119 protein-coding genes and 4 tRNA genes (2 of these 123 cut by a window edge) are annotated in these 110,285 nt (G+C 75.3%); 58 read left to right on the top strand and 65 right to left on the bottom strand.

Annotated features, from left to right (window positions below; translation table 11 throughout):
- The 5 genes from BLP29_RS08470 to mshA all read right to left on the bottom strand — a co-directional run.
- Positions 1–93: the beginning of a hypothetical protein gene (locus BLP29_RS08470; RefSeq protein WP_092802358.1), read on the bottom strand. Its footprint begins 531 nt before the window's first position; only the first 93 of its 624 coding nucleotides appear in the window; the start codon lies at positions 91–93; the stop codon falls past the left edge of the window.
- Positions 94–168: 75 nt separating this feature from the next.
- The gene (locus tag BLP29_RS08465) at positions 169–735 is read right to left on the bottom strand and encodes a TIGR03086 family metal-binding protein (protein WP_092803185.1); all 567 of its coding nucleotides are present in this window, start codon (positions 733–735) and stop codon (positions 169–171) included.
- Between the two features lie 18 nt (positions 736–753).
- Complete coding sequence (locus BLP29_RS08460; protein WP_243469793.1) at positions 754–2,274, bottom strand: DHA2 family efflux MFS transporter permease subunit; 1,521 nt, start codon at positions 2,272–2,274, stop codon at positions 754–756.
- On the bottom strand, positions 2,271–2,768 hold the full coding sequence (locus BLP29_RS08455) for a type III secretion system chaperone family protein (RefSeq protein ID WP_092802355.1): 498 nt from the start codon (positions 2,766–2,768) through the stop codon (positions 2,271–2,273). The genes BLP29_RS08460 and BLP29_RS08455 overlap by 4 nt, the downstream gene beginning before the upstream one ends.
- Positions 2,765–4,123, bottom strand: a complete 1,359-nt coding sequence (gene mshA, locus BLP29_RS08450; RefSeq protein WP_243469792.1) for a D-inositol-3-phosphate glycosyltransferase — start codon at positions 4,121–4,123, stop codon at positions 2,765–2,767. Before mshA ends, BLP29_RS08455 begins: the two co-directional genes overlap by 4 nt.
- Before the next feature lie 71 nt (positions 4,124–4,194).
- On the opposite strand from mshA, the gene BLP29_RS08445 reads away from it, so the two are divergent.
- Positions 4,195–4,965: an SDR family oxidoreductase gene (locus tag BLP29_RS08445; RefSeq protein ID WP_092802349.1), complete on the top strand. Its 771-nt coding sequence runs from the start codon at positions 4,195–4,197 to the stop codon at positions 4,963–4,965.
- Positions 4,966–5,056: 91 nt separating this feature from the next.
- Here the strand turns inward: BLP29_RS08445 and BLP29_RS08440 are convergent, their stop codons facing one another.
- A complete protein-coding gene (locus tag BLP29_RS08440; protein WP_092802346.1) occupies positions 5,057–6,076 on the bottom strand; it encodes a UDP-N-acetylmuramate dehydrogenase in 1,020 nt (339 codons plus the stop codon).
- 35 nt (positions 6,077–6,111) lie between these two features.
- Between BLP29_RS08440 and BLP29_RS08435 the strand changes: the two genes are divergently transcribed.
- The 3 genes from BLP29_RS08435 to BLP29_RS08425 are packed head-to-tail and all read left to right on the top strand — an operon-like array spanning position 6,112 to position 8,068.
- On the top strand, positions 6,112–6,960 hold the full coding sequence (locus tag BLP29_RS08435; protein ID WP_092802343.1) for a class I SAM-dependent methyltransferase: 849 nt from the start codon (positions 6,112–6,114) through the stop codon (positions 6,958–6,960).
- Between the two features lie 7 nt (positions 6,961–6,967).
- On the top strand, positions 6,968–7,831 hold the full coding sequence (locus BLP29_RS08430) for a spermidine synthase (RefSeq protein ID WP_243469791.1): 864 nt from the start codon (positions 6,968–6,970) through the stop codon (positions 7,829–7,831).
- A gap of 42 nt (positions 7,832–7,873) precedes the next feature.
- Entirely contained in the window at positions 7,874–8,068 is a 195-nt protein-coding gene (locus BLP29_RS08425) for a PspC domain-containing protein (RefSeq protein WP_092802340.1), read from the top strand.
- Positions 8,069–8,189: 121 nt separating this feature from the next.
- On the opposite strand, the gene BLP29_RS08420 is transcribed toward BLP29_RS08425, so the two are convergent.
- The 8 genes from BLP29_RS08420 to BLP29_RS08385 form a co-directional block, all read right to left on the bottom strand.
- The gene (locus BLP29_RS08420) at positions 8,190–8,477 is read right to left on the bottom strand and encodes a DUF2516 family protein (protein WP_092802337.1); all 288 of its coding nucleotides are present in this window, start codon (positions 8,475–8,477) and stop codon (positions 8,190–8,192) included.
- Between the two features lie 78 nt (positions 8,478–8,555).
- On the bottom strand, positions 8,556–9,563 hold the full coding sequence (locus BLP29_RS08415) for a hypothetical protein (RefSeq protein ID WP_092802334.1): 1,008 nt from the start codon (positions 9,561–9,563) through the stop codon (positions 8,556–8,558).
- Positions 9,560–10,009 (bottom strand): helix-turn-helix domain-containing protein, encoded by a 450-nt coding sequence (locus BLP29_RS08410; RefSeq protein ID WP_092802331.1) that lies wholly within the window; start codon positions 10,007–10,009, stop codon positions 9,560–9,562. Before BLP29_RS08410 ends, BLP29_RS08415 begins: the two co-directional genes overlap by 4 nt.
- Positions 10,010–10,073: 64 nt before the next feature.
- Positions 10,074–11,027, bottom strand: a complete 954-nt coding sequence (locus BLP29_RS08405; protein WP_243469790.1) for an asparaginase — start codon at positions 11,025–11,027, stop codon at positions 10,074–10,076.
- Between the two features lie 115 nt (positions 11,028–11,142).
- The gene (locus BLP29_RS08400) at positions 11,143–11,697 is read right to left on the bottom strand and encodes an RsiG family protein (RefSeq protein ID WP_092802328.1); all 555 of its coding nucleotides are present in this window, start codon (positions 11,695–11,697) and stop codon (positions 11,143–11,145) included.
- On the bottom strand, positions 11,694–12,560 hold the full coding sequence (locus BLP29_RS08395) for a beta-keto acid cleavage family enzyme (RefSeq protein ID WP_092802325.1): 867 nt from the start codon (positions 12,558–12,560) through the stop codon (positions 11,694–11,696). Before BLP29_RS08395 ends, BLP29_RS08400 begins: the two co-directional genes overlap by 4 nt.
- Positions 12,557–13,687 carry a CAF17-like 4Fe-4S cluster assembly/insertion protein YgfZ gene (ygfZ, locus tag BLP29_RS08390; RefSeq protein ID WP_092802322.1) on the bottom strand — a complete coding sequence of 377 codons (1,131 nt, stop codon included), beginning with the start codon at positions 13,685–13,687 and terminating at the stop codon, positions 12,557–12,559. Before ygfZ ends, BLP29_RS08395 begins: the two co-directional genes overlap by 4 nt.
- Positions 13,684–14,142 (bottom strand): Fur family transcriptional regulator, encoded by a 459-nt coding sequence (locus BLP29_RS08385; RefSeq protein ID WP_092802319.1) that lies wholly within the window; start codon positions 14,140–14,142, stop codon positions 13,684–13,686. The genes ygfZ and BLP29_RS08385 overlap by 4 nt, the downstream gene beginning before the upstream one ends.
- 726 nt (positions 14,143–14,868) lie before the next feature.
- Between BLP29_RS08385 and BLP29_RS08375 the strand changes: the two genes are divergently transcribed.
- The 3 genes from BLP29_RS08375 (at position 14,869) to nhaA (ending at position 17,463) form a co-directional block, all read left to right on the top strand.
- Positions 14,869–15,072, top strand: coding sequence for a zinc-ribbon domain-containing protein (locus tag BLP29_RS08375; protein WP_092802316.1), 204 nt, complete (start codon positions 14,869–14,871; stop codon positions 15,070–15,072).
- 14 nt (positions 15,073–15,086) lie between these two features.
- Positions 15,087–15,932 (top strand): aminotransferase class IV, encoded by an 846-nt coding sequence (locus BLP29_RS08370; RefSeq protein ID WP_092802313.1) that lies wholly within the window; start codon positions 15,087–15,089, stop codon positions 15,930–15,932.
- 157 nt (positions 15,933–16,089) lie between these two features.
- Complete coding sequence (gene nhaA / locus BLP29_RS08365) at positions 16,090–17,463, top strand: Na+/H+ antiporter NhaA (protein ID WP_092802310.1); 1,374 nt, start codon at positions 16,090–16,092, stop codon at positions 17,461–17,463.
- A gap of 342 nt (positions 17,464–17,805) precedes the next feature.
- Here the strand turns inward: nhaA and BLP29_RS08360 are convergent, their stop codons facing one another.
- Positions 17,806–18,420, bottom strand: a complete 615-nt coding sequence (locus BLP29_RS08360; RefSeq protein ID WP_092802307.1) for a hypothetical protein — start codon at positions 18,418–18,420, stop codon at positions 17,806–17,808.
- Positions 18,421–18,447: 27 nt separating this feature from the next.
- Between BLP29_RS08360 and BLP29_RS08355 the strand changes: the two genes are divergently transcribed.
- Positions 18,448–18,837 (top strand): DUF6992 family protein, encoded by a 390-nt coding sequence (locus tag BLP29_RS08355; RefSeq protein WP_092802304.1) that lies wholly within the window; start codon positions 18,448–18,450, stop codon positions 18,835–18,837.
- On the opposite strand, the gene BLP29_RS08350 is transcribed toward BLP29_RS08355, so the two are convergent.
- From BLP29_RS08350 to BLP29_RS08340, 3 genes are all read right to left on the bottom strand, one after another.
- Entirely contained in the window at positions 18,824–20,518 is a 1,695-nt protein-coding gene (locus BLP29_RS08350) for a DUF885 domain-containing protein (protein WP_092802301.1), read from the bottom strand. The genes BLP29_RS08355 and BLP29_RS08350 overlap by 14 nt on opposite strands.
- Complete coding sequence (locus BLP29_RS08345) at positions 20,515–21,087, bottom strand: heme-binding beta-barrel domain-containing protein (protein WP_092802298.1); 573 nt, start codon at positions 21,085–21,087, stop codon at positions 20,515–20,517. The genes BLP29_RS08350 and BLP29_RS08345 overlap by 4 nt, the downstream gene beginning before the upstream one ends.
- Positions 21,088–21,236: 149 nt before the next feature.
- Positions 21,237–22,160: an NAD-dependent epimerase/dehydratase family protein gene (locus BLP29_RS08340; protein WP_092802295.1), complete on the bottom strand. Its 924-nt coding sequence runs from the start codon at positions 22,158–22,160 to the stop codon at positions 21,237–21,239.
- 118 nt (positions 22,161–22,278) lie between these two features.
- On the opposite strand from BLP29_RS08340, the gene BLP29_RS08335 reads away from it, so the two are divergent.
- Positions 22,279–22,953 (top strand): TetR/AcrR family transcriptional regulator, encoded by a 675-nt coding sequence (locus tag BLP29_RS08335; RefSeq protein ID WP_243469789.1) that lies wholly within the window; start codon positions 22,279–22,281, stop codon positions 22,951–22,953.
- A 54-nt stretch (positions 22,954–23,007) separates the two neighbouring features.
- Here the strand turns inward: BLP29_RS08335 and BLP29_RS08330 are convergent, their stop codons facing one another.
- The 7 genes from BLP29_RS08330 to BLP29_RS08300 form a co-directional block, all read right to left on the bottom strand.
- Positions 23,008–23,301, bottom strand: a complete 294-nt coding sequence (locus BLP29_RS08330) for a DUF1416 domain-containing protein (protein WP_092802289.1) — start codon at positions 23,299–23,301, stop codon at positions 23,008–23,010.
- Positions 23,302–23,303: 2 nt separating this feature from the next.
- Positions 23,304–24,137 (bottom strand): sulfurtransferase, encoded by an 834-nt coding sequence (locus BLP29_RS08325; protein ID WP_092802286.1) that lies wholly within the window; start codon positions 24,135–24,137, stop codon positions 23,304–23,306.
- 26 nt (positions 24,138–24,163) lie between these two features.
- Entirely contained in the window at positions 24,164–24,595 is a 432-nt protein-coding gene (locus BLP29_RS08320) for a DUF4395 domain-containing protein (protein ID WP_207798383.1), read from the bottom strand.
- A 154-nt stretch (positions 24,596–24,749) separates the two neighbouring features.
- Positions 24,750–25,190, bottom strand: coding sequence for a thioredoxin family protein (locus BLP29_RS08315; RefSeq protein ID WP_243469788.1), 441 nt, complete (start codon positions 25,188–25,190; stop codon positions 24,750–24,752).
- A gap of 38 nt (positions 25,191–25,228) precedes the next feature.
- Positions 25,229–25,915 (bottom strand): LmeA family phospholipid-binding protein, encoded by a 687-nt coding sequence (locus BLP29_RS08310; RefSeq protein WP_092802280.1) that lies wholly within the window; start codon positions 25,913–25,915, stop codon positions 25,229–25,231.
- A gap of 19 nt (positions 25,916–25,934) precedes the next feature.
- Complete coding sequence (locus tag BLP29_RS08305; protein ID WP_092802277.1) at positions 25,935–26,756, bottom strand: hypothetical protein; 822 nt, start codon at positions 26,754–26,756, stop codon at positions 25,935–25,937.
- Positions 26,753–27,565: an alpha/beta hydrolase family protein gene (locus BLP29_RS08300; protein ID WP_207798382.1), complete on the bottom strand. Its 813-nt coding sequence runs from the start codon at positions 27,563–27,565 to the stop codon at positions 26,753–26,755. Before BLP29_RS08300 ends, BLP29_RS08305 begins: the two co-directional genes overlap by 4 nt.
- 103 nt (positions 27,566–27,668) lie before the next feature.
- Between BLP29_RS08300 and BLP29_RS08295 the strand changes: the two genes are divergently transcribed.
- The 6 genes from BLP29_RS08295 (at position 27,669) to pstB (ending at position 33,631) form a co-directional block, all read left to right on the top strand.
- A complete protein-coding gene (locus tag BLP29_RS08295) occupies positions 27,669–28,403 on the top strand; it encodes a winged helix-turn-helix domain-containing protein (protein ID WP_092802274.1) in 735 nt (244 codons plus the stop codon).
- A gap of 32 nt (positions 28,404–28,435) precedes the next feature.
- Positions 28,436–29,374: a mycothiol synthase gene (gene mshD / locus BLP29_RS08290; protein WP_092802271.1), complete on the top strand. Its 939-nt coding sequence runs from the start codon at positions 28,436–28,438 to the stop codon at positions 29,372–29,374.
- Positions 29,375–29,566: 192 nt separating this feature from the next.
- Entirely contained in the window at positions 29,567–30,679 is a 1,113-nt protein-coding gene (gene pstS / locus BLP29_RS08285) for a phosphate ABC transporter substrate-binding protein PstS (RefSeq protein ID WP_092802268.1), read from the top strand.
- Between the two features lie 111 nt (positions 30,680–30,790).
- The gene (pstC, locus tag BLP29_RS08280; RefSeq protein WP_092802265.1) at positions 30,791–31,747 is read left to right on the top strand and encodes a phosphate ABC transporter permease subunit PstC; all 957 of its coding nucleotides are present in this window, start codon (positions 30,791–30,793) and stop codon (positions 31,745–31,747) included.
- A complete protein-coding gene (gene pstA, locus BLP29_RS08275) occupies positions 31,747–32,826 on the top strand; it encodes a phosphate ABC transporter permease PstA (protein WP_092802262.1) in 1,080 nt (359 codons plus the stop codon). The genes pstC and pstA overlap by 1 nt, the downstream gene beginning before the upstream one ends.
- Before the next feature lie 25 nt (positions 32,827–32,851).
- Positions 32,852–33,631 (top strand): phosphate ABC transporter ATP-binding protein PstB, encoded by a 780-nt coding sequence (gene pstB / locus BLP29_RS08270; RefSeq protein WP_092802259.1) that lies wholly within the window; start codon positions 32,852–32,854, stop codon positions 33,629–33,631.
- A 116-nt stretch (positions 33,632–33,747) separates the two neighbouring features.
- On the opposite strand, the gene BLP29_RS08265 is transcribed toward pstB, so the two are convergent.
- A complete protein-coding gene (locus BLP29_RS08265; RefSeq protein ID WP_243469787.1) occupies positions 33,748–35,388 on the bottom strand; it encodes a LytR C-terminal domain-containing protein in 1,641 nt (546 codons plus the stop codon).
- A gap of 576 nt (positions 35,389–35,964) precedes the next feature.
- Between BLP29_RS08265 and BLP29_RS08260 the strand changes: the two genes are divergently transcribed.
- Positions 35,965–36,843, top strand: coding sequence for a hypothetical protein (locus BLP29_RS08260; protein WP_092802256.1), 879 nt, complete (start codon positions 35,965–35,967; stop codon positions 36,841–36,843).
- Between the two features lie 30 nt (positions 36,844–36,873).
- Here BLP29_RS08260 and BLP29_RS08255 read toward each other — a convergent pair whose 3' ends face one another.
- Positions 36,874–37,083 (bottom strand): hypervirulence associated TUDOR domain-containing protein, encoded by a 210-nt coding sequence (locus tag BLP29_RS08255; RefSeq protein ID WP_092802253.1) that lies wholly within the window; start codon positions 37,081–37,083, stop codon positions 36,874–36,876.
- 320 nt (positions 37,084–37,403) lie between these two features.
- Here BLP29_RS08255 and BLP29_RS08250 point away from each other — a divergent pair, with 320 nt between their 5' ends.
- The 6 genes from BLP29_RS08250 (at position 37,404) to cysD (ending at position 43,105) form a co-directional block, all read left to right on the top strand.
- The gene (locus BLP29_RS08250) at positions 37,404–38,189 is read left to right on the top strand and encodes a siderophore-interacting protein (RefSeq protein WP_092802250.1); all 786 of its coding nucleotides are present in this window, start codon (positions 37,404–37,406) and stop codon (positions 38,187–38,189) included.
- Positions 38,190–38,300: 111 nt separating this feature from the next.
- Positions 38,301–39,023 (top strand): response regulator transcription factor, encoded by a 723-nt coding sequence (locus tag BLP29_RS08245; protein ID WP_092802247.1) that lies wholly within the window; start codon positions 38,301–38,303, stop codon positions 39,021–39,023.
- Between the two features lie 92 nt (positions 39,024–39,115).
- Positions 39,116–40,588, top strand: a complete 1,473-nt coding sequence (locus BLP29_RS08240; RefSeq protein WP_243469786.1) for a sensor histidine kinase — start codon at positions 39,116–39,118, stop codon at positions 40,586–40,588.
- A 24-nt stretch (positions 40,589–40,612) separates the two neighbouring features.
- Positions 40,613–41,338, top strand: a complete 726-nt coding sequence (locus tag BLP29_RS08235) for a PaaI family thioesterase (protein ID WP_092802244.1) — start codon at positions 40,613–40,615, stop codon at positions 41,336–41,338.
- Positions 41,335–42,114 (top strand): inositol monophosphatase family protein, encoded by a 780-nt coding sequence (locus tag BLP29_RS08230; RefSeq protein WP_092802241.1) that lies wholly within the window; start codon positions 41,335–41,337, stop codon positions 42,112–42,114. Before BLP29_RS08235 ends, BLP29_RS08230 begins: the two co-directional genes overlap by 4 nt.
- An 88-nt stretch (positions 42,115–42,202) precedes the next feature.
- A complete protein-coding gene (cysD, locus tag BLP29_RS08225) occupies positions 42,203–43,105 on the top strand; it encodes a sulfate adenylyltransferase subunit CysD (protein WP_207798408.1) in 903 nt (300 codons plus the stop codon).
- Here the strand turns inward: cysD and BLP29_RS08220 are convergent.
- Positions 43,096–43,299, bottom strand: coding sequence for a hypothetical protein (locus tag BLP29_RS08220; protein ID WP_092802235.1), 204 nt, complete (start codon positions 43,297–43,299; stop codon positions 43,096–43,098). The genes cysD and BLP29_RS08220 overlap by 10 nt on opposite strands.
- Positions 43,300–43,358: 59 nt before the next feature.
- Here BLP29_RS08220 and BLP29_RS08215 point away from each other — a divergent pair, with 59 nt between their 5' ends.
- The gene (locus tag BLP29_RS08215) at positions 43,359–44,645 is read left to right on the top strand and encodes a sulfate adenylyltransferase subunit 1 (RefSeq protein WP_207798381.1); all 1,287 of its coding nucleotides are present in this window, start codon (positions 43,359–43,361) and stop codon (positions 44,643–44,645) included.
- A 7-nt stretch (positions 44,646–44,652) separates the two neighbouring features.
- Here the strand turns inward: BLP29_RS08215 and BLP29_RS08210 are convergent, their stop codons facing one another.
- The 4 genes from BLP29_RS08210 to BLP29_RS08195 all read right to left on the bottom strand — a co-directional run bounded on the left by BLP29_RS08210 (position 44,653) and on the right by BLP29_RS08195 (position 48,719).
- Positions 44,653–45,006 (bottom strand): hypothetical protein, encoded by a 354-nt coding sequence (locus tag BLP29_RS08210; protein ID WP_092802232.1) that lies wholly within the window; start codon positions 45,004–45,006, stop codon positions 44,653–44,655.
- Positions 45,007–45,067: 61 nt separating this feature from the next.
- Positions 45,068–45,931 carry an FAD binding domain-containing protein gene (locus tag BLP29_RS08205; protein ID WP_092802229.1) on the bottom strand — a complete coding sequence of 288 codons (864 nt, stop codon included), beginning with the start codon at positions 45,929–45,931 and terminating at the stop codon, positions 45,068–45,070.
- On the bottom strand, positions 45,928–46,431 hold the full coding sequence (locus tag BLP29_RS08200) for a (2Fe-2S)-binding protein (protein ID WP_092802226.1): 504 nt from the start codon (positions 46,429–46,431) through the stop codon (positions 45,928–45,930). Before BLP29_RS08200 ends, BLP29_RS08205 begins: the two co-directional genes overlap by 4 nt.
- Positions 46,431–48,719: a xanthine dehydrogenase family protein molybdopterin-binding subunit gene (locus BLP29_RS08195; RefSeq protein WP_092802223.1), complete on the bottom strand. Its 2,289-nt coding sequence runs from the start codon at positions 48,717–48,719 to the stop codon at positions 46,431–46,433. Before BLP29_RS08195 ends, BLP29_RS08200 begins: the two co-directional genes overlap by 1 nt.
- A 155-nt stretch (positions 48,720–48,874) precedes the next feature.
- Between BLP29_RS08195 and BLP29_RS08190 the strand changes: the two genes are divergently transcribed.
- A complete protein-coding gene (locus BLP29_RS08190) occupies positions 48,875–50,080 on the top strand; it encodes an MFS transporter (RefSeq protein WP_092802220.1) in 1,206 nt (401 codons plus the stop codon).
- Positions 50,081–50,083: 3 nt separating this feature from the next.
- Here the strand turns inward: BLP29_RS08190 and BLP29_RS20975 are convergent, their stop codons facing one another.
- Together BLP29_RS20975 and hrpA are read right to left on the bottom strand one after the other, a co-directional pair.
- Positions 50,084–50,248 (bottom strand): hypothetical protein, encoded by a 165-nt coding sequence (locus BLP29_RS20975; RefSeq protein WP_165839328.1) that lies wholly within the window; start codon positions 50,246–50,248, stop codon positions 50,084–50,086.
- A gap of 72 nt (positions 50,249–50,320) precedes the next feature.
- Positions 50,321–54,265 carry an ATP-dependent RNA helicase HrpA gene (gene hrpA / locus BLP29_RS08185; protein ID WP_092803157.1) on the bottom strand — a complete coding sequence of 1,315 codons (3,945 nt, stop codon included), beginning with the start codon at positions 54,263–54,265 and terminating at the stop codon, positions 50,321–50,323.
- 235 nt (positions 54,266–54,500) lie between these two features.
- Here hrpA and BLP29_RS08180 point away from each other — a divergent pair, with 235 nt between their 5' ends.
- The 4 genes from BLP29_RS08180 (at position 54,501) to BLP29_RS08165 (ending at position 59,768) form a co-directional block, all read left to right on the top strand.
- Complete coding sequence (locus tag BLP29_RS08180; protein ID WP_243469785.1) at positions 54,501–54,962, top strand: MarR family winged helix-turn-helix transcriptional regulator; 462 nt, start codon at positions 54,501–54,503, stop codon at positions 54,960–54,962.
- Positions 54,959–56,875, top strand: a complete 1,917-nt coding sequence (locus BLP29_RS08175; protein WP_092802216.1) for an MDR family MFS transporter — start codon at positions 54,959–54,961, stop codon at positions 56,873–56,875. The genes BLP29_RS08180 and BLP29_RS08175 overlap by 4 nt, the downstream gene beginning before the upstream one ends.
- A gap of 96 nt (positions 56,876–56,971) precedes the next feature.
- Positions 56,972–57,886: an alpha/beta fold hydrolase gene (locus tag BLP29_RS08170; protein WP_092802213.1), complete on the top strand. Its 915-nt coding sequence runs from the start codon at positions 56,972–56,974 to the stop codon at positions 57,884–57,886.
- Positions 57,887–57,977: 91 nt separating this feature from the next.
- Positions 57,978–59,768, top strand: coding sequence for an acyl-CoA dehydrogenase (locus BLP29_RS08165; protein WP_092802210.1), 1,791 nt, complete (start codon positions 57,978–57,980; stop codon positions 59,766–59,768).
- A 4-nt stretch (positions 59,769–59,772) separates the two neighbouring features.
- Here BLP29_RS08165 and BLP29_RS20970 read toward each other — a convergent pair whose 3' ends face one another.
- Positions 59,773–59,937 carry a hypothetical protein gene (locus tag BLP29_RS20970; RefSeq protein WP_165839327.1) on the bottom strand — a complete coding sequence of 55 codons (165 nt, stop codon included), beginning with the start codon at positions 59,935–59,937 and terminating at the stop codon, positions 59,773–59,775.
- Between the two features lie 204 nt (positions 59,938–60,141).
- On the opposite strand from BLP29_RS20970, the gene BLP29_RS08160 reads away from it, so the two are divergent.
- Positions 60,142–61,614: an MFS transporter gene (locus BLP29_RS08160; protein ID WP_243469784.1), complete on the top strand. Its 1,473-nt coding sequence runs from the start codon at positions 60,142–60,144 to the stop codon at positions 61,612–61,614.
- A 6-nt stretch (positions 61,615–61,620) separates the two neighbouring features.
- Here BLP29_RS08160 and BLP29_RS08155 read toward each other — a convergent pair whose 3' ends face one another.
- Entirely contained in the window at positions 61,621–61,971 is a 351-nt protein-coding gene (locus tag BLP29_RS08155) for a winged helix-turn-helix transcriptional regulator (RefSeq protein ID WP_092802205.1), read from the bottom strand.
- A gap of 79 nt (positions 61,972–62,050) precedes the next feature.
- On the opposite strand from BLP29_RS08155, the gene BLP29_RS08150 reads away from it, so the two are divergent.
- Together BLP29_RS08150 and BLP29_RS08145 are read left to right on the top strand one after the other, a co-directional pair.
- Positions 62,051–62,704, top strand: a complete 654-nt coding sequence (locus BLP29_RS08150; protein ID WP_092802201.1) for an FMN-dependent NADH-azoreductase — start codon at positions 62,051–62,053, stop codon at positions 62,702–62,704.
- 110 nt (positions 62,705–62,814) lie between these two features.
- Entirely contained in the window at positions 62,815–63,834 is a 1,020-nt protein-coding gene (locus BLP29_RS08145; protein ID WP_092802198.1) for a YihY/virulence factor BrkB family protein, read from the top strand.
- A gap of 4 nt (positions 63,835–63,838) precedes the next feature.
- Here the strand turns inward: BLP29_RS08145 and BLP29_RS08140 are convergent, their stop codons facing one another.
- Genes BLP29_RS08140 through BLP29_RS08130 form a run of 3 tightly spaced genes read right to left on the bottom strand, consistent with a single transcriptional unit; the run spans position 63,839 to position 66,769 of the window.
- Positions 63,839–64,588, bottom strand: a complete 750-nt coding sequence (locus tag BLP29_RS08140) for an enoyl-CoA hydratase/isomerase family protein (protein WP_092802195.1) — start codon at positions 64,586–64,588, stop codon at positions 63,839–63,841.
- Between the two features lie 22 nt (positions 64,589–64,610).
- Positions 64,611–66,164 carry an MDR family MFS transporter gene (locus tag BLP29_RS08135; RefSeq protein ID WP_207798380.1) on the bottom strand — a complete coding sequence of 518 codons (1,554 nt, stop codon included), beginning with the start codon at positions 66,162–66,164 and terminating at the stop codon, positions 64,611–64,613.
- Positions 66,161–66,769: an acyl-CoA-like ligand-binding transcription factor gene (locus BLP29_RS08130; protein WP_207798379.1), complete on the bottom strand. Its 609-nt coding sequence runs from the start codon at positions 66,767–66,769 to the stop codon at positions 66,161–66,163. The genes BLP29_RS08135 and BLP29_RS08130 overlap by 4 nt, the downstream gene beginning before the upstream one ends.
- Positions 66,770–66,904: 135 nt before the next feature.
- On the opposite strand from BLP29_RS08130, the gene BLP29_RS08125 reads away from it, so the two are divergent.
- Both BLP29_RS08125 and BLP29_RS08120 read left to right on the top strand, forming a co-directional pair.
- Positions 66,905–67,600, top strand: coding sequence for an IclR family transcriptional regulator (locus BLP29_RS08125; RefSeq protein WP_092802192.1), 696 nt, complete (start codon positions 66,905–66,907; stop codon positions 67,598–67,600).
- A gap of 25 nt (positions 67,601–67,625) precedes the next feature.
- Positions 67,626–67,868, top strand: coding sequence for a hypothetical protein (locus tag BLP29_RS08120; RefSeq protein ID WP_092802189.1), 243 nt, complete (start codon positions 67,626–67,628; stop codon positions 67,866–67,868).
- Here the strand turns inward: BLP29_RS08120 and BLP29_RS08115 are convergent.
- The 7 genes from BLP29_RS08115 to BLP29_RS08090 all read right to left on the bottom strand — a co-directional run bounded on the left by BLP29_RS08115 (position 67,801) and on the right by BLP29_RS08090 (position 72,144).
- Positions 67,801–68,970: an NAD(P)/FAD-dependent oxidoreductase gene (locus tag BLP29_RS08115; protein ID WP_243469783.1), complete on the bottom strand. Its 1,170-nt coding sequence runs from the start codon at positions 68,968–68,970 to the stop codon at positions 67,801–67,803. The two genes, BLP29_RS08120 and BLP29_RS08115, sit on opposite strands and share 68 nt — an antisense overlap.
- Complete coding sequence (locus BLP29_RS08110) at positions 68,967–69,191, bottom strand: helix-turn-helix domain-containing protein (RefSeq protein WP_092802183.1); 225 nt, start codon at positions 69,189–69,191, stop codon at positions 68,967–68,969. The genes BLP29_RS08115 and BLP29_RS08110 overlap by 4 nt, the downstream gene beginning before the upstream one ends.
- Positions 69,191–69,673: a DUF2975 domain-containing protein gene (locus BLP29_RS08105; RefSeq protein WP_092802180.1), complete on the bottom strand. Its 483-nt coding sequence runs from the start codon at positions 69,671–69,673 to the stop codon at positions 69,191–69,193. Before BLP29_RS08105 ends, BLP29_RS08110 begins: the two co-directional genes overlap by 1 nt.
- A gap of 116 nt (positions 69,674–69,789) precedes the next feature.
- On the bottom strand, positions 69,790–69,990 hold the full coding sequence (locus BLP29_RS08100) for a hypothetical protein (RefSeq protein WP_092802177.1): 201 nt from the start codon (positions 69,988–69,990) through the stop codon (positions 69,790–69,792).
- Between the two features lie 68 nt (positions 69,991–70,058).
- Complete coding sequence (locus BLP29_RS21765; RefSeq protein ID WP_279385440.1) at positions 70,059–70,187, bottom strand: hypothetical protein; 129 nt, start codon at positions 70,185–70,187, stop codon at positions 70,059–70,061.
- A 101-nt stretch (positions 70,188–70,288) separates the two neighbouring features.
- Positions 70,289–70,945 (bottom strand): response regulator, encoded by a 657-nt coding sequence (locus BLP29_RS08095; protein ID WP_207798378.1) that lies wholly within the window; start codon positions 70,943–70,945, stop codon positions 70,289–70,291.
- A gap of 14 nt (positions 70,946–70,959) precedes the next feature.
- On the bottom strand, positions 70,960–72,144 hold the full coding sequence (locus BLP29_RS08090; RefSeq protein WP_133379088.1) for a sensor histidine kinase: 1,185 nt from the start codon (positions 72,142–72,144) through the stop codon (positions 70,960–70,962).
- A gap of 129 nt (positions 72,145–72,273) precedes the next feature.
- Here BLP29_RS08090 and BLP29_RS08085 point away from each other — a divergent pair, with 129 nt between their 5' ends.
- The gene (locus tag BLP29_RS08085) at positions 72,274–72,840 is read left to right on the top strand and encodes a M15 family metallopeptidase (protein WP_092802168.1); all 567 of its coding nucleotides are present in this window, start codon (positions 72,274–72,276) and stop codon (positions 72,838–72,840) included.
- A gap of 1 nt (position 72,841) precedes the next feature.
- Here the strand turns inward: BLP29_RS08085 and BLP29_RS08080 are convergent, their stop codons facing one another.
- Together BLP29_RS08080 and BLP29_RS08075 are read right to left on the bottom strand one after the other, a co-directional pair.
- Positions 72,842–73,615 (bottom strand): GGDEF domain-containing protein, encoded by a 774-nt coding sequence (locus BLP29_RS08080; RefSeq protein WP_092802165.1) that lies wholly within the window; start codon positions 73,613–73,615, stop codon positions 72,842–72,844.
- 52 nt (positions 73,616–73,667) lie between these two features.
- Positions 73,668–73,740 (bottom strand) — tRNA-Lys (locus BLP29_RS08075).
- Between the two features lie 277 nt (positions 73,741–74,017).
- Between BLP29_RS08075 and BLP29_RS08070 the strand changes: the two genes are divergently transcribed.
- Entirely contained in the window at positions 74,018–75,103 is a 1,086-nt protein-coding gene (locus tag BLP29_RS08070) for a glycosyltransferase family 2 protein (RefSeq protein WP_092802162.1), read from the top strand.
- Positions 75,104–75,211: 108 nt separating this feature from the next.
- Here the strand turns inward: BLP29_RS08070 and BLP29_RS08065 are convergent, their stop codons facing one another.
- The gene (locus tag BLP29_RS08065) at positions 75,212–76,081 is read right to left on the bottom strand and encodes a hypothetical protein (protein ID WP_092802158.1); all 870 of its coding nucleotides are present in this window, start codon (positions 76,079–76,081) and stop codon (positions 75,212–75,214) included.
- A 146-nt stretch (positions 76,082–76,227) separates the two neighbouring features.
- On the opposite strand from BLP29_RS08065, the gene BLP29_RS08060 reads away from it, so the two are divergent.
- The 4 genes from BLP29_RS08060 (at position 76,228) to BLP29_RS08045 (ending at position 79,327) form a co-directional block, all read left to right on the top strand.
- A complete protein-coding gene (locus BLP29_RS08060) occupies positions 76,228–76,731 on the top strand; it encodes a GtrA family protein (RefSeq protein ID WP_243469782.1) in 504 nt (167 codons plus the stop codon).
- Positions 76,732–76,798: 67 nt separating this feature from the next.
- Positions 76,799–77,398 carry an NAD(P)H:quinone oxidoreductase gene (gene wrbA, locus BLP29_RS08055; RefSeq protein WP_092802152.1) on the top strand — a complete coding sequence of 200 codons (600 nt, stop codon included), beginning with the start codon at positions 76,799–76,801 and terminating at the stop codon, positions 77,396–77,398.
- Positions 77,399–77,459: 61 nt separating this feature from the next.
- Positions 77,460–78,992, top strand: a complete 1,533-nt coding sequence (locus BLP29_RS08050) for a metallophosphoesterase family protein (protein WP_243469781.1) — start codon at positions 77,460–77,462, stop codon at positions 78,990–78,992.
- Positions 78,993–79,009: 17 nt separating this feature from the next.
- Positions 79,010–79,327, top strand: a complete 318-nt coding sequence (locus BLP29_RS08045) for a hypothetical protein (RefSeq protein WP_092802149.1) — start codon at positions 79,010–79,012, stop codon at positions 79,325–79,327.
- Here the strand turns inward: BLP29_RS08045 and BLP29_RS08040 are convergent.
- Entirely contained in the window at positions 79,324–79,974 is a 651-nt protein-coding gene (locus BLP29_RS08040; protein WP_092802145.1) for an AMIN-like domain-containing (lipo)protein, read from the bottom strand. The two genes, BLP29_RS08045 and BLP29_RS08040, sit on opposite strands and share 4 nt — an antisense overlap.
- A 143-nt stretch (positions 79,975–80,117) precedes the next feature.
- On the opposite strand from BLP29_RS08040, the gene BLP29_RS08035 reads away from it, so the two are divergent.
- From BLP29_RS08035 to BLP29_RS08005, 7 genes are all read left to right on the top strand, one after another.
- The gene (locus BLP29_RS08035) at positions 80,118–80,702 is read left to right on the top strand and encodes a hemerythrin domain-containing protein (RefSeq protein ID WP_092802141.1); all 585 of its coding nucleotides are present in this window, start codon (positions 80,118–80,120) and stop codon (positions 80,700–80,702) included.
- Positions 80,703–80,786: 84 nt separating this feature from the next.
- Positions 80,787–80,859, top strand: a tRNA-Glu gene (locus BLP29_RS08030).
- Positions 80,860–80,888: 29 nt separating this feature from the next.
- A tRNA-Asp gene (locus BLP29_RS08025) sits at positions 80,889–80,962 on the top strand.
- Positions 80,963–81,004: 42 nt separating this feature from the next.
- Positions 81,005–81,078: transfer RNA gene (locus BLP29_RS08020), tRNA-Phe, on the top strand.
- Between the two features lie 121 nt (positions 81,079–81,199).
- Entirely contained in the window at positions 81,200–81,955 is a 756-nt protein-coding gene (locus BLP29_RS08015; protein WP_092803142.1) for a response regulator transcription factor, read from the top strand.
- Positions 81,956–81,963: 8 nt separating this feature from the next.
- Entirely contained in the window at positions 81,964–83,529 is a 1,566-nt protein-coding gene (locus BLP29_RS08010) for a sensor histidine kinase (RefSeq protein WP_092802138.1), read from the top strand.
- Positions 83,530–83,559: 30 nt separating this feature from the next.
- Complete coding sequence (locus BLP29_RS08005; protein ID WP_243469780.1) at positions 83,560–83,946, top strand: STAS domain-containing protein; 387 nt, start codon at positions 83,560–83,562, stop codon at positions 83,944–83,946.
- Between the two features lie 120 nt (positions 83,947–84,066).
- Here the strand turns inward: BLP29_RS08005 and BLP29_RS20965 are convergent, their stop codons facing one another.
- Entirely contained in the window at positions 84,067–84,243 is a 177-nt protein-coding gene (locus BLP29_RS20965) for a hypothetical protein (RefSeq protein ID WP_165839326.1), read from the bottom strand.
- Positions 84,244–84,452: 209 nt separating this feature from the next.
- Between BLP29_RS20965 and BLP29_RS07995 the strand changes: the two genes are divergently transcribed.
- Complete coding sequence (locus tag BLP29_RS07995) at positions 84,453–85,898, top strand: HNH endonuclease signature motif containing protein (protein WP_243469779.1); 1,446 nt, start codon at positions 84,453–84,455, stop codon at positions 85,896–85,898.
- Between the two features lie 51 nt (positions 85,899–85,949).
- A complete protein-coding gene (locus BLP29_RS07990) occupies positions 85,950–86,255 on the top strand; it encodes a hypothetical protein (protein ID WP_092802132.1) in 306 nt (101 codons plus the stop codon).
- 40 nt (positions 86,256–86,295) lie between these two features.
- Here the strand turns inward: BLP29_RS07990 and BLP29_RS07985 are convergent, their stop codons facing one another.
- From BLP29_RS07985 to BLP29_RS07960, 6 genes are read right to left on the bottom strand one after another with little or no spacing between them, the layout of a single operon-like run.
- Positions 86,296–87,600, bottom strand: coding sequence for a glycosyltransferase (locus tag BLP29_RS07985; RefSeq protein ID WP_207798377.1), 1,305 nt, complete (start codon positions 87,598–87,600; stop codon positions 86,296–86,298).
- A gap of 10 nt (positions 87,601–87,610) precedes the next feature.
- Positions 87,611–88,504, bottom strand: coding sequence for a glycosyltransferase family protein (locus BLP29_RS07980; RefSeq protein ID WP_133379086.1), 894 nt, complete (start codon positions 88,502–88,504; stop codon positions 87,611–87,613).
- Between the two features lie 56 nt (positions 88,505–88,560).
- Complete coding sequence (locus tag BLP29_RS07975) at positions 88,561–89,574, bottom strand: glycosyltransferase (RefSeq protein ID WP_092802126.1); 1,014 nt, start codon at positions 89,572–89,574, stop codon at positions 88,561–88,563.
- The gene (locus tag BLP29_RS07970) at positions 89,574–90,365 is read right to left on the bottom strand and encodes a glycosyltransferase family 2 protein (protein ID WP_092802123.1); all 792 of its coding nucleotides are present in this window, start codon (positions 90,363–90,365) and stop codon (positions 89,574–89,576) included. The genes BLP29_RS07975 and BLP29_RS07970 overlap by 1 nt, the downstream gene beginning before the upstream one ends.
- Complete coding sequence (locus BLP29_RS07965) at positions 90,362–91,372, bottom strand: glycosyltransferase (RefSeq protein WP_207798376.1); 1,011 nt, start codon at positions 91,370–91,372, stop codon at positions 90,362–90,364. Before BLP29_RS07965 ends, BLP29_RS07970 begins: the two co-directional genes overlap by 4 nt.
- Complete coding sequence (locus BLP29_RS07960) at positions 91,369–92,628, bottom strand: glycosyltransferase (protein ID WP_207798375.1); 1,260 nt, start codon at positions 92,626–92,628, stop codon at positions 91,369–91,371. Before BLP29_RS07960 ends, BLP29_RS07965 begins: the two co-directional genes overlap by 4 nt.
- 366 nt (positions 92,629–92,994) lie before the next feature.
- Here BLP29_RS07960 and BLP29_RS07955 point away from each other — a divergent pair, with 366 nt between their 5' ends.
- Entirely contained in the window at positions 92,995–94,779 is a 1,785-nt protein-coding gene (locus BLP29_RS07955) for a hypothetical protein (RefSeq protein ID WP_092802117.1), read from the top strand.
- 72 nt (positions 94,780–94,851) lie between these two features.
- Here the strand turns inward: BLP29_RS07955 and pcaC are convergent, their stop codons facing one another.
- Genes pcaC through pcaH form a run of 5 tightly spaced genes read right to left on the bottom strand, consistent with a single transcriptional unit; the run spans position 94,852 to position 98,798 of the window.
- Positions 94,852–95,268, bottom strand: coding sequence for a 4-carboxymuconolactone decarboxylase (gene pcaC / locus BLP29_RS07950; RefSeq protein ID WP_165839325.1), 417 nt, complete (start codon positions 95,266–95,268; stop codon positions 94,852–94,854).
- The gene (gene pcaD / locus BLP29_RS07945) at positions 95,265–96,038 is read right to left on the bottom strand and encodes a 3-oxoadipate enol-lactonase (protein WP_092802114.1); all 774 of its coding nucleotides are present in this window, start codon (positions 96,036–96,038) and stop codon (positions 95,265–95,267) included. Before pcaD ends, pcaC begins: the two co-directional genes overlap by 4 nt.
- Before the next feature lie 9 nt (positions 96,039–96,047).
- Positions 96,048–97,367 carry a 3-carboxy-cis,cis-muconate cycloisomerase gene (pcaB, locus tag BLP29_RS07940; protein ID WP_092802111.1) on the bottom strand — a complete coding sequence of 440 codons (1,320 nt, stop codon included), beginning with the start codon at positions 97,365–97,367 and terminating at the stop codon, positions 96,048–96,050.
- 22 nt (positions 97,368–97,389) lie between these two features.
- Positions 97,390–98,046 (bottom strand): protocatechuate 3,4-dioxygenase subunit alpha, encoded by a 657-nt coding sequence (pcaG, locus tag BLP29_RS07935; protein WP_207798374.1) that lies wholly within the window; start codon positions 98,044–98,046, stop codon positions 97,390–97,392.
- A complete protein-coding gene (pcaH, locus tag BLP29_RS07930; RefSeq protein WP_092802108.1) occupies positions 98,043–98,798 on the bottom strand; it encodes a protocatechuate 3,4-dioxygenase subunit beta in 756 nt (251 codons plus the stop codon). Before pcaH ends, pcaG begins: the two co-directional genes overlap by 4 nt.
- A gap of 102 nt (positions 98,799–98,900) precedes the next feature.
- Here pcaH and BLP29_RS07925 point away from each other — a divergent pair, with 102 nt between their 5' ends.
- Positions 98,901–99,653, top strand: coding sequence for an IclR family transcriptional regulator (locus BLP29_RS07925; RefSeq protein ID WP_243469778.1), 753 nt, complete (start codon positions 98,901–98,903; stop codon positions 99,651–99,653).
- Between the two features lie 51 nt (positions 99,654–99,704).
- Positions 99,705–100,877 (top strand): 4-hydroxybenzoate 3-monooxygenase, encoded by a 1,173-nt coding sequence (locus BLP29_RS07920; protein WP_092803123.1) that lies wholly within the window; start codon positions 99,705–99,707, stop codon positions 100,875–100,877.
- Between the two features lies 1 nt (position 100,878).
- Here BLP29_RS07920 and BLP29_RS07915 read toward each other — a convergent pair whose 3' ends face one another.
- Complete coding sequence (locus BLP29_RS07915) at positions 100,879–101,943, bottom strand: ABC-2 transporter permease (protein WP_092802102.1); 1,065 nt, start codon at positions 101,941–101,943, stop codon at positions 100,879–100,881.
- An 84-nt stretch (positions 101,944–102,027) separates the two neighbouring features.
- Between BLP29_RS07915 and BLP29_RS07910 the strand changes: the two genes are divergently transcribed.
- The 3 genes from BLP29_RS07910 to BLP29_RS07900 all read left to right on the top strand — a co-directional run bounded on the left by BLP29_RS07910 (position 102,028) and on the right by BLP29_RS07900 (position 103,397).
- Positions 102,028–102,609: a TetR/AcrR family transcriptional regulator gene (locus tag BLP29_RS07910; RefSeq protein ID WP_207798373.1), complete on the top strand. Its 582-nt coding sequence runs from the start codon at positions 102,028–102,030 to the stop codon at positions 102,607–102,609.
- Entirely contained in the window at positions 102,606–103,055 is a 450-nt protein-coding gene (locus BLP29_RS07905) for an SSI family serine proteinase inhibitor (RefSeq protein WP_165839324.1), read from the top strand. The genes BLP29_RS07910 and BLP29_RS07905 overlap by 4 nt, the downstream gene beginning before the upstream one ends.
- 117 nt (positions 103,056–103,172) lie before the next feature.
- Positions 103,173–103,397, top strand: a complete 225-nt coding sequence (locus tag BLP29_RS07900) for a hypothetical protein (RefSeq protein WP_092802097.1) — start codon at positions 103,173–103,175, stop codon at positions 103,395–103,397.
- Positions 103,398–103,418: 21 nt separating this feature from the next.
- On the opposite strand, the gene BLP29_RS07895 is transcribed toward BLP29_RS07900, so the two are convergent.
- Positions 103,419–104,492, bottom strand: coding sequence for a hypothetical protein (locus BLP29_RS07895; RefSeq protein ID WP_133379083.1), 1,074 nt, complete (start codon positions 104,490–104,492; stop codon positions 103,419–103,421).
- A gap of 63 nt (positions 104,493–104,555) precedes the next feature.
- Between BLP29_RS07895 and BLP29_RS07890 the strand changes: the two genes are divergently transcribed.
- The 4 genes from BLP29_RS07890 to BLP29_RS07875 are packed head-to-tail and all read left to right on the top strand — an operon-like array spanning position 104,556 to position 106,976.
- Entirely contained in the window at positions 104,556–105,194 is a 639-nt protein-coding gene (locus tag BLP29_RS07890; protein WP_092802095.1) for a hypothetical protein, read from the top strand.
- Positions 105,191–105,745: a hypothetical protein gene (locus BLP29_RS07885; RefSeq protein ID WP_092802094.1), complete on the top strand. Its 555-nt coding sequence runs from the start codon at positions 105,191–105,193 to the stop codon at positions 105,743–105,745. Before BLP29_RS07890 ends, BLP29_RS07885 begins: the two co-directional genes overlap by 4 nt.
- Entirely contained in the window at positions 105,742–106,362 is a 621-nt protein-coding gene (locus BLP29_RS07880) for a hypothetical protein (protein WP_092802093.1), read from the top strand. Before BLP29_RS07885 ends, BLP29_RS07880 begins: the two co-directional genes overlap by 4 nt.
- The gene (locus BLP29_RS07875) at positions 106,359–106,976 is read left to right on the top strand and encodes a hypothetical protein (RefSeq protein ID WP_092802092.1); all 618 of its coding nucleotides are present in this window, start codon (positions 106,359–106,361) and stop codon (positions 106,974–106,976) included. The genes BLP29_RS07880 and BLP29_RS07875 overlap by 4 nt, the downstream gene beginning before the upstream one ends.
- Positions 106,977–107,003: 27 nt before the next feature.
- Here BLP29_RS07875 and BLP29_RS21760 read toward each other — a convergent pair whose 3' ends face one another.
- Positions 107,004–110,285, bottom strand: the 3' portion of a protein-coding gene (locus tag BLP29_RS21760) for a toxin glutamine deamidase domain-containing protein (protein WP_092802091.1). Its footprint extends 3,069 nt past the window's final position; the window shows 3,282 of its 6,351 coding nt (coding positions 3,070–6,351); its start codon lies off the right edge, out of view — the gene reads right to left on this strand; the stop codon is at positions 107,004–107,006.

Here is a 110,285-nt window from a genome sequence, read left to right as displayed (position 1 = left end):
GGCGGCCTCGGTGGTGGCGATGGGGTCGACCTCCCCGGCCAGGTGCGCGCCGATGGAGGCGCGCAGCAGGGGGCGGCGGTTGCGGCCGGCCATCAGGTCCTCCTCGTCGGGAACGGCCGCAGGGGTGCAGACGACCTCCTCCGTTGTACGTGCCCGACCGGCCGACGGCTACCCCGGGTTCCCGGCGGGGTCGCGACCCAGGAAGCCCATCAGCCGGTCGACCGCGGGGGCGTCGTCGGGCACTGGCACCTTCGGCCCGTACTGGCCCGAGGACCGCAGGAACTCGTCCATCGGCTGCATGCCGGCCAGCAGCTCGGCGCACTCGGCCTCGTCGAGCCCGGCGTCCTGGCCCGAGGCCCGCGCCAGGTCCCAGGTGTGGAGGAGCACGTCGGTCGTGTAGAACCGGTCGACCGCCTGGCCCAGCGGCTGCGTGCCCAGGTGCTGGTGGGTGAACGGCTCGGCGGCCCGGGGCGAGTCCAGCAGCGCCTGGACGGCGGCGGCGTGCCGGGACCAGTCCTGCGCCGGGTCACCGGTCCACTCGACGTCCAGGACGACGCCGTCCGCGGCGAGCAGGCCGGGCAGCCACTCGACGAGGTGCCCGACCACGTCGGCCGCCGTCCAGCCCTCGACCGGGGCGGGCGACGACCAGTCGGCGACGCCGGCGACCACCTCGCCGAACCGGCCGGCCACGCGGGCGTGCCGGGCGGACGGGGTCTCGGGAGCGGTCGACGTCACGGTGGGACGGTAGGCCACTCAGGACGGCGGGACCGCGCGGCGGCCGGGCAGCCACACCAGGCACACGACCGCCGCGATCGCCGCCGACGCCGCCGTCCCGATCGCGGTGACGTGCATGGCCTCGACGAACGCCTGCCGGGCGGGCGCGACCAGCACCTCGGTCTCGGCCCCGGCCACGCGCACGGCCTCCAGCGTCGCCACCACCGACTGCCGCGCCTGCTCGCGGGCGGCCTCGGGCAGCACGTCGACGGCGTCCCCCAGGCGGGCGGCGTAGACCCCGGCCACCAGCGAGCCCAGGATGGCCACCCCCAGCGCACCGCCGACCTGGCGCACCGTGTTGTTCACCGCGCCGCCGGCACCGGCCTTCTCGCGGGGGACCACGCTCATGATCGACTCGGTGGCGGGTGCGAGCACGGCGCCCAGGCCCAGGCCCTGCACGAAGAGCACGAGCAGCACCAGCCAGATCGGCGGGTCGACCCGCAGCAGCTGGTTGGCCGCGAACGCGGTGGCCATGAGCCCGAACCCGGCCGCGCACACCAGCTTGGCGCCGAACCGGTCGGCCAGCACCGAGGCCCGCGGCGAGGCGATCGCGATGGCCACCGCCATCGGCACCAGCGTGGCGCCGCTCTCCAGCGGCGAGAAGCCGAGCACGCCCTGCAGGTAGTAGACGAGGTAGAACGTGGCCCCCTGCAGCGCGAAGAAGTTCAGCGCCAGTGCGCCCGCCGAGGCCGAGAACGCCGGCAGCCGGAACAGCGACACGTCCAGGGCCGGGTGCGTGGTGCGCCGCTGCCACCACACGAACACCGCCAGCAGCGCCACCCCGCCCAGCAGCGGCCCGAGGACGCCGGGCGTCGTCCAGCCCACCCCCTCCCCGCCGCGGATGATGCCGAACACCAGCGAGCCCAGCCCGGCGATCGAGAGCAGCACACCGGCGACGTCGAGGCGCCCGGGTGCCGGATCCCGGGACTCGGGCACGAGGGTGACCACGCCCAGGGCGCCCACGGCCGCGACCGGGATGCCGAGCAGGAACACCGCGCCCCACCAGAAGTGCTCGAGCACCACCCCGCCGGCCAGCGGGCCACCGGCGATGCCGATGCCGGCCGCCCCGGCCCACACCCCGATCGCCCGGCTGCGCTCGGCGGGCGGGAACACGTTGCTGATCACCGCGAGGGTGGCTGGCTGCACCGCCGCCCCGCCGACGCCCATGAGCGCCCGCCAGGCGATGAGCTCGTCGGCCGAGCCCGCGAACGCGGCGAGCACCGACCCCAGGGAGAAGATGCCCAGCCCCAGCAGCAGGGCCCGCTTGCGCCCGATGCGGTCGCCGACGACGCCCCAGCTGAACAGCAGGCCGGCGAACACCAGGATGTAGGCGTCGATGGCCCACTGCAGCTGGCTCTGCGTCGCCGCGAGGTCGCGCTGCAGGGTCGGGAGGGCCACGTTCAGCACCGTGTTGCCCATGATCACGACCAGGAGGCAGACGATCATGGTGCCGAGCACCCACCAGCGGCGCTCGTACCCCGGTGGGGTCGGCCCGCTCACCCGCGCTTCTCGACGAAGTCCTTGAAGGCCTCGAGGTTGCGCAGCGACTCCCCGCGCTTGACCCGCCACTCCCACTCGCGGCGGATCGAGGTGCCGAAGCCGATCTCGAGCATGGTGTTGAAGTGGTCGTCGGCGTAGCTGAGCACCGCGCCCAGCAGCCGGTCGATCTCCTCGGCGGTGACCGCGGCGGCGCTGATCCGGCCGGTCAGGTAGACGTCGCCGACGCTGTCGATCGAGTAGGCGACGCCGTACATGCGGGCGTTGTGCTGCAGCAGCCAGGTCCACAGCTGCTCGCGGTTCTCGTCGGGCTGCCGGCAGACGAAGGCCTCGACGCGCAGCCCGTGCTCGCCCAGCACCAGGCCGCAGACCGTCTTCAGCTTCTTGGTGCCCGGCAGGTCGACCAGGAACCGGCCGGGGGCGGGGTGCTCGTAGACCAGCTCGGCGTCGCGCAGTGCGGCGTCCACGACCGCCTCGAGCTCGGCGACGGTGCTCACCGCGGGCCCGCCCCGACGGAGAACGCCCGGACGGCGTCGCGCACCCGATCGCGCGGGGAGCGCACGGTCGAGCCCATCTCGACCATCGCCGCGGAGTACGCCTCGACCAGCGAGCCGGCGGTGCGGTCCCAGCTGAAGCACTCGGCGTGCTGCCGCGCGCCGGTGGACAGCTCAGCGCGCCGCTCGACGACCTTCCTGATCGCGGCGGCGTAGTCGGCAGGGTCGTGGCCGTCGACCAGCACCCCGGAGACGCCGTCGGCGACCGCGGTGGGCAGGCCGCCCACGGCCGCGGCCACCACCGGCGTGCCGCAGGCCTGCGCCTCCAGCGCGACCAGCCCGAAGGACTCGTTGTGGCTGGGGACGACGGCGACGTCGGCGGCCCGGTAGTGGTCGGCCAGCGCCGCGGCGGCCTGCGGAGGCACGAACCGGACGACGTCGGCCACCCCCAGGGACACCGCGAGCTCCTGCAGCTGCCGCGGCTCGGCCAGCCCGCTCCCGCTGGGCGCACCCACCACCAGGACCTGCAGCCGGTGGCGCAGCGCCGGGTCGTCGGCCAGCAGGCGGGCAGCGGCGTGCAGCAGCACGTCGGGGGCCTTCAGCGGCTGGATGCGGCCCACGAACAGCAGCACCAGCGCGTCGTCGGCCACGCCCACCGCCCGCCGGGCCGCGGCCCGGTCGCCCGGGGTGAACGTGGTGAGGTCGACCCCGGGCGGCACCACCAGCGTGCGGGCGGGGTCGGCGTCGTAGAAGCGCACCAGTTGCCGGGCCTCCTCGGCGGTGTTGGCGATGAGCCGGTCGGCCTCGGCCACCACCTGCTCCTCACCGATCACGCGGGCCCGGGGCTCGGGGGCGTCGCCGTCGGCGAGCGCGGCGTTCTTCACCTTGGCCAGGGTGTGCGCCGAGTGCACCAGCGGCACCCCCCAGCGGTCGCGGGCCAGCCAGCCGACCTGGCCCGAGAGCCAGTAGTGGCTGTGCAGCACGTCGTAGTAGCCGGGTTCGTGCCGGGCCTCCTCGCGCAGCACCCCGGCGGTGAACGCGCACAGCTGGGCGGGCAGGTCGTCCTTGCCCAGGCCCTCGAACGGGCCGGCCGACACGTGCCGCACCGTCACCCCCGGGGCCATCTCGACCACCGGTGGCAGGTCCGAGGACGTCGCCCGGGTGAACACCTCCACCGCGATGCCGCGCGCGGCCAGCCGGCGGGAGACCTCGACGACGTAGACGTTCATGCCGCCGGCGTCGCCGGCCCCGGGTTGGTCGAGCGGGCTGGTGTGCACGCTCAGCGTGGCGACCCGGCGGGGCAGCACCGGGCGGGCCGACCACGGGGCCACCGGGCGCAGCGGGCGGCGAGCAGGCACGACACTCCTCCCGCAGGCGCCCACGCCAGGCACCTCTCCGGCCCACCATCCTGCACCAGCAGACTGGACGCATGCCCGCCGAGACATCTGCCCTCCCCTTCCCCGGCGACGGACGTGTGGCCGTCGTCACCGGAGCCTCCAGCGGCATCGGTGCCGCCACGGCCGAACGCCTGGCCGCCGACGGGTTCACCGTCGTCCTCGCCGCCCGCCGCCTGGACCGGCTGACCGAGCTGGCCGAGCGCATCGGTGGCCGCGCCGTCGAGCTCGACGTCACCAGCGACGAGTCCGTGGCCGCTCTCGCCGCCTCGCTCGACCGGGTCGACGTGCTGGTCAACAACGCCGGCGGCGCGTTCGACGCCGCTCCGGTGGCCGAGGCCGACCTCGACTCCTGGACGAAGGCCTTCCAGGTCAACGTGCTGGGCACGGTGCGGGTCACCAAGGCGCTGCTGCCCGCGCTGCGCGCCTCCGGCGCCGGCGACGTCGTCCTCATGGGGTCCACCGCCGGGTTGGTCAGCTACGAGGGCGGGGCCAGCTACACCGCGGCCAAGCACGGCGTGCACACCCTGGCGCAGACCATGCGCCTGGAGCTGGTCGCCGAGCCCGTGCGCATCGTGGAGATCGCCCCGGGCATGGTCAGGACCGAGGAGTTCGCGCTCAACCGCACCGGCGACGCCGCGACGGCCGCGAAGGTCTACGAGGGCGTGCGCGAACCGCTGGTCGCCGCCGACGTCGCCGACTGCGTCGCCTGGGCGGTCACCCGCCCCCACCACGTGAACGTCGACCTGATGGTCGTCCGCCCCCGCGCCCAGGCCGCCCAGCACAAGGTCCACCGCGAGCAATAGGCCCCACCCCGGTATCGGGGTATCGGGGTATCGGGGTATCCACCCTGTCGATCGGGCCCGATGACGGGGGTGGAGCTTCCGGTACCCGGCGTCAGCCGGGTCGGACGGCGGTCGGCTCCGGTACCAGCGTCACGCCGAAGCGGTCGCGGACGGCGTCCACCACGCGGGTGGCGAAGGCGAGCAGCTCGGTGGCCGTCGCCCCCGGCTCGGTGGTGAGCGCCAACGAGTGCCGGGACGACGTCCCCACGTGGCCGTCGCGGGTGCCGCGGCCGAAGCCGGCGTGCTGCACCAGCCACGCCGCCGACAGCTTCACGTCGTCGCCGGCCGGCCAGCTCGGGCAGCCCGCCTCGACGACCGGGCCGGCCATCGCGGCCGGCACCACGGGGTTGGTGAAGAAGGAGCCGGCGCTGCGCGAGTCGGGGTCGGCCGGGTCGAGCACCATGCCCTTGCCGCGGCGCAGCTCGAGCACCGCCGTGCGGACGTCGGCCAGCGGCGCCCGTTCCCCGACCTCGACGCCCAGCCGGCGGGCCAGCTCGGCGTACCCGACCGGCATCGACAGCTCCGAGGCCTCGAGCCCGAAGGTCACCGTGAGGACGACGAACACCCCCGGGTTCCGCTTGAGCGCCGAGTCGCGGTAGCCGAACCCGCAGTCGGCCGGGGCCAGCGTGCGCACCGAGCCGTCGCGCCGGTCGAGCACCTGCACCGCGGTGATGGTCTGCGCGACCTCCTGGCCGTAGGCGCCCACGTTCTGCACCGGTGTGGCCCCGGTGCTCCCCGGGATGCCGCTGAGCGCCTCCATGCCGGCCAGGCCCTCGGCGACGGTGTGCGCGACGAGGTCGTCCCACGGCTCGCCGGCCTGCACCACGAGGGAGTCCCCGGTGCGCAGCACGCCGCGGGAGCGGACGGCGACGACGTCCCCGGGCCACCCGGCGTCCGGCGCGACGACGTTCGAGCCCCCGCCCAGCACGAGCAGCGGACGCCCGGCGGTGTCCGCGTCGCGGACGGCGGCGACCAGCTCCTCGGCGTCGTGCACCTCGACGAGGCGGTCGACCGGACCGCCCACCGCCAACGTGGTGAGCTCGGCCAACCGGGTTCCCTGATGCACCTGCACGGGCCCCACGCTAACCGCGACTACCCTCCGGACCGGTGAGCAGCGACCACTCCCGCAAGGCGGTGCTGCCCCCGACCCGCAAGCAGCCCCGGCTGGCCGCCGGTCGCGCCCGTGCGATGGGCCTGCCCACCCGCGGCACCACGAACGCCAACCGGCTGCGCCGCGTCGACCGCTGGTTGCTGGCCACCCAGGTGCCCCGGCTGCGCGACGCCGCCCGACCGTTGGTCGTGGACCTCGGCTACGGCGCCTCGGCGGTGACCACGCTGGAGCTGGTCGACCGGCTGGGACCCGAGGTCGACGGCCTCGAGGTGGTCGGTCTGGAGATCGACCCCGAGCGGGTGACCGCCGTGGCCGCCGACCGCGACCCGCCGCGGGTCGACTTCCGGGTGGGTGGGTTCGAGCTGGCCGGCCTGTCGCCGGTGCTGGTGCGGGCGTTCAACGTGCTGCGCCAGTACGACGAGGAGTCCGCCGCCCGCGCCTGGACGACGATGTGCGCGGCGCTGGGGCCCGGCGGCCTGCTGGTGGAGGGCACCTGCGACGAGTGGGGGCGGCGCGCCACCTGGGTGGCCCTCGACGAGTCCGGCCCGCTGACGCTGACCCTCGCCGTCCGGCCCTCGGACATCGAACGGCCCTCCGACCTGGCCGAGCGGCTGCCCAAGGCACTGATCCACCACAACGTGCCCGGGCAGCCGGTGCACGACTTCCTCACCGCCTTCGACGCCTGCTGGGCCTCGGCAGCCGGCTTCTCGACCTTCGGCCCGCGGCAGCGCTGGACCGCCGCCGCCGAGGCGCTGGCCGGCCAAGGCTGGCCGCTGGTGGGGTCGACCCGCCGCTGGCGGCACGGCGAGGTCACCGTGCGCTGGTCCGCCGTGGCCCCCTCGTGAGCGCGGCGTGAGCCGCCGCCGTGCGGCCGAGCCCCCGCCCGCCATGCCGGGGCAGGTCGCGGTCGCCGGCGGGGTGGCCGAGATCCTCGGGGACGCCGACCGCGACCGCTCCTACGTGCTGATGCTCGACGGGGTGCCGCAGTCGCACGTGGACCTCGACGAGCCCGAGCACCTGGAGTTCGAGTACGTGCGCCGCATGGGGCACGTCGTGGACCTGGCCGCCGACGAGGGCGCGGCGCTCGACGTCGTCCACCTGGGCGGCGGTGCGCTGACCCTGCCGCGGTACGTGGCGGTGACCCGGCCGGGTTCGCGGCAGCGGGTGGTGGAGCTCGACGAGCCGCTGACCGAGCTCGTGCGCGAGCACCTGCCGCTCCCCCGCGGTGCGCGCATCCGCGTGCGGGCCGCCGACGCCCGGGCGGGGCTGGAGGCGCTGCCCGACGCGAGCGCCGACGTGGTCCTGGTCGACGTGTTCGCCGGGGCCCGCACCCCGGCGCACCTGACCAGCCGCGAGTTCGCCGTCCAGGTGGCCCGGGTGCTGCGGCCGGGCGGGGTGACGGCGTGGAACGTCTCCGACGGCCCGCCGCTGCGGTTCCTGCGCACCCAGGCGGCGACCCTGCGGGCGGTGTTCGGGCACGTGCTGCTGGTGGCCGAACCGGGCACGCTGCGCGGCCGCCGGCACGGCAACACGGTCGCGGTCGCCTCGGACGCCGAGCTGCCGGTCGCGGCGCTGACCCGGCGCTGCGCGGGCGACCCGATGCCCTCGCGGGTGGTCGCCGACACCGACCTGACCACCTTCGTGGGCACGGCGGTGCCGGTGGACGACGCCTCGGCGGTGCCGTCGCCCGAGCCGCCACCAGGCATCTTCGCCTGATCTGGCCAGGCAGCTCCCAGCCAGCCGCCTTACGGTGTCAGCATGACTTCTCCGGCGCCCCGCAGCTTCGCCCGCGACACCCAGCACAAGGTCGTCGCCGGGGTGTGCTCCGGCCTGGCCCGCCGTTTCGGGCTGTCGCGCACCGTGGTCCGGGTGGCGTTCGTGCTGTCGTGCATCCTGCCCGGGCCGCAGTTCATCGCCTACCTGCTGCTGTGGCTGGTCATGCCCCGCGGCTGAGCCGCAGATCGGTGCCGCGGCTGAGCCGCAGATCGGTGCCGCGGCTGAGCCGCAGATCGGTGCCGCGGCTGAGCCGCAGATCGGTGCTGCGGCTGAGCCGCAGTTCCGTACCGCGGCTGAGCTACCAGCTGCTGTTGCCCGACTGCAGGCCGCGCAGCGCCGGCCGCACGTCGACCAGGTACACGATGATGCCGATGATGGCCGGGAGCCCGAGGAACGACATCACGCCGAACCCGTAGACCACCAGCGTGGCGATGGCGGTGATGGCCACCCACGCGGGCTTGGTCAGCTTGCCGCAGGCCACGTAGCCGGCGGCCGGGCGGATGATCGCGTCGACGGTGGCCCAGGCGCCCGCGGCGAGCACGGCGTAGGTGATCACCATGAACAGCGCGTTGTCGAAGGCGGGCATGCCGCCAGGGTAGCCGCCGGGGACGACACAGGGCCCGCAGCGCGAACGCTGCGGGCCCTGTTCCGGGTGCTCCTGGTGTCAGCTGGCCGAGGGGGCGCTGCTGCTGGCGGCCGGGGCGTTGCTGCTGGCCGACGGCGCGGTGCTGGTGGCCGAGGGCGCGGTGGCCTTCGCCGGGGCGGCCTTGGCGGCGGTGGCCTTCGAGGTGGTGGTCTTCGCGGCGGTGGCCCTCGAGGTGGTGGCCTTGGGGGCCGTCGTCCGCTTGGCCGGGGTGCGCTTGGCCTGGGTCGCCGGCGCGTTGCCGGCGGCCGAGCGGATGCTGCGCTTGGCCGAGCGGGCCTCGCGGGCGACGTCGCGCTTGGTCTCGGCGACGGCCTTGCTGGTGCGGGCCTTGGCCTTCTGCGCGCCGGAGGTGACCTCGTCGGCGGCGTCGGCGGCGTCGGACTTCGACTTCTGCGCGGCGGAGGTGACCTCGTCGGCGGCGTCGGCCACGACCTCGTCGGCGGAGTCCAGCGTCTCGTCGACGGCGTCCTGCACGGTCTCGACGGTGCGCTCGGCGCGCGAGACCAGCGAGCGGAAGCCGGGCTGGCGACGCAGGTCGTCGACGACCTCCTCGCCGCGGGCGGCGAGCTCGGCGACGGTGCTGGTGGCCTGGTTGCGGGCGGCGCCGGCGAGCACGGTCACGGTGCCGCGGACCTCGGCGACGGTGTTCTTGACCGCCTCGGGACGGGTGGCGCCCTGGGCGCGCCCGGCGGCGTCCTCGGCGGTGCCGCGCACCTGGCCGACCGCGGAGAAGGCCAGGTCGCGGGCGGCCTCGGCACGGGCGCGGGCCTCCTTGACGGCGACCTCGGCCTGCGTCTGGGCCTCGGCCGGCAGCGCCTCGGCGCGGTGCAGCACGGTCTCGACGAGGGTGCGCGCCCGGTCGACGACCACGTCGCCGGCGCCGATGGCGGCCAGCGCGCCGGTCCGGCCGGTGGCCACGACCAGGTCGCGGGTGGACCGGGCGGTCAGCCGGGCGTCGCGGACGGTGCGCTCGGCGCGCTTGCGGGCGGTCTCGGCGTTCTTCTTGGCGGTGTCCAGGGCGCTCATCGGGGCTCCTCGGTGGTGGGGGTGGCGGGGCTGACGGCCAGCGACTCGTACAGGTCGAGCAGCACGGCCTTGTGCCGTTCGCTCAGCGCCGGGTCCGACCGGATGGCGGTGACCGTGTCCGGCGTGCCGGAGCGGCGGTCGAGGATCCCGGCCTGCTCGTAGAGCGTCTCGGCGGAGATCTTCAGACCGCGGGCGATCTGGGCCAGGATCTCGGCCGACGGCTTGCGCAGCCCCCGTTCCACCTGCGAGAGGTAGGGGTTGCTGACCCCGGCCGTGCGGGCCAGCTCGCGCAGCGACACCTGGGCGGCGTTGCGCTGGGTGCGGATGAAGTCGCCCACCTGCGAGCTGACCGCGGTCGAGACGGTGGTCGCCTCGGCGGCGGCGGACTCGACGGCACTGGTCACGCTCTCGCGGACCGAGCTGACGATCTCCGACGGGTTCTGCACGGTTCCGAGGCTAGCGCCGGGTGCTAGCTCCTGCAAGCGGAGAGCTAGCAGTGTGGTCGACGCCTCAGCCGGCGGCGCGGACCTCGCCCACGACGCCGTCGCCGCCGCTCACCGGGGTGACGGCGAAGGGGGCCAGCAGGTCGGCGGTCACGCCCAGCCGGGTCAGACCCGCGCAGAGGGCAGGCATGCGACCGCGGTCGCCGCCGTCGTCCAGCTTGAGCGCCACCGCGCCCACCCCGGGCAGCGCAGCCACGTGGACCCCGTCGGCACCGCCCTTGACCAGCAGGTCGGGCACGGCCCCCATGAGCAGGGTGTCGTCCTTGCCGGTGCCGGCGACCAGCCACGGGTGCGCCCGCACCGCGTCGGCGACCGCACGGCCGGAGGTGCCCGGCTCGGCCTGCACCAGCGACAGGACGCCCCGGGCGAGGGCGGTCACCGACAGCGCGTGCTGCGGGGCGCCGCAGCCGTCGACGACGACGGCGCTCACCTGCTCACCGCCGGCCTCCCCCAGCCGGGCCTCGACGGCCTGCTGCAGCGGGTGCGCCCGATCCAGGTACCCCTCGGTCGGCCAGCCGGCGGCGACGCAGGCCGACAGCATCGCGGCGTGCTTGCCCGAGCAGTTCATCGCCGAGCGCGCCGGCGACCGGCCCTCGACCAGCCAGGTGGCCTTCTCGCGCTCGTCGGACGGCAGCGCCGCCGGGCACCCCAGGTCGTGCTCGGCCAGGCCGGCGGCGGCCAGCATCGCCAGCGCGAGCTCGACGTGGCCGGGTTCGCCGGAGTGCGAGCCGGCGGCGATGGCCAGCTCCTCGGTCGAGCGGGGCACCCACCCGGCGTCGAGGTAGGTCGTGGCCTGCACCGGCTTGTTCGACGACCGCGGCAGCGTGGGGACCGAGACCGCCCCGACCGCGTGCACGACCGCGCCGGTGGCGTCGAGCACCACCAGTGAGCCGCGGTGCACCGACTCGAGGAACCCCGACCGGTGCACCTCCACCAGCACGGGGTTGTCCGGGTAGCTCACGTGGTCCCTCCTCCGCGGCCAGCCGGCCGAGTGTGCAGTTGCGGTCGTCGCGCGTGGCGTGCCGGTCCGTGTCGCCGACCGCAACTGATCGGTCGACGGGCGGGGGGTCCTTCTCCTAGTGACGACCCTCGGCGGCCAGCAGCTGGGCGACGTCGGCCTCGCCGTCGCGGTAGCGGCGGCCGAGCTCGGCGGCCAGGGCGTCCATGACCTGCTGCACGCCGCGGCGGCGCTCGGACAGCCCGCGCTCACCGGCGGCCAGTGCGCGGGCCGCGGTCTCGAGCTGGTCGTCGGGCAGCTCACCGACGTCGGAGAGGTCGACGCCGGGGGCCAGCGAGTTCACCCACTGCTCGAGCGCGACCGGGTTGCTGGGCTGCACGGTCTGGTGCCGGCCCAGGCCGTGGGCGGGGCCGCGGCCCTTCTCGGCCAGGATCTCGGGCAGCAGGTCGACCAGCGAGCGGCCGTCGTGCTCGGCGCGGCGCTGCAGCTCGCGGCGCACGATGTCCAGCCGGCCCTGGAGCAGGCGCCGGGTGTAGGAGAGGTCGACCTCGCTCTGCTCGGCCTGCCGGCGCAGCGCTCGGACGTCGAGCATGCCGCGCTGCTCGACGCCCTCGAGGAACGCCGGGTCGAGCAGGGTGTCGACGGCGGTGCCGCCGGCCGCGGTGGTGGTCATCGGGATGCCTCCTGGGGTGCGCTGATGCCCAGCAGCTCGCGGGCCTCGGTGGTGGTCAGGGCGGGGCGCTGGGCGATGCGGGCCAGGCCGGCCGCACGGGCGACCAGCTGGGCGTTGTCGCGCACGGGCTCGTCGGGGGCGTAGGTGAGCGTGTCCTCCATGCCGACCCGCAGGTGCCCGCCGGCGCTGAGCGCGGCGAGCATCACCGGCAGCGAGGTGCGGCCGACGCCGGTCGCGGCGAAGGTCCAGCCGGGCTCGATGGCGGGCAGGCAGGCGGCCAGCGCCGCCGTGGTGCCGGGCATGCCGCCGGGCACGCCCATCACCAGGTCGACGTGCACGTGCCCGCCGTGCGGGGGGCCGTGCCGGTCGAGCAGCCGGGACAGGGTGGCCAGGTGGCCGAGGTCGAAGGCCTCGTACTCGGGCACGATGCCGCGCTCGCGCATCTGGGTGTGCAGCTCGACGATGAGGTCCCACGGGTTGCTGAAGACGTCGCGGCCGAAGTTCACGGTGCCCAGCGAGAGCGACGCGGCGTCGGGCTCGGCGTCGAGCACGGCCACGCGGTCGGGCAGCGGGTCGGTGACCGCCCCGCCCGAGGACAGCTGGACGACGAGGTCGGTGGACTCGCGCACGGCGGCCACCACCTCGCGCACCCGCACCAGGTCGAGCGTCGGGCGGGTGTCGAGGTCACGCACGTGCAGGTGCACGACGGCGGCACCGAGGGCCTCGCAGTCGCGTGCGGTGGCCACGACCTCGTCGACGGTGACCGGCAGCGCGGGGACGTCGGCCTTCGCCGACTCGGCCCCGGTGGGCGCGAGCGTGATGAGCGTCCCGCTCGTCGTCGCCCTGCCCGTCCCCGAAGTCACCGGCCGATCGTCGCAGACCGCACGGCCCGCACGCGCTCCCGGGCCGCCAGCACCGTGTCGTCGGTGGTCACCACCAGGTCGTCGGGGTCGACGACGACCACCGTCTCCCCCGCGCGCAGCTCGGGCAGGGGCTCCTTCTCCAGCGTCGCGGACTTCAGCAGCGCCAGGCCCACGACGCCGAGCTCGTGGTGCCGGACGACGGTGCCCAGCCGGCCCACCTCGCGGGCGCCGGCGGTGACGGGGGTGCCGGGCGGGGGCAGCTGCTCGCTCATGCCGTCGAGGTGCACCAGCACCAGCCGGCGCGGCGGACGCCCCAGGTTGTGCACCCGGGCGACGGTCTCCTGCCCCCGGTAGCACCCCTTCTCCAGGTGCACGGCCGTCGACAGCCACGGCGTCTCGTTCGGGATGGTGCGGTGGTCGGAGTCGGCACCCAACCGCGGCCGGTGGGCCTCGACGGCCAGGGCGGCCAGCGCGTCGACCCCCGCCAGCACGGCCCCGGCGCCCAGCAGGGCGTCGGCCCGGTCGGCCACGGCGGCGCGGGGCACCAGCAGGTCGACGGTCGGGACGCCGTCGCCGAGCGGGGGCATGCGCCGCACCCACCCGCCGCCGTCGGTGGCCTGCACCTCGTAGGGCTCGGCCGGCCGGGGCAGCCCGGCGGCGGCCAGGACGTCGTCCGTGCGCGGCCCGACCAGGGTGAGCACGGCCCAGGCGTCGGTGACCAGTGCTGGCTCGACCCGGAGCATGAAGCGCATGCGGTCGAGCCAGCCGGCCAGCTCCGTGCCGGCACCGGGCTCGGTGTCCAGCCAGGTGGTGCCGGCGAGGTCGGCGACCACGACGTGGTGCTCGACGTGCCCGTGCGGTGAGAGGACGAGGGCCTCGGTGCCGGCACCGTCGGGCAGCCGCTCGAGGTGCTGGCTGGTCAGGCTGTGCAGCCACGAGAGCCGGTCGGGCCCGGGGACGGCGACGACGTCGCGGTCGCTGCGGTCGACCAGCACGACGCCCTCGGCCGCGCGGCGCTGCTCGGGCAGGGGCTCGCCGTAGTGCGCGGCGACGGAGCCGGTGACAGCACCCCCCGGATCGGACTGGACGGCGACCGCACCGGGGCGGGACAGCAGCGGGGACGTCATGACTCCTCCTGACCGGACCCGCGGCAGTCCCGGCACGTCCCGGACAGCGCCACGTGGCCCACGTCGAGGCTGTAACCCAGGTCGGCGGCCAGACGTTCCGCGACGCCGTCCATCACCGCGGGGTCGACCGAGTCGATGCGCCCGCACACCGAGCACACCACGTGCAGGTGCGGGTGCTGGGCGGCGTGGTAGACCGGCGCGCCCTTGCCCAGGTGGGTGTGCCAGACCAGGTTCAGCTTCTCGAGCAGCTCGAGGTTGCGGTAGACCGTCGAGGTGTCGGGCGCGGCGCCGGCGGGGCCCGCCTGCTCGCGCAACCAGGTGCCGATCTCCTCCGGGGTGCCGTGCTCGAGCGCACCGACCGCCTCGAGGACCCGCTGCCGCTGGGTGGTCAGGCGCAGCCCGCGGGAGCGCAGCTGGGCGGCCAACGGCGGCGTCTCGTGGCTGTGGTCGGGCACGGGTGGAACCTAGCGCGCAGGTACGACAGCGGCGTCCCACCAGGTCAGCACCCGCATCGCGCCGAGCGTGACGCCGCGGGAGGGCTCCCCTGCCGGGGCATCGGTCCCGGACCACCCCGCGCCGGGTCGGACGGGCCCCTGCGACCACCGCCCGTCCGGCTGCCGCCCGGCCCGCGACCGGTCGACCGCCCCCGCCGCGCGCGGGTCGGGGGCGGTGCCGTGGTGCAGCCCGGCCCGGCGCAGGTGCTCGAGCACGCGCAGCACGGTCGTACCGCCACCGCGACGGGGCCACCGGCGGGGTGATGCAGACGTCGACCTCGCCGCCCCAGCAGGGCAGGTCGTCGTGCTCCCAGCGCCAGCCGGCGGCCAGCCGCTCGACGGTGTGCCCGAGGGCGGCGGGGTCGCACCCCCACCCCCGCAGCGACGCCGGCGACCAGGTGGTCGCCGTCCACGGCTGGCCCTCGCCGTCGGTCGGCCACTGCACCTCCCCGTCGACGCGGGGGAAGAACGCACCGCCGGCCCACTGGCCGTCGGGGTCCTGGTGGGCCAGCAGTCGCGCCCCGAACTCCTCGGTGGCCACCCGGGCGCGGGTGGCCCGCCAGACCTCGGGCGGTGCGCCGAGCAGGTCGCGCTCGACCTGCCGGCGCAGCGCCGGGTCGCCGTCGAGCAGCCAGGTCAGGACGTCGTCCGCATGCCGGGAACCCAGCGCGCTCCTAGGCTCGAACCGTGATCTTCTTCTTCGGGTTCGGCAGCAAGCAGAAGGACCTCGGGCCTGGCTCGACCCGCACCTGCCCGCGCTGCTCGAACACGACCGTGTGGGCCCGGGTCAAGCGGTACCGCCAGTTCACCGTCTTCTTCGTCCCGCTGCTGCGCTGGAAGCGGGAGCAGCTGGAGATCTGCACGATCTGCGGCACCGCGGTGGCGGTGTGAGGCACGCTGGGCCGGTGGACGACCAGCGGGCGGTGGCGGTCTGGCGGGACGGCGCGGCGGTTCGACTGCCGGCCGACCAGCCGGTGGTGACGGCGTTCGACGCCGGTCTGGCCCGCGGCGACGGCGTGTTCGAGTCGGTGCTGGTCGCCGGCGGCGCCACACCCCGGCTCGGCGACCACCTGGTGCGGCTGCAGCGCTCGACCCGGCTGCTCGACCTGCCCCCGGTGCCCGACGAGGCCTGGCGAGCGCTGGTCGCCGCAGCCACCGAGGGCTGGCCGGACGGCGTCGAGGGCGTGTGCCGGCTGTTCCTGACCCGCGGCGAGGGCGCCGCCCCGACTGCGCTGGCCCTGCTGGCCCCGGTCGGCGAGGACGTGCTGCGCCAGCGGCGGGACGGCGTCCGCGTGGTCGCGCTGACCTACGGGCTGGCCGCCGGCGTGCGGGCCGGCGCGCCCTGGCTGCTCGGCGGGGCCAAGACGCTGTCGTACGCGGTGAACATGGCGGCGCAGCGGCACGCGCACGCGGTCGGCGCCGACGACGTGGTGTTCACCTCCGCCGAGGGGCAGCTGCTGGAGGGCCCGACGTCCACGGTCGTGTGGGCGGCCGGCGGCACGCTGCACACCCCGCCGGCGGACCTCGGCATCCTCGCCGGCACCACCCAGGCCCGGCTGTTCGCCGCCGCCGAGGCCGACGGCTGGCCCACCGCGGTCACCCCGGGCACGGTCGCCGACCTGCACTCCGCCGACGCCGTCTGGCTGCTGTCGGGCATCCGCGGCGCCGCCGCGGTGACGTCGCTGGACGGCGTCGAGCGCGGCGACGCCGGCCTGACCGCCCGCGTGCAGGAGCTGCTGAGCCGGCCCTGATCGACGCCTCCTGATCGCCGAGCTGTGCGCGGGCGCGCCGAGGCGTCCTGCACGTGGTGGTCGACAGGAAGTGGTGGGGCTTCGCGGTTAACCTTGACGACGGTGCGCCGGGAAGTCTGGTCGGCAATACTCTTCGTCGACCCCTGGAGCTGCTCCCGTGTCCAGCCCTGCCCGTCTGTTCGCCCGCGGCACCTACGGCGAGGCCACCCGCATCGCCGCGCTGCTGCGCAGGGAGACCGTCGGCGGCGTCCTGCTGATCGTCGGAGCGGTGGTGGCCCTGGTCTGGGCGAACACCCCGTGGGCCGACTCGTACGAGGGCCTGCGCGACACCGTCGTCGGCCCGGCCTCGCTGCACCTGGACCTCTCCCTGGGCACCTGGGCGGCCGACGGACTGCTGGCGGTGTTCTTCTTCGTGGCCGGGCTCGAGCTCAAGCGCGAGTTCGTCGCCGGGGACCTGCGCGACCCGCGCAAGGCCGCGCTGCCCGTCGCGGCAGCCGTCGGCGGCATGGCCGTACCGGCGATCATCTACACCGTCATCAACCTCGGCAACGAGGGCGGCCTGACCGGCTGGGCGATCCCCACCGCGACCGACATCGCCTTCGCCCTGGCCGTGCTGGCGGTCATCAGCACGCACCTGCCTGCGGCGCTGCGCACCTTCCTGCTGACCCTGGCCATCGTCGACGACCTGCTGGCCATCACGATCATCGCGGTCTTCTACACCTCGTCGCTGGCCTTCGGTCCGCTCGCTCTGGCCTTGATCCCGCTGGCGCTGTTCGGGTTCTGCGTGCAGAAGCGCATCCGGTCGTGGTGGATCCTGCTGCCGCTGGCCGCCGCGACCTGGGTGCTGGTGCACGAATCCGGGGTCCACGCCACCGTCGCCGGCGTGCTGCTGGCCTTCACCGTCCCCGTCGTGCGCAGCGAGGCCGCCGGTGGTCCCGGCGCCGGACCCGGGCTGGCCGAGCACTTCGAGCACCGCATCCGGCCGATCTCGGCGGGGATCGCCGTCCCGGTGTTCGCGTTCTTCTCCGCCGGCGTGACCGTCGGGGGCCTGTCCGGGCTGGGCGCCTCCCTCACCGACACCGTGGCCATCGGCATCGTCGCCGGGCTGGTCATCGGCAAGGCCGTCGGCATCACCGGGGCCACCTGGCTGGTCAGCCGGTTCACCCGCGCCCAGCTGGACACCGACCTGCGCTGGCCCGACGTCGTGGGCCTGTCGTTGCTGGCCGGCATCGGGTTCACCGTGTCGCTGCTCATCGGCGAGCTGGCCTTCGGGCCGGGCTCGCTGCGCGACGAGCACGTCAAGGTCGGCGTGCTCACCGGCACGCTGATCGCTGCCCTGCTGGCCACCGCGGTGCTCAAGCCGCGCGACCGCGTCTACCGACGCATCGCCGAGGCCGAGGCCCGCGACGACGACGGCGACGGCATCCCGGACGTCTACCAGGAGCACGGCCGCACGGTGGAGCAGACGTCCCCGCGGGAGACCGTCGACGAGGCCTCCGAGCGCCGCCGCAACCCGTCCGCCGAGGGCTGAGAAAAGGGCGTTGCGAGGACGGTCGCACCGGTCGTACCGTGGCCGTACACGAGAGAGGAGGTGGTCCGAACAATTGATGTCGTTCAGGACTCGTGAGGTGGCTGTCCGCTAGCCGCCGTCCAGATGGGCCGCCCGCTCAGCACCGGATCAACCCGGTCTGACGCGCGTGGCATCGCCCGTCCGTCGTACGGCGGCGAGCGAGAACCGGACAGTCACCCGACCCCCGGGCCGCCGACCCAGTCCAGTCGGCCCGCGACCTGCAGCAAGTGCTCATCGAGCCAGCAGGATTCGCGGAGCAGCCCGGGGGTTGTCCATGCCCGGGTCCGGGTGACCGCACCCGGGTCAGGCCGCGAAGCGCCCCGCGGCGACCACCCCGGCCGGCAGGTCGGCCCGCAGCGGCCCGAGGACGTCGGCCAGCTGCTCGACGGTCATCCCCGGGCCGGCCGCCCCGAGCGCCGCCACCGACGGCCACGGGGTGCGCCAGTCACCCAGGCCCTGGTCATCGGCCACCCCCTCGACGTAGGAGTCGACGACGCCGTACAGCTCCTCGGCGTCCACCGGCAGGCCGGCCAGCCCACCGCCGGGCAGCACCCCGGCCGAGCGCCACCAGCCGGCACCGTCCCAGCCGAGCACGAACGAGACCTGCTCGGTCGTCGCCCGCAGCGGGGACAGCCACCACGCCGGGGCGTCGGCGACCAGCTCGCCGCCGGGCTCGCCGTCCGCGGCGCGGGTGAGCGCGGACCGGCCTGCGCGGTCCCAGCCGTGCAGCAGCGCGCGAGCCGGGTCCAGCACGGTCATGCGCGCCCGGTTGCCGCCGCCGTCGTCCCAGTGCCAGGACGACGCCCCGTCCGCGCGGGCGACGTCGGGGAAGCCGAGCGCGGTGGTCACCGCGGCGACCGCGGCCCACCGCCCCCGCAGGACGTCGAGCGAGGGCAGGTCGACGGCGGCGAGCTCCACGCCCCGCACTGTAGGACGATCGTCGACATGGCCCCCGACGACGTCGAGTCCCGCCTGACCACTGTTCTCGGCACCTGGGCCGCATCGTCCCTGGCCCTCGGCGCCGTGCTGGCGGCCCGACCGGGCGCGCGGGGGTTCGCCCGGCAGACCGCCGCGTGGGGTGCGGTCGACGGCGTGATCGCCGCGGTGGGCGCGCGCAACCGGCGACGCCGCGGGCCGACCGACCCGGCCCGGCTGCGGAAGGTCCTGCTGGTCAACGCCGGTCTTGACGTCGGCTACCTGGTGGCCGGCGCAGCCCTGCTGCGCAGCGACCGGTGGCGCGGGGACGGGGCGGCCGTGCTCGTCCAGGGCGCGTTCCTGCTCGCCCTGGACAGCGCGGCCGCCGCCGCCCTGCCCCCCGCCCCTACAGCCGGCTGAGCTCGTCGGCGAGGTCGTCGAGGCCCAGCGAGCCCTGCGACAGCGCCGCCATGTGCCAGGCCTTGAGGTCGAAGGAGTCACCGCGCGCGGCCTGCGCAGCCGCCCGGCCCTCGAGCCACGCCCGCTCGCCCAGCTTGTAGCTGATCGCCTGCCCCGGCATGCCCAGGTAGCGGACCAGCTCGCTGTCGAGGAACGCTGCGTCGCGACCGCAGTACTCGCCGAAGAACGCCCGCGCGAGGTCCGGTGTCCACGGCTGGCCGCGGTGGGCCTCCAGCGCGCCGTCGGCGTCGTCGGGGATCGGCAGCTCGAGGTGCATGCCGATGTCGACGACCACGCGCACGGCCCGCATCTGCTGGGCGTCGAGGTAGCCCAGCCGTGCCCCGCTGTCGGTGAGGAAGCCGAGCTCGTCCATGAGCCGCTCGGCGTACAGCGCCCAACCCTCGAGGTTGGCGCTGACCCCGCCCACCGCGGTCTGGAACACCGACAGCTGGTCGGCCACCAGCACCCACTGGGCCAGCTGCAGGTGGTGGCCCGGGACGCCCTCGTGGTACCAGGTGGAGACCAGGTCCCACAGCGGGAAGCGGTCCTTGCCCAGCGTCGGCAGCCAGGTGCGACCGGGCCGGGAGAAGTCGAGCGAGGGCCGGCTGTAGTAGGGGGCCGCCGCGCTGCCCGGCGGGGCGATCATGGCCTCGACCCGCTTGATCGGCTCGGCGATGTCGAAGTGCGTGCCGTCGAGCGCCGTGATCGCGTCGTCCATCATCTGCTGCAGGCGGACACGGATCTCCTCGACCCCATCGACCGCCTCGCCGTTCTCCCCCAGCCAGCGCATCGCCTGCATCGGTGTCGCGCCGGGCAGCACGAGCTCGGCGGCGGCGCGCTGCTCCTCGCGGATGCGGCGGTGCTCGGCCCAGCCCCAGGCGTAGGCGTCCTCCAGGCCGATGCCCCGCCCGAGGTCGCTGCCGTTCCACCGACGGGCGAACCGGGCGTAGCGCTCGCGGCCCACGGCGTCGGGCGTGCCCTGGGCCTGCGGCAGGTAGGTGTCGCGCAGGAAGTCGCGGACCTCGGCCACTGCACCGTCCGCGGCGGCTGCCGCGGCGTCGAGCTCGGCCCGCAGCGACTCGGGGCCCGGGGCGACGACGCCGGCGAAGTAGGGCCCGCTCAGCCACTCGCCGAGCTGGCCCACGACCGTCTCGACCTGCCGGGGAGCGGCGAACAGCCCCCGGGACGCGCCCTCGGTGAGGGTGGCCAGGTAGCCGCGGTAGGCCTCGGGGACGCGGGCCAGCCGGCGGCCGAGCACCGCCCAGTCGTCGTCGGTGGCCAGCGGCATCATCGAGAACACCTGGCGCACGGAGTGGACCGGGGAGAAGAGGTTCGACAGCTCGCGCAGGCCCTCGCCGGCGTCGTGCAGGTCGAGCGAGGCGGTGAGCCGCTCGCGCAGCAACCGGGCGCAACGGAACTCGACCGGGTCCTCGGCCAGAGCCGGGTCCTCGGCGAGCACGCGGTCGAGCTCGGCCAGGGTGTCGCGCTCGAGGCCGGCGGCGGCCTCGAGCCCGGCCGGGGACAGCTCGGGCAGCCGGTCGTCGCCGGGGCGGGTGCCCAGCGCGGTGCCGGCGATGGGGTCGAGGTCGCAGAGGGCGTCGACGTAGGCGTCGGCCACCTCGCGCGGAGTACGGGTGCTCATCGGATCCTCTCGAGACGGGCGGACATCACCGGGCGCAGCTGCCCGTCGGGACCGGCGCGGTCGACGGCGTACATGAGCGCGCCCTCGACGACCCCGTAGAGCCGCACCGCCTTGGTCAGGTCGGGGTGGTCGGGGGTCCGGGCCAGGACGTCGCTGGTCAGCTCCCAGCTGGTGGTGGTGCGGGCGGTGCCGACGTAGATCTCGACCAGGCCCTCGGGGTGGGCCACGAGCAGCTCGACCTCGTCCTCGCCGCGCGGGCGCCAGAACCCCGACTCGCGGACGTCGGGGGCACCGACCGCGCCGTCGTCGGTGATCTGCCAGGTGCGCGACTCGTAGGCCAGGAAGTCGCGGCCGTCGTGGGCGAAGCGCACCCACTGGCCGAAGCGCTGGTCGCCGGCGGGGCCGACCAGCACCCCCTCGCCGTGCCACTCGCCCAGCAGCGGCAGCACCGAGAGCAGCTCGTGGTCCACCTCGGGCCCGGTGCGGACGTCGGTGGTCTCCTCGACCGGCAGCTCGGTGCGGCCGGTGGCGGGCTGCTCGGGCAGGCCCGCCGGCGTCGGATCGGTCATCGCCCGGCCCCCGTGCGCTCGCGACGGGTCAACCGGACCGCACCCAGCGCGCACCACAGCGCGGCGAGAGCGGCCAGGGTGACGAGAACCCAGGCAGTGACCAGACCCATGCCCGCCACGGTAACCAGCGGGTCCGACACCGCCGGGCGCTACCGGGGCAAGGCCTCCGCCGTGCGCCCGACGACGTCCGCCCACGGCGTGGGCGCGATGCCCAGCACCGCCGTGGTCGCGGTGCCGTCGACGACGAAGTCGGCGTCCCACTGGTGCCGGATCGCCACCACCTCGCGCAGGAAGGGGACGACGGTGCCCAGGGCGGTCAGCACCGGCCACGGCATCTGTGACACCTTCGGGGCCGGGGCGCCGAAGGCCGCGGCGAAGTCACCCAGGGCCTCGCGCTGGCTGCGCGAGGAGGTGCTGGGCACGATCCACGCCCGGCCCCACGCCCGCTCGTCGGTGCCCAGCGCGGCCAGGGTCGCACCGACGTCGGGCAGGTAGGCCCAGCTGTGCTGCACGTCCGGGTCACCGATCACCCGGACCCGCTTGCCCGCGCGGACCCCGGCCAGGCTGCGGACCAGGTAGGACTGCCCGGGCGGGACGTCGGGGCCGACGAAGTCCGAGGCCCGCGCCTCGGCCACCCGCACCCGACCCGCCTCGTGCGCGGCCAGCATCCCGGCCCACATCGCCGCCCGGACCCGGCCCTTGGTGTCGGTGGCCGCCAGCGGACTGTCCGCGGTCATCGGGCCGGTCGGGCGGCCGTAGCCGTACAGGTTGCCCATCGCCACCAGCACCGCGCCGCTGCGCTCGGCGGCGGCGAGCAGGGCCTCGGCGATCGGCGGCCAGTCGGTCGCCCACCGGTGGTAGGGCGGGTTGACCCCGTTGTACAGCGCGTCCGCGCCGGCCGACGCCGCAGCGAGCGCCTGCGCGTCGGCAGCGTCCACGGCCCGGTGCTCGACGTCCACCGACGACGACCCCCCGCTGCGCGACAGCACCCGCACGCGGTGCCCCGCCCGCACCAGCTCCCCGGCGACGGCCGAGCCGACCGGTCCCTTGCCCACGACCACGTGCAGTCCCACGACGCCTCCCTCGGTCGACGAGAGCGGTGCTCTCGTTCTACTGCCGAGCGTCGACGGGTGCTCTCGGAATGTCAAGAGCACCGCTCTCGAACAAGATCGGTGCTACCGTGGAGTTGTGGTGAGCACGGCGAGGGAGCGCGCCCGGGCGGCGCTGACCGCGGAGATCCTCGAGTCCGCGCGTGGCCAGCTGGCCACGGTCGGGGCCGCCGCGCTGTCCCTGCGCGCCGTCGCCCGCGACCTGGGGCTGGCCTCCTCGGCGCTGTACCGGTACTTCCCCAGCCGCGACGAGCTGCTGACCGCGCTGATCATCGAGGGCTACGACGCGCTGGGTGCCGCCGCGGAGTCCGCCGACGTCCCGACCGCCCAGCCCCGCACCCGCTGGCACGCCATCTGCGCCGCGGTCCGCGCGTGGGCGCTGGCGCACCCGCACGAGTACGCCCTGCTCTACGGCTCCCCGGTCCCCGGCTACGCCGCCCCGCAGGACACGGTCGCCGCAGCCGGCCGGGTCGGGGCAGCGCTGGGCCGCGTGCTCGGCGACGCCGCCCGGGCCGGCGTGCTGCCCCCGGCCGAGCACCGCCGCACCGCGCTGGTCACCCCGGCGGCGGCGGAGGTGCTGGGCGGGGAGCACCCGGCCCTCGACGACGCCGTGCGGGCGCGGGCGCTGCTCACCTGGAGCTCGTTGTACGGGCTGATCAGCTTCGAGCTGTTCGGCCACTTCGCGGGCGTCGTCGCCGACCCCGAGGCCTTCTTCACCGAGCAGGTCGGCGAACTGGCCGACCTGCTGGGCCTGTGAACGCCAGTGGCCCGGAACCGCACGGGTTCCGGGCCACTGGCGTTCGACGCTGCCTCAGGCGATGGCGAGGGTGGTCTCGTTGAGGCCGACCTCGGCGCTCAGCACGCGCTCGGCGCGGCCGACCGGGGCCAGCGAGCGCAGCTTCCACTCACCCGGCGCGGCGAAGAACCGGAACTCGCCCTCCGGGGAGGTCACGACCTCGGCGGTGAACTCGTCGGAGGAGTCGAGCAGCCGCACGTAGGCGCCGGCGACCGGTGCCCCGTCGTGCCACACCGAGCCCTGGATCACCGTCTGGGTGGTCAGGTCGATGCCGGCCAGCGCGCCGCCCTGCTTGGGGGCCCCGCACACGGTCAGGCGCCCTTGGCGATCGGGACGCCGACGAGCGAGCCGTACTCGGTCCACGACCCGTCGTAGTTCTTGACGTTCTCGTGGCCCAGCAGCTCCTTGAGCACGAACCAGGTGTGGCTGGAGCGCTCGCCGATGCGGCAGTAGGCGATGGTCTCCTTCGAGCCGTCGAAGCCGGCGTCGGCGTAGAGCGCGGCCAGCTCCTCGTCGCTCTTGAAGGTGCCGTCCTCGTTCGCGGCCTTGCTCCACGGCACGTTCACGGCCGAGGGGATGTGGCCGGGGCGCTGCGCACCCTCCTGCGGCAGGTGGGCGGGGGCGACCAGCTTGCCGGCGAACTCGTCGGGGCTGCGCACGTCGACCAGGTTCTTGGTGTCGATCGCGGCCACGACCTCGTCGCGGAACGCGCGGATCGAGGTGTCGGGCTCCTGCGCGGTGTACTGCGTGGCCGGACGGGTCACCTCGGCGTCGGACAGCGGGCGGCTGTCGAGCTCCCACTTCTTGCGGCCGCCGTCGACCAGCTTCACGGCGTCGTGGCCGTAGAGCTTGAAGTACCAGTAGGCGTAGGCGGCGAACCAGTTGTTGTTGCCGCCGTAGAGCACGACGGTGTCGTCGTTCGAGATGCCCTTGGCCGACAGCAGGGCCTCGAACTGCTCCTTGTCCACGAAGTCGCGGCGCAGCGGGTCCTGGAGGTCGGTCTTCCAGTCCAACTTCACGGCACCCTCGAGGTGGCCCTTGTCGTAGGCGCTGGTGTCCTCGTCGACCTCGACGAAGACCAGGCCGGCGTCACCCAGGTGCTCCTGGGCCCACTCGGCGCTGACGAGCACGTCGGAGCGGCTCATGGTGGTTCCTCCTGCGGGATGGGGGTTCAGGGACGGACGGCGGGGCGGGCCCGCCGGGCGAGCAGGTAGAGCTCGCAGCCGAGGCAGAAGCCCGCGGCCGCGTTGAGCAGTGCGGCCACCAGGGCCAACCCGGTCGCGACGGCACCGACGAGCGGTGCGCCGGCCAGGTAGCCGAGGGTGCCGACGAGGGCGAGGCCGAACCCGACGAGCTGGGCGAACCGGGGCGGCGCCTCGTCCTCCCGCTCGGTGGCCGGGCCCAGCCGGGGGGCCACCAGCACGCGGAACAGCACCCCGTAGGGGGCGTACCGCAGACCGGCGAACGCACCGACGGCGAAGACCACCGCCTGGACGGCGAGCAGCCAGCCGCTGCCGGTGAGCAGGACGACGGCCAGGACGACCGTGGTGATCCAGGCGCCGAAGCGCGGGCCACGGACGTCGACCTGACGAGCGGGTGTCACGGGGTGGGGCCTTCCGACGGCGGGTGAGGGCGCGTCGAGGCGGGGAGTCAGCCTCGGAGGGAGGACCGACACAGGCAGCTGCCCAGACGGCACAGGTCGACTGTGCGTCGCTGAGTCAGCAGGGTGCCCACGGCGGGGAGGGTAGCAACACCCATCACACGGCCCCCGTCGCCGGGGCGTGCGCGGCCACCAGGGCGCGCAGCTCGTCGGGCCGGGGAGCGCCGCTGCTGCGCCCCAGCAGGGCACCGCTGCGGTCGAGGTAGAACAGCGTCGGGGTGCGCCGGACGTCCAGCGCCCGCACGGCCTCGAGCTGGCTCTCGGCGTCGACGTGGACGGCGGCGAGCCCCGGGTGGCTGGTCCGCAGCTGCTCCAGGCGGGCCTTCGTGGCCCGGCACGGCGCGCAGAACGCGGTGGCGAACTGGACCACCGTCAGGTCGGCGTCCTCGGGCCGCACGCCCAGGGAACGCAGCACCTCGAGCTCGCTCACGCCTGCTCCCGTCGTCCGTACCGCACCGCTGCGGGTGCGCAGCCACCAGGCGGCCACCCCTGCGACGAGCAGCGCCAGGCCGAGCACGAGCGCACCGGTCGCGTCCACGAGAGGACCCAACACGACCGGGACGGTGCGGATTCCCGCTACTGCAGGACGACGTCGGTGGCCGCCACGGTCACGTCCACGCCGCCGTCGGTGACCTGCAGACCGGTGACCTGCAGACCGAAGGGCAGCGCGGGCAGCGCGTACCGGAAGTCCAGCAGGTCCTGCGCCTGCTCCACCACGACGTCGGGCACGTCGATGCCGGCCCCGGCGGCGGAGGAGACGTCGACCACGAGGTCCTGGCCGTCGAGCGTCACGGTGCCGGTCGCGGTGAGCGGGACCGTCTGCCCGAGCACCTCGACGGTCTTGGTGATGCGCAGCCCGTCGCCCTCGCGGGTCAGGGTCGTGTCCCCGCCCAGCTGCGCGGCGAGCAGGTCGAGGGGCACCGAGGCCTGCCCGTCCACGCGCTCGACCGGCAGCTGCTGCACCCGGCCACCGAGGACGTCGGACAGCGGCAGCTGCACGCCCCGCAGCGAGACGTCGGCACCGGTGCCGGCCGGCTGGCCCAGCTCGTCGGCGGTCAGCGAGATGCGCACGTCGTCGTAGCGGCCGGCCACGGCCTGGGTGAGGAACGGGAACCCGGTGATGTCGACGTCGGGCTCGCCCGCCAGCCCGCCCTGCTGCGCCACCTGCGCCGCGACCTGGTCCTCGGCGACGACCACCGCGACGCGGTCGGCGGCCACGAGCAACCCGAGCAGCACGAGGACGGTGATCAGCAGACCCTTCACCGGGCCCACTCTCCCAGGGCTACAGGCTGGTCTGCAGCGCCAGGAAGAACGCCACGGGCGCGGCGGCGGCGAACGGCAGCACGGCCTGCACCAGCGGCAGCGCCCACCCGCGCTGCGGCCGCTCGGCGACCACGTAGGAGGCGCCGACGGCGACCAGCACGGCCACCGCGGCGATCGCGGCCCCGTAGGTGGCCGCCGACAACGCGTCGAGCAGGTCACCGGGCTGGCGGCGCAGCAGGGCCACCCCCACCCCCGCGAGGACGGCGAGCACCAGGCCCGGCAGCCCGCGGGGCACCCCCGGGGCGAGGGCCGGACGGGGCAGGGCGAGGTCGACCAGGTGGCCCACGACCAGGGCGGCACCCACCACGAGCACCGCCGTGGTGGCCAGCCGCGGGCCCTCGGGCGTGCGTCCGAGGGCGAGCAGCACCGACAGCGCCACCACCGCGCACACCAGCAGCAGGACGCCGGCCAGGGAGGCCACGAGGTAGCGCCGCGGGGCGGGGCGGGCCATCTGGTGCACCACCGACAGCAGGAAGCCCGGGCCCAGCACCAGCAGCAGGAGGCCGAGGTCGGGACGCTCGGGCAGCCCCATCAGCAGGTCGGCCCCCGCCGCGGCCAGGACCCCGATGCCCAGCGACCCGACGAAGCCGCGGATGCCGGTGGCCAGCACCCACGCCGCGACCAGCGCGACCTGGAGCGCGACGACGGCGGCCAGCCGACCGGTGTCGCCGAGGACCGCCGGCAGGCCGACCAGCAACCCGGTGCCCACGAGGGCCGCGCCGGCCGCCGGTACGTGGTGGGCCGTGCGCGGCAGCTCGGCCTCCAGCGTCGCGTGGCTCACGGAGCCGGGTGCGCGTCGGCGGTGGGTGCGGTCACCGCGCCATGCTCGCAGAGCGGCTCGCGACCGACCGCCTCCCGCGCCCAGCGGCCGATGCGCTCGGCCAGCGGGCCGCTCATGCCGTTCTCCGCGTGGCCCATGCCCGGCACCACCCACACCGTGGCCGCCGGGCCCGCGGCCCGGGCGAGGGTGCGGGCGTGCTCGAGCGGGAAGTAGGCGTCGCGGTCGCCGTGCACCAGCAGCAGCGGGGTGGGCGCGATCCCGCTCACCACCTGCACCGGCGCGGCCGGGTTCGCCGGCCACGGCGGGGCCAGGCGCACGCCCATCACCCGTGCACCCAGCCGCCGCCCGGTGGCCGTCTCCAGCAACCAGTGCACCCGGCGCATGGGCGGGGTGTCGCGCACGAACCAGCGGGAGACGGCGCTGACGGCGACCACCGCGTCGGGCCGGTGGTCGCCGATCGCCGCCTGGCGCAGCACCGCACCCCCGCCCATCGACAGCCCCACCGTGACGACCCTGGTGGCCCCGTCGGCCCGGGCGGCGCGCACGGCGGCGTCCACGTCGAGCAGTTCGGCGTCCCCGCCCGCACCCGACGCACCGCCCGAGCGGCCGTGCCCGCGGAAGTCCAGCCCGCGCACCTCGCCGAACCGGCTCAGGTACCCGGCCAGCCGCAGGAAGGGGGCCCGGGCGGTGGAGTTGGTGAAGCCGTGCGCGAGCACGAACGTCACGGGCCGTCCACCCGGGCGCGCCGGGACGCCGGGACCGGCCGGCACCACGATGCCGTGCAGCGCCACCCCGTCGTCGGTGGTCACCGTCACGTCACGTCGGGGTATCGCCGGGGTCACACCTCGCCGCACGTCCGATATCCTGCCGGTTCACCCGACACCGACGTCGACGGACCCGCGAGGAGACCGCATGCGGCTCGTGCTCATGACTTCGGCCCGTCAGGCGACCACCGAGGTGCTGCCCGCCCTCGGTCTGCTGCCCCACCAGGTGCGCGTCGTCGCCCCCGAGCTGTCCAGCCTCCTCGACGGCGACGCCGGCGACGTGGTCCTGGTCGACGCCCGCCACGACCTGGTGCGCGCCCGCACCCTGTGCGGCCTGCTGGCCAGCACCGGGGTGGCCGCCTCGCTCGTCGCCGTGCTGTCCGAGGGCGGCCTGGTCGCCCTGTCGGCCGACTGGGGCGTCGACGACGTCGTGCTCGACACCGCCGGCCCGGCCGAGGTCGACGCCCGCCTCAAGTGGGCCACCGCCCGCCGCACCGCGGCGAGCACCCCGAGCGCCGCCGACGAGGGCGGGGTCACCAAGGCCGGTGAGCTGGTCATCGACGAGCACAGCTACTCCGCGAAGCTGCGCGGGCGCCCGCTCGACCTCACCTACAAGGAGTTCGAGCTCCTCAAGTACCTGGCCCAGCACCCCGGCCGGGTCTTCTCCCGCGCCCAGCTGCTGCAGGAGATCTGGGGCTACGACTACTTCGGCGGCACCCGCACCGTCGACGTCCACGTCCGCCGGCTGCGCGCCAAGCTCGGCACCGAGCACGAGGCCCTGATCGGCACCGTGCGCAACGTGGGCTACAAGCTCGACCAGCAGGTCGCCGACGCCACTGCGAGCTCCGCCGCCGAGACCGCCGACACCCCGGCCGTCCCCTGACCGAGCACCGGCACGACCCGCTCCCGGACCGCATGACCGCTGTCCCGGTGGACGTGCTGCCCCGGGCCGAGGGGGCGGCGTTGACCGGCGCCCTCGAGCTGGTCGCCCTCGCCGCCGAGGTCGACGGCGTGCGCCCGCTCAGCGAGGAGGCCGAGCTGCGGTTGCGGCACGGCGGCCCGGACGGCGGGCGCGACGTGCTGTTCGGCCACGCGGTCGGCGCCGCCGCGTACGCCCGGCTCGACCGCGGCGACGACGGCTGGCAGGCCGAGTTCGTCGTCCACCCCGAGCTGCGCCGGCGTGGGCTCGGCGGCACGATGGCCGCGAAGCTGGAGGAGCTGGCCGGCGATGCCCCCCTGGCGGTCTGGGCGCACGGCGAACTGCCGGGGTCCGCGGAGCTCGGTGCCGCCCGCGGGTGGACCCGGGCCCGCACGCTGCTGCAGATGCGCATGCCGCTGACCGGCGTCGACCCCGACCCGCGGCCCGCGCTGCCCGACGACGTCCTCGTCCGGCCGTTCCGGCCCGGGGTCGACGAGCAGGCGTGGCTGGCGGTGAACGCAGCCGCCTTCGCCCACCACCCCGAGCAGGGCGGCATGACCCGACGCGACCTCGAGCTGCGCGAGGCCGAGGCGTGGTTCGACCCGCAGGGCTTCCTGCTCGCCTGGCGGGTGGCCGGCGACGGCACCGAGACCCTGCTGGGCTCGCACTGGACCAAGGTGCACCCGGCGGGCGAGACCGGCGACGAGCCCGTCGGCGAGGTGTACGTGCTCGGCATCGCCCCCGAGGCGCAGGGTCTGCGGCTGGGCCGGGCGCTGACCGACCTGGGCCTGGCGCACCTGCGTTCACGGGGCCTCGCGGAGGTGCTCCTCTACGTCGAGGAGGACAACGTCCCGGCCGTCTCGCTGTACGAGAGGTCGGGGTTCAGGCGCTACGCCGTCGACGTCCAGTGGCACCGGGCCGCCCCGCCGGCTTGAGCCGAACCGGGTGAGTTCACCTGGATGCCGTGACCTGTACCTCACCCCGTGCACCAAGCCTCGGACGCCGTTCACCCGGCGTTCACCGAGCGAGCCGGATCCGTCCACCTCTGCTGCTTAGCGTCCTCGTCTGTTGGACCTCACTGCCCGGCACCGACGTCCGGGCACCACCAGTCGAAAGGCCCTGAGTCGATGCTCAGCACCAAGACGCGCGCCGTGACCCTGTCCGCGGCGTTCGCCAGCACCCTCGCGCTCGCCGCTTGCGGCGCCTCCAACGAGGGTGGCACCACCGACTCTTCCGGCGCGGGCTCCAGCCAGGAGCAGCTGAACGGCACCCTCAACGGCGCCGGCGCCTCCAGCCAGCAGGCCGCCATGCAGGGCTGGACCGCCGGCTACTCCTCCATCCAGTCCGACGTCACCGTGAACTACGACCCGGTCGGGTCCGGCGGCGGCCGCGAGCAGTTCATCTCCGGCGGCGTCGACTTCGCCGGCTCGGACGCCGCGCTGAAGGACGACGAGCTCACCGAGGCCGAGGCCCGCTGCGGCACCGGTGGCGTCTTCGAGCTGCCGAACTACATCTCCGCCATCGCCGTGGTCTACAACCTCCCCGGCGTCGACGAGCTGAACCTCTCCCCCGAGGTCGTGGCCGGCATCTTCACCGGTGCGATCACGACGTGGAACGACCCGGCCATCGCCGCGGACAACGAGGGCGTCGACCTGCCCTCCACCACGATCACCCCCGTGCACCGCGCCGACGACTCGGGCACCACCACGAACTTCACCCAGTACCTGAACGCCGCTGCGCCCTCGGTGTGGACCAGCGAGCCCGACGGTGAGTGGCCGCTGTCCGGTGGCGAGGCCGCCAACCAGACCTCGGGCATGATCTCCGCGGTCCAGGCCGGCGAGGGCGCGATCGGCTACGCCGACGAGTCGCAGGCCGGCGACCTGGGCGTGGCCAAGATCGGCGTGGGCGAGGAGTTCGTCGCCCCCTCCCCCGAGGCCGCCGCGGCCGTCGTCGAGGGCTCGGAGCTGCAGTCCGGGCGCGGTGAGTACGACTTCGCCTACGACATCAACCGCACCACCACCAACGCCGACGAGTACCCGATCGTCCTCGTCAGCTACCACATCGGCTGCGTCAGCTACGACGACGCCGCCCAGGCCGACCTGGTGAAGTCCTTCCTCGGCTACGTCATCAGCGAGGACGGCCAGCAGGCCGCCGCCGACGCCGCGGGCAGCGCCCCGATCTCGGACTCCCTGCGCGAGCAGGCCCAGACCGCGGTCGACGCCATCACCTCCGGCAGCTGATCCACCGCGGGCGGCCCGGGCGCACACCGCGCCCGGGCCGCTCGCGCACCGGGCAACGGCGCCCCAGGCACACCCCACCCCACCCAGCTCGACCGCACGCTCGGAGTCCCCGTGACCTCGCTCGACACCAAGCCCCGGAAGGCCGACAAGCCGGCGCGCGCCGTCCGCAGCGCCGGCGACCGCACGTTCGCCGGCCTGTCCACCGGCGCCGGCATCCTCATCCTCGTCGTGCTCGCCGGGGTGGCCGCGTTCCTGATCGCCGAGTCGCTGGACGCCATCTCCGCGCCCGCCGCCGAGGTCCCCGGCGGGGAGGGCGTGTGGAGCTACGTCGGACCGCTGGTGTTCGGCACCCTGCTGGCCGCCGTCATCGCCCTGCTCGTGGCCACGCCGCTCGGCGTGGCCATCGCCCTGTTCATCACCTACTACGCACCCAAGCGCATCGCCGCGACGCTGGGCTACCTCATCGACCTGCTGGCCGCGATCCCCAGCGTCGTCTACGGCTTCTGGGGCCTGGCCGCGCTGGCGCCCTCGCTGGTGCCCTTCTACGCGTGGGCCGAGCGCAACCTGGGCTTCCTGCCCTTCTTCGCCGGGCCCGCCTCGGTGACCGGGCGCACCATGCTCACCGCCGGCCTCGTGCTGGCGATCATGATCCTGCCGATCATCTCGGCGATCAGCCGAGAGGTGTTCTCCCAGGCCCCGGCGCTGCACCGCGAGGCCGCCCTGGCCCTGGGCGCGACCCGCTGGGAGATGATCAAGATGGCGGTGCTGCCCTACGGCAAGTCGGGCGTCATCGGCGGCGCCATGCTCGGTCTGGGCCGCGCGCTCGGCGAGACGCTGGCGGTGGCGATCGTGCTCTCGGTCTCCGGTGGCATCACCTTCGACCTGATCAGCTCGTCCAACCCCTCGACCATCGCGGCCAACATCGCGCTGCAGTTCCCCGAGTCCTCCGGGCTCGACGTCAGCACGCTGATCTTCACCGGCCTCGTGCTGTTCGTCATCACCCTCGCGGTCAACATGCTCGCCCGGTACGTGGTCAACCGCCGGGCCGACTTCTCCGGAGCGAACTGATGAGCACCGCCACCCCCGTCCGCCCGGAGGCCCCCGAGCCCCTGGCCCCCGCCGTGCGCCAGCGCCGCGGGCTGCCCCGCTTCGGCGGCACCGCGGTGTTCGCCGCCGGGCTCGCGCTCGCCGCCGTCCTCACGGCCGCCTCCGGCTGGTCCTGGGGCCTGTTCGCCGTCCTCGGCATCGTGCTGGGCTGCCTGGTCACCTACGTCGTCTCCCGGGTCGTCGAGGGCCGCCGCAAGGCCACCGACCGCCTGGTGACCGCTCTGGTCAGCTCCGCCTTCGCCGTCGCGATGGTGCCGCTGGTCTCGCTGATCTACACGGTGGTCAGCAACGGCGTCGGCCGGCTCGACGGCACGTTCTTCAGCAACTCGATGGTCGGGGTCGTCGGCGAGGGCGGCGGTGCCTACCACGCCATCATGGGCACGCTGATCATCACGGCCCTGGCAGCGGTCATCTCCGTCCCGGTCGGGCTGCTGGCCGCCATCTACCTGGTCGAGTACGGCAAGGGCCGCCTGAAGAAGGTGCTCACCTTCTTCGTCGACGTGATGACCGGCATCCCCTCCATCGTGGCCGGCCTGTTCGCCTACGCGCTGTTCGCGATCTTCTTCGGCCCCGGCATCCGGTTCGGCCTCGGCGGCGCCGTCGCGCTGTCGGTGCTGATGATCCCGGTCGTCGTCCGGTCCTCGGAGGAGGTGCTCAAGCTCGTCCCGAACGAGCTGCGCGAGGCCTCCTACGCCCTCGGCGTCTCCAAGTGGCGCACGATCCTCAAGGTCGTCGTCCCCACCGCGATCGCGGGCCTGGGCACCTCGGTGACGCTGGCCATCGCCCGCGTGATCGGCGAGACCGCGCCGCTGCTGGTGATCGTCGGCATCACGGCCGCCACCAACTTCGACCCGTTCGACGGCCGCATGGCCACCCTGCCGGTCTACGCGTACTACCAGCTCACCCAGCCGGGCGTGCCGCCGGAGTTCGGCATCGAGCGGGCCTGGACAGCCGCTCTGGTGCTCATCATCATCGTCATGGCCCTCAACGTCGTGGCCCGCCTGATCAGTCGTTTCTTCGCCCCCAAGACCGGTCGCTGACCGAGGAACCAGGAGCACACCAGACATGGCCAAGCGCATCGACGTCTCGGACCTGGACATCTTCTACGGCAACTTCAAGGCCGTGGAGGGCGTCAACGTCTCGATCGAGCCCCGCAGCGTCACGGCGCTCATCGGGCCCTCGGGCTGCGGCAAGTCCACCTTCCTGCGGTCGCTGAACCGCATGCACGAGGTCATCCCCGGCGCCCGCGTCGAGGGCAAGGTCGTCATCGACGGCCAGGACCTCTACGGCTCCGACGTCGACCCGGTCGACGTCCGCCGCCAGATCGGCATGGTGTTCCAGCGCCCCAACCCGTTCCCGACGATGTCGATCTACGACAACGTCGTCGCCGGCGTGCGGCTGAACAGCAAGAAGATGAAGAAGAACGACCTCGACGACCTCGTCGAGTCCTCGCTGCGGGGCGCCAACCTCTGGAACGAGGTCAAGGACCGCCTCGACCGCCCCGGCTCGGGCCTGTCCGGTGGCCAGCAGCAGCGCCTGTGCATCGCCCGTGCGATCGCCGTGCAGCCCGAGGTCCTGCTCATGGACGAGCCCTGCTCGGCCCTGGACCCGATCTCGACGCTGGCCATCGAGGACCTCATGACGGAGCTGAAGGACCGCTTCACCATCGTCATCGTCACGCACAACATGCAGCAGGCCGCCCGCGTCAGCGAGCAGACCGGCTTCTTCAACCTCAACGGCGTGGGTCAGCCCGGTCGGCTCATCGAGTTCAACCCGACCGAGAAGATCTTCTCCAACCCCGACCAGAAGGCCACCGAGGACTACATCTCCGGCCGCTTCGGCTGACCGAAGGACCTCGTCGCTCCCACGACACGCTGCGCGCGCCGCGGGATCCCGGGACGAGGCCGTTCCAGCACCTCACCGGGCCCCGTCGACCTGCTGGTCGGCGGGGCCTCGTGCTGTCAGCCGCAGGTGGCGGTGCGCTCGGCGGGGGACGGCGCGATCCCCGGCACCTCGGCGCCGACCGCCACCGGCACGACCGCGAGGTCGGGGCCGGCCACCACCAGCTGGATCGACCCGCCGGTGGCGCTGCTGGGCTCGAGCACCGCGCCCGGCACCGCCGCGGCCACCGCGCGCGCCTGCTCGACCAGCTCGGGGGCGTAGCGGACGACGCTGACGGGGGTGGCCGCGGGCTCCGGGACGACCGCGGGGACGACGAAGCCCTGGCCGGCCAGCGCCGATGCCACCGCCGCGCCGGGACCCGCTGCGGGGTCGGCGGCACCGGAGGCGTCGAGCACCTGCACGGGGATGCCGGCGGGCGCCACGGACACCACCGCAGCCGTGCCCGCCGCGGGGTCGGCCGCCGGGGGGACCTCGACCGGCTCGGGCAGCTCCCCGGTGGACAGCAGCGACTCGACGAGGGCGCGGGTCGCGACGTCGTCCAGCAGCACGCGCGCCTCGGTGCCGCCGGCGGGCACGTAGCCGACCCGCAGGACCGGCAGCTGCGTGCGTTGCACCGCGTCGGCGGGCAGGTCGCGCAGCGTGCTCGCCAGCGAGCGCAGGGCGCCCAGCGACGTGTCCTCGTCGAGGGTGAGGGCGTCGGCGGCCGACACGAGCACGGACGTCGCCCGCACCGGGTTCAGCGCCATCGCGAGGTCGGCGACGGGCAGCCCGTCGGTCGGGCACGACGCCGGGGCGTCCAGCTGGGCCAGGTCGACCTCGAGCAGGTGGTCCACCCGCAACCCGGTCACCTGCTGCACGGCGCGCACCAGGCACGACGGGCCACCCTGCAGGTAGGAGGCGGTCACGGTCTCGGTCGTGGGCGCCCGCACCGCGCCGCCGGCGTCCCGGCACTCCGGGGTGTCCACCAGCGTGGTCGGCGGGACGTCGACGACCACGGCCGAGGCACCGTCCTGGGGCACCCGCAGCAGACTGGGTGCGACCCGGCCGTCCCCTGCGCCGAGCACCAGCCAGGTGGTGGCGGCGTCCTGCAGCTGGGGGGCGAGGACCTCGGGGCCCTGCGGGCTGAGCGCGGCGACGCGGTCCATCGTGCGGTCGGCGTAGAAGTACAGACCCACGTAGTAGCCGGCCACCAGCCCGACCAGGACGCCCAGCACCACGGCGACCCGCACCAGGCGCCGCAGCAGCGGGCTCATCGGGGCGCGGGGGGCCTTCGGCAGCGGGACGTCGCGGCCGGGGATGGGCGGCAGCGGCGTGGCCGCCCGCTGGCCGGGCAGGGGGGGCACCGGGGCGGAGTGCCGGACGGCGCGCTCCGTGCCCGGCAACGGCGGCACCGGCGCCGAGGGCCGGTGCGACCGGTCCTCGGCGGGCCCGGTCACCGTCGGGGCGGGTGCGACCTCGGCTGCGGCGGCCCGGGTGGCCCGCTCGGTGCCCGGCAGCGCCGGCACCGGCGCGGAGGTGCGGACCGCGTCGGACTCGGGGACCGGCGGCAGCGTGGGCCGCGGGCCACCGGTCTGCGCCGGGAGGGAGCTGGTGGCCGGCGCCTGCACGATGCCCGATGCCGGGAGCTCGCTGGTGGCCGGCGGGGCCGGCACCGGCCCGGCCACGGGAGCGGGTTCGGCCACGGGAGCGGGTTCGGCCACGGGAGCGGAGTGCGCCACGGGAGCGGGTTCGGCCACGGGAGCGGGGTCCGCCACGGGCGGGGCGGGGGGCAGCGGCAGCCGGTGCACCGGGTCGGCGTCCACCGGGGCCACGGGGAGCGGTCGCGGAGCCGGGGGCGGCGTGCTCGGTCGGGCCGACGGGGGCGGGGTGGTCGTGCTCGGCCGCGGAGCCGACGAGGACGGCCGGGACGGCGGTGCCGCGGCGGCGGTGCGTCGGTCGGCCCGCCGGCGGCCGGGGGCGGCGCTCGTCCCCCGTGAGCGGGCCAGCAGGGCCTCGACCGTGAGCTGGGCGTCGGTGGCCGCGCCGCGGACCCGGGCAGGACCCGAGGGGTCGGCTGCGGGACCGCTGTCGGGTCCCCCGCGCCTGCCCTCGTCCGCCACCGGTGTCCGCACCTCACATCGTGGTCCCCGCGCGCACGCAGCGTCCGGGCACGACCACGATACGGCTCGAATCGCAGCAGTGTGATTCCCACGCCGAGTGATCGCCTCGTCGACAGGCCGTCATGTCGACCTCCGGCGCCGTCGCGCACCGGCACCGCCCTGCGTAGCGTCGGCCCGGTGAAGCTCCCGATCCCCGGCCCCGCCGACCTGTTCGCCGCGGCCGAGGGGTTGCGCGACCTGGTCACCGAGTCCCTCGCCCTGGTGCCCCGGGTGGTCACCGCGGTCGGCCAGGCCGAGCTGCTCATCGACCGGGTGTCGGTCCTGCTGGCCCGCGTCGAAGCCGTCGTCGACCGCGCCGAGGACGCCGTCGCTGCGGTCGACGGCACCCGGGAACGCGCCGACGCCGCCATCCGCGGCATCCGGGAGACCCGCGGCTCCGCCGACGCCGCCATCCGCGGCATCGAAGAGACCCGCGGCTCCGCCGACGCCGCCATCCGCGGCATCGAAGAGACCCGCGGCTCCGCCGACGCCGCCATCCGCGGCATCGAGGACACCCGCGGCGCCGCCGACGCCGCCATCCGCGGCATCGAGGACACCCGCGGCGCCGCCGACGCCGCCATCACCGGCATCCAGGACACCCGCGCGGCGGCCGACGGGCTGGTGGCCGAGGCCCGCGCGACCCGGGGACGGGCCGACGAGCTGGTCGCCTCCGCCGGGGGTCTGCTGGACCGCGCCACGCCCCTGGTCACCGCCTACGAGCCCGCGCTCGCCAAGCTGGCGCCGCTGCTGCAGCGGTTCGCCGACGACCTCGACCCGGCCGAGGTCGAGGCCTTGGTGCACCTGGTCGACCGGCTGCCGGCCCTGGTCGGGCACCTGGACGACGACGTCCTGCCCGTGCTCGCCTCGCTGGACGGCGTCGCCCCCGACGTCCACGCCCTGCTGGACACCGTCCAGGACCTCCGCGAGCTGGCCAAGGGCTTCCCCGGCTCCAAGCTGTTCCGCCGGCGGGGCGCGGAGGAGATCGCCGAGGAGGAGGCCGACCAGCGCCGCCGCTGACCGGCGGCGGCGCTGACCGCCGCTGCCGGGCTACTGCTTGTCGAGGGCTTCGGGCTTGTGCACGGCCTTCTTGCCCGACTTGTCGCTCTTCACCTCGTACTGCGGGTCGTCGTCGCTGGCCTTCACGGTGCGACCGGCGGCCTCGGTGTCGTCGGTGATCTTGCGGGTGACGGTCCCCTCGGTCTCGGTGCCGTGGGTCTTCCAGGTGACGTCGTCACCCTTCTTCAGGTCGTCGCTCATGGGGTCCTCCTCGGATGCGGTGCCGGGGAGTTATCCGGCAGGGCCTGGCCGCACACCTGATGACCCCCGCGGCCTGCGGAAGCGCCGGTGTCACCCCACCGGGTGAGGTCGCCGACCACAGGGGTGCCCCCGGCGCCGCGGCTCACGTAGCGTGGTCACCAGGTCGGAACGGCGGACATCGGCGCAGCTCCGAGCGCCGGCGCCCTCACTCTCGGTGAGCCCGACCCCGCGATCGCCGACCCGGTCGTCCCCTCCCCCGGGACCGGCCGGGTCGGCCCGTCCCGGGCCCTGGTCGGCGCACCGATCTAGGCTGGCCGGTCGTGACCGACCCGCCGTCCCGCCCCGTCGACGTCCTGACCGTGGTGGCCGCCCGCGCCGTCACGCCCGCCGTCCGCAGGGTGACCCTGCGCGGCGCACCCGAGGTGGTCGCCGCCGCGGAGCCCACGCTCGCCCTGCTCGTCCCCCGGGTCGGCGACCCGGCACCGCACTGGCCCGACGTCGCACGCGACGGCCGCATCGTGTGGCCGCAGGGCAGCCACGGCGTCAGCCTGCGCAGCTACACCGCCCGCCGGCAGGACCCCGTCACCGGCGAGCTGGACATCGACTTCGTGCTGCACGGCGACGGCCCGGCCGCGGCCTGGGCAGCGGCCGCGGCCCCGGGCGCCGTCCTCGGGGTGGCGAGCACGGCACCGCTGGGTCTGCGCGACGACGGCCCGCCATCGGGCTGGCTGCTGCTCGCCGGCGACGAGACCGCCCTGCCGGCGATCGCGCGCATCCTCGGGGCCGCGACGTCCGGGACGCGCGGCGTGGCCCTGCTCGAGGTGGCCGGCGCGGCGGAGGAGCAGGAACTGCCGGCCCCGCCCGGCGTCGAGGTGCGCTGGCTGCACCGCGGGGACGCCGAGCCCGGGGTGACCTCACCCCTGGCCGAGGCCGTCGCCGCCCTGCAGCCGCCCGGGTCCGACGACGTCTTCGCCTGGGTGGCCGCCGAGTCCGCGGCGGTGCGCACGATCCGGGCAGACCTGCGCAGCCGGTGGGGGCTGGGCCGGGCGGGCCACCACGCGATCGGGTACTGGCGACGCGGCCGGGCGATGTCCCCGGCCGGCTGATCGACCAGGATTCGCAGCGTCCTCACAGGTACCCTCCAGAACCAGCTCAGCCGCTGTGCCCACGCTGTGCCCATGACGACGACGGCGCCAGAGCGGTCCCCGGGAGGACAGATGTCGGCGAGCACGGGGCAGCGAGCGCCGGAGGCACGCCTGCTGGTGGTCGACGACGAACCCAACATCCGCGAGCTGCTCTCGGCCAGCCTGCGCTACGCCGGGTTCGAGGTGGCCACCGCGGCCGACGGCCAGCAGGCCCTCGCAGCCGCGGCGCAGTTCCGCCCCGACCTGCTCGTGCTCGACGTGATGATGCCCGGCCTCGACGGCTTCGGCGTCGTCCGGCGGTTGCGGCAGAACGGCACCCACACCCCGGTGCTGTTCCTCACCGCCCGCGACGCGGCCGAGGACAAGGTCTCCGGGCTCACCCTGGGCGGCGACGACTACGTCACCAAGCCCTTCAGCCTCGACGAGGTGCTGGCCCGCATCCGCGCGGTGCTGCGCCGCACCCAGGGCGCCCGCACGGTCGAGGAGGCGCCCCGGCTGGTCTTCGCCGACATCGAGCTCGACGAGGAGTCCCACGAGGTGCTCAAGGCCGGCGAGCTGATCAGCCTGTCGCCGACGGAGTTCAAGCTGCTGCGCTACCTGATGAGCAACCCGGGCCGGGTGCTGTCCAAGGCGCAGATCCTCGACCACGTGTGGAACTACGACTTCAACGGCGAGGCCAACGTCGTCGAGTCCTACATCTCCTACCTGCGCCGCAAGATCGACACCACCGAGCCCCGCCTGCTGCACACCCTGCGCGGGGTCGGCTACTCGCTCCGCCTGCCGCGCGGGAGCTGACGATCAGCACCCCGGACAGCAGCACGACCGTCGAGACGGGCGGGGAGACCACCTCCCCGCCCGTCCGGCCGTCGCGGCCCCTGCACCCCCGGGTGCCGCTGCGGGTGCGGTTGGTCGCCCTGCTGATCCTGCTGGTCACGGCCGCGCTGGCCGTCACCGGCCTCGTGGCGACGTCGCTGCTGCGCAGCTACCTGGTGAGCCAGCAGGAGGAGCAGCTCCGCGAGGCCTCGGCCGCCTACGTGCAGAACCCCCAGGCGACCCTCGAGTACTGCAACCGGCCCACCCGGATCCCCAACCAGAACCTGCTGGCCTGCATCGACAGCAGCGGGGCCGGCGTCATCGTCGCCGGCGGCAACGTCGCCGGCGAGGGCGGCACCGCGACCGACGTCCCCGACCTGTCGGGCATCGACCCCGGGTCGATCGCGTCCTACGACGACCAGCCCTTCACGCTGCGGGCGAAGGACGGCAGCACCACGTGGCTGCTCCTGGCCGCCGCCGTCACCCCGGACGAGGTGGTCATCACCGGCATCGACCTGGCCGTCGACCAGCAGACCCTCGGGCGCCTGGTCGGCATCCAGCTCGTGGTCGGCGTGCTCGTGCTCGTGGTGCTCGGCGTCGCCGGCTACCTCGTGGTGCGCAGCTCGTTGCGGCCGCTGGTGGAGGTCGAGCACACCGCGGCGGCCATCGCCGCCGGCGACCTCTCGCAGCGCGTGCCCGAGGGCGACGAGCGCACCGAGGTCGGCCGGCTGGCGAGGGCGCTCAACGGGATGCTCGGCCGCATCGAGGGTGCCTTCCGGGCCCAGGCGGCCAGCGAGGAGCAGGCACGGGCGAGCGAGGAGCAGGCCCGCACCAGCGAGACGCGCATGCGCCGCTTCGTCGCCGACGCCAGCCACGAGCTGCGCACCCCGCTGACCTCGATCCGTGGGTTCGCCGAGCTGCACCGGCAGGGCGCCTACGCCGACCCCGCCGAGACCCGGCGGATGATGGGCCGCATCGAGTCCGAGGCCGCCCGCATGGGCTCCCTCGTCGAGGACCTCCTCCAGCTGGCCCGGCTGGACCAGCAGCGCCCCGTCGACGCGCTCCCGGTCGACCTGGGGGAGCTGGCCGCCGACGCCGTCCACGACGCGCAGGCCGTCCAGCCCGACCGCCCCATCACGCTGGCGATGGACGACTCCCTCACCGACCTCCCCGTGGTGCTCGGCGACGAGGGCAGGCTGCGCCAGGTGCTGGCCAACCTGGTCACCAACGCGCTCACCTACACCCCGGTCACCGCCCCGGTCACCGTGCGGGTCGCCGAGGACCCGGGCGACCCCGACGTCGTCCTGCTCGCCGTCGCCGACGAGGGGCCGGGACTGGCCCCCGAGGACGCCGAGCGGGTCTTCGAACGCTTCTACCGCGCCGACGCCTCCCGCACGCGCGAGGTGGGCGGCAGCGGACTGGGGCTGTCGATCGTGTCCGCCCTGGTGGCCGCGCACAACGGCACCGTCGAGCTGTCGACCGCCCCGGGCGCGGGCGCCACCTTCACCGTGCGCCTGCCCCGCACGGGGCCGACCGGTCAGGACTGACCGGGCGGGTGTGAGACTCGCGGGGTGAGCACACCGACTGCCTGGGGCGCCGGCTCCGACGCCACCGAGCCCGACCCCGAGCTGCTGGCCGCGGTCACCGAGCTGGGGGCCGCCGTCCGCGAGCTGCTGGAGACCTCGGTCGCCACCACCGTGCCGGCCGGCGAGCAGGCCGCGGTCGCCGCCGGGGTGCGCGAGCTGACCGCCCGCCTGGCCGCGTCGACCCGCGACCGCCACACGCTGTCGGCCCTCGACGACCTGCCGACCTTCCGGCGCACCTACTCCCCCGTCACCGGCACCGGCCACGGGTTCGCCCCGCCGGTGCGGTTCCGCCGCGAGGGCGGCGTCGTCGTCGGGGAGGCCACCCTCGGGCTGCGGCACGAGGGCCCGCCCGCGCACTGCCACGGCGGGGTGAGCGCGCTGCTCATGGACCAGCTGCTGGGCAGCGCCGCCTTCCTGGCCGGTCGGTGGGGCATGACGGCCCACCTCGGCCTGGAGTACCGCGGCGCCGTGCCGCTGCAGACCCCCGTCGTGCTCACCGCCCAGGTCACCGAGGCGTCGGGCCGCAAGACGGTGGTCGCCGGCACCATCGCGCTGGCCGCCGAGCCCGACCGGCACCTGGTCCGCGGCGAGGCGGTGTTCGTCTCCCCCCGAGCCGAGCTGCTCGAGCGCTACTTCGGCGAGCTCACCACCGCCGACGGGGCGCCCGCGCCCGGCCACGGGCACGCCGCCACCGACGGCACGGCGCCGTGAACGACGTCGAGCTCGCCGCCGCGGCCGCCCGCGCCGCCGCCGACGTCCTGCTCTCCCTGCGCACCGGCACCGCGACCGGCACCGCTCTGGGCGACGCCGGGGACGCCGCAGCGCAGCGGGCCATCGCCGCGCTGCTGGCCGAGCACCGCCCGGACGACGCCGTGCTCAGCGAGGAGGCCGCCGACGACCACGCGCGGCTCACCGCCGACCGGGTGTGGATCGTCGACCCGCTCGACGGGACCAAGGAGTACCGCGCGGGCGACCGGCACGACTGGGCCGTGCACGTGGCGCTGTGGGAACGGCGGTCGGGGGGCAGGGCCGGTGACGCAGTCGGTGACGCAACCGGTGGTGACCTGACGGTGGCCGCCGTGGGGCTGCCCGCGCTCGGCGAGGTCGTGGTGACCGACCCGGCGCCCGTCGTCCCGCCGGTACCCGACGGGCCGCTGCGGGTGGCGGTGTCCCGCTCGCGGGCGCCCGAGGTCTCCCGGGCCGCCGCCGCGGCACTGGACGGCGTGCTGGTGCCGCTCGGGTCGGCCGGCTACAAGACGCTGGCCGTCGTGCGCGGCGAGGCCGACGCCTACGTGCACGCCGGCGGGATGCACCAGTGGGACTCGGCGGCGCCGGTCGCCGTGGCGCGTGCGGCGGGGCTGCACACATCGCGGCTGGACGGCTCGCCGCTGGTCTACAACGCCGCCGACACGTGGCTGCCCGACCTCGTGGTGTGCCGCCCCGAGCTGGCCGCCCGGGTGCTGGCTGCGGTCCGTCCGGGGGCATGACGGAGACTGGTCGCCGGAATCCCCACCACGTCGGTGTGGTTGGGGGAGTGGACCGTCGTCGAGCACCCCGGAGCACCCGCGCGTGAGCATGCCTGACCTGCACCTGACCCAGTTGCAGCGGCTCGAGGCCGAGTCCGTGCACGTGCTGCGCGAGGTCGCCGCCGAGCTCGAGCGGCCGGTGCTGCTGTTCAGCGGCGGCAAGGACTCGATCGTGATGCTCGAGCTGGCGCGCAAGGCCTTCGCCCCGGCCCGCATCCCGTTCCCGGTCATGCACGTGGACACCGGGCTGAACTTCCCGGAGGTGCTGGCCTTCCGCGACCGCCGGGTGGCCGAGCTCGGCGTCGAGCTGGTCGTGGCCTCGGTGCCCGACGCGATCGCCGCGGGCACGGTGCGCGAGGAGCCCAACGGGTCGCGCAACCGCATCCAGACCCCGGTGCTGCTCGACGCGGTCGAGCAGCACGGCTTCACCGCCCTGTTCGGCGGCGCCCGCCGCGACGAGGACAAGGCGCGGGCCAAGGAGCGGGTGTTCAGCTTCCGCGACGAGTTCGGCCAGTGGGACCCGAAGAACCAGCGCCCGGAGCTGTGGGACCTCTACAACGGCCGCATCCACCTGGGCGAGTCGATCCGGGTGTTCCCGCTGTCGAACTGGACCGAGCTGGACATCTGGGGCTACATCGCGCAGGAGCGCATCGCGATCCCCGACCTCTACCTGGCCGCCGAGCGCGACGTCGTAGACCGCGGCGGCATGCTCTACGCGGTCAACGAGTTCATCACCCCGAAGCCCGGCGAGACCGTGTTCCGGGAGTCGGTGCGCTACCGAACCGTGGGCGACGCCAACCTCACCGCCGCCGTGCGCTCGACCGCCTCCACCGTCGAGGAGGTCATCGCCGAGATCGCGGTGACCCGGCTGACCGAGCGTGGCGCCACCCGCGGCGACGACAAGGTCAGCGACGCCGCCATGGAGGACCGCAAGAAGGAGGGCTACTTCTGATGGCGGCGCCGGCGCAGCAGCCAGCGCACCGTGACCAGCAGCAGCACCAGCCCGGTCAGCCAACCGACGACCTCCGGCGCGCGGGAGCCCAGCGGGTGCCCGAGCAGGTCGTCGACCAGCGCCGTCAGGCCGTAGCCCGCCAGGTAGCCGACCACCACCACGAGCAGGCCGGGCACCAGCGGGGCGAAGAACACCCCGCCAGCGTCCGCCCCTGCACGCTCCCCAGCCAGCCAGACACCCAGGAGGTGGCCGCGTGAGCGCCCCCGTCGACACCCTCACCGCCGCGGCGGCCGAGATCGCCAGCGCCCGCAAGGACATGCTGCGCATCGCCACCGCCGGCTCGGTCGACGACGGCAAGTCCACGCTCATCGGCCGGCTGCTCTACGACTCCAAGGCGGTCTTCGAGGACCAGTACGAGGCCATCTCGCGGGCCTCCCGCGGCGACCACGTCGACCTCTCGCTGCTCACCGACGGGCTGCGGGCCGAGCGCGAGCAGGGCATCACCATCGACGTCGCCTACCGGTACTTCACCACTCCGCGGCGCACCTTCGTCCTGGCCGACACCCCCGGGCACGTGCAGTACACCCGCAACATGGTCACCGGCGCCTCGACCGCCGACCTCGCGATCGTGCTGGTCGACGCCCGCAAGGGCATGCTCGAGCAGTCGCGTCGCCACGCCTTCCTGGCCGCGCTGCTGCGGGTGCCGCACCTCGTGGTCGCGGTCAACAAGATGGACCTCGTCGACTGGTCCGAGGGCGTGTTCACCGCCATCCGCGACGAGGCCACCACCTTCGCCGCACGTCTGGGGGTCCCCGACATCACGGTCGTGCCCATCTCGGCGCTGGCCGGGGACAACGTGGTCACCGCCTCGCAGAACATGCCCTGGTACGACGGCCCCTCGCTGCTGCACCACCTCGAGCAGGTGGAGGTCGTCGGCGACGCCAACGTGGCCGACGCCCGGTTCCCGGTGCAGTACGTCATCCGGCCGCAGTCCGACGCCCACCGCGACTACCGCGGCTACGCCGGCACCGTGGCCAGCGGGGTGCTCCGGGTCGGCGACGCCGTGCAGGTGCTGCCCTCGGGGCGCACCACGACCATCGCCGGCATCGACGGCCCGGCCGGTCCGGTCGAGGTCGCGTTCCCGCCCATGGCGGTCACCGTGCGGCTCACCGACGACGTCGACGTCTCCCGCGGCGACCTGGTCTGCCACCTCGACGACGCCCCCGCGGTCACCCAGGAATTGGAGGCCGTCGTGTGCTGGATGGCCGACGAGCCGCTGCGCGGGCGCCGCAAGCTCGTGCTCAAGCACACCACCCGCTCGGTGCGCGCGGTCGTCACCTCGGTGCACCACCGGCTCGACGTCAACACCCTCGACCACGACGTCGAGGCCGGCGAACTGGGCCTCAACGACATCGGCCGGGTCACCCTCAAGGCGATGCAGCCGCTGTTCGTCGACGACTACGCCCGCAACCGCGTCACCGGCCGCTTCATCCTCGTCGACGAGGCCACCAACGCCACGGTGGGCGCCGGCATGCTGTGAGCGCCGCTCAGCCCAGCAGGTCGGGGCGCTGCGCGCGGAACCACTCGCCCAGCCGGCCCGCCGGGAAGTCGGGGGCGTAGGCGCCCAGGTCGACGTGCGGGCGCTGCTCGCGCGCCTCCTGGTCGATGTTCGCCTTCTGCAGGGCCGGGATCTGCGGCGACAGCTCGACCTGGGTCGGCCCGTGCACCGCCGTCGACCGGGCGGTGGGCGCGGCGGTCAGGGCCTGCACGCGCCGGCCGGTGCTGCCCGGGGTGCGGTAGCCGTTCTGCGCCGGGCCGGCCCCGATGTCGGTCATGTCGACCCACCGCAACCGGATGCGCCGGTGGGGCTCCTGGACCTCCAGCCCCTCGGCGGAGGCCACGAGGACCGCTCGTCCACCGGGGTCCCCCGGCCGGTCACCCGGTCGGAGGACCCCCGACGGCTCAGGCGGCCGTGGACTCCGCGGTGCTCGCCCCGGTCTCGCCGGAGGCGACCTTCAGGGCGCGCTTGGTGAGCAGGCGCGCCAGGTGGGAGCGGTACTCGGCGTCGGCGTGCATGTCGCTCGAGGGCGACGTGCCCTCGGCGGCCAGCTCGGCGGCGTCCTCGATGCTCCTCCCCTCGGCGAGCGCGGCCTCGACGGCGGACGCCTTCAGCACCACGCCGCCCATGTTCGCCAGGGCCACGCCCACCGAGCCGTCGGGCAGGTGCACGGCGGCGGCCGCGACGATGGGCCAGTCGTTCTCGCGGCGGGTGAACTTCTCGTAGCCCCAGCCGCCGGCACCGGTGCGCGGCACCCGCAGCTCGACGATCAGCTCACCCTCCTCCATCGCGGTCTCGAAGAACCCGAGGAAGAACTCGGTGATCGGGATCGACCGCCGACCCGACGGGCCCTGGACCACCACGGTCGCCCCGAGCGCGAGCAGGGCGGTGGGCAGGTCCGACGCCGGGTCGCAGTGCGCGACGGTGCCGCCGAGCGTGCCCTTGTGCCGCACCTGCGGGTCACCGACCCGGGAGGCGACGTGCGGCAGCAGCGGCACCTCGGCCTGGGCGACCTCGGACTTCTCCAGCTCGTGGTGCCGGGTGCCGGCTCCGATGGCCACCTCGTCGCCGTCGACCCGGACGTAGGAGAGCTCCTGCACCCCGGAGATGTCGATGAGCACCGAGGGCACGGCCAGCCGCAGCTTCATGATCGGGAGCAGCGAGTGCCCGCCGGCCAGGATCTTGGCGTCCTCGCCGTGCTCGGCCAGGGCGGCCACCGCCTCGTCGACGGTGGACACCCGCACGTATTCGAACGCTGCGGGGATCACGCGGTCACCTCCTGCTTGGCCGAGGGGACCTGGCCGGCGGCGGGGCCGGACTCGGCGGCCTTGAGCACCGCCTGCACGATGTTGTGGTAGCCGGTGCACCGGCAGAGGTTGCCCTCGAGACCCTCGCGGACCTCGCGGTCGGTGGGGTTCGGGTTGTCGGCCAGGACGCCGACGGCGGCCATGACCATGCCCGAGGTGCAGAACCCGCACTGCAGGCCGTGCTCGGAGCGGAAGGCGGCCTGCACGGGGTGCAGCTCGCCGTCGGTGGAGAGGCCCTCGAGCGTGGTGACCTCCGACCCCTCGGCCTGCAGCGCGAGCACCGTGCAGCTCTTCACGGTGAGCCCGTCGACCATGACGGTGCAGGCACCGCACGACGTCGAGTCGCAGCCGATGTTGGTGGCGGTCAGCCCCAGGTTGTCGCGCAGGTGGTGCGCCAGCAGCGTGCGCGGTTCGACCTCGTCGGTCCGCTGCTGCCCGTTGACGGTCATCGAGACCTGCATCAGTTGGTGCTCCCCTTCTGGGCTTCGCGGACGGCGCGCCAGACGCGCATGGAGGTGGCGGGCATGTCGATGTGCCGCACGCCCAGGTGGGCCACGGAGTCGACGACGGCGGACTGCACCGCCGGGGTGGAGCCGATGGTGCCGGCCTCGCCGATCCCCTTGGCACCCAACGGGTTCATCGGGGTGGGCGTGGCCATCTCGACCAGCTCGAAGCTGGGCAGCTCGGTGGCCGAGACGAACGGGTAGTCGGCGAAGGTCGACGTCTGCGGGTTGCCGTCCTCGTCGTAGAGGATCTCCTCCAGCAGCGCCTGCCCCACGCCCTGCGCGATGCCGCCGTGCCGCTGACCCTCGGCCAGCAACGGGTTGATGATCGTGCCGGCGTCGTCGACGGTGATCAGCCGCGTGACCACGGCCTTGCCCGACTCGACGTCGGTCTCGACGACGGCGACGTGCGCGCCGAACGGGAACGTCGGCGCGTTCGCGGTGAACGTCGTCTGCACGATCAGCTGCTCGTCGGCGGCCAGCTGCGCCCACGTGATGCCCGTGCCGGGCGTGCCCTTGACCGACAGGCCCGCGTTGGCGAGGTCGACCTCGAGGTCGTCGGGGTTGGCCTCGAGCAGCTCGGCGGCGCGCTTGCGAGCCACCTCGACCAGCTCGACGGCGGCCTGGTGCACCGCGGCGCCGCCCTGCTGCAGCGAGCGCGAGCCCATCGTGCCGCCGCCGTCGGGGATGCGGTCGGTGTCGCCGTGCAGCACGGTGATCTTCTCGACCGGGATGCCCAGCTGCTCGCTGGCCAGCATCGCCCAGGTGGTGGCGTGGCCCTGGCCGTGCGGCGAGGTGCCGGTGAGCACGGTCGCCGTCCCGTCGGGGTGCACCTCGAGCTCGGCGTTCTCCGAGGTGCCGTGGCCGGAGTCGGCGCCGGTGATCTCGACGTAGGCCGAGACGCCGATGCCCAGCTGGCGGACGTCGCCGCGCTCGCGGCGGCGGGCCTGCTCGGCCCGCAGCTCGGCGTAGCCCGCGGCCTCCAGCACCCGGTCCAGCGCCGCGGCGTAGTCACCGCTGTCGTAGGTCGCGCCCGAGGACGTCGTGAACGGCTCGGTGAAGGGTGCGATGAAGTTCTTGCGCCGCACATCGGCGGGGTCCATGCCGATCTCGGCGGCGAAGAGGTCCATCGCCCGCTCGGCGGCGGCGGTGGCCTCGGGCCGGCCGGCGCCGCGGTAGGCGCCGATCGAGGTGCCGTTGGTGGCGTAGCAGGTGGCCTGGGCGTGCACCTTGGGGATGTCGTAGACCGCGGCGGCCATGAGCATCGTCAGGGTGGGCAGCACGGTGCCGATGCGCGGGTAGGCGCCGCAGTCCTGGTTCACGACCAGGCTGTAGGCCTTGACGGTGCCGTCGCGGTCGCCGCCGATCGTGATGACCTGGTCCTGGGCGCGGCCCTGGAGCATGCCGGTCATGTTCTCCGAGCGGCTCTCGGCCCAGCGCACGGGCCGCCCGGCCTGCTGCGCGAGCCACGCGACGAAGGCGTACTCCTGGTCGGCGCCGATCTTCGCGCCGAACCCGCCGCCGACGTCGGGGGTGACCAGGTGCACGAGCTTGGGGTCCAGGCCCAGCCAGCCGGCGATCTGGCCCTGGGCCTGCTGCGCGCCCTGGTTGGTGCACCAGATGGTGACCCGGCCGTCCTCGCCCCAGGCCGCCGAGGCCGCGCGGGTCTCCAGCGGGGCCGCGGCCACGCGCTGGTTGACGATCGCGCGGGTCACGACGACCTCGCAGTCGGCGAAGAAGTCCTCGGGGGCCGGCTCGCCGAACGCGGCGACCTTGTTGGTGCCCACCTCGGGGAACAGCACGGTCTCGTCGGTGGCGGCGGCCGCGGTGCCGACCACGGCCGGCAGCGGGTCGATGTCGACGACGACCATCTCGGCGGCGTCCTCGCCCTGGTAGCGCTCCTCGGTGAGGACGACGGCGACCAGGTCGCCGACGAAGTGCACGCGCCCGCCCACCGGCACCAGCCACGGCCGGGCGAAGCCGGCGTCCAGGAAGGGCAGCGGCGGGGGCACCGGCTGCAGGTCACCGAGGTCCTCGGCGGTGTAGACCGCGACGACGCCGGGGGCCTCGCGGGCCGCCGAGGCGTCGACCTCGGTCACGGTGCCGTGCGCGACGGTCGACCGGACGAAGGTGGCGTGCAGGGCGCCGGCGAGGCGGGGGTCGGTGAGGTCGTCGGTGTAGACCGCCCCACGGGTGAGGAAGAGGGGGTCCTCCGTGCGGACGACCCGGGTGCCGAGGATGCTCATGGGCTCGCTCCGTTGCTGGGCGACGGGTGGAACGCGCCCCGCGGGCGGGGTGCTCGGCGTCACTCTCGCACGCCGCGTGTGAGCGGCGACACCCTGCCTTCCGCCGAGCGGCACCCGGTGCCACCGGTCCGCCCGGTCCGTGGTCTGCTGGGGCCATGGAGTCAGCGCGCACGCGCGGCGGCGCGCTGCTGCTGATGGTCGCCGTCGTGGTCGTGGCGCTGAACCAGCGGCCGGCCGTGGTGGGCGTGGCCCCGGTGCTCGGCGCCCTCCGCGCCGACACGGGGTTGTCCAGCGCCCTCGCCGGGTTGCTCACCTCGCTGCCCGTGCTGTGCTTCGGCGCCTTCGCCCCGGTGGCGCCGCGCGTGGCCCGCCGGGTGGGCCTGGAGACCGCCGTCGCCGCCTCGCTCGTGCTGCTGGTGGCCGGGACGGCGCTGCGGCTGCTGTCCCCCGTGGCCGTGCTCTACGCCGGCACCGTCGTGGCCGGCGGCGCGATCGCGGTGGCCAACGTGCTGGTGCCGGCCTACGTGAAGCGCGAGTTCGCCCGGCCCGGGCTCCCGATGGGCCTGTACTCCGCGGCCCTCAACGTCGGTGCCGCCCTGGCCGCCGGGCTGACGGTGCCCGTCGGCGCCGCGCTGGGGCTGGACTGGCGCGGCGCGCTGGCCGTGTGGGGCGCGCTCGCCGTCCTCGGGCTGGCGGTGTGGCTCCCGGTGGCCGGCACCGGACGGGACGACCGCGGCGCACCAGCCGCGCCCGGCGGGTCGTGGGGTCTGCTGCGGCACGCCACGGCCCGGCAGGCCACGATCTACCTGGGGCTGCAGAGCATCCAGTTCTACGGGCTCTCGGCCTGGCTGCCCACCCTGCTGGCCGACGAGGGGCTGCCGGTGGAGGCGGGCGGGGCGCTGCTGGCCGTGGCCACGGTGGCCGGCGCGGTCGGGGCGTTCGTCGCGCCCACGCTGGCCGGTGCTCTGCAGCAGCGCCACCGCGGACAGCGCTCGCTGGTCGCGGCGGTGGTCGCCGGCTACCTCGTGGGGCTGGCTGGGCTGCTGCTGGCCCCGACGACGGGCACCGTGGTGTGGGTGGTGCTGTTCGGGGTGGCCCAGGGGGGCGGCTTCGCCCTGGGGCTGACGCTCGTCGTGCTGCGCAGCGCGACGCCGCTGACCGCTGCCCGCCTCGGCGGGGTGGCGCAGTGCCTGGGCTACCTGTTCGCCGCGCTCGGCCCGGTGGTGCTCGGCGCGCTGCACGACCTCACGGGTGGCTGGTCGTGGTCGCTGGGGCTGCTGCTCGCGCTGCTGGTGCCCCTGGCGTGGTCGGGCTGGGGGGCGGCCCGCGACGTCGTCCTGCCGGAGCCGTCGCGGGCCTGAGCCCTACTCGGTCGGCGCGGGGGCCTCGGAGGGGTCGCCGTCCCAGTCCTTGCCGGCGTTCTGCGCGTTCTCCGACGCGCTGTCGGTCTGCGCGGCCACGGTCTCGACCATCTCGCGGTCGCTGACCCCCTCGCCGGCGGCGTGCGTCTCGGCGCTGTGCTTGCTCATCGTGGGCCCTTCGTCGGTGGACGGTCCTGCTCGTCCCTCCCCGACCGGCGCGCCGCGCAAACGCCGGCGCACTCAGCCCAGGGCGTCGATGGCCTTGACGATCCGCTGCTCGCTGACCGACCGGGGCGTGCCGACCGACGGCGCGAACAGGCTCACGCGCAGCTCCTCGACCATCCAGCGGATGCGGGCCACGGGGTCGTCCGGGCCGCCCACCGAGGGCACCCGCGACCGGAGCTGCCGGTACTCCTCGGTGACCGCCTCCACCTGCTCCTGGTGGATCGCGTCGCGGCCCGCGCCGGCGGGCAGCTTCTCCAACCGCACCGCCATGGCCGTGAGGTACCGGACGGCGTCGCGCAGCCGCCGGTGCCCGAGCGTGGCCACGAACCCGCGGTGCAGCAGCCCGGTCATCTGGGCGCGCAGGTCGGCCACGACGGCCGCCGGCACGCCCCGCCCGGGGGCGGCGCCGATGGCGATGGCGGTCTCGCGGGCCTGGGTGAGCACCGCCTCGACCCGGCGCACGGTCTCGGCCGTCAGGGTGTGCAGCTGCGTGCGCGAGGCCTCGACGAGCACGGCGAAGGCCTCCTCCGTGCGGGGCGGGCCGCCGTGCTGGGCGATCAGCTCGTCTGCGGCGGCGTCGACGCAGTCGGCCACCAGGTCGGGGATCTCGCCGTCGGGGTTGAACTGCAGCGCCAGCCGGGTGCGCGGCTGCAGCGACTTCACCACCTTGGCCGCGGGCGAGCCGACGGCGAGCAGCAGCAGCCGGCGAGCCCCCAGCCAGGTCAGCCGCGACGCCTCGGCGGCCGTGGGCACCACCCGGACGCCGACCGTGGCGCCCTCGTCGACCAGCGCCGGGTAGGCAGTGACCAGGTGCCCCTGCCGGTCGACCTGCACGGTCCCGGGCAGCGTGCCGAGGGTCCAGGAGGTCAGGCCGGTGCGCGAGACGTCGGCCGAGGCCTTGGCCAGCGACTTCCTGGACTCCCCCGCGACCTGGCGGCGCAGGGCCTCGAGGTCCTTGCCCGACGCCAGGGGCCGATCGCGGTCGTCGAGCACCCGGAAGGTGGCCCGCAGGTGGTCGGGCACCGAGGCCGGCGCCCACGCGTCGTGCGGGACCAGCACCGCCACCGAACGACGGATCTCGCGCTCGAGGGCCGGCAGCAGCGGCTCGGTGGGGTCGATGTGCGGCAGCACCTCGCGCACCCGGTCGGGGATCGGCACGAGGCCGCGGCGCAGCTGCTTGGGCAGCCCGCGCAGCAGCGCCGTCACCAGCTCCTCGCGCTGGCCGGGCACCGTCCACGCCAGCGAGGCACCGGAGGTCTCGGCGGCCACCGTGTCGAGCACGCCGAGCGGGACGTCGACGGTCACGCCGTCGTCGGCGGCGCCCGGGTCGAAGGCGTAGGACAGCGGCAGCACGAGCCCGTGCGTCAGGTGCACCTCGTCGGGGAAGTCGCCGGCGGCGACCTGCTCGGCGACACCGGCGTCGGTGACCATCCCCGGCGTGAGGTCCAGCAGGTGCGGGTGCTGCCGGCGGGCCTGCTTCCACCAGGTGTCGAAGTGCCGGGTGGACACCACCTCGGGCCCGACGCGGGCGTCGTAGAGCTCGAAGACCGTCTCGTCGTCGACCCGCAGGTCGCGCCGGCGGGCGCGCTCCTCGAGCTCCGCGACCTGGGCCAGCACCGCCTGGTTGTGCGCCCAGAACCGGTGGTTGGTCTGCCACTCGCCCTGCACCAGCGCGTGCCTGATGAACAGCTCACGGCTGACCACGGGGTCGATCGAGCCGTACTGCACGCGTCGACCGACCACGAGCGGGATGCCGTAGAGCGTGATCCGCTCGGTGGCCACGACCGAGCCGCGCTTGGCGTCCCACCGTGGCTCGGAGTACTGCCGCTTGACCAGGTGGTCGGCCAGCTTCTCGATCGTCTCGGGGTCGACCCGGGCCACGGTGCGGGCGAACAGCCGGCTGGTCTCGACCAGCTCGCCGGCGACCACCCAGCGCGGCGGCTTGCGGGTGAGCACCGAGCCCGGCGCGATGACGAACTTCGCGCCGCGGGCACCCAGGTACTCCCTCGACCCGCGCCGCTTGTCCCCCGGCGAGGCGTCCTTGCCGAGGTCCTGCTGCAGGCCGACCTGGGAGAGCAGCCCCGACAGGAGCGCGGCGTGCACCCCCCGCTCGTCGGGCTCCGCCGCCACGCCGCCGCGCCCGTCCTGCACCGTCATGCCGAGACGCCGGGCGGTGCCGCGCAGCTGGCCGTGCAGGTCCTGCCACTCGCGGATGCGCAGCCAGTGCAGGAACTCGCGCTTGACGGTGCGCCGGAACTGGTTGCCGCTCAGCTCGGACTGCTTCTCGGTGAGGTAGCGCCACAGGTTGAGCAGCGAGACGAAGTCGGAGTCCTCCGCGGCGAACCGGGCGTGCATCTGGTCGGCGGCGGCCTGCGCGTCGGCGGGGCGTTCGCGCACGTCCTGCACGGTGAGCCCCGCGGCGATGACCAGCACCTCCTCCAGCACCCCGCGCCGGTCGGCCTCGACCACCATGCGGGCCAACCGGGGGTCCAGCGGTAGGGCGGCCAGGGCCCGCCCGGTCTCGGTGAGCCGGCCGTCGTCGAGGGCGCCGAGCTCGTCGAGCAGCGCGTAGCCGTCGGCGACCGCGCGCCGGTCCGGCGGGTCGAGGAAGGGGAAGTCCTCCACCGCGCCGAGGCCGAGGGAGGCCATCTGCAGCAGCACCGAGGCCAGCGACGTCCGCAGGATCTCGGGGTCGGTGAACTCGGGCCGGCTCTCGAAGTCCGCCTCGCTGTACAGCCGGATGGCGATGCCGTCCGAGGTGCGGCCGCACCGGCCCGAGCGCTGCCGGGCCGAGGCCTGGCTGATGTCCTCGATCGGCAGCCGCTGCACCTTGGTGCGCGCGGAGTACCGGCTGATCCGGGCGGTGCCGGGGTCGACGACGTACCGGATGCCGGGCACGGTCAGCGACGTCTCGGCGACGTTGGTGGCCAGCACGATGCGGCGGCCGGTGTGGGCCTGGAAGACCTTGTGCTGGTCGGCGGCCGACAGCCGCGAGTAGAGCGGCAGCACCTCGGCCTGGAGGGCCGCGTCGCCGAGCGCGTCGGCGGTGTCGCGGATGTCGCGCTCGCCGGCCAGGAACACCAGCACGTCGCCCGGCCCCTCGGCCACGAGCTCGCGGCAGGCGTCGACGATCGCCGTCACCTGGTCGCGGTCGGGGTCCGCCTCCGGGTCGTCGGGGTCCACGACCGGCCGGTACCGGACCTCGACCGGGTACGTGCGGCCCGAGACCTCCACCACCGGGGCGTCGCCGAAGTGCTTGGCGATCCGGTCGACGTCGATGGTCGCCGAGGTGATGACGACCTTGAGGTCGGGACGGCGGGGCAGCAGCTGGGCCAGGTAGCCGAGCAGGAAGTCGATGTTCAGCGACCGCTCGTGGGCCTCGTCGACGACGATCGTGTCGTACTGGCGCAGCAGCCGGTCGCGCTGCACCTCGGCCAGCAGCACGCCGTCGGTCATGAGCTTGACCAGGCTGGTGTCGCTGACCTGGTCGGTGAACCGCACCTTGTAGCCGACCACCTCGCCGAGGGCGGAGCCCAGCTCCTCGGCGATGCGCTCGGCGACGGTGCGGGCGGCGATGCGGCGCGGCTGGGTGTGCCCGATGCGGCCGCGCACGCCCCGGCCCAGCTCGAGCAGGATCTTGGGCAGCTGGGTGGTCTTGCCCGACCCGGTCTCGCCGGCCACCACCACGACCTGGTGGTCGCGGATGGCCGCGGCGATGTCCTCGCGCCGTCCGCTGACCGGCAGCTGCTCGGGGTAGGCGACCGTGGGGACGGCGGCCGCTCGGGCGGCGATGCGCGCCTCGGCCCGGCCGACGTCGGCGGCGAGCTGCTCGTGCTTGCGGGCCCGGGCGGCCGGGTCGCGCACCCCGCGCAGCTGGTCGAGGCGGCGGCGCAGGCGGTGCTCGTCGTCGAGGGTCAGCCCGGGCAGGCGGGACCGCAGTTCGTCGGTCCCGGTGCTCACGCCCACCAGTTTCCCACCCCGCCGCCACCTGGTTGACGATGCTCCGCGCAACCAGTTGCACGCATCACATCAACATGCACGGTGCAACTGATTGCATGTACCGCACAACGAGTTGTACCGTCCAACCGTCCCGCCACCGCGGGGCCGCCCCACCTCCTCCCCCGGAGCGCCCGTGAACGACTCCCTGGTGGCCTCCGCGCCCGCCTCGCCCGAGAGACGGGGTGACGTGCACACCGTGTCCGACCAGATGGCCCGCCTCATGCGCGTCGTCCACGCGTTGAAGGCCGCCGTCACCGCCGGCGGGGACTCCCGCGAGCGGGCCGCGCACGTGCTGCTCTTCCCGCTGTCCCGCCTGGGACCGCAGCGGCAGAGCGCCCTCGCCGAGATGGTCCACGCCGACCCCTCGACGGTCAGCCGGCACGTCACCGTCCTCGTCGACGCCGGTCTCGTCCGGCGCGTCGCCGACGCCCACGACGGCCGCGCCAGCCAGCTCGTCATCACCCCGGCCGGCACGGACGTCGTCGCCGCGATGCACCGCGAGCGCGAGGCCCTCTTCGACTCCGTGACCGCCGAGTGGTCCGACGAGGACCTCACCGCCTTCGGCGACCTCCTGGAGCGCTTCGTCGGTGACCTCACCGACGCGCTCCCCTCCGTGGTCGCCGCCCAGTCCCGACCCACCCCCGAGAAGGACCGATGACCCAGACCACCGACCGCGCGGAGGCCTCGGCCGGCCGCCGGGCCGCCGCCGCCCCCGGCGCCGACGGCACCTTCACCCACCGCCAGATCATCACGATCCTGGTCGGCCTCCTGCTGGGCATGTTCCTGGCGGCGCTGGACCAGACCGTGGTCTCCACGGCCATCCGCACCATCGCCGACGACCTGAAGGGCTACGACCTGCAGGCGTGGGCCACCACGGCGTTCCTCATCACCTCGACGATCGCCACCCCGCTGTACGGGAAGCTGTCCGACATCTACGGGCGCCGCCCGTTCTTCATCTTCGCCATCGCGGTCTTCGTGGTCGGTTCCGCCCTGTGCGGCATCTCCACCTCGATGTACGAGCTCGCCGCCTGGCGGGCCGTGCAGGGCATCGGCGCCGGTGGCCTGATGTCGCTGGCGCTGGCGATCATCGCCGACATCGTGCCGCCGCGTGAGCGCTCGAAGTACCAGGGCTACTTCATGGCCGTCTTCGGCACCTCCTCGGTGCTCGGCCCGGTCATCGGCGGCGCCCTGGCCGGCCAGGACTCGATCCTGGGCCTGTCGGGCTGGCGCTGGATCTTCTGGGTCAACGTGCCGCTGGGCATCCTCGCCCTGGCCGTCGTCTTCAAGAACCTGCACCTTCCCCACCAGCGGCAGAGCCGGCGCATCGACTACCCGGGCGCCATCACCCTCATCGCCTTCCTCGTGCCGCTGCTGATCGTCGCCGAGCAGGGCCGCACCTGGGGCTGGAGCTCCACCAGCGCGATCGTCTGCTACGCCATCGGGGCCGTGGGCTTCGTCGCCTTCGTGCTCGCCGAGCGCGCCTACCGCGACGACGCGCTGCTGCCGCTGCGCATGTTCACCAACCGCACGTTCTCGGTCAGCGCGATCAGCTCGGTCGTGGTCGGCATGGGCATGTTCGGCGGACTGCTGCTGCTCCCCCAGTACCTGCAGATCGTGCACGGCTCCTCGGCCACCGAGGCCGGCCTGCAGATGATCCCGCTGGTGCTGGGCATCATGACCGGCGCGATGAGCTCGGGCATCGCGATCGGCAAGAGCGGCAAGTACAAGAAGTTCCCGCTCATCGGCCTGGTGCTGATGATCGGCGCGCTGACGTCGCTGTCGTTCGTCGTCGGCGCCGACACGAACTACTGGGTGATGGTGCCGTTCATGGTGGCCATGGGTGTCGGCCTGGGCTTCAACTTCCAGCCGATCATCCTGGCCGTGCAGAACGCCGTCAGCCCCCGCGAGATCGGCGTGGCCACCTCCTCGGTCACCTTCTTCCGCCAGATGGGCGGCACGCTGGGCACCGCGATCTTCCTGTCGGTGCTGTTCAGCTCGCTGCCGACCAACATCGGCGACGCCTACGCCGACGCCCAGTCGTCCGCGGCGTTCCAGCAGGCCGCGCAGGCCAACCCCGACCAGCTCCAGCAGCTGCAGGGCGCCGGCGCCGACCTGTCGGACACCTCGTTCATCCAGCGCATCGACCCGGCCCTGGCGCTGCCGTTCAAGGACGGCTTCGCGACCTCGATCGACTTCGTGTTCCTGCTGGCCGCGGCCGCCCTGGTCGTCGGGTTCGTGGTCCTGTTCTGGCTGCCGCAGGTCGCCCTGCGCAACCAGTCCGGCGTCCAGGCCCGGCAGTCCGGTGCCGCGGAGGGTGCGCCCACCGCGGACGCGCCCGCCCAGCAGCCGGCCACCGTGGCCGCGAACGCGGTCGGGGCCGCCGCACCCACGTCGAGCGCCGCGACCAGCACGAGCGACACCGGTCGCCACGCCCGCGTGGGGGACCAGCCGCTCGGCAAGCACGAGGACGTCGGTGACGACCACGGCAGGCACGAGGGGGACGACGACGCCCCGACCGGGCTCGACAGCATCCCCGCCGACCACCTCCCGGCCGGTCGGCCCCAGGACTGACGTCCACCGCACCACCGCGTCACCCCACCGCGTCACCCCACCGCCCCCCGCAGCGCACCCGCTGCGGGGGCGGTCGCGTTCGGGCAGGGTGCCCGCATGGGCGATGCGCTGTTCCCCGGCTTCGAGGTGCTCGACCTGGACGTCGAGCACGAGCACGGCGGCACGCGGGTGCACGCGGTCCTCGGGGGCCAGGGACCGCCGCTGGTGCTGCTGCACGGCTACCCGCAGACCCATGCGCTCTGGGCCGGCATCGCCCCGGAGCTGGCCCGCGACCACACGCTGGTGGTCCCCGACCTGCGCGGCTACGGCGACTCGGGCAGACCCGCGGACGCCGCCGACCACCGGCCCCACTCGTTCCGCGCGATGGCTGCCGACGTCGCCGCCCTCATGGCGCACCTGGGCCACGACCGCTACGCCGTCGTCGGGCACGACCGCGGGGCCCGGGTCACCCACCGGCTCGCGCTCGACCACCCCGACCGCGTCACCCGGGCCGCCGTCCTCGACGTCCTGCCGACCGCGCACGTGTACGCGCACGTCGACCGGCGCCTGGCCACCGCCTACTACCACTGGTTCTTCTACCTGCAGCCGGCGCCGGTGCCCGAGGACCTGATCGCCGGCGACCCGATCGGCTACCTGCACACGCTGCTCGGCGGCTGGGGCGGTCCGCTCGGTGCGCACTCCCCCGCCCAGCTGGCCGAGTACGAGCGCTGCTTCGCCGACCCGGCCACCCGGCACGCCATGCTCGAGGACTACCGCGCCGGCGCCTCGGTCGACCTCGAGCACGACGCCGCCGACGCCGCGGCGGGCCACCGGGTCAGCTGCCCGCTGCTCGTGCTGTGGGGTGCCCACGGCGTCGTGGGCACCGGTCCCGACGACGTCCTGGCGGTCTGGCGCGAGCGGGCCGAGCGCGACGACCTAGTCACGGGCCAGCCGATCGACGCCGGCCACTTCCTGGTCGACGAGGCCCCGATGCAGACCCTCGGCGCGCTCCGGACGTTCCTCGCGGATTGATCTTGCAGTTCGGCAACGCCGACACGCCGACCGACCGTGCGCCACCGTTGCCGAACTGCAAGATCAAGAGAGTCGGGCCTAGCCTCGGGGCATGCGCGCATCGCTCGTCCTGTCCCGTCGCGATCTGGACTTCCTGCTGCACGAGTGGCTGCAGGTCGAGCAGCTCACTCAGCGCGAGCGGTTCGCCGGGCACGACCGCGCGACCTTCGACGCCGTGGTCGACCTGGCGGCCGAGATCGCCGTCGAGCACTTCGCACCGCACAACCGGCTGGCCGACGAGAACGAGCCGCACGTCGTCGACGGCAAGGTCGTGCTGGTGCCCGAGGTGGCCGCGGCGCTGAAGGTGTTCGGCGAGGCCGGGCTGGCGGCGGGCACCCTGCCCGAGGAGCTCGGCGGCATGCAGCTGCCCCAGGTGGTGAGCAAGGCGGCCACCGCGTGGTTCCAGGCCGCCAACGTGGGCAGCTCGGCCTACCCGTTCCTCACCATGGCCAACGCCCACCTGCTGCTGGCCCACGGCAGCCCCGAGCAGGTCGAGACCTACGTGCGACCGATGGCCGAGGGCCGCTGGTTCGGCACGATGGCGCTCAGCGAGCCGCAGGCCGGGTCGTCGCTGGCCGACATCACCACCCGGGCCGAGCGGTGCGAGGACGGCTCGTTCCGGCTGACCGGCACGAAGATGTGGATCTCCGGCGGCGACCACGAACTGAGCGAGAACATCGTCCACCTGGTGCTGGCCAAGGTCCCCGGCGGCCCGGCCGGGGTGAAGGGCATCTCGCTGTTCGTCGTCCCCAAGTTCCTCCCCGAGGGGGAGGGCATCGGCGAACGGAACGACGTGGTGCTGGCCGGGCTGAACCACAAGATGGGCTACCGGGGCACCACGAACACCCTGCTCAACTTCGGCGAGGGCGTGCACACCCCCGGCGGGCGCCCGGGCGCCGTGGGCTGGCTGGTGGGCGAGGAGAACCGCGGCCTGGCCGCGATGTTCCACATGATGAACGAGGCCCGGGTGGGGGTCGGGCTGGGCGCCACGGCGTTGGGATACACCGGCTACCTGCACGCGCTCGACTACGCCCGCACCCGCACGCAGGGGCGGCCCCCGGCCGGCAAGGATCCGTCGGCTTCCCCGGTGCCGATCATCGAGCACAGCGACGTCAAGCGGATGCTGCTGGCCGCCAAGAGCTACGTCGAGGGCGGGCTGGCGCTCGGCCTGTACTGCGCGAAGCTGGTGGACGAGGAGCAGACCGCGCCGACGCCCGACGAGCGCGCCGCGGCGCACACCCTGCTCGAGGTGCTCACGCCCATCGCGAAGAGCTGGCCCTCGCAGTGGGGGCTGGCTGCCAACGACCTGGCCATCCAGGTGCACGGCGGCTACGGCTACACCCGCGACTTCCCCGTCGAGCAGTTCTACCGGGACAACCGGCTCAACCCCATCCACGAGGGCACGGTCGGCATCCAGGGCCTGGACCTGCTCGGCCGCAAGGTGGTCGCCGGCGGTGGCGAGGGGCTGCGCCTGCTGGCCACCACCATCGGGGCGACGACCGCGCGGGCCGCCGGCACCGAGTGGGCGTCGTTCGCCGAGGACGTCGACGCCGCGGTGGCCCGGGTCGGCGAGGTGACCGCGACCCTGTGGTCGGCCGGTGACCCCGACGCCACGCTGGCCAACGCGACGGTCTACCTCGAGGCGGTGGGCCACGTGGTGGTCGCGTGGCTGTGGCTGGAGCAGGTGCTGGCCGCCGGCGACGGGACCGGCGACTTCTACGCCGGCAAGCGGGCGGCGGCCCGGTACTTCCAGCGGTACGAACTGCCGCGGGTGGGTCCGCAGCTGGACCTGCTGGCCTCGCTGGACCGGACCACGCTCGACACGCAGCCGGAGTGGTTCTGAGGGGTCAGAGGACCGCGGTCACGGCTTCCGGGGCGGCGTGCCGGGCCCGGGGGGCGGCGGCGGAGCGCTTCTCGGCCTCGTAGCGGGACGTCGACTGCGTCCCCATGGCGATCACGAGTCCGGTCAGCACGAGGAAGCCCAGCAGGGCCACGAGCGGCCAGAGCACCATGTGAAGTCGTTCTCCCCATCCAGTCGGTCAGCCACCGGGGTACCGGTGGCCCGTCGTCCGTGACGGAACCTGCCCCCAGTGTCGGGAGTTCAACCCCGCTCCTTGACCGAACCCGGGTGAACACTGGGTAACGGTCATCACAGCCCGGCGCGACGTGGTCTGATGCACGGGCCAACCTGTTGTTCCCCAGCCTCCGGAGGACCCGTGCCCAGCCGAGCTCCGCGCGTCGGGCTGCTCGTGCTCACGCTCTCCCTCGCCGTCACCACCCTGTCGCTGCTGCAGTCGCTGGTGGTGCCCATGCTGCCGGTCATCGGCACGCAGCTGGGCGTGGGCGCCGGCGCCGCGGGCTGGGTGCTCACCGCCAACCTGCTCGCCGCCGCCGTGCTCACCCCGGTCATCGGCCGCCTGGGCGACACCCTGGGCGAGCGCCGCGTGGTGCTCGGCGTCCTGGTGGTGATCGCCGCGGGCACGCTGCTGGCGGTCCTCACGACCTCGCTGCCGCTGCTGCTGGTGGCCCGGGTGCTGCAGGGCGCCTCGTACGGGCTGTTCCCGCTGTCGATCTCGATCCTGCGCCGCGAGCTGCCGGCCGCCCGGCTCACCGTGGCCATGTCGATCGTCTCCAGCACGCTGGCCGTCGGCGGCGTCATCGGCCTGGTGGTCACCGGCCTGCTCACCGAGGACGGCGGTGACTACCACCGGCCGTTCTGGCTGGGCCTGGGGATCGCGCTGGTCGCCCTCGCGCTGGCCGCCTGGGCGCTGCCCGACCGGCCGGCCAGCGCCACGGGTGGGGTCGACTGGTGGGGCGCCGCCGTGCTGGGCGCCGGGCTCGTGCTGCTGCTGCTGCCGCTCTCGCAGGGGCACACGTGGGGGTGGTCGTCCCCGGCCACGCTGGGCTGCCTGGCCGGCGCGGTCGTCGTGCTGGCCGGGTGGGTCGTGCTGCAGCGCCGTCGCACCCACCCGCTCGTGCGCCCGCAGCTGCTGGCCGACCGCCGCATGCTGGTGCCCAACGTCGCCGGCCTCATGACCGGCTTCGGTCTGTTCGCCTCGTTCCTGGCCGTCACCCAGTTCGTGCAGGTGCCCACCGCGGCCGGGTACGGCTTCGGCGCCACCACGCTCGAGGCGGCCGTGGTCTACCTGCTGCCCGGCGGCGTGGCCGGCATCGTGCTGGCGCCGTTCGCCGGCCAGGTGGTGGCCCGCATCGGCGGGCAGACGACGCTGCTCATCGGGGCGGCGTCCGGGCTGGCCGGGTTCACCCTGTTCGCGGTGGCCCGGTCGACCCCGTGGGTGGTGGTGCTGGTCGGGTTGCTCACCCAGCTCGCGGTCACCGTCGCGTTCGCGGCGCTGCCGGCCCTCGTCGTCCAGGCCGTCGAACCGGCCGAGACCGGGGTGGCCAACGGCGTCAACTCGATCAGCCGCTCGGTGGGCAGTGCGCTGGCCAGCGCACTGATCGTCACCGTCGTCGCCGGGTCGGCCGACGCGACCGGGTTGCCCAGCAGCGGGTCGTTCACCGTCGTCGCCCTGCTGGGCGGCGGCAGCGCGCTGGTCACGCTGCTGGTGGCCCTGTGGGGCCGGGCGGCCGAGCGGCGAGCCGGGCAGCACCGGCCCGACGAGCTCGCGGACGTCGAGCGGGCCACCGCCGGCGCCGGGGAGTGGTCCCCGGTCAGCGGCATCCGCTGAGGCCCGTCACCCCGCCGAGGAGCAGCGCGGCGGGAGGTTCTGCTGCGCCCAGCCGGCCAGCTGGTCCAGCACCGGGGTGAGCGAGCGGCCTGCCGGGGTGAGCGCGTAGGACACCCCGACCGGCGGGCCGTCGTCCACCGAGCGCAGGACCAGCCCGGCGGTGGCCAGCTCGGTGAGCCGGTCGGACAGCACGGAGTCGCTGATGCCGCCCACCGCGCGGCGCAGCTCGCTGAACGAGGCAGGGCCGCCGCTGAGCACGCCCAGCACCATGCCGTTCCAGCGCTTGCCCAGGAACCCGAAGGCCTGGGCGAGGGCGGCGTCGCACGCGCGGGGTTCGTGCTGCGCGTCGTCGGCCACGGCAGCAGCGTACCCGTGCTAGCTTCTGCGGCGTCGCTCTGTTTTTCCTAGCGACCTCTACGAACCGAGTGAGGTAGTCATGTCCCTGTTCCGCCTGGACGCCAGCATCCGCACCGAGGGCTCCGCCAGCCGCGCCATCGCCGACATCGTGGAGGCCGAGTGGCGGGGCGGGAACCCCGACGCACCCGTCACCCGCCGACACGTGGGCACCGAGCCGCTGCCGGCCGACGCCTGGGGCGCTGCGGTCAGCGGCTCCTACCTGCCGGCCGAGCAGCGCACGCCCGAGCAGGCCGGGGCGCTCGCGCTCGCCGCCACGCTGACCGACGAGCTGGTCGACGCCGAGGCGCTGCTGCTCGCCGTCCCGCTGTACAACTTCGGCGTCTCCCAGCACGTGAAGACCTGGGTGGACCTCGTCATCACCGACCCCCGCATGGGCCCGCGGGCCCAGCCGCCGCTGGCCGGCAAGCCCGCTGTCCTCGTCACCGTGCACGGCGGCAACTACAGCGCCGGGACGCCGCGCGAGGACTGGGACCACGCCACCGGCTGGCTGCGCCGCATCCTGGCCGACGTGTGGCAGCTGGACCTCACCGTGGTCACCCGCGAGTTCACCCTGGTGGGGGTCAACCCCGCGCTCGACGAGTTCACCGAGATGGCCGCCGAGCTCAAGGCCGCCGCCGAGGTCGAGGCCGCCGAGCACGGACGCCGGCTCACCTCGGCCCGCCAGCCGGCCTGAGGTCGGTCGGCGGGCCCCCGCGCACGAGGGTTCCGGGTCGGTCGGGCGGGGCAGGGAGCACCCACGGGGTGAAGCCGCCGCCCGCCACCCACCCCTCGCCCGGAGTCGCCATGTCCAGCAGTGCCCGCACCAACAGCCGCGAGCCCGACCCGGCACCGCACGACGACAAGATCTCCGCCGGTGGCCGCGCCGACCACGCCCCCACCGGCGCACCCGGGAAGGCGACCACCGGCGGCACCCTCAAGCGGCTCGTCAGCGAGACCAGCGAGGACAACCTCACCGACTGGGCCGCCTCGCTCACCTACTACTTCGTGCTGGCGATGTTCCCGGCGATCATCGCGATGATCTCGGTCGTCGGCCTGGTGCTCGACCCGCGCCAGGTCACCGACGCGCTGACCACGGTGCTCGACCAGGTCGCCCCGGGCGGCGCCTCGGACACCTTCAGCGGGGTCATCGAGGACCTCGCCGGCAGCACGGCCACGGCCGGCTTCGCCCTGGTGATCGGCCTGGCCAGCGCGCTGTGGGCCGCCTCGGGCTACGTCGGGGCCTTCACCCGCGCGGCCAACGTCATCTGGGAGACGCCCGAGGGGCGCAAGTTCTACAAGCTCAAGCCCCTGCAGCTGCTCATCACGCTGATCGGCGTCCTTTTCGTCGCGCTCATCGCGCTGTCGGTGGTGGCCACCGGCCCGATCACCGACGCGATCGGCAACGCACTGGGCCTGGGCAGCACCGCCACCACCATCTGGGACATCGCCAAGTGGCCGGTGATGGTCGTGGTCGTGGCCATCATGATCGCGATCCTGTACTACATGACGCCGAACGTCCGGCTGCGCGGCTTCCGCTGGGTCTCCCCCGGCGCGGCCTTCGCCCTCGTCGTGTGGATCATCGCCTCGGCGCTGTTCGCGTTCTACGTGGCCAACTTCGGCAGCTACAACAAGACCTACGGCGCCCTGGCCGGCGTCGTCGTCTTCCTGGTCTGGCTGTGGATCACCAACCTGGTGCTGCTCATCGGTCTGCAGCTGGACGCCGAGCGCGAGCGGACCATCGAGCTGCGCGAGGGCGTGCCCCGCGCGGACAAGGAGATCCAGCTCGACGCCCGCGCGGAGCCCAAGGAGCAGAAGACGACCTGAGCACCTAGCCCTGTTCGGCGGACCGGCGCATCGACCACATCTGCGCCGGCCGCTCGAACTGGGTCGCGATCTCCCACGACACGTGCGGCGGGCCGGTCTCCTTGCGGAAGTTGGCCACGGCGACCCGGGCCAGCTCGGGGTCGGCCGCCGCCCGGGCGGCCAGCTCGCGGGCCCGGGCCTCGACCTCGTCGGCCGGCAGCGACGCCCAGGCCAGGCCGAGCTCGGCTGCCCGGGTGCCGTCGATCTCCTCGCCGAAGATCGCCATCGCCGCGGCGGCCTCCCGGCCGATCAGCCGGGACAGGATGACGAAGTGCCCGCCGCCGGGGTGCAGGCCGCGCTTGAGGAAGCCGCAGATCAGCCGGGCGTCGTCGGCCACCACCCGCAGGTCGGCGGCCAGCAGCATGTTCATCCCGGCGCCCACGGCCGAACCGCGGACGGCGGCCACCGTGGGCACCCGCACCTGACCCAGCCGGTAGAACGAGTCGTAGATGGCGCCCATGCCGTCCCAGGCGGGCCCGGCGGCCGGGTCCTGGCCGGCGTCCAGCAGGGTCTGCACGTCGCCGCCGGCGCAGAAGCTCTTGCCCACCGCGGTGAGCACCAGGGCGCCGACGTCGGGGCGGGCGTCGACCTCGTCGAGCACCGCGATGAACTCCGCGGCCATCGCCGGGGTCAGCGCGTTGCGCCGGTCGGGGGCGTTCAGGGTGACGACGGCGACGCCGCCGTCCACCTCGAGCAGGACTTCGCTGTCAGCCATGCCGGTGATCAGACCACGCGGGTCACCCGGCCGCGCGCTCCTCCTCCAGCCGCTGCGCGCCGCTGGTGGTCTTGAGCGTCTTCTCCTTGATGAACAGGACGACGACCAGGGCGAGCGCGGCCAGCGGGGTGGCGATGAGGAAGAGCTCGGCGGTCGCGTCGCCGTAGGCGTCGCGCACCAGGCCGGCGACCTCCGGCGGGAGCTGGGTGGTGTCCGGGGCCGCGGCGTGCCCGCCGCCGTCGGGCCCGCCCAGGGCACCGAGGTCCGAGGTCACCCGGGCGGCGAGCACCGCGCCGAGCACGCTGACCCCGACCGTGCCGCCCAGGCTGCGGAAGAACGAGAGCACCGAGGTGGCCGAGCCCAGCTGCGCGGCCGGGACGTCGTTCTGCGCGGCCAGCACCAGGTTCTGCATGAGCATGCCGACGCCCGAGCCCAGCACGACCATGTAGGCCCCGATGAGCACGATGGAGGTCTGCGCGTCGATGGTGGCCAGCAGGCCGAACCCCAGGGTCATGAGCGCCGCGCCGGCGACCAGGTAGCGCTTCCAGGTGCCCGTGCGGGTGATGAGCTGGCCCGCCACCGTCGAGGAGACCAGCAGGCCGAAGATCATCGGCAGCGAGAGCATCCCGGCGGCGGTCGGCGAGTAGCCCAGCGACACCTGGAAGTACTGGGAGAGGAAGACCGTCCCGCCGAACAGGGCGATGCCGACCAGGGCGCTGGCGACGACCGTGAGGGTGACCGTGCGGTTGCGGAAGATCGTCAACGGGACCACCGGCTCGGCGACCCGCGACTCCACCCACACCGCGGCGGCCAGCAGCACGACCCCGAGGCCGACCAGCACCGCGCTGGTGCCCGAGACCCAGTCGTAGGAGGTGCCGGCGAGGGTGACCCAGATCAGCAGGGTCGAGACGCCGGCGGTGATGAGCAGCGCGCCCAGCCAGTCGATGCGCACGCCGGTGCGCTTGACCTGCTGCAGCTTCAACGTCTTCTGCAGCAGCACGATGGCCAGCAGCGAGAACGGCACGCCGATGAAGAAGCACCAGCGCCAGCCCAGCCACGAGGTGTCCACGAGCACGCCGCCGATGAGCGGTCCGGCCACGGTGCCGACGGCGAAGACCGCACCGAAGATGCCGGCGTACCGGCCGAGCTCGCGCGGCGGGATCATCGCGGCCATCACGATCTGCACCAGCGCGGTGAGGCCGCCGGCGCCGATGCCCTGCACCACGCGGGCCGCGATGAGCATGGTGGTGTCCTGCGCCAGGCCCGAGGCCAGCGACCCGACGACGAACAGCCCCAGCGAGCTCTGCACCAGCAGCTTCTGGCTGACCAGGTCGGCGAGCTTGCCCCACAGCGGCACGGTGACCGTCATGGCCAGCAGCTCGGCGGTCACCACCCAGGTGTAGACCGACTGGCTGCCGCCGAGGTCGCTGATGATCGTGGGCAGCGCGTTGGACACGACGGTGCCGGCCAGGATGGCCACGAACATGCCCATCATCAGGCCGGACAGCGCCTGCAGCACCGACCGGCGGCTCATGGCCGTCTGCGCGGTGGCGGTGGGTTCCTCGACGGTGGTCACTGGACCTTCTTCTCTCGGGTGGGGGTGGGCAGGCCGGCGGCGACGGCGTCGAGCGCCTCGTCGACCACGGCGGCCAGGGGGCGGTCGCCGCCGTGCCAGCGGAGGAACGCCGCCCGGACGGCGGCGCTCACCACGGCGGCGACGAGCACGGGGTGCAGGTCGGTGTCGACGTCGGCGCCGGTGCGGGCGGCCACGGACTCGGCGAGGGCGCGCTCGTCGGTGGCCGACAGCTCGACGAGGCGGGGCAGCAGCGCCGGGGTGGCGGCGATGACGGAGAACCGGGCCCGCCAGGTGCTGGCGTCGTCCTGGACCCGGGCGAGGTCCTCCTGCATCGCCGCCCGCAGGGCGGCCAGCACGGGGACGGCGGGGTCCTGCTCGGCGAGGCGGTCGGCGAGCCGGATCCGGTCGGCGCCGTCGGGCAGCAGCAGCGCCTCCTCCTTGGACCCGAAGTGGTTGAAGAACGTGCGGTAGGAGACGTCGGCGGCGGCGGCGACCTCCTCGACCGTCACGTGCTCGAACCCCTTCTCGACCGACAACCGCAGCACGGCCGCAGCCAGCGCCGCCCGGGTGTCGGCCTTCTTGCGCTCGCGCAGGCCCGTCGTCACGACGACCATCACACGCCTTCATTGCACAGTGTGCAAGTTTGCTCGGTGTGCAACCAGTCACCGGGTCGCGCCCACCGTGCCGTCCTCCGCCGGCGTGGTTCCATACGCGCACGGGGTGTGCGCGGAGGGAGACACGTGGTCGACGACGGCGACACCGCGGGCGCCCCCGCGTCGCAGACCCTCGACCGCGGCATCCGGGTGCTCGAGCACCTGGCCGCCGCCCGTGAACCGCAGTCCATCGGCACCGTGGCCGCCGCGGTCGGCGTCCACCGCTCCATCGCCTACCGCCTGCTGCGCACCCTGGAGGCCCACCGGCTCGTCGAGCGCGACGAGGCCGGCAGCTACGGCGTCGGGCTGGCCGTCGTCGGGCTCTCGCGGTCGGTGCGCCGCACCCTGCAGGCCGCCGCCACCCCCGAGCTCGCCCTGCTCGTGCAGCAGCTGGGCATGACCGCCTTCCTGGTCGTGCGCGACGGCGACGAGGCGGTGACCGTGAACGCCGTCGAGCCCCGCGACTCCCCCGCGCACGTCGCCTTCCGGCCCGGCAACCGGCACCCGGTCGACCGCGGCGCCACCGGCCTGGCCCTGCTGCTGCCCGACCCGCCCGACCCGGCCGACCGGCCCGAGCTCGTGGCCGCCCGACCCCACGGCTGGGTGTCCTCGCTCGGCGAGGTCATCCCCGGCATGCGCGCGGTGGCCGCGCCCGTGCGCCGTCCCGACGGATCGGCGGCCGGGGCGCTCGCGGTCATCTTCGTCGACCAGACGGTCGACGCCGCCGAGGTGGGTGCGGTGCTCGTCGACGCGGCCGACCGGGTGTCGGCCGTGCTGGGCTGAGCCGCCGGCTGGCTACCGTGCAGGCATGACCGAGCCAGCCCGCGACCCGGCCGCCGACGACACCCCCACCCCCGAGGAAGCACCCGAGCCCGCCAAGACCCCGATCTGGTGGACGGCGGTGCCCGTGCTGGTGGGCGCCTACGCGGTGTACGGGCTGGTCCAGGGCGACACCGGCTCGATCTGGCCGTGGGGCGACGTCGTCATCCTGGTCGTCGCACTGGCGCTGCTGGCCGTCGTCCTCGCGCCGCGGCTGAAGCAGCGCCGCTGACCGCGTCGGGGAACGAGCGGTCCCCGAACAGCACGGCCCGCGCCGCCGCCCGCCCGGGCGGGGTGCCCAGCAGCGGGAACCCGGCCTCGACCAGCCGGGGCGACCGCACGGCGGCCAGCCCGCGCCGCAGCGCCAGCCGCCCGCGGAACCGGGTGCGCAGCTCGGCCCCGTCGTAGCGGGCCAGCGGCCCGGGCCGGCCGGTGCGCAGCGCCTCGTGCAGCACGTCGGCGGCCTGCGCGGCCTGGCGCAGGCACGGGTCGAGCCCTCCGGCGGTGAGCGGCGAGACCGCGCCCGCGGCATCGCCGACCAGCAGGCCCTCGGCGCTGCTGATCCGGCGCAGCAGACCACCGACCGGGATGGGCCCACCGCGCAGCTCGGCGTCCGCCGGGACCGGTCCGGGCAGCCCGGGGGCGCGCTCGACGAACCGGCGCAGGGCGGCCCGCAGACCGTCGCGGTAGCGGTCGGGCAGCCCGGCGGTGCCCACGTGCACGTGCCGGCCGTCGTCGACCACCCAGGCCAGGTAGCCCGGGGCCAGCACGGGGTCGAGCACGCAGTGGAAGGCCGGCGGGCGGTCGTGCGCGGGGACGGCGAACACCGCCTCCGCGCCGGTGAGCAGCAGGCGGTTGCGGTCCAGCCCCAGCTCGGTGGCCACCCGGGAGCGGGCGCCGTCCGCGCCGACCAGGAAGCGGGCGCGCACCCGGCGCTCGCCGTCGGGGCCCTCGAGCCGCCAGCGGTCGCCGTCCCGGCCGAGGAAGCGGGTGCCCAGCGCGATGCGCACACCGGCCTCGACCGCGTCGGCCGCGGCGGCGAGGTAGAGGCCGCCCATGTCGCCGACCCGGTACTCGTCCCGCGGGCTGTCCAGGGTCACCGGCCGGCGTCCCGACGGCGGGTACAGCACGACGCGGCGGATCGCCGCGCCCAGGTGCTGCGGCGGCAACGGGAAGTCGCGCAGCGTCTTGGCCACGAAGATGCCGGTGGTGCGCACGGCGACGTCGAGCCGGCGGCGGCGCTCGACCAGCTCGACCTCGTGGCCCCGGCGGGCGAGGTCGATGGCCAGGTGCAGCCCGGCCAGGCCCGCGCCGACGACGAGGACGTCGGTCACGACAGCACCTCGGCGTCCTCGTCGACCCACTGCAGCAGGTCGCCGGGCTGGCACTCGAGCACCCGGCAGATGGACTCCAGCGTGCTGAACCGCACCGCCTTGGCCCGCCCGTTCTTCAGCACGGCGACGTTGGCCGGCGTCAGCCCCACCCGCTCGGCGAACTCGCCGACGGCCATGCGGCGCTCGGCCAGCAGCACGTCGATGCGGACGACGATCGGCATCAGATGACCTGCTCGAGGTCGCTGCGCAGCGCGGTGGCCTGGCGCAGCAGCGAGCGCAGCACCAGCACGACCAGCTCGACGACGGTGATTCCGAGCAGCACGAGGAACAGCAGCAGCGGCAAGCCGGGGTCGGTGGCGGCGATGCCGACCAGCACGAACCCGACGGCGAAGACGGCACCCCCGGCGGCGGTGGCCCGCACGACGAGGTCGACCCAGCGCAGGGAGTCGGTGGTGAAGATGGCGTCGCGCTCGACCAGGCCGAGCAGCTTCCAGGTGGCGAGCAGCACGACCTGGAAGCCGAGCAGGGTGCCGGCGGCGACCGCGGTCAACGGCCAGCGCAGCCAGGCGAGCTCGGGGTCCTGGCCGGCCATGTACGCGAACTGTCCGGGGAACGAGAACACCTGCAAGAACACCAGCAGGAGGAACAGGGCGACGAGGAAGAACCGGAGGATCGGGACGACCCCGACGCGGCGCGATGGCATGCATCGAGAATCGATGGATACCTATCGGAAGTCAATAGGCGACACGCGGGTGGGGCTGATCATCCCGGGTCGGCTGCTGCCTCCCGCTGGGCGAGGCAGCAGCTCACCCGAGGTGATCACACCCCGCCGCCCCAGCCGGTCGTGCCCGCCGATCCGCGGTAGGCGTCGGGGTTGCCCGTGCCGTCGGTGCCCCGGATGCCGGAGCGGGACCCGGCGTCGGGGTTCAACCGGGCGCCACGGGCCTTGGCCCGCCGGTCGTGCACCAGCATGGCGACCAGCAGGGCCACCACGACGAGGACGATCCAGAAGACGGTCATGCCCGACGGTAGCGGTGACGGGCGCTCCGGCCCCGGGTCCGAGGGAGGACCCGGGGCGGCGCGGGTGACTACTTCTTCTTGCCCTTGGAGCCCTTGGTGGCCTTCTTCAGCTTCGCGCGGGTCTTCTCGAGCTTGCGCTCGAGGGTCTTCACGAGCTTGCGGTCGTCCTTCTTGGCGGTCTTGACGGTCTTGGCCATGCCGGTCCTCCCGGAGTCGGTGAGTTGATCGAGTCCATGATCGAACAGGACGGCGCGCGACTCGGCACCTCCGACCCCCGCACGGGTGACGCCGCGGGGCCTCAGACCAGGCCGTGCTGGTGGGCGAACACGACGACCTGCACGCGGTCGCGCAGGCCCAGCTTGCGCAGCACCGCGCCGACGTGGGTCTTCACCGTCGACTCCGAGAGGTAGGCCTGGCCGGCGATCTCGGCGTTGGACAGGCCCTGCGCGACGGCGGTGAAGACCTCGCGCTCCTTGTCGGTGAGCTGGCCGAACACGGCGGGCACCGGCTCGCGGGCCGGCAGCCGGCTCTCCAGCAGGGTGCTCAGGTCGCGGGGTGCCAGCACCGCGTTGCCGGCGTGCACGGTGCGGATCGCGTCGCGCAGCTGCACCGGCGTCGTGTCCTTGAGCAGGAACCCGCTGGCGCCGTACCGGATCGCCGTGGCCGCCCGGTCGTCCAGGTCGAAGGTCGTGAGGACGACGACCCGCACCGGGCGCGCGCGGGCGGCCACCCGCTCGGGGGCGAGGATCCGCCGGGTCGCCTCGACGCCGTCCAGGTCGGGCATGCGCAGGTCCATGAGCACGACGTCGGGCTCGAGCTCGTCGACCAGCCGCACCGCCTCGTGCCCGTCGCCGGCCGCGCCGACCACGGCCATGCCGTCCTGGGCGTCGACGATCACCCGCACGCCCTCGCGGAACAGCTCCTGGTCGTCGACGAGCAGCACACGGATGTCCACGGGTGGATCCTGCGTCACCGGCGCACCGGCACCCGCGCGGTGACCACGAAGCGGTCCGGTCCGCCGTCCACGTCGAGCCGGCCGCCCACCGCGTCGAGCCGCTCGCGCATGCCGACCAGTCCGCGCCCGCCCGGCGTCCGGCCGCCGTCGCCGACCTCGTTCTCCACGCGGATGCGCAGGTCGTCGTCCCAGGTGCGGTCGACGAGCACGGGGGCGTCGCGGCGGCCGTGCCGCAGGGCGTTGGTGACCATCTCCTGCAGCACGCGGTAGGCCACCGGCGCGAGGTCGGGGGGCAGCGGCTGCGGGCGCCCGGACTGGGTGTCCACCACCTCGCGGCCGCTGCGCCGGACGCCGTCCACGAGGTCGTCGAGGTCGGTGGGCGCCGAGTCCTCGCGGGTGGCGGCGAGCACGGTGCGCACGTCCTGCAGCGAGGTGCGCGCCGACGTGGCGATCACCGCCAGGGTCCTCTTCAGGCGGGCGGGGTCGTCGTCGGGGAGGTACTGGCCCGACTCGGCCTGGGCCAGGATCACGGCCAGGGAGTGCCCGACGACGTCGTGCACGTCGGCGGCCAGCCGGGCCTGGTCGCTGCGCAGCCGGGCGACCTCCGCGCTCTCCTGCTCGCGCACCTCGGCCGCCCGCTGGCGCACCTGGGAGTCCCGGGCCCGGACGGCGAACCGCACGGCCACCCCGGCCAGCCACGGCGCGGCCAGGGCCACCGCACCCAGCCCGACGACGCCCAGCTGGATGGTCGTGCTCTGGGTGGTCACCGGCGCCAGCACCTCGCGGAAGCTGCCGCCGCTGGCCGGCGTCCAGCCGTCCCGGAACAGCAGCAGCGCGGTCAGCACCCCGGCGGGCAGCGAGAGCCCGGACACCACGACGGTCGCCGTCCGCCCCCACCGGGCCGCGCCGAACGCGACCAGCGCGAGCGACGCCTGGGTCGCCATCGGCGGGAGGTACAGGACCACCTGCAGGGCGCAGGTCAGCCAGGCCAGCCCCACCCCGAGGGAGGGCAGCCGGCGCCAGGTGCCGACGGTGACCGCGGTCGCCAGCACCACCCAGCCCAGGCCCGAGCCGTACCCGTAGCCGAAGGTCAGCTGCGAGGTGCGGACGGCGTCGACCAGCCCGGCCCCGGCGACGGCGAGGGCGGGGACGACGTCGCCCACCCAGCCCCGGGGTGGTGCCTCCTGCGCTTCGGTCACCCCGAGAGCATCGCGCCCCGGGCCGCCGCCGGGCATCCCCCGCAGGTACCGGGCGACCGGCACCTGGGCGTCGACCTCGGCACCGGCGGTGGAGGTGGACCGCGGTGCTCGGGCGCGACCGTCGTCGCCATGCCGATCCGCCGCCGCACCCCCGCCCTGCTGCTCAGCTGCCTGGCGCTCGCCGCCTGCGCCACGACGGCGGTGGTGGCGCAGGAGCCGTCGCCGACCCTGACCACCCCCGACGGCGTGGTCCTCGGGCCGGACGACGGGTTCCTGCCCGACGGCGAGCACCTCTCCCCCCACGACACCGGCCAACCGGCCGTCGCCAACCTGGAGCGGGCGCTGCTGGACGCCGTGCAGGACGCGGCGGACGCGGCGGCGGCGGAGGGCATCGACGTCCAGATCACCAGCGGGTGGCGCAGCGCTGCCCTGCAGCAGGCCCTGTTCGACCAGGCCGTCGTCGAGCACGGCAGCGTCGAGGAGGCGCAGCGGTTCGTGCTCAGCCCCGAGCTGTCCCAGCACGTCACGGGCCGGGCCGTGGACATCGCGCCCTACGACGCGATGGACTGGCTCAGCCGCTTCGGCGACGACTACGGCCTGTGCCGCACCTACGCGAACGAGGCGTGGCACTTCGAGCTGGTGACCTCGCGCGGTGGGGAGTGCCCCGAGCCGCTGGCCGACGCCACGGCCGGGTGACTCAGAGCGAGCGGACGGCGCGCTTCCGCTCGTACATGCCGCCGTCGACCTCGGCGAGGGCCTCGTCGACGGTCTGGCCGGCCCGCATCGTGAGGATGCCGACCGAGGCCGAGGTGGTGACGCCGTCCTCGTCGGGCAGCGGCACGTCGAGACCGGTCATCCGGTCGCGCAGACGGTGCGCGACCGCCTCGGTGGTCGGGGGCAGCAGGACGACGAACTCGTCGCCGCCCAGCCGACCGACCACCCCGCCGGCGGTCTCGGTGAGCTCCTGGGCGACGGTGACGACGGCCTGCAGGACCAGGTCGCCGGCAGCGTGGCCGAACGTGTCGTTCACGGCCTTGAAGTCGTCGAGGTCCAGCAGGACGAGGACGGCGCCCGTGGTGGAGGACCGCTCGGCCAGCTCGAAGAAGCCGCGCCGGTTGAGCACCTCGGTCAGGGGGTCGGTGCGGGCCTGCCGCTCGAGCTCGCCCTGCAGGAGGGTGCGGCGGTCGACCTCCTCGGCCAGCCGCGCGTTGGCCTCGGTCAGCCGCTTCTGCAGCCGCACCCAGGGGATGGCGGTGAGCGGGGCGATGAGCAGCGGCATCAGCACCGGCGCCCCGTGCGCGACCAGCTTCACCGGCAGCGCGTCGAAGGTCAGCCCGAACGCCCAGTAGACGAGGTGGGTGACGACCACGGACCCGACGGTGCCGGCGACGACGAAGCGCACCACCGACCGCAGCGCGGACGGCGGCGCGGGGTCACTCACCTGGGTGGTGCCGGGGCCGGCCGTGGTCACGGAGTGATCATCGACCCTGCGGCGGACCGGGCGCACTCCCCGTGCGGGTGAGTGGGCCCCGTGGGGATCGAACCCACAACCCGCGGATTAAAAGTCCGCTGCTCTGCCAGTTGAGCTAGAGGCCCGCAGCCCTCGGGCCGCCGCCGAAGCCTACGGGTCTGCCGCGCCGGCATCCGGTGCGCCCGAGTGCGGGGTTCCTGCCCTCTCGAGGCCCCCGGAGACGACGAGAACCCCGCTACGGACGGCGGGCACGGTCCAGACGGTTACGCTCCGGGGTCGAGCGGCTCGCCGCTCACCCGATCAGTGGTCGGGCAGCACCGAACGAGGGATCGCAGGGCGACGCAGCGTCACCTAGCGTCCTCTGGGTCAGCGTCACCCGCCCTGCGACGGAAGCGAGCCACCATGCCCGGGAAGCCCGAGGTCGTCACGACCCGGCCGCTGGTCCGCGGCAGCGTGCTCCCCCGGCGCGAGCCCCGCCGTCCGCTGCTGGCCCGCCTCGCCCGACGTCCGCAGCCCGCCCCGGCCGGCGCGCCGCGGCTGCTGGTGCTGGTCCCCGCGCACGACGCCGCCGGCACGCTCGCCCGCACGCTGACCTCGCTGCGCGCCCAGACCCGCCCCGCCGACCGCGTCGTCGTGCTGGCCGACGCCTGCACCGACGACACCGAGCAGGTCGCCCGCCGCTTCCCCGGCACCACCGTGCTGCGCACCGTGGAGAACACCGACGGCCGCACCGGCGCGCTGGCCCAGGGCTGGCGCCGGTTCCAGGGCGGGGCCGACCTGGTCGCCGTCGTCGACGCCGACACCGTGCTCGCCCCCGACTGCCTCGAGCAGCTCGAGCGCGAGCTGGACGCCGGTGGCCGGCACGGTGGCGTCCTCGTGCGCTTCGGCGTCGACCAGCAGCTGGGGTCCACCCCGCTGGCCCGCGTGCTGCTGCACCGCGACCCGGCCGAGCACACCGCCTGGGCCATGGACGCCCTGCAGGGCGGGCGCAGCGAGCACGCCCGCGGGGGCCACGTCGTCCTCGCCGGCGCGCAGGCCCTGCGCGACGTCGCGGCCGCCCGCGGCACCGCCGCACCCTGGTACGCCGCCGCGCCCGACCCCGACCAGCAGCTGCTGCGCGACCTCCGCCGCGCCGGCCACGTCGCCGGGACGTCCACGGCCGCCCGGGTGCACGCCGGCCCGGTGCTCACCGTCGCCGCCCTCGCCCGGCGCCGGGCCCGCCCGCAGCGGTTCGGGGCACGCCTCGCCGGCGCGGTCGCCCTGCGGGTCGCGCTGCTCGCCGCGCTCGTGGCGACGCTGGCCGGCGCGCTGCCGGTCTGGCCGTGGGCGGTGGCCGCCGGGCTCGCCGTCGTCGCCGGAGCGGTGCGCGCCCTGCGCCGTCCGCACCGGTCGCCGGCCGACGTCGTCGCCGGCGCCCTGCTCGTACCGGGCGAGGTCGACCTGTGGCTCCGCGTCGGCTGCGCCGCCCGCGCCCGCAGCGCTGCCTGACCCTCCCCCCAGCCCCCCGGTCGCGTACGCCCCCCACGGCGCGCCGGGTGTCGGAACCCGGCCCCGGCCGGTCCCCTCCCCCGGGACCGCGTCCGGGGCCGGGCCCGGTCAGCCGCAGACCCGGTCCACCAGCTCCTGCAGCACGGCCCGTTGCCCCTCGGCCAGCGGGAGGTCGACCACGGTCGGCTCGCCGTCCACGTCCACCGTCAGCGGGAACACGAACGGCTTCTTGGTCTCGGCCAGCACGTGCGGGTCGCAGCTGGCCGAGGTGACGGTCAGCGGCAGGTGGAGCTCGTCGCCGTCCAACCGGGCGGGGAGGTCCAGCGACGGCGCCAGGAGCACGCTGCGGCCCACCCCCGTCACGACCACGTCGGCGGCGTCCACCCGGGTCAGCACCACGGCGCCGGTGACGCGGTCGCCGTCCGCGGTCAGGTCCCGCACGGTCACCGTGACGTGCTCGGCCAGCCGACGGGCCGCGCACTGCTCGCCGGCCACCAGCTCCAGCGCGTCGCCGGCCAGCGGCACGGTGACCTGCTCCGGGCCCTGCCCGCGGTCCACGTCGAGGACGGCGGCCACCGGCTGCACCGGGGCGGCGCAGTCGACGGGTCCGAACGGCACCGGCAGGTCGACCGTGCGCCCGGGACCGTAGACGGTGCTCACCGCGGTCGGTGGCTGGGCGGTGAAGGCGGGGCTGGTCAGGGTCACCGCCGTGACCGCGAAGCCCGCCCCGCTGGCCGTGAGCCGCACCTGCACCTGGCCGCCGACCGCCTCGTCGGTGCGCAGCCGCACGACCTCGCCCGCGATGCCGTCGACCGCCGGCACCGCCGGGCCGGCCGGGGCACTCGTCAGGGCACTTGCCGGGGCATTCGTCGGGGCCGGGGTCCTCATCGACACGTCGGGGTCCCCGGCCGCCGGGTCGGTGCCGCACCCCGCGACCAGCAGCACACCGACCGCGGCGACGAGCAGTCGGGAGCCCATGCCCGGGCACCCTAGGCGCTCACCTCGGTTGTCCGTGACAACCATCACGGTTGCGGGGGCGTCCACCGGGAATGCACAGCGCGAACACGAGTTGCTACCGGAGACTGTTCCGCGAAGCAACCATCTGCCCGATCCCTGGAGTACCGGTGACCTGCCCCAGCCTGCTCCGCCACCCCCGCGTGGTGGACGTCGCCGGTGACCTCGCACGGCGGTCGACCGCCCGGGTGCACGACCTCTTCCAGGCCGAGTCCGGCCGCGCCCAGCTGGCCCGCTTCGCCCTGGTGGGCGCCATCTCCAGCGCGCTGTACGCAGTGCTGTTCGTGGCCGTCGAGGGCGTGGGCGAGCAGCCGGCCAACCTGGCGGGCGCCCTGGCCTCGACCCTGCTGGCCAACGAGCTGCACCGCCGGCTCACCTTCCACGCGGGCGGTCGGGTCGGCTGGTTCACCGCCCAGTGGGAGGGCGGCGGCCTGGCCGTGGTCGGCCTGGTGGCGACCTCCCTGGCGCTGGCCGCGCTCGACCACCTCGCCGGGGACACCAGCTGGCAGGTCGAGGTGCTGCTCATCGGCGCGGTCACCGGCGCCATCGGCCTGCTGCGCTTCGTGGCCCTGCGCGCCTGGGTGTTCACCACCCGTTCGTCCGCGCACGAGTAGCGGCCGACGGGGTGGGGTAGGTCGTTGTCCGTTCAACGACCATCGAGACCCCGGAGGTCCACCCCCGATGACGAAGATCGCCGTCGTGTACTACTCGTCCACCGGCAACACCCACCAGCTCGCCCAGGCCGTCGCCCAGGGCGCGGAGGAGGCCGGCGCCGAGGTCCGACTGCGCCGCGTCGCCGAGACCGCCCCCGACGCCGCGATCGAAAGCAACCCGGCGTGGCGCGCACACCTGGACTCGGTGTCCGACGTGCAGCTCGCCACGCCCGAGGACCTCGAGTGGGCCGACGGCTACGCCCTCGGCACGCCCACCCGCTTCGGCACGCCGTCCGCCCAGCTCAAGGGGTTCATCGACACCCTCGGCGGCCTGTGGGCCACCGGCAAGCTGGCCAACCGCGGGGCCACCGCGTTCACCAGCGCGCAGAACACCCACGGCGGCAACGAGTCCACGATCCTCACGCTGTTCAACGTGTTCTCGCACTTCGGCGCGGTCATCGTCCCGCCCGGCTACACCGACCCGCTGCTGTTCGAGGCCGGCGGCAACCCGTACGGCACCTCGGTGCCCTCGGCCGGCAACTCCGCGGCCGCCTCCCCCGAGGCCCTGGCCGCCGCGCGCTTCCAGGGACGCCGGCTCGCGGAGATCTCGGGCAAGATCACCTCGTGAGCGCATCCCGGCCGCGTCCTCGCCGGACGCGGCCGGGGCCCCCGCTCACTAGCCTGACCCGGTGACCACACCCCCGCCGAGCAGCGTCGACGAGGCGACCGACGGCGAGGCGGCCGGCAGCGAGGTGCCCGCCCGGCGGAGCTGGGTGCCCGTGCTGGTCCGCTGGTTGCAGCGTGTGGTCGTGGCCCTGGTCGGCGCCACCCTCGGCGTCCTGCTGCTGGGCCGGGTCGAGGCACCGATCGGCCCGTTCGACGCGACGGTGGCCTTCACCCCGGCGATCTCCGGGGGCGCCGAGCTGGAGATCCCGCCGCTGGGCGCGCTCGCCGTCGACGCCTACGACGGCCCGCTGCGCCTGGACGTGCAGCTGCGCCGGGTCGACCAGGTGCGCGCCCAGGCCCTGGCCACCGACCCGGCCCAGCTCGACGGCGTCGTCGACCGGGTCAGCGCCGACCTGCGCACCGCGGTCGAGCAGCTGGCCTGGACCACCGGCGCGGCCGCCCTCGGCGGCGCGGCCCTGTTCTCCGTGATCGCGTTGCGGCGCACCCGCGAGCCGTTCATCGCCGTCGGGCTGGCCACCGTGCTGCTGGCCGGCACCGCCGGCCTCGGCGTGGCCACCTGGCGGCCCGAGGCGTTGAGCCAGCCCACCTACACCGGCCTGCTGGTCAATGCCAACAGCCTCATCGGCTCGGCGCAGGACATCGTCGCCCGCTACGACGCCTACCGGGCCTCGCTGGAGGACCTGGTCAGCAACGTGAGCACGCTGTACTCGGCGGTCTCGACGCTGCCCGACCCGGCGGCCACCGGCGACAGCGTCACCCTGCTGCACGTCTCCGACCTCCACCTCAACCCCGCCGGGGCCGACCTGGTGGGCCAGGTGGTCGCCCAGTTCGGCGTCGACGGCGTGCTCGACACGGGCGACGTCGTCGACTGGGGCAGCCCCGCCGAGAACCAGACCTTCGGCTGGATCGGCGCCCTCGGCGTCCCGTACGTGTACATCCGGGGCAACCACGACTCGGCCGTCACCGCGGCGGCCGTCGCCGCGCAGCCGAACGCGGTCGTGCTCGACGACACCGGCACGACGGTCGACGGCATCTCGGTCGTCGGCGCCCCCGACCCGCGGTTCACCCCCGACAAGGACGCCGAGGGAGCCACGCAGACGCTCGAGGAGACCGGCCAGGAGCTGGTCGACTACATCGGCACGCTCGACGACCCGCCCTCGATCGCGCTGGTGCACGACCCGAAGCAGGCCCCGCCGCTGGACGGCGTCGTCCCGCTCGTCCTCGCCGGGCACACCCACGAGCGCGAGGTCTCCGTGCTCGAGGACGGCACCCGGCTCATGGTCGAGGGCTCCACCGGCGGTGCGGGCCTGCGCGGGTTGCAGGGCGAGGACCCGACGCCGCTGTCGTGCACCGTGCTGTACCTCGACCCGGCCACCGGCGAGCTGACCGCCTACGACGAGATCACCCTCGGGGGGCTGGGGCAGTCCGAGGTCACCATCGAGCGCACCTACGTCGAGCCCCTGCCGACCGGGGACGGCGAGGAGCCCGCACCCACCGACCAACCCGTGCAGGGTCCCGCGCTGCCGACCCCCTGAGCCCTACGCTGCCGGCCATGACGACCTCCCGCACCGCCCGGATCGCCGTCCCCCTGCTCGCCGCACTGGCGCTGGCGGGCTGCTCGTTCACGTCGAACAACGTGTCGTGCTCGAGCAACCAGTGCACCGCCACCCTGACCGGCGAGGGCTCGGAGGCCTCGATCCTGGGCAACTCGCTGGTGTTCGCGGGCACCCAGGACGGCCGGGCCACGCTGTCGGTCGGCGACGCCGAGGTGTCGTGCGCGACCGGCGAGAGCGTCAGCGCCGGCCCGCTGTCGCTGACCTGCACGTCCGTGGAGGACGACTCGGTCGAGCTGACCGCCTCCCTGGGCTAACCCGCCTGGACGTCGACCACCACGCGGGTCGGGTTGCTCAGGGCGAACACCCGGAACGGCTGCTGGGCGGAGACGCCGACGTAGGCCAGCGCCTGCCCCTCGAACACCGAGTCGTAGTAGACGCCCTGGACCGGGGCGGCCTGGGCGGCGGCGTAGCCGGTGGCGGCCTCGGGCACGCCCGGCGCCTCGTAGGGGTTCGTGACGCCGGTGAGGGTGACCCGCAGGTAGCTGCCCGGCGGCACCTCGAGGGTGCTGCCGCTGCCCTCCTGGGTGGGGGTGTCGGTGTAGGCGACGTCCCACCCGGGGGTCGCCGAGCCGGAGAGGTCGAAGACCACCCGGCTGTAGCCCTCCTGCTGGGCGACCCGGATGCCGGTGACCACCGAGGGGCCCTCGCCGGCGACCGCCTCGGCGGTGTCGGTGGCCAGGTCCGCGCTGAACGGCGGCGCCGACTCGGCCCCGGGCTCGGCCGACGGGCCGGAGCCGGTGGCCGGGGCCGCCGACGTGGCGCCGGACGACGACGCCCCCGAGGGCGAGGTGGCCGACGACGAGCTGCCCGCCTCCTGCGCGTCGCCCCCGCAGCCGGCGAGCAGCACGAGCGCGGACAGCGGGACGGCGGCGAGTCCTCGGACCAGGGCGGTGCGGCGCATGCGCCCAGCCTGGCAGCTCCCCCGGCCGGGGACGGGCAGCGGCACGCGGCAGCTCCCCCGAGCAGGTGAGGCTGGCCTGCCGTTTCGGGACCGCCGCGGCGGGCACGACGCCACGAGTCCCGCCCCGCCACGAGAGGTCCCCCGTGCTCGACGTCACCGACCTGGTCCTCGAGGACCACCACACCATGCGCCGCCAGTTCGCCCTGCTCGACGACGTCTGGGACGACCCCCGCGCCCTCGGGATGGTCTGGAAGGGCCTGGCCCGCCTGCTCGACGTGCACGCCGCGTGCGAGGAGGAGGTCTTCTACCCCTACCTGCTGAAGTACGGCGACTCCGGCGACGACGACTCGACCGAGGGCGACGTCGTCGACGAGACCGACGACGCGATCGGCGACCACGACGAGATCCGCGACGCCGTGGCTGCGGCGTCGAAGGAGGAGCCGGGCACCGAGGCCTGGTGGGCCGCGGTCCGCAAGGCCCGCGAGGAGAACGACGACCACCTGGCCGAGGAGGAGCACGACGCCCTCCCCGACTTCCGTCGCAACGCCTCGGTCGAGCTGCGTGCCGAGCTGGCGCTGCGCTGGCTGGACTGGCGGTACGCGCACGACTCCGGCGAGGGCATCACCTACGACAAGGACCCCGAGGAGTACATCGAGCAGTACCGCTCCTCCCCGGTCGCCGACCCGGTCCCGCACCCGGTCGACCGCACGTCGGTGACCCCGCACTGACCCCTTCCGGGGACTCGCCGGGCCCCCCTGTCACGAGGGGGTCCGGCGGGTGTGTATGGTTCGTCCTGCCTCCAGCGAGCACGAGCCCTCATCGTCTAGTGGTCCAGGACGCCGCCCTTTCAAGGCGGTAGCACGGGTTCGAACCCCGTTGGGGGCACGCACCAGAGATCCACAGCAGCACAGCAAGGCCCTGTAGCGCAGTTGGTTAGCGCGCCGCCCTGTCACGGCGGAGGTCGCGGGTTCGAGTCCCGTCAGGGTCGCCGACCGATGTCCACGGTTCATCCCGGGGGCGCCGGCACCGGGGCCAGGTAGCTCAGTCGGTACGAGCGCTCGCCTGAAAAGCGAGAGGTCGGCGGTTCGACCCCGCCCCTGGCCACACCCTCCCCGTCCGGCTCACAGGCCCGGCACATCTCCTGCACCGGTTGCACCGGGCGCGGACAGAGCTTTCCTGGTCGGTTCACAGGGAACGCGCAGGAACGGCGTCCACAGTGATCCCCATGACCGCGATCGAGACCCGCCCCACCGGGACCGCCACCGGCTCCCGGGCCCAGCTCACCCGCCCGGACGGCACCGCCCTGCGGGTGCTGGTCGTCGACGACGAGCGCTCGATCTGCGAGCTGCTCTCGATGGCCCTGCGCTACGAGGGCTGGGACGTGAAGACCGCGGCCGACGGCGCCGAGGCCGTGCGCACCGCCCGCGAGTTCCGGCCGGACGCCGTCGTCCTCGATGTCATGCTGCCCGACATGGACGGCCTGGAGGTGCTGCGCAAGCTGCGCGCGGACTCCCCGCTCGTCCCGGTGGTCTTCCTGACCGCCAAGGACGCCGTCGAGGACCGCATCGCCGGGCTCACCGCCGGCGGCGACGACTACGTCACCAAGCCCTTCTCCCTCGAGGAGGTCGCCGCCCGGCTGCGCGGCCTGCTGCGCCGCACGTCGCGTGCGGTGGCCGACGACGGCCTGCTCGTGGTGGGCGACCTGACCCTCGACGAGGAGTCGCACGAGGTCACCCGCGGCGGCGACGACATCCGGCTCACCGCCACCGAGTTCGAGCTGCTGCGCTACCTGATGCGCAACCCCAAGCGGGTGCTGTCCAAGGCCCAGATCCTCGACCGCGTCTGGCAGTACGACTTCGGCGGCCAGGGCAACATCGTCGAGCTCTACATCTCCTACCTGCGGCGCAAGATCGACGCCGGCCGCTCCCCGATGATCCACACGCTGCGGGGCGCCGGCTACGTGATCAAGCCCGCCGTCTGACAGGACGCATGAGCACCAGCACCGAGCCCGCAGCCCGACCCGCCCGACGGCGGCTCTCGCTGCGGGCTCGACTGCTGGTGGCCTTCCTGGTGCCCACGCTGCTGCTGCTCGCCGCGGTCGCGTTCGCGTCCACCGCGGTGCTGCGTCACCAACTGCTGCAGCAGCTCGACGACCGGTTGTCCGGCGCCGGCACGCGCACCGAGTCGGTCGTGGGCGGCGACCGGGACGGGGACGAACCACCACCCCCGGACGGCGACTACTTCGCCCCCGGGCAGGGCGAGGGCACCCTGGTGGCCCGGTTCGCCGGCGGCGACTGCCTGTACGCCGGGGTGCTGACCCGCTCGGGCGAGCCGCTGCGCCTGGCCTCGTCGGAGCAGTACGAGCTGGCCGCCGTCCCGGGTGACTGGTCCCCCACGACCGTCGACGTCGGCGGCGGGCTGGGCACCTACCGGGTCGTCGGCGCCACCACACCCGACGGTGACCTGGTGGTCACCGGCCTGCCGATGGACGGCGTCGACGACGCCGTCCGCCAGCTGATCCTGGTCGAGGTGCTGGCCGGGCTGGTCGCCGTCGCGCTCGCCGCGGGGGCGGCCGGGCTGACCATCCGGCGGCAGCTGCGCCCGCTGGACCGGGTGGCCGCCACCGCCACCCGGGTCTCGACGCTGCAGCTGTCGACCGGCGAGGTGCAGCTGGCCGAGCGCGTGCCGTCCGCCGACACCGACCCCGACACCGAGGTGGGCCAGGTGGGCGCGGCCCTCAACACCATGCTCGACCACGTCGAGAGCTCGCTGGCCGCCCGCCAGGCGTCCGAGACCCAGGTGCGGCAGTTCGTCGCCGACGCCAGCCACGAGCTGCGCACCCCGCTGGCCTCGATCCGCGGCTACGCCGAACTGGTGCGCCGCCAGCACAGCGACGTCGAGCCCGAGGTGGGTCACGCCCTGCGCCGGGTCGAGTCCGAGGCCGTGCGCATGTCGGGTCTGGTCGAGGACCTGCTCCTGCTGGCTCGCCTGGACGCCGGCCGCGACCTCACCGTCGAGGAGGTCGACCTGGCCGCGCTGGTGGTCGACACCGTCTCCGACGCCCACGTCGCCGGCCCCGACCACCGCTGGCGGGTCGACCTGCCCGACACCGCGGTGCTGGTGCCCGGCGACGGCGCGCGGTTGCACCAGGTGCTGGCCAACCTGCTCGCCAACGCCCGCACCCACACCCCGGAGGGCACGACCGCGACCGTCACCCTGCGCACCGAGGGCGGCTGGGCGGTGCTGGAGGTCGCCGACGACGGCCCAGGCATCCCGGCTGCGCTGAGGGGGCACGTGTTCGAGCGGTTCGCCCGCGGCGACTCCTCCCGCTCCCGCCAGGCCGGCTCCACCGGGTTGGGGTTGGCCATCGTCAGCGCCGTGGTGGCCGCGCACGGGGGCACCGTGGACGTCACCAGCGAGCCCGGGCGCACCGTCTTCACGGTCCGCCTGCCGCACGCCACGGTCACCGAGCGCGAGCCGGACGGCGAGGCCGACGTCGAGGTCGACGGCGAGGTCGACGGCATCGTCCTCGACGACCGGCCACCGCACGCTTGATCCTCCCGCCACCCGGGTAGGCGGACGATCGTGACGAATCCGACCGATCCGCCGCCGTCCCCGCTGACCGAGGCGCCCCCCGCCCCCGAGGTGACGGTCGAGCCGTCGGGGCCGGAGTCGGTGCGGGTCACCGTGGTCGGCGACTTCACCGCCGAGGCCCGGCGTCCGGTCATCCGGGTGGTCACCGACCTGCTGCTCGGCGAGGACCCGCCCCGGGCGGTCCAGCTGGACCTGCACCGGGTCACGTTCCTGAACTCGGCCGGGTTGTCGACCGTGGTGCAGCTGCACCGCATGCTCGAGGGCCGCGGCGCCGAGCTCGAGCTGGTGGTGGGGACGACGATCGTGGCCCGCCCGCTGCAGCTGTCGGGCCTCTGGCACCGCTTCCACGTCCGCGACGAACGCCCACCCGGCAGCTGACACCCGTTCGTCGTACGGCCCCAGCCGTCGCGTGACGCCCCCGGCCCAGGACCTGCCCGGCAACGGCGCCCGAGCGTCAGCCGACGACTCGGCGCCGAGCCGGTGGGGCAAGGCCCGGCGTCACGGGGCGCCGCTCCCGGAGCGCCGCCGGGCGCGGAGCACCGCGGCGCCGAACCCGACGGCCACCAGCAGGGCGAGCAGCTCCTCGACGGGCCCGACGCTCCCCAGGGAGGCCAGGAGCAGCACCCCCAGCACGAAGGCGACCACGGCAGCCAGCACGGCGACGACGACGTCCACGAACCCGATCCTGCCCCCGGGTCCGGGTCGGACGACGACCCAGCCCTGCACGTCGCGGGTGCGCCCGGCGCACCACGCCGGGTCGAGGGCCGCGTCGTGCGGGCACCCAAGAATGGGCCAACAGCGTTCTGAGCTGGGCTTTCACCTTGCTCGACAGCGCTGTCCGCAGTAGACTTCGAACACCTGATCGAACGGGTGGAGGAGGTCTGGTGGGCGGACTCGACAACACCTCCGCGTTCGACCCCTTCCCCGACACCGGCCTGTTCTCGTCCGGGCCGGTGTCGGTCGCTGCTGAGGCGTGGGCAGCGCTGGACGCCGAGGTCTCGGCCACCAGGGCGGCCGAGGAACGCTCCGGCGAGGAGCGCGCCGCATCCGCCCGTGCGGCCGAGCGGGATGCGGCTCGACAGCTGTCGATGACGGTGCCCGCCGACGTCGTCGAGGCACTGACGGCCGCGCTGGCGGTCGTCGACGCGGAGGTGCCCCTGGGTGGACCCGGCGTGGTCGCACCGACGCTGCTGGCCCGGGTGCGCGGGTTGGCGCAGCTGGCCAACGTCGTCGAGACCGCCCTCGCGCACGCCGTCCGGGCCGCGGAGAACGGCCAGGCCGCCGAGTTCGACGGGCACAAGACCATTCGCGCCTGGTTGCCCGGCCACCTGAAGGTCTCCCCCGCCACCGCGGCCCGCCTGGTCCGCGCCGGGCGCACGTTGGAGCAGCTGCCGACCTGGGACGCCGCAGCCTCCGCCGGCCGGATCACCCCCGACCAGACCGCCACCGTCGCGAAGGTCGCCACTCCGGCCCGCCTGTCCGCGGCCGCCGAGATGGGCGTCGACGCGCGTGGGGCGGACGGCCTGGACGCCACCTTCACCGCGTGCGCCACCGGCGCCGAGGCCGATGCTCTGGGGGCGGTGGTGAAGCGTGCCCTGGACTGGATCGACCCCGACGGCCCCGAACCCGACCCCACCCGCGGACGCGAGCTGCACCTGAACCGCGACACCGGCACCTTCCACGGTCGCCTGGACCCCATCGGGTTCGAGAAGCTGCACACCGCCCTGACCGCCTACCAGCAAGCCGGGCGCATCCAGGACGACCAGCGCAGCCACGCCCACCAGATGGGCGACGCCCTGACCCAGCTCGCCGACAACGCCCTCGCCGCCGCCACCACCCCGGTGCTGCGCGGCAACCGAGCCCACGTCGCCGTCACCATCGACGCAGAGGACCTCCTCGACCCCGACACCGTGACCGACGCGGCCCGGCTGGGCTCCGGGCAGCAGGTGTCCAACGAGACGGCCCGGCACATCGCCTGCGACTCCGCCATCACCCGCGTCCTGTTCGGCGAGGACGGCATGCCGCTCAACATCGGCCGCACCCAACGCCTCGTGCCCGCCCACATCCGCCGCGCCGCCGAAGCCCGCGACGGCGGCTGCGTCTTCGCCGCCTGCACCAACCCCACCTGGTGGTGCGACGCCCACCACGTCGCCGAATGGGTCGCCGACCACGGCGAGACCAGCGTCGAGAACACCGCCCTGCTCTGCGAACGCCACCACACCCAGGTCCACCACGGCTACTCCGTGCGATGGGACCCCGACGACCACCGCTGGCGCACCCACCGCGCCGACGGCACGGAGATCATCACCGGCTACCCGCCGACCGGGTAGCGGGTCCGGACGTCGTGGCGCACGCACGCGGGGGCGAGGCATCATGCGCCCGTGGACGACGAGGGTGTGAGCCGTGCGGGCGGTCGGGTGTCGGCGCCCCGCGTCCGGTGGCTGGCCGGGGCCGTCGTGGCCACCGCCGTCGCGGTCGTCTTCACGACCTGGGGCGACGGTGTCCCGCCCGTGGCGTCGGGGCGGTGGGGCGCCCTGGTCGACAGCGGCCACGCGGGGGCCTGGATCCTGCTCGCGGTCGCGGCCTGGCTGGCGACCGTCACAGGTCGGTGGACCCGGCCGTCGACGGCGTGCGCGGTGGCTGCCCTGGCGCTCTACCTGGTGTTCCTGGGCGCCCTGCTCACCTGACCCCGGACGGGTCAGGGGCGGGGAGTCAGGGGCGGGGCAGTCAGAGCCGGGGCAGGTGGTGGGCGAGGTCGGGGTGCGGGCCGGGCGCCGAGGCCGACATGTCGACCCGGGACTCCCCGAACAGGGTCGACATGTCGACACCCGAGCGGGCGCAGCGCCGCAGCGCGCGGGTCGCCGCCACCTCGACGGCCACCCCGTCGACGTCACCCAGCAGCCGACCGACCCCGCCCGGGCGGACGAGGTCCACGAGCCGGGCCAGCTCGCCGGTCGGCCACAGCAGCGGGCCGGACAGCGCGACCTGGGTGCGGCAACGGGCCAGCACCGCTGCCGGCGGCTCCCCCGCATGCACCCGCGGGTCGCCGTCCAGCAGGTCGGGGTCGACGCCCCAGACCTGCAGGTCCAGGCCGGCCGCGAGCAGTGAGCGGACGCCGAGCACGGTCGCGTCGACGTCCACCCCCGGGGCGAGCCGGGCGACGACGTCGGGGAACCGCCACCAGCCACCCACCCCGCGCGCCGCCGGGTCGGGCAGCAACCGGGCCAGCGACCGGGTCTCGGCGTTCTTCTCCCGCTGCGCGGCGACCGGGTCGTCCCCGCGCAGCCCCCAGTCAGGACCGTCGTGCCAGGCCACCGCCCGCTCGCGGTGCGCCAGCACGGCCCCGGCGGCGAACAGCCGGTGGGCCAGCTCCCAGTCCTCGCCGCCGTAGCCGTCGAAGGTCTCGTCGAAGCCGCCGACCTCCTCGAACAGCGACCGGCCCAGGCCCATCACGGCGCTGATCACGAAGCGGTACGAGCGGTCGTCGGCGTCCAGCAACGACCCGGCCTCCCGCAGCCACGCCGGTTCGGTGAGCTCCTCGGGGGCCGGGCCGCCGGCGAACCAGGCACGCACCCGCTCCGGCGTCCAGCCGGTCAGGTCGGCGTGCCGGCGGCGGCCGGTGACCAGAGCGTCGGGCACCAGGGAAGGCAGCGCCGCCAGCTCCTCGACGTAGGTGGGCGCGGGCACGGTGTCGCCGTCGACGAACAGCAGGACGTCGCCGTCCGCGGCCCGCGCACCCAGGTTGCGCGCCGCGGCGGCCCGGAAACCACGATCCTCCTGACCGACCACGACCACCCCGGCCGGCACCCTCGGCGGCTCGGGCGACCCGTCGTCGGCGACCACCACCTGCAACCGGGTGGCGGGGTGGGTCTGCGCGGCCAGGCCGGCCAGCACCAGGTCCAGCTGCCCCTGGGCGCGGTAGTACGGGACCACCACGCTCACGGTCGGCGGCGACGCGGGCCGGGCGTCGTCCAGGTCCGACCAGTCGTTGCCGCGCACCACGTACCGGCCGGGCTCGCCGAGCACCGTCACGAGGGCACCGTCACGACGCCGCCGTCGCCCAGACGACCCGGTGCGCGGCGACCGTCTCGGCCATCGTGGGGCCGGTCGGGGTGCCCGGCGCCAGCCAGGTCAGCGACGGGTCGGCCACGGCGGCGGCCAGCGCGGGGGCCAGGTCGTCGTAGAGCCACAGGGCGCCGGGGCAGCGGGACGCCACCTCGCGCGTGTAGGCCACGTCGGGCACCAGCGGACGGCGTCCGGCGGCCAGCCACGAGCCGATCGAGCCCGACGCGGACACGTGCCGGTGCGGGGCCAGCGGTACCGACGCCGCACGCAGCCGGGACGGCAGCTCGTCGTCGGGCACGTAGCCGGTGACGGTGAGCGGGCCGAGGGCGGCGAGCTCGGCCAGCAGGTCGTCGTGACCGTCCGACGCGCGGCCCAGCGCGGTGAGGCCCACCCCGGCGGGGAGCGCCCGCAGCGCCTCGGCGTGCCCCTTGCCCGGGTACACGAAGCCCAGCACCACCACCTGCCCGTCGGGCGGGGGCACCGGTCCCGGGGGCAGCGGCTGCACCGGCAGCGGGACCACGTGCGGCGCGACGTCGGCGAAGGCACGCAGCCGGGCCGCCTCGTGGTGGCTGCTCACCACCACCGCCACCGCCGCGTCCACCACGGCGGCGTAGGCCCGGGCGCGGCGTTGCTGGAGCACCGAGCCGTCGTCGGGCGGGACGTCGTGCAGGGTGACCACGAGCGGCCGGTCCAGGCCCCGGGCCAGCTCGGTGAACGCCGCGGCCGACGTCTCGGCGGTGGGGCCGAACAGCCGGTCGGTGTAGTGCACGTGCAGCAGGTCGGGCGCGGCTGCGTCGCCGGCGGCCAGGGCCAGCTCACGGGCGCACCGGGTGACCCCGTGCTCGGGCGGCCCGACGACGAGGTGCCCCACGGCCGGCTCCCCGGCGGCGCGGGGCCCGCCAGCGGGGCGCGCCGAGGGTTCGGCCGTCACGAGGGCGTGCCGTCGGCGGCCACCCGGCTGTAGACGTGGTCGTGCACCCGGCGCAGGTGGGCCCGCTGCTCGCTGCGCCAGGCCGGTTCGGCCCTGGCCGGCCAGGGCCGGGTGACCGCGACCAGCACCGCGGCGGTGAGGGACCCGGCGTCCAGACCCCGCACCTCGTCGTTGCCGTAGAGGACGACGTCGTCCCACTGGTCGGCGTAGTGGCCGCAGGTGGGGGCGACCACCCGGGTGCCGACGTCGCGGCAGGCCTCGAGCCAGCCCGAGTGGGTGCCGAACCGGTGCGGCAGCACCGAGACCGCCAGCGTCTGCAGGTAGGCGGTGAGCTCTGCGTCGTCGTAGCGGGGGTGCACCACCAGCTCGTACTCCCCCGCCTGCGCGCCCTCCCGCAGCCCGGGCACCCGTGCGTCGAGGTCGACGTCGTCGTGCACGTCGACCCGCAGCCGCCCGCCGCCGGACACCGCGCCCGACGCCGCCGCGCGGACGACGTCCAGCGGGTCGAGCAGGTTGGTGCGCAGCGACTTCAGGTGGACGCCGACCAGGCGGGGCTCGCGGCCGACGTCCGGCAGCGGGGTGACCAGGCCCGGGTGCGGGACGACGATGCAGGAGCGGGAGAACCGCTCGGCGATCTCGTCGGCGGCGCCCTCGGTCAGCGTCAGCACGACCTCGGCGGCACCCAGCAGCGCGGCCAGGTGCCGGTCGTGCCGCTCGCGGGTGGAGTGGTGCGGGTTGCGCAGGTCGTGGACGGTCACCACGAGGCCCACGCCGCTGCGGCGCACCGCCTCGGTCCAGGCGAGCATCTCGTCGGGCGTCAGGCCGTCGAAGCCGAAGTGCAGGTGCACGACGTCGACCTCGTGGGCGTGCGCGGTGAGGTAACCGGCATCCAGCCAGGGGCTCGGCGCCCAGGGGTTGTCCGGCGGAGGCGGCGGACCGACCCGCTCGACCCCGGCGGGCAGCACGGCGTCGAGGTAGGGGTGCGTGTGCGGCACCGTGACCACGCGCATCAGGCGGCCACCCAGCCGTCGCCGGCGCGGCGCACCAGGCCGCGCTCCTCGAACGCCGTCAGCCAGCCCTGCATGGGCCACCAGCCCCAGCGCCGGGCGAACACCGCGCCGTTGACCAGCACGTCGTCCAGGTGCTCGACCGGGGGCCGGGACACCGGGTGGTGCTGGTGGAACGCGGCCGCACCACCCACCCAGCGCAGCGGGACGCCGGCGGCGTGCGCGGTCTCGGCGAAGTCGGTGTCCTCGCCGCCGTAGCCGGCGTACTCCTCGCAGAAGCCGCCCAGCGCGGCCCAGGTGGGGGCGGTGACCGAGAAGGACAGCGACCAGAACAGGCGGTGGTCGGTCGCCGGCACGACCTCGCCGTCGGGCGGCGCGGGCCGGGCAGGGTGCGGGTCAGCCAGGGTGGGCAGGGTCGCCAGGTCGTAGTCGTCGGCCGGCGGCAGGTAGCTCACGGGTCCCGAGTCCAGCACACCGTCCTGGGCGGCCGCTGCGTACCGCTCGACCAGGGTCGGCCCGGGGATGCAGTCGACGTCGAGGAACACCAGCAGCTGCGCACCGGCGGCGACGGCGACGGCCGCGCCGGCGTTGCGGGCCCCGGCCAGCGGCAACCGGGGCCCGGCGGGCAGGTCGACCACCCGGGCGCGATCACCGACGACCGCCGCCACCCCGGCGTCGCCCATCGCCACCACCACGTGGTCGTCGGCGGGGCGGGTCTGGGCGGCGAGGCCGGCGAGCTGGCGGGCGAGGTGGGCGTGCCGGCCGTGCACGACGGTGACGACCGCCGTCCTCACTGCGAGGACACCGGGGAGGACACCGCGCCGGCCACGGCACGGATCTCGGCCGCCGCCCGCTGCGCGGCGTCGCCCGGGGACCACCGGGCCCAGCCGTCGCCGCCCAGGGCACGCGCCTGGTCGAGCAGGCGGGGCCAGGCCGCGGCGTCGGGCCAGCGGGGCAGGCCGACCGCGACCCCCGAGCGGTGCAGTGCCTCGGTCGTGCGGTGCTGCTCGCGGAAGGGGCGGTCCTGGGCGACGACCACGGCCGGACGGCGGGCCGCGGCCACCTCGGCCAGCGCGTTCTGCCCGGCGTGGGTGACCACCACGTCGGCCGCCGAGAGCACCGGCCACGGGTCGGCCGTCCACTCGCCCGGGCCGCCGAGCACCGTCCAGGACAGGCCCGGCGTGACCGCGCGCAGGGCGTCGACGTCGGCGGCAGTCACGGCGCTGCCCCCGCCGCCGGCCAGCAGCACGGCGGTGCCCGGCGCGGGGTCGGCGGGGGGACGGCCGTCGAAGCGGGAGACGGCGCCGACGTGCACGACGCGGTCGCCCTGGTCGGCCAGCCAGGGCGGGTCGAGGACGTCGCGGGGCCAGAAGGCCAGCACGCGGTCGGCCACGGTGTAGCCGGTGGTGTGCGGGGCGTCGGTGCGGTCACCGGGCATCGCGGTGACCACCACGGGGACGCCCATCAGCCGCAGGAAGACGCTGACCTCGACCGACACGTCGACCACCACCGCCGCGGGGCGCGCCTCGTCGACCCAGGCGGCCAGCCGGGCCATGCGCTCGCGCATGCCGTCGTGCCCGCGGGGCGCCCAGTGCAGGGCGCCGCCGGCGGTGACCTCCTCGACCGGGTGCGCGGCGTCGTCGGCCAGCGGCACCCACGCGGCGAACGGGCCGCCGGGGTCGGGCAGGGAGGACAGGCCGGTGACCGGGTGGTCCAGGACGGCGGCCACCGCGGCGGCCCGGTGCAGGTGCCCCCGGCCCTGGTGGTGCACGTACCAGCCGATCACGGCCGCCTCCCTCACGCAGTCGCCACCGCGGCGGCCGCCAGCGAGCCGTACACGCGTTCGTAGCGGTCGACCATCGTCTCCACCGAGCAGTGTGCGCGCGCCCGCTCGCGGGCGTCGGCGCGCGAGAGCTGCTCGGCCTCGGGGATCGCCGCGGCCAGGGCGGCGACGTCGCCGGGGGGCACGAGCCGCCCGCAGGCCGGGGTGAGCACCTCGGGGATGCCGCCGCGGGAGAAGGCCACCACCGGGGTGCCGCAGGCCAGCGCCTCGGCGACCACCAGGCCGAAGGGCTCGTCCCAGCACGGGGTCACCAGCGCCACCGACGCCCGGCCCACCGCACGGGCGAGCTCGGGGTGGTCGAGGTGGCCCAGGTGGGTCACCCCGCGACCCAGGAACGGCGCGATGGTGCGGTCGAAGTACTCGCGGTCGACGACCGGCCCGGCGATCTGCAGCTCGCGCCCGGCGGCCAGCGCCGCCTGCACGGCCAGGTGCGTGCCCTTCTCCGGGACGATGCGCCCGGACCAGATGAGCGGACCGCCACCCGGGCCGGCCACCCATCGGGAGAGGTCGACGCCGTTGGGCACCACGCCGACCTGCTGGCGCACCCCGCGTGAGCTGCGCCAGGCCGCTGCGGTGTGCTCGCTGACGGCCACCAGGTGCACCGGGGTGGGGCCGCCGCTCTGCAGCGCAGACTCCATCCAGGGCGTGGGCGGGCAGTGCAGCGTCGAGACCATCGGCACCTGCAGCGCCGGGGCCATGGCCAGCGGCAGGTAGTGCAGGGCGTGGTTGTGCACGAGGTCGAAGTCCAGCGCCCGCCGGCCGGTCAGCTCGAGCATCAGCGCCAAGTAGGCGTGGTGGTCCTCGAGGAACACCTCCGGGGCCATGCTCACGTCCGCGCGTGCGGCCGGGCTGATCTCCACGCGCCGCACCGGCAGCCGCTCGACCGGCAGGTCGGGGTCCGAACCGGGGGCGGCGAACAGGGTGACGTCGTGGCCACGGGCGGCCAGGGAGCGGGTGAGCTGCCAGACGTGGGACTCGAGACCACCGGCGAAGGGCTCGGCGATCGGGAACCGGCTGGAGGCGATCAGCGCGATGCGCAGCCGGCGCCCGGTGTCGAGCACGTGGTCGGGGCGCACGCCGTCGGGCCGCGAACCGTCGGGGCGCACCGCGTCGGACCGCACGGCGTCGGTGCGGGACGGGACGGCCCGCAGGCGGCCCCGCCGGGGAGCCGGGGCCGCGTGGGTGCGGTTGGGCGGTGCGGTGTTCTCGGGCACGGGCGCGCGGCACCTCCTGGCAGCGGGCACCCCGCGACACGACGGGCGTCGAGCGGGGCAGGATCGGCGGCCCCACCCCGCTTCATGAGGTGTCACCACGGAGCCCCGGCACGACGACCGGCGCCCGGGCCACGTGGACCGAACTGTGGACGATCTTCACAGACCCCCCGCCCCCCCGCACCTCGACCAGGCCCCCCGGTGCGGCAGGTCACTCTCCCCTTCCGCTGCGTAACCGTCGTTTCCGCCGGGGGGGCTCGCCGGTACGGGTGATCGTCAGCAGGCGCGGAAACGGTCGGACCCGTTACCTTCGGCCTCCGGAGAGCCGACCGGGGCAGCCTGCCCTCGGTCGACCGACGAGGAGGGCACGTGACCGAGCGCGGCGACGGCAGGGCTCCCGGCAACGGGGCAGGCAACGGGGCAGGGTGGCCCGGCCAGTGGCAGAACCCCCAGCAGGGCCAGCAGCAGAGCCAGCAACCCGGCCAGCAACCCGGCCAGCAGCCCGGACAGCAGTCCGGTCCGTCGTCCCCTCCGTGGCAGGGTGCGCCCCCCACCCCCCAGCAGGGCCCGCAGCAGGGCCGGCCGCCGGTCCCGCCCCCGTCCGGGCCGCAGCCGGGGCAGCAGGCCGGCTGGGATGGCCGGTACCCGACCCAGCAGTTCGGCGCCGTGCCGCCGCAGCACCCTCAGCAGGGCTCCCCGCAGGGTCCCCAGCAGGGCGCCCCGCAGGGCCAGCAGCAGCCGGCCGGGGCCTGGAACCCGGCCGGCGGCCCGGCCCCGTGGTCTGTGCAGCCGCGTCCCCGCAGCAAGCGCAAGCCGCTGATCATCGGCGCCGCGGCGCTGCTCGTGGTGGCCCTGGTCGCCGGCGGCCTGTGGTTCTTCCTGCTGCGCGGCGGCGACTTCACCTACGCCGGGCGCACCGTGGCCGAGCCGGAGAAGGTGCTCGACGACGCCGAGGGGAAGTTCGCCTCGTACGCCGAGTCCCGCGGCGGCGCGACGAACGACGACAGCGCGTGCTGGTTCAGCTACCGCAACGCCGACACGACCGACGTCCAGGACGACCTGGTCTGCGGTCCGGTGCTGTTCGTCGACGGCGACCCGAGCGCCGCCTACCTGCTCTTCCCGATGGCCCCGTCCGACGGCGACGGCGACGTCACCTTCGACGTGTCCGACGAGCCCACCGACCCCGAGCCGCAGGCCGTGACCGATCCCGACCTGCTGGCCCGCCCCGACGGCGGCGGCCCGCCCGACGGCAGCGGTGGCCTCGAGGTGCCCCAGCCGCCGCGGGCCGACGCCGGGTTCACCGCCGACGGCCCCTTCGACGACGTCGACCTGAGCGCCCCCGACGGCCTGGCCACGCTGTCCGGCGGTTCGGCCCGCGTGACCGTCACCGGGCTCGGCGAGGCTGACCGGATCGGCACCGGGGACGACGCCCGCCGGCCCGCCGAGGGCGAGGTCTTCCGGGTGTTCAGCTACACCGTCGACCGCGGCGAGGGCTACAGCAACGACGCCCCGTCCCTGTCCTACACCGTCGACGGCGGCGACGAGGTCGACGTCGACCCCTCGCTGGTCACCCCCGGCGCCACGGTCGAGGGCCTGATCTCGGCACCCGAGGACGCCGACGTCGAGCTGGTCGTGGTCGACGGCGAGAACACCCAGACGCTGTCGCTGGTCGACGGCTCGCCCGGCGCGGACAACCTGCAGATCACCACCCGCACCAGCCGGACCGCCGACGCGATCGCCCCGCAGCAGATCCCCGGGGTCATCAGCGCGCCGGGCCGGGTGACCACGCCGTTCACCTTCACGGTGACCGTCCAGGAGGCGTCGCTGAGCTGGTTCGCCGGCACGAACGTGACCGCGCGGCCCTCCGGGCCCGACCGGGCCTTCCTGGTCATCGACACCGACCTGGTGGCCGACGGGCTCAGCGCGGGCGAGGCCCCCTCGGAGTACTTCACGCTGACCCTGCCCGACGGCACCGTCGTCCCGGCGCAGGACATCGTGCCCGACCCGAGCCTGGTGGGCACCGCGTTCGACGTCCCGGCGGACTTCACCACCGGCACGATCACCTTCGGCGGGGTGTTCACCTACCCCGACACGGCGACCGTGGACTTCCAGCCCAACACCGTGTCCTTCGCGGTCAGCATCCCGGCCGACTGAGGAAGGACCCGGCTGCCCCCCACGACGCACTGCGTGCGCCACGGGGCCCTGCAGCCGGGCCGTTCCGGCACGTCACGTCCGGAGCTCGGCCAGGATGGGCTTGGCGACGGCGAGGGCGTGGTTGGCGGCCGGCACTCCGGCGTAGACCGCGGTGTGCAGGCACACCTCGGCGATCTCGTCGTCGGTGAGCCCGTTGTGCACCGCGGCCTTGACGTGCAGCGCGAACTCGTCCCAGTGCCGCAGCGAGGCGGTGATCGCCAGGGTGAGCATCGAGCGGGTGCGCCGGTCCAGGCCGGGCCGCTGCCACAGGTCGCCCCAGGCGACGCGGGTGATGAAGTCCTGGAAGTCGGCGGTCAGCGGGGTCACCGCGGCCACCGCTCGGTCGACGTGGGCGTCGCCCAGCACCTCCCGCCGGGTGCGCATGCCGGCGGCGCGGCGCTCGTCGTCCGTGCTCGGGGTCGAGGCCGGGGTCGAGGTCGGCTCGGTCACCGGATGCCGCCCAGGTGGGCCAGCAGCGCGGCGGTGACGTGCTCGGGCTGCTCGACGTTGGCGATGTGCGCGGCGGGGCTGAGGGTGAGCAGCGCCGCGCCGCGGATGCCGGCGGCGATGGCCCCCTGGTGCTCGGGCGGCAGCGCGGGGTCGTCGGCGCCGCTGATCACCAGGGTGGGCGCGGTGATCGCGTCGAGCTGGTCGCGCAGGTCGAGCGCGCCGACGGCGGCGCAGCAGCCCGCGTAGCCCTCGTCGTCGCAGGCGGCGATCGTCTCCCGCATGCGGGCCACCAGGTCGGGGTGCGCCTCGGCGAAGGCGGGGGTGAACCAGCGGCCGACCACGGCCTCGGCCAGGGCGCCGGTGCCCTGGCTGCGGGCGGTGGCGGCGCGGTCACGCCACGCGTCGGGGTTGCCGGGGTGCGCCGAGCTGCACAGCACGACGAGCCGGTCGACCCGCTCGGGGTTGCGCGCGGCGAGCCGCAGGCCGGTCATGCCGCCGATGGACAGGCCCACGACGTGCGCCCGGCCGATGCGCAGCCGGTCGAGCAGGGCGAGCACGTCGTCGGCGAGGTCGTCGATGGTCGAGTCCCCCTGCGCGGCCGGTGAGCGACCGTGGCCGCGGGTGTCGTAGCGGACCACCCGGAAGCGCTCGGCCAGCGCGGCCACCTGCGGGTCCCACATCTCCAGGGTCGCGCCGAGGGAGTTGGACAGGACGACGACCGGGGCACCCTCGGGCCCGGTCACCTCGTGGTGGACGTCGATCACGGACATCGGGTCTCCTCAGCTGCGGGTGATGGTGTGCGCGGCGAGCGCGGCGTCGACCTGGGCGGCGGCCTCGCCGGTGTCGGGAGCGGCGCCGGCCAGCAGGGTGCCGGCGTCGACGTCGGTGCGCTCGCCGACCAGGTCGGCGAGCGGGCGGCCCTCGCGGGCGGCCTGGCGCACCGCGTCGGCGGCGGCGTCGTGGGCCGGGCCGCGCCCCAGGGCCGGGGTGAGCGCCTCGGCCAGCGCGCCCGCCAGCTGCGCGCCCGAGGCGGCGTCGACCACGGCGGCGGCCCGGACGGGGTCGAACCGCAGCCCGCCCAGGCAGTCGGCCAGCCAGGCCGCGGCCGACCCGACGGTGGACAGCAGCGCCGAGAGGGTGGGCCACTCGCTGTGCCAGGCCCCGGCCGAGCGCTCGTGCTCCTGCTCCATGGCGGCGAACAGCGTGCCGACCAGCCCGGGGGCGCGGCGGGCGCAGGCCCGGGCGGAGATCGCCGCGACGGGGTTCCGCTTGTGCGGCATCGCCGACGACCCGCCCCGCCCCTCCCCCGACTCGGCGGCCTCGGCCACCTCGGTCTGCGCGAGCAGGACGACGTCGAGCGCGACCGTGGCGACCACCCCGGCCGCGGCGCCCAGGGCCCCGGCGAGGTCGGCGACCGGCAGCCGGGTGGTGAACCACGGGACGGCGGTGGTGGTGAGCCCCAGCTCGTCGGCCAGCGCCGCCCGGACGTCGACGCCCGACCCCGAGCTGGCCGCCAGCGTGCCGACCGCTCCGCCGTACTGCACGGGCAGCGACGCGTCGACCGCAGCCAGCCGGGTGCGGGCACCGTCGAGGCCGGCCAGCCAGCCGGCGACCTTGAGCCCGAGGGTGGTGGGCAACGCCTGCTGCATCAGCGTGCGACCGATGACCGGGTCGTCGCGGTGCTCGGCGGCCAGCCGGGCGCAGGCGTCGGCGGCCGCGGCGAGGTCGGCGTCGATCGCGGCGACGGCCCGGCGGGCGAGCAGCACCATCGCCGAGTCCACGACGTCCTGGCTGGTGGCACCCACGTGCACCGCGGCGGCGGCGTGCGGCCCGACGGCGTCGGTGAGCACCCGCACCAGCGGCGGCACCGGGTTGCCGGCGTCGGCCGCCCGGGCGACCACGGCGGCGACGTCCAGCGCCCCCGGCTGGGCCGCGACCCGCGTGACCTCGTCGGCGGCCGTGGTGGCGACCAGCCCGCAGCGGGCCGCGGCGCGGGCCAGCCCGGCCTCGACGTCGAGCATCGCCTGCAGCCAGGCGCCGTCGGAGACCGCGGCGGCGGCACCCCCGCGCGCGAAGGTGCCGTCCCAGAGTCCCGTCACGTGCCCATCCTCACAGCCGGTCTCAGACCGCGAAGAAGACGGTCTCGTCCGCACCCTGCAGGTGGATGTCGAGCCGGTAGCCGTCGTCGGTGGGCCGGGCGACCAGGGTGGCCCGCTGCTGCTCGGTGAGCCCGGACAGCACGGGGTCGGCGGCGTTGGCCTCGGCCTCGTCGGCGAAGTACACGCGGGTGACGACCCGGTCGAGCAGGCCGCGGGCGAACACCGAGAGGTCCACGTGCGGCGCCTGCCACCCGCCCTCGCCGTCGGGCACGGCGCCGGGCTTCAGCGTGCGGATCGCGTACTCCCCGCCGGGGGTGGCCGAGCGGCCGAACCCGCGGAACCCGGCGGTGGACGACGACCCGCGCGGGTCGTCGGGGTGGGCGAAGCGTCCGGCGGGGTCGGCCTGCCAGCTCTCGACCATCCCGTCGGGGACGACGTCGCCGTTGCCGTCGCGCACGGTGCCCCGCAGCCAGATCTCCCCCGTCGTGCCCGGGGCGACCGCGTCGGCGCCGTCGGGCCAGGTCAGCCCGATGGCCAGGTACGGGCCGACGGTGGCGCTGGGGGTGGTCGGCAGGCGGTGCGGGCCGTCGAGGAAGCCGCTGCCCCGTCGGGGCGTGCCCGGACGCCGGTCGTTCGTGCCGTCGGCGTCGCGGACCAGGGGGGACACGTGCTCGCTCACGCGACATCTCCGTCGTCGTCGGTCTCGAACGGGGTCTGGTCGGCACCGCGCAGCACGATGTCCCAGCGGAACCCGAGCGCCCAGTCGGGCTGGGTGCGGTCGAGGTCGAAGGTGGCGACCGCGCGGTGCCGGGCGGCCGGCGGGATCGCGTTGAAGATCGGGTCCTGGCCGAACAGCGGGTCGTCCGGGAAGTACATCTGGGTCACCACGCGCTGGGTGAACGCCCGCCCGAACAGCGAGAAGTGGATGTGCGCGGGCCGCCAGGCGTTGTGGTGGTTGCCCCACGGGTAGGCGCCGGGCTTGATCGTCGTGAACTCGTAGCGCCCCAGCTCGTCGGTGACCACCCGGCCCAGGCCGTCGAAGTGCGGGTCCAGCGGGGCCGGCCAGTTGTCCACCACGTGCCGGTAGCGACCGGCGGCGTTGGCCTGCCAGACCTCCACGAGGGCCCCGGGCACCGGGCGGCCGTCGCTGTCGAGCACGCGGCCGAACACGTTGATCCGCTGGCCCTGCGCCTCGCCGCCGGCGCGCAGCGTGAGGTCGGCGTCGCCGGGGGCCACCCGGTCCTCGCCCAGCACCGGCCCGGTGATCTCCGTGAGCCGGTGCGGCAGGTCGACCGGGGTGCGCAGCGGGGCGCGCAGGCCGGTCGAGCGGTAGTCGGGGAAGGCGACGGGGGTGCGGGCGCCGGCGTCCTCCCGCACGTAGCGGGGCAGGGCGAGACGGCCCCCGTCACCCGAGGATGTGGTCCCGGTCATGTCCCGGAACGTACGGCGCGGCACGGTTCTCTGGCACCCTGTGCTTCCCGCTGGGTGGAAGGAGGCTGCGTGGCCGGAGGCGGCGCACACCCCGGACGATCGGTGACGTCCCGAGCCCTGCGGGTGCTCGACGCGTTCGACGCCGACCACCCGCGCCTCACGCTGTCCGAGATCGCCGAGCGCAGCGGCATGCCGCTCACCACCGCGCACCGGTTGCTCGCGGAGCTGAGCGCCTGGGGCGCCCTGGTGCGGCGCCCGGACGGGCGCTACGTGGTGGGCCGGCGACTGTGGGACCTCGGGCTGCTCGCGCCGGTGCAGGCCGAGCTGCGCCAGGTGGCCAGCCCGTTCCTGCTGGACGTGCACACCGCCACGCGCGACACCGTCCACCTGGCCGTGCGCGACGGCCTCGACGCGCTCTACGTCGACCGGGTGTCCGGGCGCGAGTCGGTGCCGGTGGTCAGCCAGGTGGGCAGCCGGCTGCCGCTGCACGCGGTCGGCGTCGGCAAGGTGCTGCTGGCCGCCGCCCCGCCCGAGGTGGTCGAGGACGTCCTCCGCGCCCCGTCCCGGCAGACGCGGCACACGATCGTCGACCCCGTCCGGCTGGCCCGGGAGCTGGCCGAGGTGCGCCGGTCGGGCGCGGCCCGGACGTCGGAGGAGATGTCCCTGGGCGCCGCCTCGGTCGCGGTACCGGTGGTGGTCGCCCGGGGCGGCGCCCCGACCGTGGTGGCCGCGGCGCTGGGCATCGTCGTCCCGACGCACCGGGCCGAGCGCGACCTTCCCCGCCTCGTGCCGGTGCTCCAGGTGGCCGCCCGCGGCATCGCCCGCGAACTGGCCCGCACCGACGAATTCCGCTGAACGGGAGCCACCCCTCGCTGGCCCGACGTCACCGTGGTCACACTCGGCGGCGTGCGTACTCAGGTGGGGATCATCGGGGCCGGGCCGGCCGGGCTGCTGCTGTCGCGGATGCTCGCAGTGCAGGGCATCGAGTCGGTCGTGCTGGAGAACCGCTCGCGCGACTACGTCGAGGCGCGCATCCGGGCCGGGATCCTCGAGCAGCACACGGTGAACACGCTGCGCGAGGTCGGCATGGGCGCCCGGCTCGACCGCGAGGGCCTCGAGCACGACGGCATCTACCTGCAGTACCCGGGCACCCGGCACAAGCTGGACTTCCCCGAGCTGTGCGGGCGCAACGTGTGGATCTACGGCCAGTCCGAGGTCGTGAAGGACCTCATCGCCGCCCAGCTCGACGACGGCCCGCCCCTGCTGTTCGAGGTCTCCGACGTGCAGCCCCGCGACGTCGACACCGACTCCCCCTCGATCGCCTTCACCGACGCCGACGGCGTGGCCCAGGTGCTCGAGTGCGACGTCGTCGCGGGCACCGACGGCTTCCACGGCGTCTCCCGGCCGATCGTCACCGCGGCCACCCAGGGCACGGTGTGGGAGCGCACCTACCCCTTCGCGTGGCTGGGCATCCTGGCCGACGTCGCGCCCAGCACCGACGACCTGATCTACGCCTGGCACCCCGACGGCTTCGCGATGCACTCGATGCGCTCGCCGAGCGTCTCGCGGCTCTACATCCAGGTCGACCCCACCGAGAAGATCGAGGACTGGTCCGACGACCGCATCTGGGAGGCCCTGGCCACCCGCATGGCGCTGCCGGGCTGGGAGCTGCAGACCGGCCCGGTGACCGAGAAGTCGATCCTGCCGATGCGCTCGTTCGTGTCCTCGCCGATGCGGCACGGCCGGCTGTTCCTGGCCGGCGACGCCGCGCACATCGTGCCGCCCACCGGCGCCAAGGGCCTGAACCTCGCGGTCGCCGACGTGACGCTGCTGGCCCAGGCCCTGGTGCGGCTGCTCGCGGAGAAGGAGACCGACCTGGTCGACGCCTACTCCGACAAGGCGCTGGCCCGGGTCTGGCGGTGCACGCACTTCTCGTGGTGGATGACCTCGATGCTGCACACCCACGGCGACGACTTCGACGCCCAGCTCCAGCTCTCGCAGCTGCAGCGGGTGTGCAGCTCGGAGGCCGCGGCGCGCGAGCTGGCCGAGATGTACACCGGCCTGCCCGTCGCGCTGTAAGTCAGACCCGGACGTCGACGGTCTCGACGGGCTCCGGTTCGGCGGCCGTGACGCGGCCCGAGCCGACCAGCGTGGCCAGCACCCCGACCACCGCGTAGGCGGCCAGCACCCAGCAGGCCTGGGCCACCCCGGCGCCGCTGAAGTAGACGATGCCGCGCACCGCGCCGGTGCCGGCGCCCGGCGGCAGCCAGGGGCCGATGGCCGACCAGAACGGCGGCAGCAGGGGTGCGGGGTAGGCACCGCCGGCGCTGGGGTTGCCCAGGATCACGAACAGCACGATGGCCAGCCCGATGCCGACCAGGCCGGTCCAGACCTGGAGCGCCATGGTGAATGCGCCGACGGCGAAGACCAGCAGCGCGCCGAACGCCGTGAGCGCGAGGGGGTGCCCGCCGTCGAGCGCGCCGAGCACCGGCCCGGCGACGATCGCGCCGCCCAGGCCGCTGACCAGCGAGTAGACCCCGAGCGCGCCGAGCCGGGTGGCGCCTCGGCCGCGGGTGAGCGGTCGCGACCCGGCGCTGATGCCGATGATCGAGGCCACCAGGTAGCCGCCGACCACCCACCCGACGGCCAGGTAGAACGCCGACAGGCCACGGGCGTCGCCGTCCCCGGCCGGGATGGTGTCGGTGGTGGTGAGCGTGCGCTGCTGGGCGCCCTCGACCTGGGTGAGCACCTGCTCCAGCGCGCTGGTCACCGCGCCCCCCTCGGCGCCGGCCACCAGCAGGGCGTCCTCGGTGCCGGAGCCGACCAGCAGCACGCCGTCGACGTCGCGGTCGCCCAGCGCCTGCCGGGCGGCGTCCTCGGTGTCGTAGGCGGTGGCGTCGACCGGGCCGCCGGGCAACCCGTCGAGCTGGGCCACCAGCGAGTCGGCCGTGCCGGCGGGCGCCCCGGCGGGGGCGACCACGGCCAGCGGGACGTCGCGGGGGGTGGGCGAGTGGAACGCGCCCACGTAGCTGAGCACGAAGCCCAGCTGCAGCAGCAGGACACCGACCACCAGGACGGCGGCCCGGCGGGTCACCCCCGGCAGCAGCTCCCGGCGGGGCGCCTCGTGCAGTCCGTGCTGGCTCATCGATCTCTCCTCGATACCGGTGCGTATCCGATACCGACGAGTATGCTCCGCGTCGTGGGAGAGGCAAGCCCGGACGACGTGACGGTGCGCACCCGACCGCGCCGCGAGCAGGTGCGGGCGCGGGTGCTTGAGGCCGCGCGCGCGGTGTTCGCCGAGCGCGGCTTCGCCGGGGCCAGCACCGACCAGGTGGCCGCGGCGGCGGGATTCACCAAGGGCGCCGTCTACTCCAACTTCGGCAGCAAGGACGAGCTGTTCCTCGCGCTCATGGACGCCGAGGTCGCCGCCCGGGTGACCGCCGTCGAGCGCGCCCTGGCCGGCACCGCCGACCTGCCCGGGGCACTGGCCGCCGTCGGCACCGAGCTGACCGCCCGGGACCCGGCCTGGCAGCTGCTCTACCTCGAGTTCTGGCAGCGGGCCGTGCGCGACCCCGGCGCCCGGGCGGCGTTCGTCGCCTCCCGGCGCGACCTGCGGGCCCGCGTCTGCGAGGTCGTCGAGCGGTTCCTGGCCGACCACCCGGTGCACACCGGCTGGGACGCGGGCAGGCTGACCCTCGTGCTCATCGCGCTCACGAACGGCCTGGCCCTGGAGGCGCTGCCCGACCCCGAGGCCGTGCCCGACGACGTCCTGCCCCGCGTGCTGGCCGACCTGCTCGACCGCGCGCCGTGAGGCGGGCCGCGCTCGGGCTCGGCGCCCTGCTGCTGCTCGCCGGCTGCGGGGCCGGCGACGGCGGCGACGGCCAGGGCGGTGGGGACGGCGGGGGCAGCGGGGCGACCGCCGCACCGTCGGCCAGCAGCGGGGGGACGCAGCTGACCGTCGTCCTGGACCTCGACGGGTCCGGGGACACGGTCACGAGCACGCTGACCTGCGACCCGCCCGCCGGCGACGTCGCCGACCCCGCGGCCGCGTGCGCCCAGGTCGACGCGGTCGGGCCGGCCGGGTTCGCGACCCCCGACCCGGGCGCGGTGTGCACGCAGCAGTACGACGGCCCGCAGACCGCCGACGTCAGCGGCACCGTGGCCGGGCAACCGGTGCGGGCGACGTTCACCCGCACCGACGGGTGCGCCATCAGCCGCTGGGACGCCCTGTCCGCCCTGCTGCCGACCGCACGGTGATGGCCGGGACCCGTGGGACGGGTGGGGTCGAGATTGGCATACCCACAGCGACTGCGCGGTGATGTTCGGTGACATCTGTCGGGGCGACGGACCGGTCGGTCACCTAGCGTCGATGCCATGACGTCGACGCTCCTGATCATCGGTGGTGTGCTCCTGGCACTGGTCGGGCTGCTCGCGCTCATCGTCAAGCTGAGCGCCCACCCCGCCGACGGTCGAGGGTCGACGACCTCCGCGCGCACCGCCGCCCGCACCCCGGGCTGGGTGGTCGACACCGGCCAGAAGCACCCCGACGCCTGGGACCCGCTGTCCCAGACCAGCACCCACATCCGCGCCACCCGCTGACGCGCGCCGCCGACCCACGACTCAGCCGCGACGGCGGCGCGCCACCTCGGCCTCGGCGGCGGCCAGGAACGCGCGGTGCCGCTCGGCGGCCTGCTGCAGCTCCGCGCGCCCGAACGCGGTCTCCGGCGTCATCAGCGGCACCGGTGTGCCGGTGCGCAGCCGCGCCGGCACGACGTCGGCGCCCTCGGGCACCAGGGCCAGCAACCGCTCGTGGACGGCGACGCCCACCAGTGACCGGCTCCGCAGCAGCGCGAGCTGGACGTCGTCGCACCGGGCCGCGACGTCGGGCTGCTCGCCCTCGGGCGGGGTCACCCGGCGGGCGAGGGCGTGCAGGTCGCCGCCGCCCACGCCCTCGCCCGGCACCTCGGCGCCCCGGGCGGTGGCGTCGACCGGTGCCCCGCACCACGGGCAGGTGCCGTGCACGCGCCAGCCCGACCCCGTCTCGGCCAGCACCGGGTCCACCGCGTACCGCGCGGGCGGCGGTCCGCCGCGGCACGGGTGCGGCGCCAGCAGCGCGAGCAGCCCGGCCTCCTCGACGTCACGGGCCGGCCGCGACCAGCGCAGCCGCACTCGCCGGGGCCAGGCCTGGGCCGAGGTGGTGAGCAGCAGCGGCCACGGCGCCCAGGCGACGGCGAGCGCCACGAACGGCACGACCATCGTCGGGTCCGTCGGCTCGCCGTCGACCAGCACGTACTTCACCAGGAACAGGCCGGTGACCACGCAGGCGATGGTGAGCAGCCGGGCCGGGAAGAACCCCTCGGAGAACGACCCGAGGTGCACCACCCGCTTCACGCCGCGGAAGGCCAGCGCCGCCAGCATGACCAGCACCCCGCAGAGCAGGAAGCCGCCGACGAGCTTGCCCAGCAGCGGCCAGTCACCCCCGGCGATCGACACCGCGTAGCGCACGGCCACCGCGAGCAGCGCCAGCGGCACCACCAGCAGCAGCACGGCCGCGAGCACCACCGGCAGCGGCGGTCGCACCCGTGACCAGCCGCGCAGCACCGCGGCCGTGCTGGGCCCCGGCCCGACCGGTGGCCGCGCCGCGGCCAGCACCTTGCGGGTCTCCATCACGGGGGGACGGCGTGCGCTGGTCACCGCTCGAGGTTGGCACACCGCGCCGCGGGCGGGCGGGGCGCCGACGGCGATAGGGTCGCCTCGATGTCCAGCGCCGACGACAGCCCACCCGACGCAGCCGAGCTCGTGCTGCCGATCGGGCAGTGCCTGGGCGTGGGTCCGGCCGGCCCGGTGGTCGAGGTGCGGCTGGGCGCCGCGGTCGAGGAGCTGGGCCCCGAGGAGTTCGCGCTCTGGTCGATGGCGCACAGCGACCCCGCCGGCGGCACGGACCCCTGGGGGCCCGCCGGTCTGCTGGCCGCGGCCCAGCGCGCCGAGGTCGACGGCGCGGCCGGGCACGTCGACGCGCTGCTCGAGCGGGGGCTGCTGGCCCGGGCCGTCCCGGGCACGCCCTCGGCCCACGCCCTCGCCGGCGCCGTGCGCCTGCTGCCCCTCACGATGGGCCTGGGCAACACCCACCAGTCCCCGCACGTCTACCGCATGGGCCGGCCCGACCGGCTGCTCGCCGTGGGCAGCTCGACCACCTACGACCTCTTCCAGTGGGCGCACATGGAGAGCAGCCTGTGGCGGGCGTGCGAGGCAGCTGCGGCGGTGTCGGCGCGGGTCGGCGCCACCGACCCCGGTCTGGTGGACCCCGACGAGCTGCTCACCGGCATCCTCACCGGCCTGCACGCCCTGCTGGGCACGAACGCGGCCTGCCTGGACACCTGGGGGGTCGCCCCGTGACGCTGCTGCTGCGGGTCGGCCACGCGATGGGCCCGTTCTACCCGTCCATCGGTGCCTTCGCCCGGCACCACGTGGTGCGCGTCGGGTGGGACACCCCGAAGCTCGTCGGCGAGGTCGAGCGGGTCACCTGGGAGCTCGCCGTGGGCCACCCCACCGCCGACCTCGACCCCGCGCTGGTCGACGACCTCGTGGCCCGGGGCCTGCTCGTGCGGGTCGAGGAGACCCCCGAGGGGCGGCTCGCCTTCGCCCGCGCCCACCGGGTGCAGCCCCTCGGCGTCGGCACCCTGCCCACCGACGACGGCGGCCGGGTGGTCGGCACCTGGATGTCGCCGGTCGCCGAGCTCGACCCCGAGGCCTTCGACATCTGGGCCTGGGCCCACCTCTTCCCCGACCTCGACGCCGCAGCGACCGGCCTCACCGGCGCCTCGGCGATCCCCGGCGACGACCCCGCCGCCGTGCTCGACCGGCTGGTGCACCGGCTGCCCGAGCTGCTGGCCGCCGAGGTGCTGTACCTCGACGTCCCCCGCGACGGCGTGCGGCCGGTGCCGTGAGCGGGCCGCTGGTGGTCCCGCTGGGGCGCCGGCTCGCCGTGTACGACCTCTCCCTGGAGCACGACCCCCGGGCGGCGCAGGCCTTCGTGCAGCTCGCCGGGCAGACGGTGCAGCTGGGCGGGGCCGCGCTGCACCTGTGGGACGCCGCGCACCGCGACGGCCACGGGGCCGAGGACCTGGCCCGGCAGTGGGGCCTCACCGACGCCGACGTCGACGCCGGGCGGTCCGAGCTGCGGGCCCTGGGCGCGGTCAGCGAGCTGACCGACACCGTCGACGGCCGCCGCACGTGGGCGGGGGCGCACACGCTGCACCCGCTGGTGCTGGGGCTGGGCGAGGTGGCCGACCAGCCGGCCGCGCACCACGTGGGGCTCCCCGGTCGTCCGGTCGTGCAGACCACGCGCGCGGTGCGCGACGTCTGGGCCTGGGGCCCGCTGTTCGGCGACCTGTGGACGTCGGTCGGCTGGCACGCCGCGGGGTACGCCGCCGACGGCCTGCCCGACCCGCGGGCGGTCGACCCGGACCTGCTGCTCGCCGACGTCGTCGCGGTGCTGCCGGCCCTGCTGCAGACCACCGCGGCCTACGTCGACCTGGCCCTGCCCGCGGCGGGTGCGGCGTGAGCCCGGGGGCGCGGGTGCTGCCGGTCGGGTTCCGGCTGGGACCCGAGACCGTGCCGCAGCCGGTCGTCGGCACCGTGCGGCTGGGCTGGAAGCGGCTGGGCCTCGGGCTCGACGAGGCCCTGGTCTGGGACCTCGCGCACGGGGTACCCGGCGACGACCCGCTCGCCGGCGCCGAGCGGCTCCTGGCGCACGCCGCGGCAGCGGGGGTGGCCGACCCGTCGGCGGTCGTCGAGGGCCTGCTGGCGCGGTCGCTGCTGGTCCGGGTCCCGCCGACCGGGCAGGACCCCGCCACCCTCGAGGCCCTCGCCCACCGGCTGCGGGCACGCCCGCTGCTGGTCGGCATCGGCTCGGGCTCGGCACCGGGCACCACGGCCCTCGGCGTGCCCGGGTGGCCGGTGCTGGAGCTGCCCGACGTGGCCGCCAACCGCTGGGACGACACCGCGGTGCTGGCCGACCTCTGGGCCGCGGCGGAGTTCTCCCTCGTGCGCGAGGACGGTCCCGACGCCCCGCCCCCCACGCACGACCGTCTGCTGGCTGCGGTCGCCGTGGTGGTGGACGACCTGCCGCTGCTGCTGGCCCACCACTGCGCCTACCTGGACCTCGCCCGACCCTGATCGCCGTCCTCGTCGGGCGTGCGCGGTTCAGCGCCCGGCGAGCACCTGGCGCAGCCGGCCGAGCAGGTCGGGCACGGCGCGCAGCCGCAACGCGGAGCGGGCCGACTCCGCCTCACCGGGCGGGAGCAGGCGTGGGCCGCGCCCGGGCACCAGCCGCACCGGCCCCGGGCCCAGCACGACCGGCAGCTCGCTGAGGCCGCCCTCGGGGCCACCCCGCTCCCCGACGACGACGGCCCCGGGCAGGCGGTGCTCCGGCACGCCGAGGGCTGCCACCGCCTGCTCGACGGCCTGCGTGACGGCCACGGGGACGCCCCACCAGAACGCGCCGCCGGGGACGTCGGACAGCACCAGCACCGCCCCACCGCCGCGCCCCGGCTCCACCCAGCGAGCCAGCAGGTCGACGGCTGCGCCACCCGGGGCCACGACCGTGACCACCGTGGCGAGCGTGCGGCCGATGCCGTCGGGCCACACGTCGAGGTCCACCGCGGTGCCGACCGCGCCGGCCGGGGACGACGGGGCCGGCGGCGGCGAGTAGGGCAGCGGCGGTCGCGACGGGGTGGCCGGACGCCCGGACGTCGGCGGGACCGGCGGTGCCGCGGGAGCCTGCGGCGCGGCCGGGACCCGGGGTGCCGCGGGGGCCGACAGGGACGCGGGAGCCTGCGGCGCGGCCGGGGCCTGCGGCGCGGCCGGAGCCTGCGGCGCGGCCGGGGCCTGCGGCGCGGCCGGGGCCTGGGGTGCCGCGGGGGCCGACGGGGACGCGGGAGCCTGCGGGGACGGCGGGGTCGACGCCGGCGGGGTCCCGACCTGGCCGCGGCAGGTGCAGGGCACACCGGGCGGGCAGTCGCAGGTCTCCTCCGGCCACCACCCGGTCGCGTTCGCGATGGTGCGCACCCAGCGCAGGAACTCCTCGTCCTGTGCCGTCTCCGCCAGCGTCGCCGCCACGGCCGACCCCGCACCGACCAGCGCGGCCGAGACGGTGGCCAGGGCCGGGGGCAGCGTGGTGCGCAGCCGGGCGCGGTCGGGTCCGGCGTCCAGCAGGCCCAGTCGGCGGGCCTCCTCGACCACGGCCCGCACGCGCTCGGTCCGGTCGGCCGGGACCGTCCCCGCCAGCTCCTCGGTGCTGCGGGCCAACACGGCGACGTCCCGCGCCCGGGCAGCGGGGTGCTGCTCGCGGGCGGTCGGGTCCTGCGCCGAGGCGGCGAGGTCCCGGTCGGGGGCTGCGGTGTCGTGCGTCCGGACGGTGTGGCCGCCGAGACCGGGCAGCCGACCCAGCGCCGACTCCACCGCCGCCACCACCGCGGCGGCACGGTCCAGCAGCAGCTCGAGCGCGGCCGGGCGACCCGACCGGGCCGCACGGCCGTCGAGCCGGTCGCGCGCCGCGGCGAGGTCGGCCTGCGCGGCCAGCGCCCGGGTCCGGGCGCGCTCACGGGTGCGGTGCAGCGCGGCCTGCTCGGGGGCGAGGTCGATGCCGGCCCACCGTGCCCGCCGGAGGTCGACGGCCTTGGCCCGCAGTGCCTCGTTGTCGAAGGTCGAGCGGCCGGCGGCGACGTCGGCGCCGGCAGCGACGAGCGCGAGCGCCGCGCCGGTCATCGCCCCGGCGGCCCCCACCGCGATCGGCAGCGCCGGGCCCGCCAGGGCCCGCCACGCCTCCGGGGAGAGCAGCTCCAGCGGGGTCATGGAGGTGCCGGTCACCATCAGGGCACCCGCCCCGGCGGCGACCGCCAGGGAGGGCGCGAGCATCCGCCCGACGGCGGTCAGCGGGTGTGGTTGGCCCGTTGAGGCCGGGGCGCTCACCGCGGGGGTGGTCGTCTCCTCCACCGTGGTCGACGCCGGCGGCGGCTCCGGGCTCGCCGGACGGGGCGGGCGGCGGACCCCCAGCAGCCGCTGCCGCACACCGGCCGCGGCGACGTCGGCGAGCAGCTGCTCGCGCCGCCTGTTCTCGGCCTGCTGCGCGGCGAGCTCGGCCCGGGCGGCGTCGTGCTCGGCCCGCCGCTCGGTCCGGGCCGCGTCGAGCTGCTCGGTGGCGGCCCGGGACCACCGGCTGCCGGGACGCTTGCCCTGTTCCTTGGTGACCGCGGCGGCGCGCTCGGCCAGCGCCACGGAGACGGCCAGCGCGACCGGACCGAGGGCGAGCCCGACGGCGGGGGCGATCCCCATCGTGCCCACCCCGAGGGCGGTGGCCGCCAGCGAGGGCACCAGCGACGACGCCAGCCCCTTGGCCACGGCCCAGCTGGGTGCGGGCACCGCGGTGGGCAGCTCGTCGAGTGCGGCCAGGCGCAGCTGCACGGCCTCGTCCAGCACGGCGCGGCGGTGCGGCCAGCCCAGCGCGTCGGGGTCGCTGTCCAGCACGGGCGCGCTCTCCAGCCCCATCGCGGTGGCCAGTTGCCGGGCCCTGGCGACCGCTGCGGTGCGGCGGCGTCCACGGGCGTGCTCCACGGCCTGCAGCGCCTCCCGCAGGTCCGCCACCCGGGCGCGGTCGGCGGCGCTCAGGCTGCGGGGGTCGACCGGGCCGGACCGCGGGCCCGGGGTGAGCTGGTCGGTGGTCGACCCGGCAGCGGCGTCCGGGTCGGTGGCCGGGTCGGTGGTCGGGTCGGTGGTCGGGTCGGTGGTCGGGTCGGTCGTGCCCGTGGTCGCCGCCGTGGCCGACCGGCCGGACCCGCCCGCCGCCACGTCGGCCAGGAGCGCGTCCAGCCGGGCCGCCCGGCGGGCCGCCGCGCGTGCCTCGACGTCGAGCTGCCGCCCCGCCGCGGCGTCCGCGGCCGACCGGGCGTCCTGCTCGGCGGCGGCCCGGGCCCGACGACGGGCCTCCTCCAGGGCGGTCCGCTCGGCCTCGAGGCCGGCCTTGTGCTGCGCCTGCCGGTTCTCGAGCGTGGCGCTCAGCCCGGCGCCGACGACGGCCGCCAGCAGGGGGACCAGCGTGGTCACCGGGGAGCCGGCCAAGCCCAGTGCGGCCGCGACGGCGAAGCCGACGGCGCCGACGACGGCTGCGGTGCCGGCACCGGCGGTCGCCTTGCCCACCCAGGCGCGCAGCGCAGGCGTGGGGGCCGGTCGCGCACCCGGCGCGTCGACGGGCAGCCCCTGCTCGGTCGCGGACCGGTCGGCGGCGGCCTGGTCGGCACGGTCGGACTCGGCGCGGGTGGAGTCGGCGCGGGTTGGGGTGGCGCGGGTGGGGGTGGTCGTGCGGCCCGGCCCGGTCTGCTGGCCGAGGGACTCCAGTCGCTGCTGCAGGGTGCTCAGCGCCCGGGCACCCGGACGCGCCGGGGTCGCCGGCTGCCCGGTCAGCTCGGCGAGGGCCGCGGTGGCGGCGTC

It is taken from the genome of Klenkia marina, from assembly GCF_900101025.1.
GTDB classification, from domain to species: domain Bacteria; phylum Actinomycetota; class Actinomycetes; order Mycobacteriales; family Geodermatophilaceae; genus Klenkia; species Klenkia marina.
This window is presented reverse-complemented; position numbering and strand designations above follow the sequence as displayed.

Coding starts and splice junctions, on each gene's coding strand:
- BLP29_RS08145 (WP_092802198.1), top strand. CDS start 62,815: ATGTCCAGCAGTGCCCGCACCAACAGCCGCGAGCCCGACCCGGCACCG.
- BLP29_RS08425 (WP_092802340.1), top strand. CDS start 7,874: ATGACTTCTCCGGCGCCCCGCAGCTTCGCCCGCGACACCCAGCACAAG.
- BLP29_RS08415 (WP_092802334.1), bottom strand. CDS start 9,563: ATGAGCGCCCTGGACACCGCCAAGAAGAACGCCGAGACCGCCCGCAAG.
- BLP29_RS08175 (WP_092802216.1), top strand. CDS start 54,959: ATGACCCAGACCACCGACCGCGCGGAGGCCTCGGCCGGCCGCCGGGCC.
- BLP29_RS07915 (WP_092802102.1), bottom strand. CDS start 101,943: ATGAGCCAGCACGGACTGCACGAGGCGCCCCGCCGGGAGCTGCTGCCG.
- wrbA (WP_092802152.1), top strand. CDS start 76,799: ATGACGAAGATCGCCGTCGTGTACTACTCGTCCACCGGCAACACCCAC.
- BLP29_RS08170 (WP_092802213.1), top strand. CDS start 56,972: ATGGGCGATGCGCTGTTCCCCGGCTTCGAGGTGCTCGACCTGGACGTC.
- pstB (WP_092802259.1), top strand. CDS start 32,852: ATGGCCAAGCGCATCGACGTCTCGGACCTGGACATCTTCTACGGCAAC.
- BLP29_RS08085 (WP_092802168.1), top strand. CDS start 72,274: ATGCCGATCCGCCGCCGCACCCCCGCCCTGCTGCTCAGCTGCCTGGCG.
- BLP29_RS08400 (WP_092802328.1), bottom strand. CDS start 11,697: ATGACCACCACCGCGGCCGGCGGCACCGCCGTCGACACCCTGCTCGAC.
- BLP29_RS08245 (WP_092802247.1), top strand. CDS start 38,301: ATGTCGGCGAGCACGGGGCAGCGAGCGCCGGAGGCACGCCTGCTGGTG.
- BLP29_RS08350 (WP_092802301.1), bottom strand. CDS start 20,518: ATGAGCACCCGTACTCCGCGCGAGGTGGCCGACGCCTACGTCGACGCC.
- BLP29_RS07900 (WP_092802097.1), top strand. CDS start 103,173: ATGACGTCGACGCTCCTGATCATCGGTGGTGTGCTCCTGGCACTGGTC.
- BLP29_RS08065 (WP_092802158.1), bottom strand. CDS start 76,081: ATGGGCTCCCGACTGCTCGTCGCCGCGGTCGGTGTGCTGCTGGTCGCG.
- BLP29_RS21765 (WP_279385440.1), bottom strand. CDS start 70,187: ATGGCCAAGACCGTCAAGACCGCCAAGAAGGACGACCGCAAGCTCGTG.
- BLP29_RS08165 (WP_092802210.1), top strand. CDS start 57,978: ATGCGCGCATCGCTCGTCCTGTCCCGTCGCGATCTGGACTTCCTGCTG.
- pstA (WP_092802262.1), top strand. CDS start 31,747: ATGAGCACCGCCACCCCCGTCCGCCCGGAGGCCCCCGAGCCCCTGGCC.
- BLP29_RS08100 (WP_092802177.1), bottom strand. CDS start 69,990: ATGACCGTCTTCTGGATCGTCCTCGTCGTGGTGGCCCTGCTGGTCGCC.
- BLP29_RS08140 (WP_092802195.1), bottom strand. CDS start 64,588: ATGGCTGACAGCGAAGTCCTGCTCGAGGTGGACGGCGGCGTCGCCGTC.
- pcaH (WP_092802108.1), bottom strand. CDS start 98,798: ATGACCGGGACCACATCCTCGGGTGACGGGGGCCGTCTCGCCCTGCCC.
- BLP29_RS08150 (WP_092802201.1), top strand. CDS start 62,051: ATGTCCCTGTTCCGCCTGGACGCCAGCATCCGCACCGAGGGCTCCGCC.
- pstS (WP_092802268.1), top strand. CDS start 29,567: ATGCTCAGCACCAAGACGCGCGCCGTGACCCTGTCCGCGGCGTTCGCC.
- BLP29_RS08255 (WP_092802253.1), bottom strand. CDS start 37,083: ATGAGCGACGACCTGAAGAAGGGTGACGACGTCACCTGGAAGACCCAC.
- BLP29_RS08045 (WP_092802149.1), top strand. CDS start 79,010: ATGACGACCTCCCGCACCGCCCGGATCGCCGTCCCCCTGCTCGCCGCA.
- BLP29_RS08200 (WP_092802226.1), bottom strand. CDS start 46,431: ATGCAGGTCTCGATGACCGTCAACGGGCAGCAGCGGACCGACGAGGTC.
- BLP29_RS08195 (WP_092802223.1), bottom strand. CDS start 48,719: ATGAGCATCCTCGGCACCCGGGTCGTCCGCACGGAGGACCCCCTCTTC.
- cysD (WP_207798408.1), top strand. CDS start 42,203: ATGCCTGACCTGCACCTGACCCAGTTGCAGCGGCTCGAGGCCGAGTCC.
- BLP29_RS08420 (WP_092802337.1), bottom strand. CDS start 8,477: ATGCCCGCCTTCGACAACGCGCTGTTCATGGTGATCACCTACGCCGTG.
- BLP29_RS08110 (WP_092802183.1), bottom strand. CDS start 69,191: ATGCCGATCGTCGTCCGCATCGACGTGCTGCTGGCCGAGCGCCGCATG.
- BLP29_RS08070 (WP_092802162.1), top strand. CDS start 74,018: ATGCCCGGGAAGCCCGAGGTCGTCACGACCCGGCCGCTGGTCCGCGGC.
- BLP29_RS20975 (WP_165839328.1), bottom strand. CDS start 50,248: ATGAGCAAGCACAGCGCCGAGACGCACGCCGCCGGCGAGGGGGTCAGC.
- BLP29_RS08015 (WP_092803142.1), top strand. CDS start 81,200: ATGACCGCGATCGAGACCCGCCCCACCGGGACCGCCACCGGCTCCCGG.
- BLP29_RS08120 (WP_092802189.1), top strand. CDS start 67,626: ATGACCGAGCCAGCCCGCGACCCGGCCGCCGACGACACCCCCACCCCC.
- mshD (WP_092802271.1), top strand. CDS start 28,436: ATGACCGCTGTCCCGGTGGACGTGCTGCCCCGGGCCGAGGGGGCGGCG.
- BLP29_RS08355 (WP_092802304.1), top strand. CDS start 18,448: ATGGCCCCCGACGACGTCGAGTCCCGCCTGACCACTGTTCTCGGCACC.
- BLP29_RS08040 (WP_092802145.1), bottom strand. CDS start 79,974: ATGCGCCGCACCGCCCTGGTCCGAGGACTCGCCGCCGTCCCGCTGTCC.
- BLP29_RS08190 (WP_092802220.1), top strand. CDS start 48,875: ATGGAGTCAGCGCGCACGCGCGGCGGCGCGCTGCTGCTGATGGTCGCC.
- BLP29_RS20970 (WP_165839327.1), bottom strand. CDS start 59,937: ATGGTGCTCTGGCCGCTCGTGGCCCTGCTGGGCTTCCTCGTGCTGACC.
- BLP29_RS08105 (WP_092802180.1), bottom strand. CDS start 69,673: ATGCCATCGCGCCGCGTCGGGGTCGTCCCGATCCTCCGGTTCTTCCTC.
- BLP29_RS08345 (WP_092802298.1), bottom strand. CDS start 21,087: ATGACCGATCCGACGCCGGCGGGCCTGCCCGAGCAGCCCGCCACCGGC.
- BLP29_RS07890 (WP_092802095.1), top strand. CDS start 104,556: ATGTCCAGCGCCGACGACAGCCCACCCGACGCAGCCGAGCTCGTGCTG.
- BLP29_RS08445 (WP_092802349.1), top strand. CDS start 4,195: ATGCCCGCCGAGACATCTGCCCTCCCCTTCCCCGGCGACGGACGTGTG.
- pcaD (WP_092802114.1), bottom strand. CDS start 96,038: ATGTCCGTGATCGACGTCCACCACGAGGTGACCGGGCCCGAGGGTGCC.
- BLP29_RS07975 (WP_092802126.1), bottom strand. CDS start 89,574: ATGCGCGTGGTCACGGTGCCGCACACGCACCCCTACCTCGACGCCGTG.
- BLP29_RS08010 (WP_092802138.1), top strand. CDS start 81,964: ATGAGCACCAGCACCGAGCCCGCAGCCCGACCCGCCCGACGGCGGCTC.
- BLP29_RS08295 (WP_092802274.1), top strand. CDS start 27,669: ATGCGGCTCGTGCTCATGACTTCGGCCCGTCAGGCGACCACCGAGGTG.
- ygfZ (WP_092802322.1), bottom strand. CDS start 13,687: ATGACGTCCCCGCTGCTGTCCCGCCCCGGTGCGGTCGCCGTCCAGTCC.
- BLP29_RS08325 (WP_092802286.1), bottom strand. CDS start 24,137: ATGAGCCGCTCCGACGTGCTCGTCAGCGCCGAGTGGGCCCAGGAGCAC.